125 protein-coding genes, 4 pseudogenes and 1 riboswitch (1 of these 130 running past the window's edge) are annotated in these 115,343 nt (G+C 37.5%); of the genes and pseudogenes, 36 read left to right on the top strand and 93 right to left on the bottom strand.

The window, feature by feature from the left end:
* A protein-coding gene (locus tag JF53_RS11850; protein WP_047982242.1) for a peptide chain release factor 3 crosses the window boundary here: on the top strand, positions 1-923 show its 3' portion. It extends 664 nt beyond the left edge of the window; only the last 923 of its 1,587 coding nucleotides appear in the window; the start codon falls outside the window, past its left edge; the stop codon is at positions 921-923.
* 110 nt (positions 924-1,033) lie between these two features.
* Here JF53_RS11850 and JF53_RS11845 read toward each other — a convergent pair whose 3' ends face one another.
* The 5 genes from JF53_RS11845 to JF53_RS11830 form a co-directional block, all read right to left on the bottom strand.
* Positions 1,034-1,903: a protein kinase domain-containing protein gene (locus JF53_RS11845; protein ID WP_047982243.1), complete on the bottom strand. Its 870-nt coding sequence runs from the start codon at positions 1,901-1,903 to the stop codon at positions 1,034-1,036.
* Between the two features lie 44 nt (positions 1,904-1,947).
* Entirely contained in the window at positions 1,948-2,112 is a 165-nt protein-coding gene (locus JF53_RS17650) for a hypothetical protein (RefSeq protein ID WP_162200787.1), read from the bottom strand.
* Between the two features lie 178 nt (positions 2,113-2,290).
* Positions 2,291-3,199: a fumarylacetoacetate hydrolase family protein gene (locus JF53_RS11840; RefSeq protein ID WP_047982244.1), complete on the bottom strand. Its 909-nt coding sequence runs from the start codon at positions 3,197-3,199 to the stop codon at positions 2,291-2,293.
* A 15-nt stretch (positions 3,200-3,214) separates the two neighbouring features.
* Positions 3,215-4,468 (bottom strand): nickel pincer cofactor-dependent isomerase, group 22, encoded by a 1,254-nt coding sequence (locus tag JF53_RS11835; RefSeq protein ID WP_053072003.1) that lies wholly within the window; start codon positions 4,466-4,468, stop codon positions 3,215-3,217.
* A gap of 126 nt (positions 4,469-4,594) precedes the next feature.
* A complete protein-coding gene (locus JF53_RS11830; RefSeq protein ID WP_064965384.1) occupies positions 4,595-6,343 on the bottom strand; it encodes a C40 family peptidase in 1,749 nt (582 codons plus the stop codon).
* Positions 6,344-6,497: 154 nt separating this feature from the next.
* On the opposite strand from JF53_RS11830, the gene JF53_RS17715 reads away from it, so the two are divergent.
* The gene (locus tag JF53_RS17715; RefSeq protein ID WP_169750792.1) at positions 6,498-6,659 is read left to right on the top strand and encodes a hypothetical protein; all 162 of its coding nucleotides are present in this window, start codon (positions 6,498-6,500) and stop codon (positions 6,657-6,659) included.
* Positions 6,660-6,944: 285 nt separating this feature from the next.
* On the opposite strand, the gene JF53_RS11825 is transcribed toward JF53_RS17715, so the two are convergent.
* The gene (locus JF53_RS11825; protein WP_047982246.1) at positions 6,945-7,805 is read right to left on the bottom strand and encodes a DUF421 domain-containing protein; all 861 of its coding nucleotides are present in this window, start codon (positions 7,803-7,805) and stop codon (positions 6,945-6,947) included.
* Positions 7,806-7,901: 96 nt separating this feature from the next.
* Here JF53_RS11825 and JF53_RS11820 point away from each other — a divergent pair, with 96 nt between their 5' ends.
* The 5 genes from JF53_RS11820 to JF53_RS11800 all read left to right on the top strand — a co-directional run bounded on the left by JF53_RS11820 (position 7,902) and on the right by JF53_RS11800 (position 12,081).
* Positions 7,902-8,243 carry a DUF4363 family protein gene (locus JF53_RS11820; protein WP_047982247.1) on the top strand — a complete coding sequence of 114 codons (342 nt, stop codon included), beginning with the start codon at positions 7,902-7,904 and terminating at the stop codon, positions 8,241-8,243.
* 92 nt (positions 8,244-8,335) lie between these two features.
* Positions 8,336-8,438, top strand: a riboswitch (TPP riboswitch).
* Between the two features lie 101 nt (positions 8,439-8,539).
* The gene (locus JF53_RS11815; protein ID WP_047982248.1) at positions 8,540-9,127 is read left to right on the top strand and encodes a YkoF family thiamine/hydroxymethylpyrimidine-binding protein; all 588 of its coding nucleotides are present in this window, start codon (positions 8,540-8,542) and stop codon (positions 9,125-9,127) included.
* A gap of 12 nt (positions 9,128-9,139) precedes the next feature.
* Entirely contained in the window at positions 9,140-9,745 is a 606-nt protein-coding gene (locus tag JF53_RS11810) for an ECF transporter S component (protein ID WP_047982249.1), read from the top strand.
* Positions 9,726-11,318, top strand: coding sequence for an ABC transporter ATP-binding protein (locus tag JF53_RS11805; RefSeq protein ID WP_236686945.1), 1,593 nt, complete (start codon positions 9,726-9,728; stop codon positions 11,316-11,318). The genes JF53_RS11810 and JF53_RS11805 overlap by 20 nt, the downstream gene beginning before the upstream one ends.
* On the top strand, positions 11,302-12,081 hold the full coding sequence (locus JF53_RS11800) for an energy-coupling factor transporter transmembrane component T family protein (RefSeq protein ID WP_047982250.1): 780 nt from the start codon (positions 11,302-11,304) through the stop codon (positions 12,079-12,081). The genes JF53_RS11805 and JF53_RS11800 overlap by 17 nt, the downstream gene beginning before the upstream one ends.
* A gap of 57 nt (positions 12,082-12,138) precedes the next feature.
* Here the strand turns inward: JF53_RS11800 and JF53_RS11795 are convergent, their stop codons facing one another.
* The 5 genes from JF53_RS11795 to JF53_RS11775 all read right to left on the bottom strand — a co-directional run bounded on the left by JF53_RS11795 (position 12,139) and on the right by JF53_RS11775 (position 16,744).
* Positions 12,139-13,179 (bottom strand): FUSC family protein, encoded by a 1,041-nt coding sequence (locus JF53_RS11795; RefSeq protein WP_047982251.1) that lies wholly within the window; start codon positions 13,177-13,179, stop codon positions 12,139-12,141.
* A gap of 173 nt (positions 13,180-13,352) precedes the next feature.
* Positions 13,353-14,252, bottom strand: coding sequence for a heme o synthase (cyoE, locus tag JF53_RS11790; RefSeq protein ID WP_047982252.1), 900 nt, complete (start codon positions 14,250-14,252; stop codon positions 13,353-13,355).
* 154 nt (positions 14,253-14,406) lie between these two features.
* On the bottom strand, positions 14,407-15,024 hold the full coding sequence (locus JF53_RS11785) for an NUDIX hydrolase (protein WP_047982253.1): 618 nt from the start codon (positions 15,022-15,024) through the stop codon (positions 14,407-14,409).
* Positions 15,025-15,036: 12 nt separating this feature from the next.
* Complete coding sequence (locus JF53_RS11780) at positions 15,037-15,507, bottom strand: GNAT family N-acetyltransferase (RefSeq protein ID WP_047982254.1); 471 nt, start codon at positions 15,505-15,507, stop codon at positions 15,037-15,039.
* A 19-nt stretch (positions 15,508-15,526) separates the two neighbouring features.
* Positions 15,527-16,744: an MFS transporter gene (locus JF53_RS11775; RefSeq protein ID WP_047982255.1), complete on the bottom strand. Its 1,218-nt coding sequence runs from the start codon at positions 16,742-16,744 to the stop codon at positions 15,527-15,529.
* Positions 16,745-16,935: 191 nt separating this feature from the next.
* Between JF53_RS11775 and JF53_RS11770 the strand changes: the two genes are divergently transcribed.
* Both JF53_RS11770 and JF53_RS11765 read left to right on the top strand, forming a co-directional pair.
* Positions 16,936-17,838 carry an ABC transporter ATP-binding protein gene (locus JF53_RS11770; protein ID WP_047982256.1) on the top strand — a complete coding sequence of 301 codons (903 nt, stop codon included), beginning with the start codon at positions 16,936-16,938 and terminating at the stop codon, positions 17,836-17,838.
* A gap of 1 nt (position 17,839) precedes the next feature.
* Positions 17,840-18,577, top strand: coding sequence for an ABC transporter permease (locus tag JF53_RS11765; RefSeq protein ID WP_047982257.1), 738 nt, complete (start codon positions 17,840-17,842; stop codon positions 18,575-18,577).
* A gap of 54 nt (positions 18,578-18,631) precedes the next feature.
* Here the strand turns inward: JF53_RS11765 and cspD are convergent, their stop codons facing one another.
* Positions 18,632-18,832: a cold-shock protein CspD gene (gene cspD / locus JF53_RS11760; protein ID WP_047982258.1), complete on the bottom strand. Its 201-nt coding sequence runs from the start codon at positions 18,830-18,832 to the stop codon at positions 18,632-18,634.
* A gap of 322 nt (positions 18,833-19,154) precedes the next feature.
* Here cspD and JF53_RS11755 point away from each other — a divergent pair, with 322 nt between their 5' ends.
* Complete coding sequence (locus JF53_RS11755; protein WP_047982259.1) at positions 19,155-20,312, top strand: MFS transporter; 1,158 nt, start codon at positions 19,155-19,157, stop codon at positions 20,310-20,312.
* Positions 20,313-20,363: 51 nt separating this feature from the next.
* Here the strand turns inward: JF53_RS11755 and JF53_RS11750 are convergent, their stop codons facing one another.
* From JF53_RS11750 to JF53_RS11740, 3 genes are read right to left on the bottom strand one after another with little or no spacing between them, the layout of a single operon-like run.
* Positions 20,364-21,500, bottom strand: a complete 1,137-nt coding sequence (locus JF53_RS11750) for a zinc-dependent alcohol dehydrogenase (protein WP_047982260.1) — start codon at positions 21,498-21,500, stop codon at positions 20,364-20,366.
* Positions 21,501-21,518: 18 nt separating this feature from the next.
* The gene (locus JF53_RS11745; RefSeq protein WP_047982261.1) at positions 21,519-21,878 is read right to left on the bottom strand and encodes a spore coat protein; all 360 of its coding nucleotides are present in this window, start codon (positions 21,876-21,878) and stop codon (positions 21,519-21,521) included.
* A 9-nt stretch (positions 21,879-21,887) separates the two neighbouring features.
* Entirely contained in the window at positions 21,888-22,097 is a 210-nt protein-coding gene (locus JF53_RS11740; protein WP_047982262.1) for a hypothetical protein, read from the bottom strand.
* Positions 22,098-22,241: 144 nt separating this feature from the next.
* Here JF53_RS11740 and JF53_RS11735 point away from each other — a divergent pair, with 144 nt between their 5' ends.
* Entirely contained in the window at positions 22,242-22,448 is a 207-nt protein-coding gene (locus tag JF53_RS11735) for a hypothetical protein (protein ID WP_047982263.1), read from the top strand.
* Complete coding sequence (locus JF53_RS11730) at positions 22,445-22,741, top strand: spore coat protein (RefSeq protein WP_047982264.1); 297 nt, start codon at positions 22,445-22,447, stop codon at positions 22,739-22,741. The genes JF53_RS11735 and JF53_RS11730 overlap by 4 nt, the downstream gene beginning before the upstream one ends.
* A gap of 74 nt (positions 22,742-22,815) precedes the next feature.
* Here the strand turns inward: JF53_RS11730 and JF53_RS18010 are convergent, their stop codons facing one another.
* From JF53_RS18010 to JF53_RS11705, 5 genes are all read right to left on the bottom strand, one after another.
* Complete coding sequence (locus JF53_RS18010) at positions 22,816-23,946, bottom strand: PcsB-like coiled-coil domain-containing protein (protein WP_047982265.1); 1,131 nt, start codon at positions 23,944-23,946, stop codon at positions 22,816-22,818.
* A 186-nt stretch (positions 23,947-24,132) separates the two neighbouring features.
* Positions 24,133-25,332 (bottom strand): MFS transporter, encoded by a 1,200-nt coding sequence (locus JF53_RS11720; RefSeq protein WP_330218288.1) that lies wholly within the window; start codon positions 25,330-25,332, stop codon positions 24,133-24,135.
* 5 nt (positions 25,333-25,337) lie between these two features.
* Entirely contained in the window at positions 25,338-25,769 is a 432-nt protein-coding gene (locus JF53_RS11715; protein ID WP_053072005.1) for a MarR family winged helix-turn-helix transcriptional regulator, read from the bottom strand.
* Positions 25,770-25,908: 139 nt separating this feature from the next.
* A complete protein-coding gene (locus JF53_RS11710) occupies positions 25,909-26,184 on the bottom strand; it encodes a hypothetical protein (RefSeq protein ID WP_047982267.1) in 276 nt (91 codons plus the stop codon).
* 125 nt (positions 26,185-26,309) lie between these two features.
* The gene (locus JF53_RS11705; protein WP_047982268.1) at positions 26,310-27,347 is read right to left on the bottom strand and encodes an NAD(P)/FAD-dependent oxidoreductase; all 1,038 of its coding nucleotides are present in this window, start codon (positions 27,345-27,347) and stop codon (positions 26,310-26,312) included.
* A gap of 132 nt (positions 27,348-27,479) precedes the next feature.
* Here JF53_RS11705 and JF53_RS11700 point away from each other — a divergent pair, with 132 nt between their 5' ends.
* The 4 genes from JF53_RS11700 to JF53_RS11685 are packed head-to-tail and all read left to right on the top strand — an operon-like array spanning position 27,480 to position 31,199.
* Entirely contained in the window at positions 27,480-28,331 is an 852-nt protein-coding gene (locus JF53_RS11700; protein WP_047982269.1) for an ABC transporter ATP-binding protein, read from the top strand.
* Positions 28,273-29,184 carry an iron-hydroxamate ABC transporter substrate-binding protein gene (locus tag JF53_RS11695; protein ID WP_047982270.1) on the top strand — a complete coding sequence of 304 codons (912 nt, stop codon included), beginning with the start codon at positions 28,273-28,275 and terminating at the stop codon, positions 29,182-29,184. Before JF53_RS11700 ends, JF53_RS11695 begins: the two co-directional genes overlap by 59 nt.
* A 16-nt stretch (positions 29,185-29,200) precedes the next feature.
* Positions 29,201-30,202: a FecCD family ABC transporter permease gene (locus JF53_RS11690; protein ID WP_047982271.1), complete on the top strand. Its 1,002-nt coding sequence runs from the start codon at positions 29,201-29,203 to the stop codon at positions 30,200-30,202.
* Complete coding sequence (locus tag JF53_RS11685; RefSeq protein WP_047982272.1) at positions 30,195-31,199, top strand: FecCD family ABC transporter permease; 1,005 nt, start codon at positions 30,195-30,197, stop codon at positions 31,197-31,199. The genes JF53_RS11690 and JF53_RS11685 overlap by 8 nt, the downstream gene beginning before the upstream one ends.
* Before the next feature lie 49 nt (positions 31,200-31,248).
* On the opposite strand, the gene JF53_RS11680 is transcribed toward JF53_RS11685, so the two are convergent.
* From JF53_RS11680 to JF53_RS11665, 4 genes are all read right to left on the bottom strand, one after another.
* Entirely contained in the window at positions 31,249-32,166 is a 918-nt protein-coding gene (locus JF53_RS11680) for an aldo/keto reductase (RefSeq protein WP_047982273.1), read from the bottom strand.
* A 52-nt stretch (positions 32,167-32,218) separates the two neighbouring features.
* Entirely contained in the window at positions 32,219-32,782 is a 564-nt protein-coding gene (locus tag JF53_RS11675) for a GNAT family N-acetyltransferase (protein WP_047982274.1), read from the bottom strand.
* A 155-nt stretch (positions 32,783-32,937) separates the two neighbouring features.
* The gene (locus JF53_RS11670) at positions 32,938-33,504 is read right to left on the bottom strand and encodes an NADPH-dependent FMN reductase (protein WP_047982275.1); all 567 of its coding nucleotides are present in this window, start codon (positions 33,502-33,504) and stop codon (positions 32,938-32,940) included.
* Between the two features lie 12 nt (positions 33,505-33,516).
* On the bottom strand, positions 33,517-34,575 hold the full coding sequence (locus JF53_RS11665; protein WP_047982276.1) for an LLM class flavin-dependent oxidoreductase: 1,059 nt from the start codon (positions 34,573-34,575) through the stop codon (positions 33,517-33,519).
* A 164-nt stretch (positions 34,576-34,739) separates the two neighbouring features.
* Between JF53_RS11665 and JF53_RS11660 the strand changes: the two genes are divergently transcribed.
* Both JF53_RS11660 and JF53_RS11655 read left to right on the top strand, forming a co-directional pair.
* Positions 34,740-35,096: a winged helix-turn-helix transcriptional regulator gene (locus JF53_RS11660; protein ID WP_047982277.1), complete on the top strand. Its 357-nt coding sequence runs from the start codon at positions 34,740-34,742 to the stop codon at positions 35,094-35,096.
* A 110-nt stretch (positions 35,097-35,206) separates the two neighbouring features.
* Positions 35,207-35,731: a DinB family protein gene (locus JF53_RS11655; protein ID WP_047982278.1), complete on the top strand. Its 525-nt coding sequence runs from the start codon at positions 35,207-35,209 to the stop codon at positions 35,729-35,731.
* A 131-nt stretch (positions 35,732-35,862) separates the two neighbouring features.
* Here the strand turns inward: JF53_RS11655 and JF53_RS11650 are convergent, their stop codons facing one another.
* From JF53_RS11650 to JF53_RS11615, 8 genes are all read right to left on the bottom strand, one after another.
* Positions 35,863-36,321, bottom strand: a complete 459-nt coding sequence (locus JF53_RS11650; protein WP_047982279.1) for a hypothetical protein — start codon at positions 36,319-36,321, stop codon at positions 35,863-35,865.
* A 25-nt stretch (positions 36,322-36,346) separates the two neighbouring features.
* Complete coding sequence (locus JF53_RS11645) at positions 36,347-36,832, bottom strand: GNAT family N-acetyltransferase (protein WP_047982280.1); 486 nt, start codon at positions 36,830-36,832, stop codon at positions 36,347-36,349.
* A gap of 381 nt (positions 36,833-37,213) precedes the next feature.
* Complete coding sequence (speB, locus tag JF53_RS11640) at positions 37,214-38,074, bottom strand: agmatinase (RefSeq protein ID WP_047982281.1); 861 nt, start codon at positions 38,072-38,074, stop codon at positions 37,214-37,216.
* A complete protein-coding gene (gene speE / locus JF53_RS11635) occupies positions 38,064-38,918 on the bottom strand; it encodes a polyamine aminopropyltransferase (RefSeq protein ID WP_047982282.1) in 855 nt (284 codons plus the stop codon). Before speE ends, speB begins: the two co-directional genes overlap by 11 nt.
* A complete protein-coding gene (gene speD / locus JF53_RS11630; protein ID WP_201777905.1) occupies positions 38,918-39,349 on the bottom strand; it encodes an adenosylmethionine decarboxylase in 432 nt (143 codons plus the stop codon). The genes speE and speD overlap by 1 nt, the downstream gene beginning before the upstream one ends.
* A gap of 1 nt (position 39,350) precedes the next feature.
* A complete protein-coding gene (locus JF53_RS11625) occupies positions 39,351-40,850 on the bottom strand; it encodes an aminotransferase class I/II-fold pyridoxal phosphate-dependent enzyme (protein WP_236686944.1) in 1,500 nt (499 codons plus the stop codon).
* The gene (gene metK, locus JF53_RS11620) at positions 40,847-42,037 is read right to left on the bottom strand and encodes a methionine adenosyltransferase (RefSeq protein WP_157052503.1); all 1,191 of its coding nucleotides are present in this window, start codon (positions 42,035-42,037) and stop codon (positions 40,847-40,849) included. The genes JF53_RS11625 and metK overlap by 4 nt, the downstream gene beginning before the upstream one ends.
* Positions 42,038-42,382: 345 nt before the next feature.
* Positions 42,383-43,603 carry a DUF819 family protein gene (locus tag JF53_RS11615; protein WP_047982284.1) on the bottom strand — a complete coding sequence of 407 codons (1,221 nt, stop codon included), beginning with the start codon at positions 43,601-43,603 and terminating at the stop codon, positions 42,383-42,385.
* Positions 43,604-43,790: 187 nt separating this feature from the next.
* On the opposite strand from JF53_RS11615, the gene JF53_RS11610 reads away from it, so the two are divergent.
* On the top strand, positions 43,791-45,626 hold the full coding sequence (locus JF53_RS11610; RefSeq protein WP_047982285.1) for a S9 family peptidase: 1,836 nt from the start codon (positions 43,791-43,793) through the stop codon (positions 45,624-45,626).
* A gap of 42 nt (positions 45,627-45,668) precedes the next feature.
* Here JF53_RS11610 and JF53_RS11605 read toward each other — a convergent pair whose 3' ends face one another.
* Positions 45,669-48,758 carry an efflux RND transporter permease subunit gene (locus JF53_RS11605; RefSeq protein WP_047982286.1) on the bottom strand — a complete coding sequence of 1,030 codons (3,090 nt, stop codon included), beginning with the start codon at positions 48,756-48,758 and terminating at the stop codon, positions 45,669-45,671.
* A gap of 103 nt (positions 48,759-48,861) precedes the next feature.
* On the opposite strand from JF53_RS11605, the gene JF53_RS11600 reads away from it, so the two are divergent.
* Entirely contained in the window at positions 48,862-49,692 is an 831-nt protein-coding gene (locus JF53_RS11600; RefSeq protein WP_047982287.1) for a TetR/AcrR family transcriptional regulator, read from the top strand.
* A gap of 109 nt (positions 49,693-49,801) precedes the next feature.
* Here the strand turns inward: JF53_RS11600 and JF53_RS11595 are convergent, their stop codons facing one another.
* Positions 49,802-50,560, bottom strand: a complete 759-nt coding sequence (locus tag JF53_RS11595) for a DUF4181 domain-containing protein (protein WP_047982288.1) — start codon at positions 50,558-50,560, stop codon at positions 49,802-49,804.
* Between the two features lie 129 nt (positions 50,561-50,689).
* Between JF53_RS11595 and JF53_RS11590 the strand changes: the two genes are divergently transcribed.
* Positions 50,690-51,559, top strand: coding sequence for a proline iminopeptidase-family hydrolase (locus JF53_RS11590; protein ID WP_083443617.1), 870 nt, complete (start codon positions 50,690-50,692; stop codon positions 51,557-51,559).
* A 52-nt stretch (positions 51,560-51,611) separates the two neighbouring features.
* Here the strand turns inward: JF53_RS11590 and JF53_RS11585 are convergent, their stop codons facing one another.
* From JF53_RS11585 to JF53_RS11575, 4 genes are all read right to left on the bottom strand, one after another.
* Entirely contained in the window at positions 51,612-52,475 is an 864-nt protein-coding gene (locus JF53_RS11585; protein WP_047982289.1) for an NAD-dependent epimerase/dehydratase family protein, read from the bottom strand.
* Between the two features lie 138 nt (positions 52,476-52,613).
* The gene (locus JF53_RS17495; protein ID WP_157052502.1) at positions 52,614-52,781 is read right to left on the bottom strand and encodes a hypothetical protein; all 168 of its coding nucleotides are present in this window, start codon (positions 52,779-52,781) and stop codon (positions 52,614-52,616) included.
* A 142-nt stretch (positions 52,782-52,923) separates the two neighbouring features.
* Positions 52,924-54,120 carry an MFS transporter gene (locus JF53_RS11580; protein ID WP_047982290.1) on the bottom strand — a complete coding sequence of 399 codons (1,197 nt, stop codon included), beginning with the start codon at positions 54,118-54,120 and terminating at the stop codon, positions 52,924-52,926.
* 15 nt (positions 54,121-54,135) lie between these two features.
* Positions 54,136-54,537: a MarR family winged helix-turn-helix transcriptional regulator gene (locus JF53_RS11575; protein ID WP_047982291.1), complete on the bottom strand. Its 402-nt coding sequence runs from the start codon at positions 54,535-54,537 to the stop codon at positions 54,136-54,138.
* 320 nt (positions 54,538-54,857) lie between these two features.
* Between JF53_RS11575 and JF53_RS11570 the strand changes: the two genes are divergently transcribed.
* Both JF53_RS11570 and JF53_RS11565 read left to right on the top strand, forming a co-directional pair.
* Positions 54,858-55,670 carry an FtsZ/tubulin family protein gene (locus JF53_RS11570; RefSeq protein WP_047982292.1) on the top strand — a complete coding sequence of 271 codons (813 nt, stop codon included), beginning with the start codon at positions 54,858-54,860 and terminating at the stop codon, positions 55,668-55,670.
* Positions 55,671-56,053: 383 nt separating this feature from the next.
* The gene (locus JF53_RS11565; RefSeq protein WP_047982293.1) at positions 56,054-56,485 is read left to right on the top strand and encodes a ribosomal maturation YjgA family protein; all 432 of its coding nucleotides are present in this window, start codon (positions 56,054-56,056) and stop codon (positions 56,483-56,485) included.
* Positions 56,486-56,660: 175 nt separating this feature from the next.
* On the opposite strand, the gene JF53_RS11560 is transcribed toward JF53_RS11565, so the two are convergent.
* Together JF53_RS11560 and JF53_RS17710 are read right to left on the bottom strand one after the other, a co-directional pair.
* Positions 56,661-57,491, bottom strand: a complete 831-nt coding sequence (locus JF53_RS11560) for a mechanosensitive ion channel family protein (RefSeq protein WP_047982294.1) — start codon at positions 57,489-57,491, stop codon at positions 56,661-56,663.
* A gap of 148 nt (positions 57,492-57,639) precedes the next feature.
* A complete protein-coding gene (locus JF53_RS17710) occupies positions 57,640-57,810 on the bottom strand; it encodes a hypothetical protein (RefSeq protein WP_169750791.1) in 171 nt (56 codons plus the stop codon).
* Positions 57,811-57,962: 152 nt separating this feature from the next.
* Here JF53_RS17710 and JF53_RS11555 point away from each other — a divergent pair, with 152 nt between their 5' ends.
* Positions 57,963-58,880, top strand: coding sequence for an SDR family oxidoreductase (locus tag JF53_RS11555; RefSeq protein ID WP_047982295.1), 918 nt, complete (start codon positions 57,963-57,965; stop codon positions 58,878-58,880).
* A 71-nt stretch (positions 58,881-58,951) separates the two neighbouring features.
* Here JF53_RS11555 and JF53_RS11550 read toward each other — a convergent pair whose 3' ends face one another.
* From JF53_RS11550 to JF53_RS11515, 10 genes and pseudogenes are all read right to left on the bottom strand, one after another.
* Entirely contained in the window at positions 58,952-59,437 is a 486-nt protein-coding gene (locus JF53_RS11550; protein WP_047982296.1) for a hypothetical protein, read from the bottom strand.
* A gap of 11 nt (positions 59,438-59,448) precedes the next feature.
* Positions 59,449-60,225 carry a hypothetical protein gene (locus tag JF53_RS11545; protein WP_047982297.1) on the bottom strand — a complete coding sequence of 259 codons (777 nt, stop codon included), beginning with the start codon at positions 60,223-60,225 and terminating at the stop codon, positions 59,449-59,451.
* A gap of 169 nt (positions 60,226-60,394) precedes the next feature.
* Positions 60,395-60,853, bottom strand: a complete 459-nt coding sequence (locus JF53_RS11540) for a GNAT family N-acetyltransferase (RefSeq protein WP_047982298.1) — start codon at positions 60,851-60,853, stop codon at positions 60,395-60,397.
* Positions 60,854-60,901: 48 nt separating this feature from the next.
* A complete protein-coding gene (locus JF53_RS11535; RefSeq protein ID WP_047982299.1) occupies positions 60,902-61,651 on the bottom strand; it encodes a glucose 1-dehydrogenase in 750 nt (249 codons plus the stop codon).
* Positions 61,652-61,702: 51 nt separating this feature from the next.
* On the bottom strand, positions 61,703-62,104 hold the full coding sequence (locus JF53_RS11530; RefSeq protein WP_047982300.1) for an NUDIX domain-containing protein: 402 nt from the start codon (positions 62,102-62,104) through the stop codon (positions 61,703-61,705).
* A gap of 159 nt (positions 62,105-62,263) precedes the next feature.
* Positions 62,264-62,404 (bottom strand): YpzI family protein, encoded by a 141-nt coding sequence (locus JF53_RS17080; protein ID WP_064965382.1) that lies wholly within the window; start codon positions 62,402-62,404, stop codon positions 62,264-62,266.
* A 62-nt stretch (positions 62,405-62,466) separates the two neighbouring features.
* On the bottom strand, positions 62,467-63,228 hold the full coding sequence (locus JF53_RS11525; protein ID WP_047982301.1) for a MerR family transcriptional regulator: 762 nt from the start codon (positions 63,226-63,228) through the stop codon (positions 62,467-62,469).
* A 185-nt stretch (positions 63,229-63,413) separates the two neighbouring features.
* Entirely contained in the window at positions 63,414-63,896 is a 483-nt protein-coding gene (locus tag JF53_RS11520; RefSeq protein ID WP_047982302.1) for an HXXEE domain-containing protein, read from the bottom strand.
* Between the two features lie 50 nt (positions 63,897-63,946).
* Positions 63,947-64,275 (bottom strand): annotated as a pseudogene (locus tag JF53_RS17285) (IS1595 family transposase); the annotation flags it as partial.
* A 239-nt stretch (positions 64,276-64,514) separates the two neighbouring features.
* Positions 64,515-65,768: an MFS transporter gene (locus JF53_RS11515; protein WP_236686943.1), complete on the bottom strand. Its 1,254-nt coding sequence runs from the start codon at positions 65,766-65,768 to the stop codon at positions 64,515-64,517.
* Between the two features lie 485 nt (positions 65,769-66,253).
* Between JF53_RS11515 and JF53_RS11510 the strand changes: the two genes are divergently transcribed.
* A complete protein-coding gene (locus JF53_RS11510; protein WP_047982303.1) occupies positions 66,254-66,451 on the top strand; it encodes a YjzC family protein in 198 nt (65 codons plus the stop codon).
* A 230-nt stretch (positions 66,452-66,681) separates the two neighbouring features.
* Here the strand turns inward: JF53_RS11510 and JF53_RS11505 are convergent, their stop codons facing one another.
* On the bottom strand, positions 66,682-68,043 hold the full coding sequence (locus JF53_RS11505) for a GntP family permease (protein ID WP_047982304.1): 1,362 nt from the start codon (positions 68,041-68,043) through the stop codon (positions 66,682-66,684).
* An 18-nt stretch (positions 68,044-68,061) separates the two neighbouring features.
* Positions 68,062-69,186 carry a glycerate kinase gene (locus tag JF53_RS11500; RefSeq protein ID WP_047982305.1) on the bottom strand — a complete coding sequence of 375 codons (1,125 nt, stop codon included), beginning with the start codon at positions 69,184-69,186 and terminating at the stop codon, positions 68,062-68,064.
* Between the two features lie 258 nt (positions 69,187-69,444).
* Here JF53_RS11500 and JF53_RS11495 point away from each other — a divergent pair, with 258 nt between their 5' ends.
* The gene (locus JF53_RS11495) at positions 69,445-70,752 is read left to right on the top strand and encodes a globin-coupled sensor protein (protein WP_053072007.1); all 1,308 of its coding nucleotides are present in this window, start codon (positions 69,445-69,447) and stop codon (positions 70,750-70,752) included.
* A 59-nt stretch (positions 70,753-70,811) separates the two neighbouring features.
* On the opposite strand, the gene JF53_RS11490 is transcribed toward JF53_RS11495, so the two are convergent.
* The 5 genes and pseudogenes from JF53_RS11490 to JF53_RS11475 form a co-directional block, all read right to left on the bottom strand.
* Complete coding sequence (locus JF53_RS11490; RefSeq protein ID WP_047982306.1) at positions 70,812-71,651, bottom strand: alpha/beta fold hydrolase; 840 nt, start codon at positions 71,649-71,651, stop codon at positions 70,812-70,814.
* Positions 71,652-71,666: 15 nt separating this feature from the next.
* Positions 71,667-72,164 carry a GNAT family N-acetyltransferase gene (locus JF53_RS11485; RefSeq protein ID WP_047982307.1) on the bottom strand — a complete coding sequence of 166 codons (498 nt, stop codon included), beginning with the start codon at positions 72,162-72,164 and terminating at the stop codon, positions 71,667-71,669.
* 124 nt (positions 72,165-72,288) lie between these two features.
* A pseudogene (locus JF53_RS18075) lies at positions 72,289-72,498 on the bottom strand (DinB family protein); the annotation flags it as partial.
* Between the two features lie 57 nt (positions 72,499-72,555).
* On the bottom strand, positions 72,556-72,780 hold the full coding sequence (locus JF53_RS11480; RefSeq protein WP_047982308.1) for a DinB family protein: 225 nt from the start codon (positions 72,778-72,780) through the stop codon (positions 72,556-72,558).
* Between the two features lie 145 nt (positions 72,781-72,925).
* Positions 72,926-73,402: a DinB family protein gene (locus JF53_RS11475; protein ID WP_047982309.1), complete on the bottom strand. Its 477-nt coding sequence runs from the start codon at positions 73,400-73,402 to the stop codon at positions 72,926-72,928.
* Between the two features lie 145 nt (positions 73,403-73,547).
* Between JF53_RS11475 and JF53_RS11470 the strand changes: the two genes are divergently transcribed.
* Positions 73,548-73,868 carry a hypothetical protein gene (locus JF53_RS11470; RefSeq protein ID WP_047982310.1) on the top strand — a complete coding sequence of 107 codons (321 nt, stop codon included), beginning with the start codon at positions 73,548-73,550 and terminating at the stop codon, positions 73,866-73,868.
* A 50-nt stretch (positions 73,869-73,918) separates the two neighbouring features.
* Here JF53_RS11470 and JF53_RS17705 read toward each other — a convergent pair whose 3' ends face one another.
* Together JF53_RS17705 and JF53_RS11465 are read right to left on the bottom strand one after the other, a co-directional pair.
* The gene (locus JF53_RS17705; protein ID WP_169750790.1) at positions 73,919-74,092 is read right to left on the bottom strand and encodes a hypothetical protein; all 174 of its coding nucleotides are present in this window, start codon (positions 74,090-74,092) and stop codon (positions 73,919-73,921) included.
* 67 nt (positions 74,093-74,159) lie between these two features.
* Positions 74,160-75,005 (bottom strand): DegV family protein, encoded by an 846-nt coding sequence (locus tag JF53_RS11465; RefSeq protein ID WP_047982311.1) that lies wholly within the window; start codon positions 75,003-75,005, stop codon positions 74,160-74,162.
* A 226-nt stretch (positions 75,006-75,231) separates the two neighbouring features.
* Here JF53_RS11465 and JF53_RS11460 point away from each other — a divergent pair, with 226 nt between their 5' ends.
* Positions 75,232-76,788, top strand: coding sequence for an ABC-F family ATP-binding cassette domain-containing protein (locus tag JF53_RS11460; protein WP_047982312.1), 1,557 nt, complete (start codon positions 75,232-75,234; stop codon positions 76,786-76,788).
* Between the two features lie 219 nt (positions 76,789-77,007).
* Here the strand turns inward: JF53_RS11460 and JF53_RS11455 are convergent, their stop codons facing one another.
* Both JF53_RS11455 and trhA read right to left on the bottom strand, forming a co-directional pair.
* A complete protein-coding gene (locus JF53_RS11455; RefSeq protein ID WP_047982313.1) occupies positions 77,008-77,313 on the bottom strand; it encodes an MGMT family protein in 306 nt (101 codons plus the stop codon).
* 219 nt (positions 77,314-77,532) lie between these two features.
* Entirely contained in the window at positions 77,533-78,171 is a 639-nt protein-coding gene (gene trhA / locus JF53_RS11450; RefSeq protein ID WP_047982314.1) for a PAQR family membrane homeostasis protein TrhA, read from the bottom strand.
* Positions 78,172-78,370: 199 nt separating this feature from the next.
* Here trhA and JF53_RS11445 point away from each other — a divergent pair, with 199 nt between their 5' ends.
* Positions 78,371-78,604, top strand: a complete 234-nt coding sequence (locus tag JF53_RS11445; RefSeq protein WP_047982315.1) for a hypothetical protein — start codon at positions 78,371-78,373, stop codon at positions 78,602-78,604.
* Between the two features lie 2 nt (positions 78,605-78,606).
* On the opposite strand, the gene ade is transcribed toward JF53_RS11445, so the two are convergent.
* Positions 78,607-80,412, bottom strand: coding sequence for an adenine deaminase (ade, locus tag JF53_RS11440; protein WP_047982316.1), 1,806 nt, complete (start codon positions 80,410-80,412; stop codon positions 78,607-78,609).
* 365 nt (positions 80,413-80,777) lie between these two features.
* Here ade and JF53_RS11435 point away from each other — a divergent pair, with 365 nt between their 5' ends.
* Positions 80,778-81,365: a cell wall hydrolase gene (locus JF53_RS11435; RefSeq protein ID WP_083443616.1), complete on the top strand. Its 588-nt coding sequence runs from the start codon at positions 80,778-80,780 to the stop codon at positions 81,363-81,365.
* A 68-nt stretch (positions 81,366-81,433) separates the two neighbouring features.
* On the opposite strand, the gene JF53_RS11430 is transcribed toward JF53_RS11435, so the two are convergent.
* The 4 genes from JF53_RS11430 to JF53_RS11415 all read right to left on the bottom strand — a co-directional run bounded on the left by JF53_RS11430 (position 81,434) and on the right by JF53_RS11415 (position 84,053).
* Positions 81,434-82,393, bottom strand: coding sequence for an RNA polymerase sigma factor (locus JF53_RS11430; protein WP_047982317.1), 960 nt, complete (start codon positions 82,391-82,393; stop codon positions 81,434-81,436).
* A 255-nt stretch (positions 82,394-82,648) separates the two neighbouring features.
* Entirely contained in the window at positions 82,649-82,960 is a 312-nt protein-coding gene (locus tag JF53_RS11425) for a DMT family transporter (protein WP_047982318.1), read from the bottom strand.
* A complete protein-coding gene (locus JF53_RS11420) occupies positions 82,960-83,304 on the bottom strand; it encodes a DMT family transporter (RefSeq protein ID WP_201777906.1) in 345 nt (114 codons plus the stop codon). The genes JF53_RS11425 and JF53_RS11420 overlap by 1 nt, the downstream gene beginning before the upstream one ends.
* Positions 83,305-83,474: 170 nt before the next feature.
* The gene (locus JF53_RS11415; RefSeq protein ID WP_047982320.1) at positions 83,475-84,053 is read right to left on the bottom strand and encodes a TetR family transcriptional regulator; all 579 of its coding nucleotides are present in this window, start codon (positions 84,051-84,053) and stop codon (positions 83,475-83,477) included.
* Between the two features lie 234 nt (positions 84,054-84,287).
* On the opposite strand from JF53_RS11415, the gene JF53_RS11410 reads away from it, so the two are divergent.
* Positions 84,288-84,800, top strand: a complete 513-nt coding sequence (locus JF53_RS11410; RefSeq protein WP_047982321.1) for a CBO0543 family protein — start codon at positions 84,288-84,290, stop codon at positions 84,798-84,800.
* Positions 84,801-84,845: 45 nt separating this feature from the next.
* Here the strand turns inward: JF53_RS11410 and JF53_RS11405 are convergent, their stop codons facing one another.
* From JF53_RS11405 to maa, 6 genes are all read right to left on the bottom strand, one after another.
* On the bottom strand, positions 84,846-85,271 hold the full coding sequence (locus JF53_RS11405) for an OsmC family protein (protein WP_047982557.1): 426 nt from the start codon (positions 85,269-85,271) through the stop codon (positions 84,846-84,848).
* Between the two features lie 116 nt (positions 85,272-85,387).
* On the bottom strand, positions 85,388-86,251 hold the full coding sequence (locus tag JF53_RS11400) for a CheR family methyltransferase (protein WP_047982322.1): 864 nt from the start codon (positions 86,249-86,251) through the stop codon (positions 85,388-85,390).
* A 7-nt stretch (positions 86,252-86,258) separates the two neighbouring features.
* Positions 86,259-89,495 carry a response regulator gene (locus tag JF53_RS11395; protein ID WP_047982323.1) on the bottom strand — a complete coding sequence of 1,079 codons (3,237 nt, stop codon included), beginning with the start codon at positions 89,493-89,495 and terminating at the stop codon, positions 86,259-86,261.
* 12 nt (positions 89,496-89,507) lie between these two features.
* Entirely contained in the window at positions 89,508-91,997 is a 2,490-nt protein-coding gene (locus JF53_RS11390; RefSeq protein ID WP_047982324.1) for an EAL domain-containing protein, read from the bottom strand.
* Between the two features lie 147 nt (positions 91,998-92,144).
* Positions 92,145-93,545: a putative bifunctional diguanylate cyclase/phosphodiesterase gene (locus JF53_RS11385; RefSeq protein WP_053351201.1), complete on the bottom strand. Its 1,401-nt coding sequence runs from the start codon at positions 93,543-93,545 to the stop codon at positions 92,145-92,147.
* 214 nt (positions 93,546-93,759) lie between these two features.
* On the bottom strand, positions 93,760-94,317 hold the full coding sequence (gene maa, locus JF53_RS11380; protein WP_047982325.1) for a maltose O-acetyltransferase: 558 nt from the start codon (positions 94,315-94,317) through the stop codon (positions 93,760-93,762).
* Between the two features lie 282 nt (positions 94,318-94,599).
* Between maa and JF53_RS11375 the strand changes: the two genes are divergently transcribed.
* The 3 genes from JF53_RS11375 to JF53_RS11365 all read left to right on the top strand — a co-directional run bounded on the left by JF53_RS11375 (position 94,600) and on the right by JF53_RS11365 (position 98,274).
* Positions 94,600-94,965: a hypothetical protein gene (locus JF53_RS11375; RefSeq protein ID WP_047982326.1), complete on the top strand. Its 366-nt coding sequence runs from the start codon at positions 94,600-94,602 to the stop codon at positions 94,963-94,965.
* An 83-nt stretch (positions 94,966-95,048) separates the two neighbouring features.
* The gene (locus JF53_RS11370) at positions 95,049-95,711 is read left to right on the top strand and encodes an ABC transporter ATP-binding protein (protein ID WP_047982327.1); all 663 of its coding nucleotides are present in this window, start codon (positions 95,049-95,051) and stop codon (positions 95,709-95,711) included.
* Position 95,712: 1 nt separating this feature from the next.
* Positions 95,713-98,274, top strand: coding sequence for an FtsX-like permease family protein (locus JF53_RS11365; RefSeq protein WP_047982328.1), 2,562 nt, complete (start codon positions 95,713-95,715; stop codon positions 98,272-98,274).
* Positions 98,275-98,465: 191 nt separating this feature from the next.
* On the opposite strand, the pseudogene JF53_RS17275 reads toward JF53_RS11365, so the two are convergent.
* The 3 genes and pseudogenes from JF53_RS17275 to JF53_RS11355 all read right to left on the bottom strand — a co-directional run.
* A pseudogene (locus JF53_RS17275) lies at positions 98,466-98,564 on the bottom strand (maltose acetyltransferase domain-containing protein); the annotation flags it as partial.
* A gap of 15 nt (positions 98,565-98,579) precedes the next feature.
* The gene (locus tag JF53_RS11360; RefSeq protein WP_157052500.1) at positions 98,580-98,948 is read right to left on the bottom strand and encodes a hypothetical protein; all 369 of its coding nucleotides are present in this window, start codon (positions 98,946-98,948) and stop codon (positions 98,580-98,582) included.
* 26 nt (positions 98,949-98,974) lie between these two features.
* A complete protein-coding gene (locus JF53_RS11355; protein WP_047982330.1) occupies positions 98,975-99,502 on the bottom strand; it encodes a hypothetical protein in 528 nt (175 codons plus the stop codon).
* A gap of 178 nt (positions 99,503-99,680) precedes the next feature.
* Here JF53_RS11355 and JF53_RS11350 point away from each other — a divergent pair, with 178 nt between their 5' ends.
* Together JF53_RS11350 and helD are read left to right on the top strand one after the other, a co-directional pair.
* Positions 99,681-100,058, top strand: coding sequence for an SLAP domain-containing protein (locus JF53_RS11350; RefSeq protein WP_047982331.1), 378 nt, complete (start codon positions 99,681-99,683; stop codon positions 100,056-100,058).
* Between the two features lie 185 nt (positions 100,059-100,243).
* Positions 100,244-102,484: an RNA polymerase recycling motor HelD gene (helD, locus tag JF53_RS11345; RefSeq protein ID WP_047982332.1), complete on the top strand. Its 2,241-nt coding sequence runs from the start codon at positions 100,244-100,246 to the stop codon at positions 102,482-102,484.
* 43 nt (positions 102,485-102,527) lie between these two features.
* Here the strand turns inward: helD and sspO are convergent, their stop codons facing one another.
* The 18 genes and pseudogenes from sspO to JF53_RS11275 all read right to left on the bottom strand — a co-directional run.
* Positions 102,528-102,647 carry a small acid-soluble spore protein O gene (gene sspO / locus JF53_RS11340; RefSeq protein ID WP_157052510.1) on the bottom strand — a complete coding sequence of 40 codons (120 nt, stop codon included), beginning with the start codon at positions 102,645-102,647 and terminating at the stop codon, positions 102,528-102,530.
* 123 nt (positions 102,648-102,770) lie between these two features.
* Positions 102,771-103,631, bottom strand: a complete 861-nt coding sequence (locus JF53_RS11335; protein ID WP_047982334.1) for an AraC family transcriptional regulator — start codon at positions 103,629-103,631, stop codon at positions 102,771-102,773.
* Between the two features lie 170 nt (positions 103,632-103,801).
* Entirely contained in the window at positions 103,802-104,521 is a 720-nt protein-coding gene (locus JF53_RS11330; protein ID WP_047982335.1) for a YkgJ family cysteine cluster protein, read from the bottom strand.
* A 142-nt stretch (positions 104,522-104,663) separates the two neighbouring features.
* The gene (locus tag JF53_RS11325) at positions 104,664-105,320 is read right to left on the bottom strand and encodes a ribonuclease H family protein (RefSeq protein WP_047982336.1); all 657 of its coding nucleotides are present in this window, start codon (positions 105,318-105,320) and stop codon (positions 104,664-104,666) included.
* Positions 105,321-105,425: 105 nt separating this feature from the next.
* Positions 105,426-106,598, bottom strand: a complete 1,173-nt coding sequence (locus JF53_RS11320) for a hydroxymethylglutaryl-CoA synthase (protein ID WP_047982337.1) — start codon at positions 106,596-106,598, stop codon at positions 105,426-105,428.
* A gap of 161 nt (positions 106,599-106,759) precedes the next feature.
* Positions 106,760-106,924: a hypothetical protein gene (locus JF53_RS17645; protein WP_162200786.1), complete on the bottom strand. Its 165-nt coding sequence runs from the start codon at positions 106,922-106,924 to the stop codon at positions 106,760-106,762.
* Positions 106,925-107,001: 77 nt separating this feature from the next.
* Positions 107,002-107,292, bottom strand: coding sequence for a HesB/YadR/YfhF family protein (locus JF53_RS11315; protein WP_047982338.1), 291 nt, complete (start codon positions 107,290-107,292; stop codon positions 107,002-107,004).
* Positions 107,293-107,487: 195 nt separating this feature from the next.
* On the bottom strand, positions 107,488-107,907 hold the full coding sequence (locus tag JF53_RS11310; RefSeq protein ID WP_047982339.1) for a VOC family protein: 420 nt from the start codon (positions 107,905-107,907) through the stop codon (positions 107,488-107,490).
* 72 nt (positions 107,908-107,979) lie between these two features.
* On the bottom strand, positions 107,980-108,651 hold the full coding sequence (locus JF53_RS11305; RefSeq protein WP_047982340.1) for a hypothetical protein: 672 nt from the start codon (positions 108,649-108,651) through the stop codon (positions 107,980-107,982).
* 55 nt (positions 108,652-108,706) lie between these two features.
* Positions 108,707-109,297 carry a GNAT family N-acetyltransferase gene (locus JF53_RS11300; RefSeq protein WP_047982341.1) on the bottom strand — a complete coding sequence of 197 codons (591 nt, stop codon included), beginning with the start codon at positions 109,295-109,297 and terminating at the stop codon, positions 108,707-108,709.
* Positions 109,287-109,814: a DNA topology modulation protein gene (locus JF53_RS11295; protein WP_047982342.1), complete on the bottom strand. Its 528-nt coding sequence runs from the start codon at positions 109,812-109,814 to the stop codon at positions 109,287-109,289. Before JF53_RS11295 ends, JF53_RS11300 begins: the two co-directional genes overlap by 11 nt.
* Before the next feature lie 13 nt (positions 109,815-109,827).
* A pseudogene (locus JF53_RS11290) lies at positions 109,828-110,378 on the bottom strand (histidine phosphatase family protein).
* Positions 110,379-110,518: 140 nt separating this feature from the next.
* Entirely contained in the window at positions 110,519-110,638 is a 120-nt protein-coding gene (locus JF53_RS17880) for a DUF6254 family protein (RefSeq protein ID WP_236686942.1), read from the bottom strand.
* Between the two features lie 25 nt (positions 110,639-110,663).
* Positions 110,664-110,834, bottom strand: coding sequence for a hypothetical protein (locus JF53_RS17700; RefSeq protein ID WP_169750789.1), 171 nt, complete (start codon positions 110,832-110,834; stop codon positions 110,664-110,666).
* A 72-nt stretch (positions 110,835-110,906) separates the two neighbouring features.
* Complete coding sequence (gene abc-f, locus JF53_RS11285) at positions 110,907-112,766, bottom strand: ribosomal protection-like ABC-F family protein (RefSeq protein ID WP_047982343.1); 1,860 nt, start codon at positions 112,764-112,766, stop codon at positions 110,907-110,909.
* Between the two features lie 169 nt (positions 112,767-112,935).
* Positions 112,936-113,049, bottom strand: a complete 114-nt coding sequence (locus tag JF53_RS18005) for an RAxF-45 family protein (RefSeq protein ID WP_330218287.1) — start codon at positions 113,047-113,049, stop codon at positions 112,936-112,938.
* Positions 113,050-113,192: 143 nt separating this feature from the next.
* On the bottom strand, positions 113,193-114,854 hold the full coding sequence (locus JF53_RS11280; protein ID WP_047982559.1) for a glycerol-3-phosphate dehydrogenase/oxidase: 1,662 nt from the start codon (positions 114,852-114,854) through the stop codon (positions 113,193-113,195).
* 227 nt (positions 114,855-115,081) lie between these two features.
* Positions 115,082-115,343: FGGY-family carbohydrate kinase (locus JF53_RS11275; protein WP_269083299.1), on the bottom strand; the 262-nt coding region annotated here is incomplete at its 5' end.

Genomic DNA, 115,343 nt, shown 5'->3' with positions numbered 1-115,343 from the left:
GTGATGAACTGGAATTATTGGATGAAGCTGGAGATCAATTTTCAATTGAAGAAGTTTTAAAAGGAGAACAAACACCAGTATTTTTCGGAAGTGCATTGGCTCCTTTTGGTGTCCATGATTTCTTTGATACCTTTATTTCCCTTGCGCCAGCACCGCAGCCTCGTAAGTCAACTGAGGGCATTGTGGAACCAGATAATCAGGATTTCTCTGGATTTATCTTTAAAATCCAAGCAAATATGAATCCTGCTCACCGAGATAGAATTGCTTTTGTCCGCATTTGCTCCGGAAAATTCGAACGTGGAATGAGTGTAAAACTTTCTCGTACAGGAAAAGTATTTAAATTATCACAGTCCCAACAAATCGTTGCCTCATCTCGAGATACCATTGATGAAGCATATGCTGGCGATATAATTGGAATATATGATCCAAACGCCTACCAAATCGGGGATACATTATTGGAAGGAAAAGCTAGCTTTGAATTTGATGAGCTGCCAAAATTCCCACCAGAGGTATTCAAAAAAGTAATGGCGAAGAACGTTATGAAATCAAAACAATTTAAAAAGGGAATCGAACAGCTTGTTCAAGAAGGTGCGATTCAACTATTTAAAGATAAACGAACGGAATCCTACATTTTAGGTGCTGTTGGAGAACTTCAATATGAAGTATTTAAATACCGTATGGAAAATGAATATAATGTTGAAGTAATGTTTGAAACAGTTGGAGAACGTATTCCACGCTGGCTAAAAGCCGAACAGGTTAAAGAGTCCATGTTTGACGATCGTAATTTACTCGTTCGAGATCGGGATGACAATTATCTAGTTCTCTTCCGTAATGAGTTTGCGTTGAATTGGTTCAAGGATAACCATAAGGACATTGAGTTGATTGATTTATTTGAAGTAAATTCGTATGATCAGGTGAAATAGCAACTAGAGCTTAAGTCGATTTACATCTGGCTTAAGCTCTAGTTTTTTTCTCTTGAATAAAGCTTATAAAAATGACACTGTGTACCATACTTTTATATTATCTGGTGTTTTCAATCACTTGAATCCAATGCCATCTTCCAACGCTCAGAAAACTCCTTTACAGTCGAAAATCGTTTACTTTTATCCTCTTGTACTGCCTTAATTGCCACATCGTATAATTCCTTCGATGCCTGCCACTTTTCCAGTGATCGATCCAATTCTCCCCCTAAAAGGCAAAAAGCAGTGGCACCCATTCGAAAGACGTTTGTCCGCTCATCAATCTCTGCTCCTAATTGGAACTCCTCTGGGGACATAAAGCGCGAGGATCCCCAAAGTCTGCCCATCGTATTTTGAAATGGCTTCTTTTGATACAAATCAATATCACATATTCTAGATTGGTTATTTACAAAATCGTAAAGGATACTCCCATCATAAAAATCAACCGCTATAAAATCCTTTTCTTCAACCAATACATGGAATTCAATAATCTGATTAAATGATTCTATACGATTCTTTATTGGTAACTGGCGAAAGCGATAAAACGGAGAATCTGGATGGTGATATTTTAGTGGCGGAGGAAATTTCCAATGCGGGTGTAATCCTTCCCCTTCAAACCAATCAAACACTAATGCATATCCCTTATCTGTCTCAAAATGATCTACTAAATTTACTAAAATCGGGTGTCTCATTCCCACATACAACCGAATAGACCGTTTTAAATTTTCAACCGCAGCCTCTGGTTCAACAGAAGCGTTCAATGTTTTCGCACCTGCGTACTTTACGAAATATTTGGTACCATTTTTTTCTACGCCAAAGCTAATATTACCAGAGTCCTGTTCATCGAAAACACAAAATACATTTCCAAAACGATTCATCCAATCAAAATCATGGTTCTCTGTTAATTCAAATGATACATTATTAATTCTAAACTTCTTACCCATCCGATACCTCTACTTTTTCCTTATGTTAAATTACTAAATATAAACTATCTCTCTTTCTTTTTAGACATCCCCATATAAACTAAAGTGCTTATCAAAAAGCCCATTCCTAGACCGATAAAAAGTCCAGCCCCAACATTCCCTAGCGCCTTACCGATGCCTAGACCAATAAATAGCCCCGCAGGGATAAACAAATTATTTTTATTATCCACCGACAATCCCCCATTCCTCTCCATATTTGCCTATAGTTACTACTATTCTACCATTATATTCCCGGCCATTCTTTGAAATTATTAATCCTTATGGTATGGTCACTTAATGGATAGATAAAAGTAGAAATACACACTGAAATCCATCTCCGGAAATCAGTGTGCACCTTTTCTACCTTCCTTACTTACTAACCTTCTCAACCTCTGCGCTACTCGTTACCTTTAAATCCTTAACGGAATTAACTAAGCCTTCAAAGCCATCAATATGACATTCTATTGAATCACCTTCAGCGATTGGAACCGCTCCTGGAGTACCGGTAGAGATAATATCACCTGGTTTTAATGTCATTACCTTTGAATGGAAAGAAACTAATTCCCACGGTTTAAATGTCATATTCTCCACGACGTTTTTCCGGTGAATGCTTCCATTGATTACGGTCGATACATTAAGCTTTTGTACATCCTCTACTTCATCGACCGTTACCAATTGTGGTCCAAAGCTAAAAAAAGTATCAAAGCTTTTAGAGCGAGTTAAATAGCGAGGATTTTTTTCCAAAATATCCTCTGCTGTCATATCAATAATCGTCGTAAATCCTGCGATGACATTGGGCACATCTTCTATCTCCACATTCTTACATTCCTTCCCAATAATAACACCAAGCTCTGCTTCTGCAGTGGTTCGATGGGATTGAAGAGGTACTTCAATCGTATCACCATACCCAATAATTGCCGTATCAGGTTTCATAAAGCTTGCTGGTTCTGTATTCGGTGCAACTTCATTTAAATCAGAGGCATGGTCAACATAGTTTAAACCAATTCCCCAGATTTTGCTTGGATGGCGATAAAGCGGACGGTATTCCACCACTTCTGGAGCTAATAGATCGGCTCCTGCTTCCTGTAACATATAATCGCCTTTTTCCTGAACAAAATGCTTTAATTCATCTAATTTTTGTCGTGTAATAATATCAAATAGTTCTGTCGGCCAAGTTTGTTCAAACAACGCATTTATTTTTTCTATCGGTAATAAACCTTCCTCCAGAACTAATGCGGCTTGCTCTCTTCCATCATGAAAAATAGTTGCTAAACGCATGCTCCCTCTCTCCTTTTATGTATTTGTAGATAATTTATATGCTAATTCCTGTTGATGGTAATCAAACTCAAATCGCTGAATCACCTCATAGTCAATGGACTCATCTATTTTCTCTAAAGCAGTTTCTGAAACAATTAAGCGATTCAAATGTAATGTATTGGCAATTTGAACAAGACACGCCTTTTCCCTATTAAAATCAGGCCCAAGACTAACAAACGCTTGTTCAATCGCGTCCTGTTCTGTTGGATAAATAAACGGAAACATTGCTCTTCTTAAAAAAGTACTCGTAATGCAATTCATATAGGTCGCTTGCCTATCTACCTTGTTGAATAATTTTTCTGTGGTAAAATCAGCCAAGCCAACACCTTGTGCATTTCCATGCGATGCTGCCACTAAATCCAACACTGCAATTCGTTTAATAGCAGGTGTTTTCGGCTCTGGAACGCCATCAATACGCCACCGGCCAATAATGTTTGGGTCCATTCCTGTTCCACTGAAACTTTTTCCCATCTCCTCTACAATTAATACATCTATTTCTTTCACTGGAAGGGAGGGCATTCGTTTCTTGGATTGTTCTAATAACAGTGCTTCCTCAACGAACCAATTTTCAATCGAAACTCCTTTTATAATTGCTGTCTCGTCGTAACTATTTTCAACAATCGCAAGTCCCATACAAATAGGTGAATGCTCTACGGCATATTTCGTACCCTCAGTAATATTGAATTCCATGTTTTCAGCGCCTTGACTATGGACAAAGCTCGCACCCTTTTGTTTTCCCAAGCCAATCATGACCATCTTACTTAAACCGCTTTCAATTTTCCCGCGAAAAGCAGTGTGTGACTTAACACGATTGATCACAAGTATGGCATCTGCTTCATAGGCATGTTTATCCATATATACAGGCAACTGATCATGTATAATACCGAGTTGCACGACTTCCATAGATGAAAGAATCGGTACTTGTAATGCCTCTTCTGTTATTCCAAGATGTTTCAGCACCTCAACTTGCCCAGCTGCAGTAGCACCTCCATGACTTCCCATGGACGGGACGATAAAAGGACTCAGTTGTTTCTGTTTAAGGAAATTTATTACTTCCTGAAGTATCGTAACAATATTCGTTATTCCTCTACTTCCTGCTGTTATTGCTACTCGTGAATTTGGAGGTAGTGCGTATAGTTTCTTATTTTGCCCGAGTTCATTCCAAACAGTTTGCTTAATGTCCACTACTTTTTCATCGCTAAACTTTTGTTCAATTTCGTAAACAAACACTATGTCCCTCCTCTCGAGCAGAACTTCAAATATCAGTATACAATATATTTTCTAAATATTCATTACAAATACAAAAAAATGCACACAGCCCTAACTTGTGTGCATTTCAATATCGTATCATTCTTACTAATAAATCCGCTTCGCTCCAACATAGTATTTTGCCCAGTAACTGTTATCCATCGTATAAATTGCAATTCCCTTGGAACTAGTGGCTGAAATCCACTGATTATCACCAATATAAAATCCAACATGTGTAATGGAGCCATTCGTATTTTGAGAATAAAATACTAAATCACCTGGTTGTAGGTTTGCTGTTGATATGGCTTTACCTTGTGTATAGAGCCCTGCTGAAGTATTTCTAGCCATATTGACACCATGCTTATTAAACATATAATACACAAACCCTGAGCAATCAAAGCCTGAGGGTGTTGTTCCACCCCATAGATACGGGACGCCAATATAACTTCGTGTATCTTTTATAAGACTTTGTTTAACGACAGCGTGCTCAATCGCCGTTGTTGTGGCCGCATCTATTTTTCCGGTTACACCAAGTCCATAGTCTGATTGAAAGTTTTTAATTGCAGTGGTTGTCGGAGCATCGTAGTTACCAGTCATCGTTGGAACAGCATAATATCCTAATGTTTGTAAACTACGTTGGACTGTTTGCAGTGAGGTATCAACCTTTTGATTCGATTCCGAATTCCCTGCTGCAGACCCATTTGGAATTTTTAGCACCTGACCAACTGAGATCGTATTATTCGTCAACTGGTTACTTACTTTTAATTGATCTACTGTTATCTGATACCGATTTGCAATACTGTATAAGGTATCACCAGCAGAAACCGTATGACTAGTGGCAGCGGTCCCTCCTTCTGCTGGGGTTACTACTGGTGCTAAAACACCAGATTCTTGTTTTGGGATAACCAGTATCTGTCCTACGCTTAGATTATCCGTATCTAAATTATTTGAGCTTCGAATCGCATCGACACTAACTTCATATCGCTTTGCAATTGCCCACAAACTATCACCAGCAACAACCTTATATTGAATATTAGCTGTTGAGGGAATCGTTGTAACTGTATTATCAGGTGTAGTGCTTCCTGCTGGTATCGTTAATTTTTGCCCGATACGTAATGTGTCAGATGTTAAGTTATTGATCGTCTTAAGTGCACTTACCGTAACCTGATAACGATTTGCAATCGCCCATAGACTGTCACCAGTTGCTACTGTATAGGTGGACTGTACTTGTTCGGCAGTTGAATCACCTGTTGGTTGACCACTAATTAGTTTAGGAATGGTTAGAATTTGTCCAACATAAACGACATCTGACGTCATATTATTAGCAGCTTTGATTGCATCCACAGTTATCCCATATTGTCTAGCGAGAACGGATAAATAATCCCCTTTTCCTATCGTATGAAAGGCTTGTGGGATTATAAGCTTTTGATTAATCGTTAACGTATTAGAAGTTAAAAAGTTCGCTTGTCTTACATTATCAACTGAAGTATTAAATTTATTAGCGATGCCCCAAAGCGTATCACCTGAATTAACTTGGTAATAAATCGAATTAGACTGTACCATTTGTGAGGTTGGCGAACTAGTTGCTTCCGCAGCCTCTACAGCTGTTACATCCCCTATTAATGGAATCGATGTGATTGCTAAACCACCGATTATGACTTTTACTGTAGTTACCCGTATTTTTGGGTAGTTTTCCTTTACTAAATGCTTTACCGAAGTAAGAAATTCACGCTTACCCTTAGGGTTATCTCCTAATTCACTAGAAAATTCCTCTGTTTGGTCATCTAAATATACGATAAGTTCATAAGCATCACTAGTTGCAATCTGCTTAAGCTCATGCTTAAAATACTGATCCAAAATCCACTACACCTCCAAAAGAATATATCCCTAGTTTCCATAAAACCTCCCAAAAGTATGCAATAGGGTGCCTGGCACCACCCGATTTTTGTCGAATCATTTAGTTCGGTTAAAGTTTTACGGTCAGGTAATACTAGCAAATGGAGGTGTCTTAATGGAAAAGGATTACCGAGAATATCGTACCGGACAAGGTGTCCCTAAGTCAGGTTCCTATATCTGCCAATCCGGTGCAAAGGCGAATATGAACAAGGACGATAAATTTCCAGTTTGCCCTGATAGTGGACAAGATACTTACTGGCAGCATGACACCGAATAATGAAAAAAACTTTGTCCCGCTTACAGGACAAAGTTTTTCGTGTCTTTATTGAAGTTGTATTTATATAATCAAATCGTTGCAACGAAATGCAAAAACACATCTGTTCCTTCTAAAAATAGTTTCTTTTCGTTCATACCTACTTCTCTAGCTACTGCTCATTTCTTGTCCAAACAATTCCGGAATATATGTGATAATACCATATTTCACTCGAAAATAAGTCGGAAAATAATAGTACTTAACTAGTGGCAGATTGTTTTCGACAAAATTCGGGTGGTGACAGGCACCCTACCTTAAATATGGTGATATGGTATCTAGGATGTTTTGTAGGTTTTGTGCTTGTTTGGTGTACATTTGCTTTGCTTCTTGATTTTCGGTTTGTAAGGCAAAGCTTTCGAGGTCTGCCTGTATTTTTTTCAAGCTTGCAGCTAATAATGGGCGCTGTTGAACCTTTTCTCGCTTTAAATTATCTTGGTATAAATCAGCATACACATTACCTTTTGAATCAATTTGAGCTAAAAATACATCTTGGAAATCACCAGCACCCTGCACTTGGATTTCCGCTAATAGCCACTCTTTGGTGTAGCCTAGCTTTTTCAAACTATTTTTCATCACTTGTCCATCTGAAATTACAATAGCCGGACCATGATCGCGTTCAATTGGAATCCCTAAAATTCTTGAAGTAACCGGCTGCTCCTCGGATTTTTTTAATATACTTAGTTCTCCATTTGTTTCAAATATTGCCATCTCCACATCCTCAACATTAAAGACACCCTTCTCTCGTAATAACAGCATTAATTCTTTTACTGCGAGCTGATTTTTCTTTAAGTTTTTCTCCAATATTTTTCCTTTTTCAATCACCATATCTGACTTTCCATCTGTCAGCTGTAAAATTGTTCTCGATTTTAATCCTAGATACCCTAAAATTATCGGAAATAATCCCCACACTAGAAGTGCCATCAAGCCATTGGTAATCTTAATATTTTGATCAACAGCCATACTGGCAGCAACTGAACCAATCGTAATCCCCACACAATAGTCAAAAAATGTGAGATGCGATATTTGCTTTTTCCCCATTATACGAGCCATGACTAATAATAAAATAAAAGCAATTACAGACCGAATGATTGTTATTGCATATTCGGGCAATTCTTATCCCTCCACTACATTTAAGGTGTAAAAATATGTAAGCTTTTTATAGTATTGGATAATCTAGAAATATAATTCAAGCTATGGAGGAATCCTATGGATAAAAAAATAATGGTTCTAGTTACAATCACGTTCCTTTTCTTAACCGGGTGCACTGGTTTAGTTGGCGGTAAAGAATTCTTCGAAAAAATCAACTCATTAGAAAGCACGTTATCTTATGAGGATTGGAAAACAGCGCAATCTGAAGTGGACGCATTAGATCATGTTTACCATGAGAAAGTGTGGAAGCTACAATTGCTTGGAGACGAGAGCGAATATGAGGGAATGTTTCAGAGCTTGGAAAGACTAAAAGCAGCTATTGATCAGCAGGACGCTACACAAGCCTTAGTTGAGCTAGCCACTATCAGAGGCATACTGGAAGGCATTTATTCATTGTAATTTCATTCGACAAATTTCGGGTGGTGACAGGCACCCCCCTTTACTTTTTTTTATTATTTGTTTATAGTAGTGCTGTAACATAATTGCATATTCGTGAACACTAGGGGAGCTGCGTGACGCGGCTGAGAAGGCTTGGCCTGACCCTTATTACCCGATCTGGATAATACTAGCGTGGGGAAGTGTAGTTCGTTGTGTGTATTTAATTAGTCAATTCGTATTTCCTTACATACAGCCGTAAACTGCATTCCATCGGGGTGCAGTTTTTTTTGTTACAAAAAAATTTAGGAGGAGTTCTTATGAACACAGCTTGTGGAACTAGTAGAATCGTAGGTTGTCAGTTTACCCTTTTACCAATGAGTGATGATTTTGTAGACATCATTCTATCAACACTTAATACGGTAAATACATCAAAGGTTTGGAAGGATACAGATGACGTCAGTACTTGTATTCGTGGGAAAATGGTCCATGTATTTGACGTCACAAAAGCGATATTCTTACATGCAGCAAAAACAGGGAAGCATGTCGCGATGAGTGGGACGTTTTCGATTGGATGTCCTGGCGATTCCAGTGGTGATGTTTACATGGATGAAACAGACGACGCCTTAAACGAAGAGCTTGCTAGCAGCATCCACCAGCAAGCAGGTTGTAAATTCGCCCTCTATCCGATGGGAAGAGAAGATTATATGGACACGATTTATGAACAAATTGATTTATCAAAGTCACGAGGTGTAACAGTTAGTCATAGTCACTATGCTACCCGTCTTGATGGGGATGCACATGACATTTTCCAAGCCCTTCAAGAAGCATTCGAAAATGTTCAAACTACGGTTTCCCATGTCACAATGACATTTATGATTTCAGCAAACAGTCCATCAACAAAGTAAAGGAGAATTCACATGACAAATCATTGGAAGCTAAAAGAAATTATCTTAATGTCTATCCTAGGGGTTGCATTTGGGGTTATCTATCTATTATTCTTCTTCGTTGGGCAGGCACTCACGACATTCCTTACCCCATTTGGATTAGGACCACTTGGATATGAATTCATCTTTGGTATCTGGTTTATTGTCTCGATTTTAGCAGCTTACATCATTCGCAAACCAGGTGTTGCATTAATGGCAGAAGTAATTGCGGCGATTGTTGAAGTATTGATTGGAAGTTCAGCTGGCCCTTCACTCATCATTAGTGGCATGATTCAAGGTGCTGGTGCTGAATTTGTTTTCGCATTAACAAAATGGCGTAATTACCGATTACCAGTTTTAATGCTTTCCGGTGTGTCAGCAGCAATCTTTAGTTTCGTATGGGGGATCTATATATCGGGAATCTTCGCACTCGAACCATGGATTATTATTACCTCATTAGCAATTCGTATTGTAAGTGGTGCACTACTTGCTGGGTTACTAGGAAAATGGCTTGGCGATCAGCTTGCAAAAACAGGTGTACTACGAGGATATGCAATAGGAAAGGAGCTGCAACAAAGACGTGGAGAACGTGCAGCCTGACCTAAATAAAACCTTACTTAAACTGAGAAACTTTTCCTTTGGATATGAAATCACTGGGGATACCTATATCCTCCGTGACCTCAGTTTCACCCTTCACACCAATGAAGTAACATTGCTAATGGGAGCGAGTGGATCTGGAAAAAGCAGTCTAGCACTCTGTTTAAATGGTTTATACCCAGAAGCAGTTGAAGGAATAGCCAAAGGCGACATATATTTTAACAATCAAAATCTTAAAGACTTCCCAAAGGGGGAATTAGCCCAGCATATCGGTGTAGTCTTTCAGGATCCAGAAAGTCAATTCTGCATGATAACTGTTGAGGACGAACTAGCCTTTACGTTAGAGAATTTGAAGGTTCCTACACGAGAAATGCCTGAGCGCATATTAGAGGTTCTTCGTTTAGTTGGGATGGAAAATCATCTAACTACTAACTTACATGAACTATCCGGGGGTGAGAAACAAAAGATTGCACTGGCTGCCGTTCTCTTACTAACACCTAAGTTCATCCTATTAGATGAACCAACAGCAAATTTAGATCCTGAATCAAGCATAGAATTTATCTCACTTATCCAGCGTATCCAACTAGAAAGAAATCTAGCTATCTTGATCATTGATCACCAAGCCGATGATTGGTTACCACTAATCGATCGTTTACTAATTCTTGGAAAAGACGGGAGAATCCTCATCGACGGACCCCCTGAAAAAATTTTCAACGAACAGGATCAGCTACTACGAGATGTCGGCATATTTCTACCAAAGGCAATCCAAGATAACCAACCATTTTACAAAAAAGGTTCACTACAGGAAACTAAAACGCTTTTAACGATTGAAAACTTAACATTTCAACGTAACCAGCATCGTATTCTACATGAAATTAATCTAAAACTCTATCAAGGGGAGTTCGTCTCGATTGTCGGCAGAAATGGCGCGGGAAAATCAACCCTCCTGCAGCTAATGGCGGGAATTATATCACCTGACAACGGCGTAATCACCCTTTTGAATAAACCACTAATGAAGTGGAAAGAAAAAGAATTACGCAAAGAAATTGGCTTTGTATTTCAAAATCCAGAGCACCAATTCATTACCGATACGGTTATGGATGAGATTACGTATGGCATGAAATTAACTAGATATGCGGAGGAAACAGTAAGTAACCGTGCAGAAAGCTTACTAACTCAATTTGATTTGCAAAAGTACCGCTATAGTAATCCATTTTCACTCAGTGGTGGCCAGAAACGGCGTTTAAGTGTTGCCACCATGTTAGATGAAATTCCCAAGCTATTATTATTTGATGAACCAACTTTCGGCCAAGATGCACACACGACACATGAGCTTATAGAAACAATAATGAATCTGAAAGAAAAAGGAACCACGATTGTAATTATTACACATGATATGGATCTTGCTGATTTGTCAGATAGACTATTTGTCATAGGTAATCAGGAAATCATTTTTTCTGGTGAACCGGATTGTTTGTGGCAGCAATCTGAAATTATAAAAAAAGCCAAACTAAGACTACCATATCATTTACAAAATGAGTTTAGAGTAGGTGTGCCACATGATAGCGTCCATTAATCCATCCATCAAAGCATTTTCTGTGTTAATTCCTGGTGTATTATTGGGACTACACTATGATATTTTTACACCACTTCTTTATTTACTGCTTGTCCTAGTCATTACATTTTTCGGGGCGAGAATTCCAATTATAAAATGGTTAAAGGTTTTCACACCATTTCTATTCATCGCGCTTGGTTTTGGCTGGATGACCATGCTATATACAAGTAATGAATTTACTAGTGGTGAGGTCTTGTTTTCCGTTTGGAAGTTCGATGTGACAGAAGGGAGTCTAATAACAGGCATTAGTCTCGCCTTACGTTCACTTTGTTTTGTGGCGCTCTCATTATTATTTATATTCACAACCGATTCAACCAAATTCATGTTGAGTTTAATGCAGCAATGTAAGCTCCCACCAAAAATCACTTACGGCATTCTGGCAGGTTATCGTTTCTTGCCTACGTTTCAACAAGAATTCCAAATCATTAAGCAAGCACATCGAATCCGTGGCGTTTCAAGAACACCAGGATTCGGTGGGAAATTACAGCAAATCAAACGTTATGCCATTCCATTACTAGCGAATGGTATTCGCAAGGCTGAGAGAGTCGCAATCGCCATGGAGTCAAAAGGATTTACCGGAGATACCGAGCGTACCTACTATCATGAAATGAAAATAAGTATTCGTGATTGGTTATTCTTATCCATGATGATTGGCGCATTATTTATCATTGCTAGCCTCTCTTACCTTTTCGGGTACTTATCGATTTTGGGGCACAAACTATAATAGAAAAAAGGATACCTTATCGCCAAGGTATCCTTAAACATTAAAACGATCAATATTCTATTCCTTTACTTCTTTCAACCTGATAAATCGCTCCAACTTATTTAATTCCGAAAATAATTCGATTATACTGTTCGCAATTGGAAATACATACGCCCACTTTGCAAACTCGGCACCCTGTAATTCCTCAATCAAATGATTAATTGTTACCTGCATCGCTGCTTTTGTTTCTTTTTGCAAATCCTTATCCAAAACTACTTTATCTTCATACAACAGTAAAATATTCTCGCTATACGTGTTAATTTCTTGTACAAGCTTCTTAATTAAGAAAGCCTTATTGCTTGGCATCTGTTCAACTGCGTTCATGTTCTTCTCTAATTGCCGAATCAACGTTTGTTTTTTACTTAGTACAATAATCATATGTTTATAAACGATAATACTTCTAAAAAAACTTAGCCGCTTTTGAATAAATAAGCGATTCCGTTCATCCGCTATGATTTCATAGTAATCCTTCGCTTGATTTATAAGCTTCTCGACTTCGCGGTCCTCAGCTTTCATTTGCGGAACACTCATCGTTTTATTGGTAATTACTCGGAGCATAAAATTCGTTCGTTCAAATGCGTTTTTAATAATAGTAAATAAGATTTTTTTATGATCAGGAGGCATTACTAATGCATTAATTATAAACGCAGCCAATACCCCGATTGCTACTAATGATAATCGTTCGATAATATAAAGATAGCTAATACCACCTTCTCCACCTAACATCATCGTAATAATCGTTAGTACGGTTAAGCTAACTGTTTTATTTAGCCCAAGCTTCACGTTGATTGCAATGGACATAATAACGACAGCCCCAACAGATAGCGGATGACTGCCTAATAGAAAATAACCTAATAAGGCAAAAACAATCCCAACACTATTCGAAATCACTACTTCTTTTATATAAGCATAGGACCTCATAATTGATGGCTGCATCGCTAAGACCGCTGCGATTGCTGCCACAATCTCCAAATCTAATTTAAGAATATCTGTTACCAGCAAGGTTAATGCCACGGCAAGCCCGGTTTTTACCATACGCGGACCAATATTAAATTCCATAATTGCACCTCATACTACACATAATCATTCAAACTCGAAATTAAACATCAGAATTATAAGATAGCCCTATTATAGTGATTCCGTCAAGTGTTTTCAATGTAATTTATGCTCTTAACCATGGTTTTGATAAAATACTGTACTCAAAAAGAAAAAAAGTTCAAAATGAACTTTTTTTAATATAAATCAAATATAATTCCCATTGTTGAATAAATAATGATGGTTGAATAAAGGATTGTCATATATAAAAGCGAATAAATAAATAATATTTTTGCCCATTTCGTTGAATCCTTTTGTTTGAATCCAAGAACACTTAACGTTAACCACCCTATACCTAATAGAAGTGCAACTAACATTAGTCCTAAACTTAAGGTTCCTAATAACGAGCTAACTACGATTAGGATTACCAAATAAATATTCGTTTGGATATATGTTCTTTTAATTCCCTTTACGACCGGAAGCATCGGAACATTAGCAGCTTTGTAATCATCATTACGACGTATCGCGATTGCATAGAAATGCGGCATTTGCCAAAGGATCATGATTACAAATAAACCTAGTATTGCTGGATGGGTAATATCTGGATAGATAGCTGCCCAACCAATTAATGGGGGTGTTGCACCTGACAAGCTACCAATCTCGGTATTATAAACGGTTCTTCGCTTACTCCACATGGTATACGGAACCATGTATAAAAACAAACCTAAGAAGCCTAAGGATGCTGCTAATAATGTTGTTTGTGCTAGAATTACAATTCCAACAACAGCCATTCCTATTGCAAGCCATAAAGTGGTTTTAAAGCTTATCGTACCCGTTACGGTCGGCCTTACCTTTGTTCTTTCCATAACCGCATCAATATCTCGGTCATATAGATTATTAAAGGCTCCTGCCGCTCCAATAATTAGTGCTGTTCCAATAATAGCAAAGATAATTTCTGGAATTTTATCTGTGAATTCCATTTGATAGGTATATAGAGCAAGGGTTAATCCAGCAATCATCGGAATTAAATTCGATCGAATAATACCAGCTTTAACAGTTGCTGTAAACAAATCTTTTAACTCTCGTGTCTTTTTCATGGTACGTAAAATTTCCCTTCTATCTTTCCATTATCCAATGTGGACAATGTTCCTTACCATACTTCTATACATTGTATCACTTCTTAGCCATTTTATCTCACTATAAATCGTACATTTTGTTGAATTTTCATGAACCGTGTTATGTAACATTCATTTAATCGAAGAGTACTTTGTCATCATTATTATGACGCAATTGAAAGATAGCCTTTATCTGTGATTCTGTATTTCTTCCAACAGATAGTACTGGCAATTCATCCTCTGCAAAAAATTCGACCCTATTCGTCTCAACACCACTAACTGCTTCCCCACCAATAATTTCACACTGAATAAATAGTTTATAAACATGATAAGCAGACGGTGGATGAGGATGACATTTCTTATCCAATACACCTAATAATTTTGTCGCACGAACTTCAAATCCAGATTCCTCCTTGACCTCTTTGACTGCGACCTCACTTGGGGTTAGCCCTATATCCGCCCAACCACCTGGTAATGCCCAGTTACCATCAGAATTTTCCTGAACCATTAATAATTTATTATCACGAAATATAACTGTACGAATATCAACTTTTGGAGTCGCGTAACCAGTTTCTGAAGCAAACAAATCCTTTATTATTGTCTTATCCATTCCTGTTTGATGAACTAACATCTCTATACTTATCTCACGAATTGCTTCGAACCTTTCGAGGTCATAGATATCTTTTGAATATGTTAACCCGGCTTGCGCAATTGCTTGTAATTCCTTCGCCCACTTTAGCCATTTTGGTTCCATTGAACTACCCCTTTATTGGATAAATTTTTTATAATAGACTAATGTAGCCCTTTCATTGATTTCTTTTACGATTCCTGTTTTAACATATCCTATTTTTTCATATAGATAACAATTACCCACTTCTTCTTGCAACGTAGCTAGTTCCCATATTTTGAATTCATCATACATCATCTCCAGCATATCCAATGTCTTCTGTGCAATACCTCTCCCTTGATAGTCAGGTGCAATAAACATCGGACTTATCCATATCGCTTCCCCATGTCTTGCGATACAGATTGCCCCTACCATTTTTTTATCCAGTAGTATCTTATAAAAAGCCCCTTTTGGATTGGATATTCTCTTAACAACTCGCACAATTGACTCATTTGCTGGAGAAGCATGATAGTCTTGGTATTTTTTCAATAATGGCTTGAAAGATTTTACTTGCATCGTTAATATTGCCTCAGCATCTTCTAATTTTGCTTGCTCTAACTCAATATTCATCGATTCCCCTCCTAATAATCTAGCATTCGATAAAATATCTCTCCTTCTTTTGCTTAAAAACATTAATAATAACGATTGCCGATGCAAGCAACATTCCGATAACCAATATAATAATCGTGACCCTTAGCGGAATAATTTCTGCAACTGTTCCAACTAATAACACAAGAACAATTTGGAAAAAGCTTTGTAACAATTGAAAAATACTCGTGACTCTCCCCATTAGATGGACTGGCACATTATTTTGATAAAAGGTAACTATCCCAGCATTTAGAAATGTATTGAAAAATCCTAGTATGATAAATCCAACGGCAATGGAGAGAAACGACCAAGCGAACGCATAAATTATGTAACCCACTGTTTGCATAAAAATTCCGATAGAAATTAAATAGCGTAATGAAAACTGATTCGAAAATATAGAAACTAAAAACGCTCCTATTACCGATCCAATCCCAGTAATACTAATCAGTAAACTATAGTCCGTTTCAGATAACCCAACAATACTTTGAGTAAAGACAACCTCCTGTGTATCTGCAGCAAAAGCAAAAAGCGTCATCGCTATAAATGTCATATATACAATAGCGACATAGCTATTTTCTTTGATGAATAGAATGCTTATGGAGAAGTCCTCTTTAATTTGTTGAACCGATAATGATGGGATGGATTCCTTATCATGCATATCAGTTTCTGGTAGTAAAATCAGTAATAATGCAGCCAGAATAAAAGACGATGCATTTAAAAACAGTGCTGTGTCTACATCACTAATTAGTATTAACGTACCCGCAATAGCAGGACCAATAATAAAAGCTCCGGAACTGGTTAAAGAACGTATGGAATTATATCGCTTTCGAATTTCTTTTGGTATTAATTGCGTTGTATAAGTCATTGAAGAAGGAATAAAAAACGCCTGTGCAATGCTTAATCCTACTAAAACAATATAGATGAACCATATCGATGGTAGAAAAGGTATGCAAAATACCAATACAGCTCTAGCAAGATACGTTGCAATCATAATCTTTCGTTTACTACGATAGTCTATAAAGCTACCAGTCCAAAATTTTGTTAGAACATTTACAGCCGGGGTGATTATCCATAAACCTGCGACAGCTGTTGCTGATCCTGTCATTTGGAACACTAATATATTTATAGCTACTAAGTAAATAAAGTCCCCTACTCCCGCTATTCCTGCAGAAGTTAAAAGAATGGTTGGCTGTTTCCATTTCATAAGTTTGTTACGCATTTTCATTCTCTCTCCATTATGTGTTTTGTACTACTATTCTAACATATTGCAATTATGAACTTATAAAAGCTTGAAAATTGGTCTAGTTTCATTTTCGAGTACAGATTCACTATTTTTCCAATCTGTAACATTTATTTGAAAATTTATGTTTTAATATAATTATCTGATTTAATTTAAATGGAGGTTTAAAAATGGCAATTGCAGTACAGCTAAATAACGTTACCAAGAACTATGGTATAACAGCAGCAGTACAAAATATTTCACTCACCATTGAGAAGGGAACAACTGTGGCAATTTTAGGACCTAATGGTGCTGGTAAAACAACTACCATTTCCATGATGCTTGGACTGTTAGAGCCTACGAGTGGTGATGTCCGGCTCTTCGAGAAAAATCCAAAGGAAATTGTGGTTCGTGAAAAAATAGGAGCTATGCTGCAGGATGTGAGTCTTATCGATAAACTGAAGGTCCATGAAGTTATTAAATTGTTTAGAAGCTACTATAAAAATCCATTATCCATTGAGGAACTGGTTGAAATTACTGGCTTAGAGCCAGAAGACTTAACGAAATGGGCTACTAAATTATCTGGCGGTCAAAGGCGAAGAGTTGCCTTTGCGCTTGCACTAGCAGGAAATCCTGACTTAGTGTTTTTAGATGAACCTACAGTTGGTCTCGATGTTACAGCTAGGAGAAAATTCTGGGAAAAGATTGATATCCTAAAAGCTAGCGGTAAAACCATTATCTTCTCCACCCACTATTTGGAAGAAGCTGATGATGTCGCGGAACGGATCATCCTATTTAATAAAGGAGAAATCATTGCTGATGGAAAACCAGCTGAAATAAAGCAAAAGTTTAGGAGAAGTACTATCTCATTTCAAACCGACAATCCAGATGCTTTACCTAAACTAAAAGCACTACCGAATGTACTAGATTGTTACATGGAAGAAGAACGCATCTGTATCATAACCGAAGAAACCGATGCCGTTCTGGAAACAATCTACAAAGAGAATTTCATACCAAAAGACATGCAAATTGAACACGGAAGATTAGAAGAAGTATTTGAACATTTAACCTCAAATCAAGGGGAGGTAAGTTAGCATGAAAGCTATATCGATGCAATGTAGAATGGAAATTATCCGTATATTCCGCAACCCGTACTTTGTATTTTGGACATTGTTTATGCCAATTGTATTTTATTTTATCTTCACGAAAATCGTAAATGCTAATATACCTGATCGAGAATTGTGGCAAGCACATTATCTAATGTCTATGACTACTTTTAGTCTGATGGGTTCTGCCATTATGACATTTGGAATTGTGTTAGTTCAAGAAAGAAGTCAAGGTTGGTCGAAGTTCTTAAAGCTGACCCCTTTACCTTCTTGGGCATATATTACTTCTAAAATGATTGCACAATCGGTTGTACATATTGGCTCCATTATCATTATTTTCTTAGCAGGTATTATTATTAATGGTGTGTCACTATCTTTCGTACAATGGCTGACAGCAGGTGCTTGGATCCTATTAGCTTCTTTCCCATTTCTTGCAATGGGCACTTTAGTGGGGACAATGAAAAAAGTAGAAACTGCAGCTGGGGTTAGCAATATCCTCTATTTACTGTTAGCAATACTCGGTGGAATGTGGTTCCCAATGTCAGGCTTTCCCGACATTTTACAAGCGATTGGAAAGTGGTTACCATCCTATAATTACGGAAATGGCGCCTGGGAAATTGTTCGAGGAAACTTTCCCGAATGGAGCAACATTTTAGTATTAAGTGTATACTTAATTATTTTCATCGTTTTATCATCAATCCTATATCGGAAACAAGATATTACATAATAAAGCATAATAAAAATCCCTTCTCAAATTGAGAAGGGATTTTTCATCAGTTACTTACGCTTTTTCAACGTTAGCAGCTTGTGGTCCACGGTTACCTTCAGTGATTTCGAAAGTTACTTGTTGACCTTCTTCTAGAGTTTTGAATCCGTCGCCTTGAATAGCTGAGAAGTGTACGAATACGTCGTCTCCACCTTCAACTTCGATAAAACCAAAACCTTTTTCTGCGTTAAACCATTTAACTGTACCTGTGTTCATCTAAATGACCTCCATGTGTGCTTGGCACGTTTATTACTAATTTCAGTTCAAGATAATAATTCAAGACGAAGATAATCACTAGAAAGTTATTACATAAATCTTGTATTGCTAGCACGAACATCAATAAGTTATTACTAGTATAACACAAGCATACGAAAAACTATACCTTTTTTTCGTTCCAAGATTTGGTGACCGTAATTTCACGACATTTCTACGTAGTGATCTACATACTTTTCACCTGCATTTAAGCGTCACAAAATTAACAAATAAGCTCGTCTTTTTTAGCATTTATCCGAATACACTGTATTCCGAGGTGAAAAAAATGCGAGAATCTACGGTAGAAAAATTGTACATCTTTATTATTATGTTTTTTATTAGCCTCATTATGAGGTTGCAAGTACCCATCTTTACTCCTTTTGCAGCCATATTAGGTGCATCCAGTATTCTCATTGGAATTATCTTAAGTGTGACTTCCTTCACTAATTTAATTGGAAACTTATTATCCGGACCACTGATAGATCGATTAGGAAAAAAAGTTTTTATTACTATTCCAATATTCACATCAGGTATTATATTTTTTGCCCATGGCCTTGCATCTAATGCTGTAGATTTATTATTATTACATGCTTTAAATGGATTTGCCCTGGCATTCTTGATTCCTGCTGTTCTGGCATTGCTGTCAGGCTATGCAACCAATAGTCATCAACAAGGAAAAAATATTGCTATGAATGGAATTCTAACGACATTTGCAAGCATCATCGGGCCGTTAATTGGTGGAAACCTAGTGGAATTAATTGGGTATCAGTACACCTACTATGTTATTGGAACTGCAATGATTTTGACCGGGGTATTTGCAACACAGTATTTACGAGAGCATCAAGAAATTATGAAACACAGCAAGCAAAAAAACGTGAATCTCCTAAATTTAATTACAATACCAAAATTAGCTGTCATTTATTTAGTTGGATTTGCTGTTATGTATAACCATGGTGTCATCATTTACGAAATTCCGTACTTAACCGTTGAAAAAGGGCTTTCGACCGCAGCCACTGGACAGCTGTTTAGTTTTATGGGAATCGGAACGTTTTTAACGTTATCACTCTTCTTCATTAACCGATTTGATCCGATGAAAAGACTAATGATTGGATTATTCGGTATGTCCATCTCAATATTTATTTTAGTTGCTCTACCGAATATCGCACTACCAATTCCACTTTTTACAATAGGACTTTTTTCTGGTCTAATCATGCCCGCGATGGCTACTGCTATTACCGAGAATGTTACTAACGATGCCTATGGTAAGGCGTTTGGAGTCATGTCCGCTGTCTATTCGTTAGGAATTATTGCAAGTTCATTTATAACAGGAATTTCCCGAGACTTTATCTCGCCTTATTTTATTGCGTTTATCATTGGAATGAGCGTCTTAACCGTCCTTGGACTCGTTAAACTCCGTGCACCCATTCAAGCACAAGCCACATAACTAGGAAGTGCCAGATATCCCATGAAGGATTGTCTGGCACTTCTGTTGTGTCTATGGCTGTAAAACAACCTTAATACAATTATCTGTTTTCGTATCAAACACTTCATAGCCATGTTTTGCTTCAGCTAATGGAATTTTATGCGTAATAATGTCACTCAAGTTTACTTTTCCTTGTGCAATTAAATCATGTAATGCCGGCATATAATGAATGACAGGCGCTTGTCCAGTTCGTATATTCACATTTCGTGCAAAAATATCACCAAAAGGAAATGCGTTATATCGGGCAGCATAAACCCCTGTCACTTGGATATTTCCACCTTTACGGACACACTGACTGGCTGTAACAATGGCACCCATGGAACCACCATGAAGTCTTAGTCCCGTTCCTAAAAACTCCAAATCTGTCATCTTCCCATCCATTCCAACACAATCAATCACAACATCGGCCCCACCCTTTGTCATTTCAAGTAAATAAGAACCGACAGTTGAATGCTCTTCAAAATTAACAATTTCAACATTGTTTGTACGTTTTGCATGCTCCAAACGATACCCAACATAATCAACGGCAATTACCCGCTTTGCTCCTTTAAGCCAAGCAAATTTCTGGGCTAATAATCCAATCGGACCACACCCTAAAATAATAGCTGTATCTCCTGCTTTTAATCCGGAATTATCGACGCTCCAATATGCTGTTGTTCCAGCATCCGATAGCAACACTAAATTATCGTCATCTATCTCACTATCATCTGGAATTTTGTATGGGACAAAATTCCCATAAGGAACGCGTAAATACTCTGCTTGTCCACCAGGATACCCACCTGTTGTACCAGAATAACCAAAATAAGCACCCATCTCACCATTATCATTGGAATTATCACATTGGCTTTCTAACTGATTTTTGCAAAACCAACATTCTCCACAGCTGATGTTAAACGGAATAACTACACGATCCCCTTTTTTCACCTTGTTTACATCAGGTCCGACTTCCTCTACAATTCCCATTGGCTCATGTCCTATTACATAATTCTCTTGTAGATTCGGCATCATACCATGAATTAAATGTAAATCAGATCCACAAATTGCCGTATTCGTTAATTTCACAATAATATCATCCGATTTTTGAATACTTGGAGCTTCTACATCTTTCACTTCTATATTCTTTACTCCTTGATAGGTTACTGCTTTCATTGGTCTTTCTTCCTTTCTCTACTCTGGTGGGGTCGGAAATAATCCCTTGCGATTATTGTTTTCTGGGAATAAATGCAAGCCTGCAATATCTACAGCTGTTTGTGCTGCATCTAAATCAATTGTTTGTTGTTCACTTAAGTCATACGGGTAGAACCATTTCTTCTTTATCATGAGGTCTGTTACCTCACCGTGAAAGTCAATCGCTGCTTCCATTTGATTTCGTATAGTTGTACGAACTTCTGGACTGACAGCCTCTGTTAATGCAATCCCATAATTGCGTACGGCTACCTTAACACTCATCAATAATTCCATTGCGATGGCAGAATCTATTTTTTCAGGCATCCCAACAGAGTTTATTGGGTCCAAGTAATCATTCATTTTCTCACCTCATTTTTCCGATCGTGTATAGGGGTAAAGACGTTGTAGCTGTTTCACATCTTGAATTGACATTTGCACATTTTTTTCCATGAGCTTCCGTAAATCCTGATCAAAAACGACACCTTGTGTAAGCTTGGATTTCAATAATCCAACAGTTTTCATATTAAGAAGTTCATGTAAGTCTACTGTTTCATGAAATGCCATGTCCTCTTTTCCCATTCAGATAACCTCCTATTTAACGCTACTGCTATTTTGTCTCGAATGCCCTATGCTATTCGAAAAATAATCCTAGAGCGCGTATCGAATAAGAAGGTCATAACTAGGGATTATAAAGAAAAGCAAGATTTAAATAGGAGTGATGATATGGAGGATAAAATAGCTCTACATGAAACCTTGGAATTACAGGGTATTTTAACATTTAAAAATCTAAGTTTAACGAAAGTAGCTACGATGAAAGGGCTCGTTGGCTGTGAGCAGTTAAAAGAAATATTAAACACTGAAGTTACAGAAGGAAAAAACCATGTCAAAGAATTAAACCAATTACTAGAAAGTAGGAAGATACAGCTATGACAAATATGATTCAAAAAATTGCAGGTCTTAGCGGCATGACTGATCAAGTAATAGCTACAGATTTCTTACTTGCAACTAAAACCGCGATACAAAACTACACATTAGCCATTACAGAATCCGTGACACCAGAAGTACGTGACACCCTAAAAAAGCAATTAACTTATTCAATAGAAGCACATGAAAAAATAACTCAGTATATGGTAGAAAAAGGCTACTTTCATCCTAGTGACTTAAAGGCACAAGCTGAAGTAGCACAAAAAACAACCAAGGCTGCGTTAAAATTAGCCGATTAAAAAAAGGAACAGCCTTTCACTATTGGTACTAGTGAATAGACTGTTCCTCTCATTATCTCTTTCCGCATTATGCGTTATTGTATCGTTACCTTAACAGTTCGTACACCCCATTTTAAGGCTTCTGCTTTAGTCGGGACGAACACATCAATTTTATTTCCTTTAATAGCACTTCCAATATCACCAGCAATTGCATAGCCGTAGCCTTCCACATAAACAACCGAACCTAAAGGAATGACTGTTGGGTCAACCGCAATAACCTTTGCATTAGGATTATCTTTTAAATTAATTCCAGTATACGTTGTTCCTGAGCATCCACTACAATCACTCGTATAAGCAGTAGCTGTTACGGAAATGGTCTTACCTTTAACTTCTTCTGATGATGTTTGCTCAGATCCCTCTGACGCAGCTTTTGCTTCTTTCGCTCTTTGTTCTTGCTCTCTTCGCTTCGCCGCTTTGGCTGCAGCAATGCTTTGCTTTACCTCTGACTCTAGTGAAGCAAGATTACTATCCTTTGATTCTAGCTCATTTATCAAATCAAGAACATTCGCTTGTTTTGATTCTAATGATTGCTTTCTATTCTCATTTTGAGATTTCTTTTCCTCAATTGTTGCCAGTGCTTCTTCTTGCTGTACTTTCATATCATTTAATTCATCTAATTTTTGTAAAGCAAGTAATTTCTTTTCTTCAATCGTTTGTAAATCTGATTCAATTGTCTCAATTAGTGCCGTATCGGATTCCGCAATTGTATTCACCATAGTAATACGACCAATGAAATCACTAAAGCTTTGTGCACCAAAAATTACTTCCAGATAATTAATAGCGCCGCCAGACTTTTGATAAGAGGATATTCTTTCTTCCAAAATCGAATAGCGTTTTTCAATATCTGCTTCTAATTCTTGTATTTCAGCTTGAAGATCCCCAATTTCCGCTACTGTATCAGAAATCTTTTTATCTGTTTGATTAATTACATCTTGCTTCTGGGCAATCTCTTGATTCACTCGCTCAATTTCTGCATTAATTTCATCTATTTCAGACATTATCGTATTGATTTGAGCCTCAGCATCTGAGAGATTTTCCTTAATATTCTCACGTTGTTCCTTAATATTCTTTAAATCATCTTTTGCATCTGCAAATGTATCAATACTACTAAATGCACTTCCAATAATAATTGCAGTCGCTAAGGTAATTGCAGTTATTTTTTTCAACTTTTTCCCCTGCTTCCTAGTAAAAATTGTTACAGACGTTTACAATCTACCAGAAGAAGTATACCATTACTAGATTTCGATACGTTTAAGTGAATGTTACAAGTTTATTTCAGAGCGCATTGTCATATTGAAATAAAAGAAGTCTCTAATCGACTCAACAGCGAATCGATTAGAGACTTCTGCATACTAATTTTCATTCATACTGCTTTGATTAAATAGCTTCTTTTCCTTCCGACCATGCAAAAAATAATAAAGTACAATACTAATTACAATCAAACCAACCATTGCGGAATACATGCCTCTATAGCCAAATTCTGGAATAATGAAGCCCAAAACAAATGGACCAATACCAATACCAAAATCAAGTGCTATAAAATAGGTTGAATTCGCAAGCCCCATTCGATGTGGTGGTGTTACTTTTATCGCAAGCGTTTGGATGATTGATTGTAGGTTTCCATAACCCAAACCGATTAACGCAGCAGCAATCAGGAAAACAACATTCGATGTTGCTTGGCTTAATATAAACATTCCGATTGCAAATAGAACCAACGCCGGAAAGGCTACTAGATTAGCACCTTTCACATCCATGATTTTTCCAGTAAACGGTCGTGATAATACTGCAATCGCATAAAAAAAGAAATACATGCTCCCTGCTTCAACTAAATCAATATCAGCTGCATAGGAGGTTATAAATGATAGTGTACTAGAATATGCCATTGCTGCAACGAGCATCACGATCGATACCGGTAAGGCACTTGGTTCCAAATAATTGGATATTCTAAATCCTTTTTGCTTCCTTTCTTCCACTTCTTCATAATTGATTACTGGCGGATTAACCGGTAGTGCGATAAACAAGCTAATGATTCCTACGACTAATGAAAATACAAAGATACTAGGATAGCCTAAATATTCGATTAAGATGATACCAATTAAAGGACCTATCGCGGTTGATAGTATAACACTCAGACTAAAATAGCCAATTCCCTCCCCTTTTCTGCTAGTCGGAATAATTTGAGCAATCATTGTACCAGTTGCAGTTGTAGCAAATCCAACTCCAAGACCGTGTAAGAACCGAACAATCAACAATACATATAAATTAGCAGGAATAAAATAAAGCATTGTGACCAGCACAAAAAATACAATTCCAATCACTAATACTTTTTTACTCCCAAATCGTCCTAATTCCTTCCCAATATATAATCTACCAATTAATACACCAATGATAAAAATACTAGAAACTAATCCAGCCATACTTGTTGAGGCATCATACTTCTCCGTGGCATAAGAAGCCATCGTAACAAGTAATAAATACATCGATAGCATCATGACAAAGTTAACGACAGATACGGAAATAAAATCTTTCGTCCACAATTTTTCTTTCTGCATTTCATTCATCCCTTATTGACACCTAATTTCTGTGAAATACTCTGGAGCACACGGGCTACCAATAATTGTTCTTCTTCTGATACATCTTCTAATAAATATTCATGTAGCTGATCTAATGTATCGTTAACTTGATTACAGATTTCTTGCCCCTCATCCGTTAGTTGAATAACCTTTACCCTTCTGTCGGTCCCAGTGATAACCTCTACATATCCAAGCTCTAACAATTTTTGAATAATTTTAGTTATCGTCGGCTTTTCTACCTTAAAGTGAGTAGAAATCGCACTGACTGTATTACCGCCTTCTCGTAAAATAAAATATAATATTTTCCAATCGGATAAATGAATTCGAAATGGAGCAAGCTGCTCATTCAACTCATTTAAAAAAGGACGATACATCGATACATACTCATAAAAAAGCTGCCTATGCGGAACCCCCACACCAAACACCACCAAACCAAATTAGTTAGTTAACGAAACAAATTATACCAAAAATAGGTGGTGCCTGTCACCACCCGAATTTTGTCGAATTTCTTTTCATATAAAAGGAGACCTCTCATTTTAAGGTCTCCTTCCATTTCTATAATACATCCGTACTATTTTGTTGTGCTTCTTGCACTTGTTGTCGAACGTCATGCAATTCTTCAAATGCTTGTTGGAATTGCGCATTTTCCGTAGCTTCTGTTCCTGCCTGATTCTGCACATTTCGCAGCTCACGTTCTGCTTGCTCGAGCTTTTGATGAGCTTGTTCTAGTAAGCTCATATCCTGCCCCGCAGCCTGAACAACTGCCTGTTGTGCTTCTTGTAATAACTGACTAGCTTGTTGTAGCTTCTGATGTAAATTAACCTGTGCCATACAAACCCTCCAAAAATTCTACGTATCGCTCATAGTTTTTCCTGCCATCTTCCAGATTATGTATAGCTTCATAAACCTTCATGCAAAAAAAAGGTAATCCATCATTATGGACTACCTTTCACTTCTTATCGTAGCATTTCACGTTTTAATTTCTCGTTTTGTTCATCAAAGGCTTCATTATGGGAGGATACCATTGCAATTTTGGTAGCACTTGGCTCTAAATAAGTCTTCGCACTATTAACGGCATTTACCGCATCCTGAAACGCACCAATTAGCAAGTTTACCTTTCCATCGTAAGCTAAAATGTCACCGGCAGCAAAAATACCATCCTCCGATGTATAGCCTTGTGGATTTCCCAAGAAGAAGTAATCGTCCTTCATTTCTAACGATAGATCTGAACCAAGTTCAAAAGAAGAATCCTGATTATAGCCATGGTTTACAATAAGATAATCAATGTCCTGTGCTGTAATAGTTCCACTATGTATATCCTCTAATAAAACTTGATTTATCTGGTCGGCATCTCCTACCAAACCATTGATTCTACTATTCGTTACGATAGTTGCACTGCTGCTTTCTAGTCGTTTTACTAATGCTTCATGCGCAGATAACTTATCTCGTCTGGAAACGATATACACCTTTTTCGCTATATATAGTAATTCGGCAGCCCAATCCACTGCAGAATCCCCACCACCAGAAATCATGACTACTTTGTCGCGAAATTGCCGCAAATCGTTAACGGTATAGTGTAAATTCTTACCTACATATTTTTCCGCACCCTCAACTTGAAGTGGTTTAGGTTGAATTATCCCACCACCAATTGCAACAATTACTGACTTCGAATAGTGTTTATTTCCATTATGCGTCGTAATGATAAAATCCTCGTTCTCATCTTTTTCAATTAAATCTACTTTCTCATTTGTGCAAACTGTTGGTTGGAAAGTCATACCTTGCTGAACAAGCTGTTTCGCAAAGATTTCCCCCAACACTGGTGGCTGTCCCCCAGCATCCCAAATCATCTTTTCAGGATATAGTAGAACTTTTCCACCAAGCTTTGGTTGGAATTCTATGATTTTCGTTTTCATTCCCCGCAATCCACTATAAAAAGCAGAAAATAACCCTGCAGGCCCTCCACCAATAATTGTCACATCATAACGATCAGTCATATTAATCACTCCAGAATAACTTTTTAACAAATTTAATATTGACATAAAACCTATTACTCTCTAATATGTTAATTGAAAATGATTCTCATTGTCACAATCATAACATGTTTTGGAAAGAGAGGGAACACTTTTATGCGCTTACAAGTGAAAAATATTCACATCGGCTATGAATCACAAACCATTGTACATGATTTAAGCTTGGTGGTACCCGATGGTAAAATAACAACAATAATCGGATCCAATGGTTGTGGAAAATCCACTCTCCTTAAAGCAATGACACGAATAATCAGTCACAAGGATGGACAAATCGTCCTTGACGGTAAAAATATACATCATATGAATACAAAAGAACTGGCTAAACAGCTAGCAATTTTAACACAGAACCCGGAAAGTGCTAACGGATTATTAGTGGAAGAGCTTGTATCCTATGGTCGCTTCCCCTATCAAAAAGGGTTTGGAAATTTATCCAAACAAGATAAGACAATCATTGATTGGGCGTTAGAAGTAACTGGGACAAAGGATTTTCGTTATAAGACTGTAGATGCGCTATCAGGTGGACAACGTCAGCGCGTCTGGATTGCTATGGCATTAGCACAAGACACGGATATTATCTTCTTAGATGAACCAACAACCTATTTAGATATGGCACACCAGCTTGAAGTTTTAGAACTACTTCAACAGCTAAATCGAAATGAAGGCAAGACCATTATCATGGTTCTACATGATTTGAATCAAGCTGCACGATTTTCCGATCATTTATTGGCAATGTCAAATGGAAAATTAATAAAGTCTGGTAACGCAGAGGAAGTTATCACTACTGAAGTACTTCGAGACGTTTTCCAAATTGATGCCGTTATTATAGAAGACCCACGAACAAATAAACCAATGTGCATTACCTATAACTTAATAAAGGGAGATAATCAAAATGAAAAAGATACAGTTAGCGATTCTATTGAGCCTGTTGCTGCTACTAGTAGCATGTAATAATAATCAAGATACCTCATCTAATGATTCAGCGAATGAAACGATTACGTACGAATCAGAAACTGGACCTGTACAGGTTCCTGCTAACCCTGAGCGCGTAGTAGTATTATCGTCATATGTTGGCGATTTAATCAAACTCGGGGTCAATGTTGTGGGAGTAGATGTTTGGTCAGCAGATAATCCTAATTTCAAGGAAGCAACTGAGGGAGCAGAAGTTGTTTCCAATGAAGATTTAGAGAAAATTATTGAATTGGATCCCGATTTAATCATTGGTCTTAATACTATTGAAAACGCTGCTAAATTAGAAGAAATTGCACCTACTGTTCTCTTTACATATGGAAAAAACGACTATATTCAGCAGCATATTGAAATTGGAAAAGTAGTTAATAAAGAGGAAGAAGCAAGAGCATGGGCAGAAGATTTCCAAGCCCGCATGAAAGAAGTTGGCGAAAAAATAAGAGCTAAAATTGGTGAAGATGCTACTGTAACCGTTATTGAAAACTACGAAAAGCAATTTTATTTATTTGGCAATAACTGGGGACGTGGCACCGAAATCTTGTACCAAGGAATGGGATTAAAAATGCCTAAGGAAGTTGAAGATGTTGCATTAGAACCAGGTTATTTTGCTATTTCTCAAGAAGTACTAGCAGATTATGTTGGAGACTATGTCATTTTAAGTCTTACTGAGGATCAAGATACTTCATTTCTAGAAGAAAATTGGTATAAGGAAATTGAAGCAGTTCAAAATGACCGCGTATACACAGCGGACATAAAGGGCTTTACATTTAACGATGCGTTATCACTAGACGATCAACTAGATTTCTTCGAAGAAAAATTCTTAGAGAGCAACTAAAGAAAGTGAATTAGTGATGAAAATTATCCAATCGATTCCTTTTTCATTAAAATTAGTTATTAGCATTGTACTATTAATAGGTAGTAGTTTGCTGGCAATCCAATTAGGAGCAGCAGATACTTCTTTCAAGGACATATGGAACGCACTAATGGCAACAGGTGAGGGCGATTATTATACAATATTACGCGATGTAAGATTCCCGCGTGTTATTGCCGCATTTTTAGTTGGGGCTGCCTTAGCCGTTGCTGGTGCCATTATGCAGGGGGTTACACGTAATCCCCTTGCTGATCCTGGCCTACTCGGGATAACTGCCGGTGCTAATGCTGCATTAGCACTGTGTATGGCATTTATACCCAGTGCATCCTATTTAGCTATCATTCTAGCTTGTTTCATTGGTGCTGGTATCGGTATGACCATTGTTTATGGGATTGGTATATCAACTAAAGGTGGACTATCCCCACTTAAATTAGTATTAGCTGGTGCTGCAGTCTCCGCTTTTTTACAAGCCATTGCCGATGGTGTTGGATTATTATTCCGCATCGCCAAAGATGTTTCAATGTGGACTGCTGGTGGGTTAATCGGTACGACTTGGCAAGCATTAGTAATCGCACCAATTATAATTGTCGGATTATTGATTAGCATTGGTGGAAGCAGACAATTAACCATACTCAGTCTAAATGAGGATGTTGCCGTAGGTCTTGGCCAAAAAACCGCTCTAATTAAAACGATCCTAATGGCAACTGTCGTTATTCTTGCAGGTGCTGCAGTAGCACTCGTTGGAAATTTAGCGTTTGTTGGTCTGATGGTTCCTCATATTGTTCGTGCAATTGTTGGTTCAGATTACCGATTTATCATCCCAATGAGTATTATCATTGGTGGGTTATTCATGATATGTGCGGACTTAATTGGACGTGTTATCTATGCCCCATTTGAAACCCCTGTGGTTGCGATTGTTGCCATTATCGGGTTACCGTTCTTCTTATTGCTAGTTCGAAAAGGAGGGCGACAATTTGGGTAAATTACAAACTTATAAACAAAGAAAATGGTTATTAATTTTAGCACTTCTACTAGTCGTATTATTTATAGCAAGTATTACTGTGGGGAGTTCTTCCCTATCAATTAATCGAATTCTACCTACATTATTTGGTCAGGGAACGTTTAAAGAATCATTTATTTTATTTTCCGTTCGCTTACCAAGAGTAGTAATCCTTATCTTAGCAGGAATGGCATTGGCGATGGCCGGGTCTTTACTACAAAGTGTAACGAGGAATGATTTAGCAGACCCCGGGATTATCGGGATTAATGCTGGCGCAGGTGTCGGAATAACCTGTTTTTATCTTTTCGTTCAATCCGATATTCAACACTTTGCATTTGTTCTTCCGCTAATAGGGTTTATCAGTGCCATTATCACAGCAGCAGTAATTTATCTTTTGTCCTATGAAAAGTCCAAAGGTATTCAACCAATCCGATTTGTGCTAATCGGTTTTGGATTTGCAACAGCACTTTCAGGATTAATGATGGTATTAATTTCTTCTGCTGAGGATGAACAGGTCCAATTCGTTGCAAGTTGGATTGCAGGCAATATTTGGGGAACCGACTGGCCTTTTGTCGTAGCATTATTACCGTGGTTACTTATCTGTTTACCTATTATTTTCTATAAGGCAAGCACGCTAAATATTCTTGCGATGAATGAACCGACTGCTATCGGGCTAGGTGTCCCGTTACAAAAAGACCGCTTCCTGTTTATCGTTCTAGCTGTCGCGCTTGCAGCTGCAGCAGTTTCGATAACTGGTGGTATCAGCTTTATTGGATTAATGGCACCACATATCGCTAAGAATCTTGTAGGACCGAGACATCAACTCTTTTTACCTGTTGCCCTATTTATTGGACCGATCTTACTCGTTTTAGCAGATACACTGGGAAGAAATGTATTTGAAACAAGTTCACTTCCAACCGGTATTGTCGTTGCCTTAATCGGAGCACCCTATTTTATATATTTACTTAAGAAAAAATAATTTAAAAAGGACAGACACGCTTCTTTTCCACTGTGTCTGTCCTTGTTTTTTATGGCAGCATATTCCCTGCTGCTAAATAGATTTGATACCATTCTTCTCTCGTAATAGTAACTTCGGAAGCTATGGCAATCTCTTTCAATCTCTCCGGATTCATTGTTCCAACTACAGGTTGAATTTTAGCTGGGTGACGCAGAATCCAAGCAATCGCAACCGCCGTATTTGATAAGTGATACTTCTCCCCAATTTCCTGTAGCTTTTTATTTAATTCCGGGAACTTCGGATTATCCACAAATACCCCTTCAAAAAATCCATACTGGAACGGTGACCAGGCTTGAATAGTCATATCATGCAAACGACTATAGTCTAAAATAGCCCCATCACGATCTACTCCATTTTCATGCTTCATGTTTACTAAGAGTCCAGAATCGATCATTCCGGTATGCATAATACTAAATTGCAACTGATTGACAATCAAATCCTGTTCCACGTATTTTTTAAGTAATTCTATCTGCATTGGATTATGATTACTTACGCCAAATTGACGAACCTTTCCACTTTCCTTCAATAACGAAAATGCCTCTGCAACCTCCTCAGGTTCAACCAATGTATCAGGTCGATGAAGCAGTAACACATCAATATATTCTGTGTTCAAACGTTTAAGACTGTTTTCTACAGAGTCAACAATATGTTCCTTGGAAAAATCAAAGAATCCTTTTCGAATACCAGTCTTTGTTTGTAGTACTAGCTTCTCACGTACTTGTGGATTCATTTCAATTGCTTCTGCAAAAATTTCTTCCGATTTACCTTTGGCATAAATATCGGCATGGTCAAAGAAATTAATTCCTAACTCTAGTGCATTATGAATAACATTTGCCGCAGCTGATTTTGAAAGTTCACCCATCCGCATACATCCTAGTGATATGTTCGACACAGTCAAATCGCTTGTTCCTAATTGAATCGATTTCATCCTTACACCTCTTCTATCAAATTGGACAATCTAATTTTTAGTTATTATTCTACTAAATTCTTTTTCCAAAATCTTGTTTCAATAACGCGTACATATACAAATCATCAAATTTATTACCAGTAAACTCAAAATTTCGTAATAAGCCCTCTCGTACAAATCCATGTTTTTCTACTAATCGAATGGACGCAACATTAGGTGGCTCAATTAATGCTTGAATTCTTTGGAGGTTCATCGACTCAAATCCATACGATAATACCGCATCTAACGCCTCGCCAGCAATTCCTTTTCCCCAGTATTGTTTACTTAACTCATAGCCTACTTCCGTTCGATAATTTTGTGGACTCATATTTAGAAACCCACAGCTACCAATAATTTCATCTTCCCCTTTAAGTGTAATTCCCCACCTTATCCCAGTATTTTCTTTAAATATTGATTGATACCATGAAATTTCATTTAATGCATCCTTAATGGATTGAAACGGTGCTAGTCCATAATATTCCATCACTTCAGGATCTGTGAGATAATTCATTAAGCTACTTGCATCGCTTTCTTCAATTTGTCTTAATCGAAGTCGTTCTGTTTCAAGAGTTGGAAAGACATCTGTATGGTTTCTCATCATTCTCATCCTATTCGTCTGATTATGTATAAAGCCAACTCCATTATAACACCATTCAGAATTCTAAGAACAATTCTACACAAAAAGGAACCTGAATTACTCCAGATTCCTTCATAAATCACCGTATAATTTATAATTGCACCGACTATTTTAAATTAAAATCCATACTCTGCTTCCTTCGCCTCTCGAATGCGTTGATAGGTTTCCGCTAACACAACGGTATCTTCGACTAAACGTTCAATCCGGAATAATACATCATCATTCGTAATTTCTTTCCGATAAAAATCTTGCTCTTCAATAAAGACAAATGATTGCACAATATGAGCCTTCATGTACGCTACAATCGGTTTTAATTGTTGTTCAGCAATGAGGTAATGCTTTGGCGAGCCCGCAGTAACAATAATTCCAACTACCTTATCTAAAAATGCTTTTTCTGGCAATAAGTCAAAAATATTTTTCAAGGTTGCTGGGATAGAAGCTTGAAAAACTGGTGTTCCAATCATGATTGCATCTGCTTCCATGATAGTTTTTGCCACATAGCCGGTATCCCCATCATATTCCAGATAATTCCTCCCATCACTAAACTGAATATCGTAATCAGCTAGATCAATTAATGTCACATCCACATCAGGGTATTTATCTGTAATTGTTTGAACCGTGTATTCCATCGCAGTTTTCGTTTTCGAACCTACAATAGAACCGGATAACCCAACAATTTTCATGATTCATTCCTCCTAGTTCTTCGCGGTATATTTTTTAATTGCTGGTAAAATTTCTGTACCAATCAGTTCAATATTTTGCTTTAATTTATCCATAGGTACGCCACCGAAATCCATTTGCGCGATATAACGTTGATGACCAAATACCTCATGTTGATAGAGAATTTTTTCTATGATTTGTTGCGGACTTCCTACATTAATGACGTCACGTTTGTCTGCACCCTGCGCAAAAAGTTGCTTAGGGAAACCACGTCCATTTGTAAGCTTCATACCTTCATTAATATGTGGATAGTACTCACTAAGTGCCTGCTGAGTGGTTTCTGCAGCATAGAAGAATCCTGCCGTTGCAACAGGTAACTCTGCTGGATTATAGCCCGCATGCTGTGCCGCCTCACGATACGCATCAATCGACCGTTTAAATGACGTTACCGGTCCACCTAAATGAGCTAAGAACATTGGAACTCCTGCAAGACCGGCTTTAATCGCACTAGCAGGGGTTCCGCCAACCGCACGCCATATTGGTAAGGAACCATTGAGAGGACGTGGAAGAACACGTGCATCTTTTAATGGCGCACGAAATTGACCACTCCAATTAACAACTTCCTCTTCATTAATCTTTCGTAATAAATCAAACTTCTCCTCAAACAATTCTTCATAGTCACGAAGGTCATACCCAAGTAACTCATATAGTCCAACACGAGAAGCACGACCAGCAATGATTTCTGTTCGCCCTTCGGAAATCAAATCAATCGTTGCGAAATCCTCATAAACTCGAACTGGATCAGATGTACTAATAATTGTTGAAGAACTTGCTATTTTTATATTTTTAGTAGCCTGTGCAATTGCAGATAAAACAACAGAGTGTGCTTGCGTTGCAAAGTATTCCTGATGACTTTCACCGACACTAAAGAAATCAATTCCAGCCTGGTCTGCAAGCCTAGCAAACTCAATGATTTCTTTGATCCGTTGACCTGCAGAAATCCGCTCACCCTTATGAGGATTTACTAAATGATCTCCCAATGTATATATACCAAATTCCAACCCTTTCGTTGGATCTATACGATACTTTTCCATGATGAACTACTCCCTTTCCAATCAATACTAGTTTATCCCAATTGTGTAAATAGTTATAGCGTAAAACATCTCTTAATGTTATTATAAAGGATAATAACAAATAACTTAAGTACTCACTTTTAAGTGGTATAGTATACAAAAAGATACTATAAGGAGGAGCAAGGATGAATATCGAACCAGAACAATGTCGGGTAGAAGACGCATTAGGAATTTTGGTTGGAAAATGGAAGCCGATAATCCTCTTACATTTATTAAAAAATGGCACCCAGCGGTTTAGTGAAATGAAGCGTAGCCTACCTGGAATAACACAAAAGATGCTAACGAAGCAATTACGTGAATTAGAGGATGAGGATATTGTGGAACGTGTTATTTATCCACAAGTCCCACCGAAAGTAGAGTATTCCATTACCGAATACGGAAGAAGCTTGGAACCAATCTTACATGCGATGCATGAATGGGGTACAAAGCATACGCTGCATAAAATGCAAAAAATCAATCAAACAAGTGTACAATCTAATTAATCGTCCAAAAGACTAACAACTTTGAATCGTTGTTAGTCTTTTTTATAGCAAAGCACTTATTTTAGCTGCATATAATCATAGTAGCAATAAAACTAGGAGGGATCGGGAATATGAATTTCAATCTTACGGAAGCAATCCAAATTTTAGAACGCACGCCACAAACATTGGAATTTTTTCTGCTTGGTTTGGCAAATGGCTGGCTGGATACAAATGAAGGAGAAGGCACATGGAATCCTGTCGAAGTAATCGAACACCTTATCGAAGCAGAAAAAAATAACTGGATACCAAGACTTGAATTTATCTTACAGGAAGGAGAAGAAAAAGCATTTCCACCATTTGACCGATTTGCTCATTTAAAGCCGGAAACAAACAGACCAGTTGAGAAAACACTACTTGAATTCAAAACTCTCCGCAGCCATAACATCTATAAACTAAGGGAACTTTGTAGCTCATCCGAATCGAGTTTGGAAAAGACTGGTTTCCATCCAGCGTTTGGAATAGTTAAAATCCGCGAATTAATCGCAACATGGGCAGTACACGATTTAACCCACATCGCACAAATTGTTCGAGTTATGGCGAAGCGTTATGATCTGGATGTTGGACCTTGGAAGGAATATTTGGGAATATTAAAATGACATGACATATCCTCTGAGGCATTAACGCGTATAGTTTGTAAGAAAGCTACTCAGATATGCTTTCTCTGAGTAACTAATGCTTAGATTTTGGGTGAAAGTTACCTTGTTATGCGTTCTCTAAGACACGAATTCTAGAACTTGGGGTATAAGTTACGTAGAGAGCGAAAACCTTTGACTACAAAATAGCAAACGGTAACTGCTACCGGAAAAAGTAAAGGTTGTGTTAAATTACCGACCGGCGCATTAAATATCCAGGATAAAATCGCACCAAGTATCCATAGAACAATAAATACTACCAATAAAGATGCCATAAAACGTTTTTTAAATGACCCTGATTTAATAAAAAAGAGCACTACAAGACTAGCAACAGCTAAGAAAAACAACCCGTATTCAAAAATCAGACTATAATTTGTAAGTGAATGTAGTTGCATGAATTCTGCCTCAGTTATTTGCGGGCCAACAATAGATCTACTAATAGTTGCTTTGTATATCTCAATGGAAACATATGCTACATAGATGCATGCAGCTATGATCATGAACAAGCGGAAAATACTACTTTTTATGATGTTCTGTGTACCATTTATTTTCATTCTACCAACTGCTTTCACCGTGTAGTTAAAGCTTTAATTCCATCCGAACTGTTTTTAAAATATGCCCATCAAAATCATCGTCAAATTCCTTTATCACTTGAAATCCTTTTGCCGTATAGAAATTTCTACCAATCTGATTTTCCTTTTCCACATGAATAAATAGGGCTTTAGCTAGATTTAATTTTTTGATTCCTTCTTGTAATAATGAAGTCCCGATGCCATTTCCTTGGTATTCTTCTAACAAATAGATAGCGGACAATTCTACATCTCCTCCCTCTCTCACAGGGGAAAAGTTTGCAAATCCAACTACTCTATCATCTGTCTCTGCCACTAACATTAAGGAGTGATTCAATCGTCTATGCATCATGTCGTCACTATAAGCAACTGAGATAAACTTCGCTTGAATTGCTAATGGAATAATTCCTTCATACGTTGTGTTCCAGCTTGTCTTAGCGACATATTGAACTTGTGGAATATCCTTTATCTCCATTTCACGAATTGAAAATATCATTGTATCCCCTACCGATCTATCTATTTTTTCTAATAATTACCATAGTAACACAAGTTTCACATTTTTGTATCAGAATTTTCCATACAAAATCTTGCCTTTAAATCCACTAAACACCTTTTCAACTAACTTAATATAAGTTTTTGTCCATTAGATGAATGCAATAGGACACTATCTACGATTAGTTACTGCCTTTTGTCCATTAGAACGCAGCTATTGGACATTCCATATAAACAAACACTGAGATTGTCTATTAGCACATCCCTATTTGACAATTCCATCATTTAGAAACAATTATTTGTCTATTACACCGCAATACAGCAACTTAACGCCATAAAAAAAAACACACCGCCTAAGCGGTGCATTTCCTAAAGTTATATAATACTAATCTACTAATGTTAAAAGCATTTCTCGTACAGTTTTACATGCCATGGCTGTTGAAGCTCCTGATGGATCATATGGCGGGGATAATTCCACTATATCTGCCGCTACGATTTGATTAAGTGATTGTAGCGAACCAATAGCTTCTAACAGTTCACGGTACGTAATTCCACCTGGTTCAGGCGTTCCTGTGCCAGGAAATACGCCTGGATCCAATACATCCAAGTCCATAGTTACATAGACAGGAACATCCTTCAATGCAAGGACTTTTTCCTTTAACGTCTCCAATGAAAAACGTTCTAAATACGTATGCTCCTTCGCCCATTCAAATTCTTCCTTCATACCAGAACGAATGCCAAATTGAAAGATACGACCGTCTCCTAGAAAATCATGACAGCGGCGAATAACTGATGCATGGGAAAGTTTTTCCCCTAAATAGTCATCCCGTAAATCAGTGTGTGCATCGATATGAATGACATGTAGGTTCGGATACTTTTCATAAGCTGCTTTAATGGTTGGTAAGCTAACTAAGTGTTCTCCTCCCACCATCACAAACTTTTTCCCATCCCGAAGAACTCCTTGTGTATAGGCATGGATCTCATCAAGTATTTTTTTCGTATTTCCAAAAGGTAACTCTAAATCTCCACCATCAAAAACCGATACGTCTTCTAAATCCTTATCAAGATAAGGAGAATAGGTCTCTAGCCCAAACGAATCCGTTCGAATGGCTTGCATCGCAAAGCGAGTACCTGGACGAAAGCTCGTTGTCCCGTCAAATGGTATTCCAAACAGGACAATATCCGCTTCCTCGTAAGACTTTTCACAACCAATAAAAGTGCTAATGTTTAAGGCTTTATTCCCCACGTTCTAGTGCCTCCTTCACGTAATTCGGCAACCCAAACGCGCCAACATGTAAATCAGTGTTATAGTATTTCGTTTTTAAACCAAACTCTTTCCATGCATCCACCTTTAAATCGTTAATTGGATCAAAAGTTTTCGATGCAAAACCGAACAGCCAATGTCCAGATGGATAGGTTGGCATATGGTATTGATACACATTGGTAATCGGAAAAATATCTTTAATCTTCTTGTGAGCTTTTTTCATATTGGAAGCATACTCTGCAAAGTATGGAGACTCATGCTGGTTAATCAAGATACCATCCTTATTTAACACCCGATAACACTCCTGGTAAAAAGCAGTCGTAAACAATCCTTCTCCGACTGAAACCGGATCGGTAGAGTCTACTAAAATTAAGTCAAAGGATGCATCTGGTGCATTCTTCACATACGCTAATCCATCTTCAAACAGAAGCTTCATGCGAGAATCCTCTTCCACACCTTTTGCCGTAACCGGTAAATATTCCTGGCACAAACGGAAGACCCGCTCATCAATTTCTACCATGACAACCTCTTCAACTGATGGATAGCGCAATACTTCACGTGCCGTACCACCATCACCACCACCAATAATTAATACTTTTTTGATGTTCGGATTTGTCGCAAATGCTGGATGAGTAATCATATCATGATAAATAAATTCATCCTTCTCATTTACCATCATTAAACCGTCTAATGTAAAAAAGGTACCAAACTCTTCCCCTTGATAAAAATCAATTTGCTGGAACGGACTTTTCTCGCTATATAATGCCTTATCATAGGCAATTGAAAATTTACAATTCTTACTCCATTGCTCTGTATACCAGTTCATTATTTGACTCCTTCTAACATGGGTTTTACTTGTACCTCTCGGATATCACGCTCTGCAAATTGTTTAATTTTATCAACCATGCCACGTGGTACCTCAAAGGATTCTGTTTTCTTCGCCTGTAGTTTTTCACCCAGGTAATCAGCAGCCTTCCAAGGGCTAACAGAATCGCCACATGTGTAGACATCCACAGAAGCATAACCATATTCTGGCCACGTATGGATCGTTAGATGGGATTCAGCTATAATCACCGCTCCAGAAACCCCATATGGATTGAAGTGATGGAACACCGATTCAACAATTGTTGCTCCCGAATAATCTGCTGCTTCATTCATAAATTTTTCAATCAACTTGTTGTTCTCAATAATCTCACTTGGACAACCGTAAAACTCTATTAATACATGTCTTCCTAATGTCGATAATTCAATGCCCATTTTACGCATTCTCCTTTACAACGGTTATATGGTTTGCTTCTTTCGCTTCGATCAAAACTTCCCCTAATGTTTCACGATAATAATGATACTGCTGGACAACTTCCTCGGAAATTAATTCTCCTGGAATCACAAGCGGGATACCAGGCGGATAAATCATAAGTGTATCCGCACTAATTCTACCTATCGCATCATCAATAAATACCGACTCTTGCTCAGCATAAAATGCTTCTCTAGGACTAATTACCAATTGATTTACTTGATCGGCTGTTACATTAGTAGACATGATAACGTTTTGTTGACCAAACCGTCTCTCAATATCTTGTAACGCATTGACTAGTTTCCCTATTGATTCCGCTGTATCAGCGTTTGAGATAACAGCCATGACGACATATCCTTCCGCTAGTTCCATCTGAATACCATAAGATTCCTTTAACATCGTGTATACGTCAAATCCTGTTAAACCAATCCCATTTACTCGAATAACTAATTTCGTCCAGTCATAGGATTGCTGAAAATGCTTCGTCACATAATCTGGCTTTAATACTTCATAACGAGAGTTCGTCTCTAGTTCTGCGATCGCTGCATCAATGGTTGGTCTTAATTGATGCAATCGTTCAGAACCATTCATAACTAATTCTCTTCTCGCAACATCTAGTGAACTCATTAGCAAATAATTAGCACTAGTCGTTTGTAACATGCTAAGTAGCTTTTGAATTGCTTCTGGTGCAACTCGCTCTTCTTTTACCAATAGAATCGAGCTTTGTGTTAACGATCCACCTGTCTTATGCATACTAATGGTTACCGCATCTGCTCCTGCAGAAATTGGGTCGATCATATCGTCTGACATAAAGGGTAAATGTGCGCCATGGGCACTATCTACAATGACCGTCACATCGTTAGCATGTGCAAGCTGACAGATTGCTTGTAAATCACTCATTGAACCAAAATAAGTTGGGTACGTAATCAATAGAGCCTTTGCTTCTGGATGCTCTTGGATTGCTCTTTCCACACTTCCAATCGAAACTCCATGTGATATACCGAAATGATAATCCACCTCAGGCTGTATAAAAACTGGTCTTGCCCCACTTAATATAATCCCGTCCATGACAGACTTATGCCCGTTTCGTGGCACTAATAAGGTATCACCTGGCTTACAAACAGCCATAATCATGGCTTGGATACCAACTGTCGTACCATTTACGAGGAAATAAGCATGGTCTGCACCAAATGCAGCTGCTGCTAATTCCTGCGCCTCTTTAATAACAGATTGTGGATGACTTAGTAAATCAAGCTCCTTCATAGAATTTACATCCATCCGAAGAGTCATCTCTCCAAGAACCTGTTTTAACGGGGTCATCGTAGAACCCATTTTATGACCAGGCACATCAAAAGGCGTGACATCCTGTTTGGCATATTGAACCAATGCGTCGAATAAAGGCATCTTATCCTGGTTTAACAGTAAATCTCTTTTCCCGGCAAGTTCCTTTATGCTATTCATCATCTGCCAACTCCAGCAAGTTCAAAAAGTTCAACAGCTTGTTGTAATTCCTCCACTTTATCCGTTCTTTCCCAAGGTATATCAAGATCACTTCTTCCAAAATGACCGTAAGCCGCTACCTGTTTATATTGTGGTCTCCGTAAATCTAGCATGGTTATAATACCAGCTGGTGTTAAATCAAACACTTTTCGAATCGCTTGTAATAATTGTTCATGTGTAACCTTTTCCGTTCCAAATGTATCCAGTGCAATACTAATTGGTTCACTTACTCCAATGGCATATGACAACTGAATTTCACACTTTTCAGCGATTCCAGCAGCAACGATGTTTTTGGCCACATAACGTGCTGCATAGGCTGCAGAACGGTCTACCTTCGTACAATCCTTTCCAGAGAACGCTCCTCCACCATGCTTTGCAGCACCGCCGTACGTGTCTACAATGATTTTACGACCAGTTAATCCCGCATCACCATGTGGTCCTCCTACAACAAAACGTCCAGTAGGATTAATCAATATACGGAAGTTTTCATTAAGGTTAAATTCACGTGCTGTTTGCTTAATAATTGTCTCCATAACATACGTTTCAAAGCTTTCTTTATCAAAATCCTCATCATGCTGAATGGACATTAAGACCGTATCAATTTTAGGCTGATTTGAAACTGTATAATCGATTGTTACTTGTGATTTCATATCTGGACGAGCCCATTTGAATTCACCATTTTTTCGTAAAATTGATGCACGTTTTACTAGTGTATGAGCCATTTCAATCGCTAGTGGCATGAATGACTCTGTTTCATTCGTTGCGAATCCAAACATGATTCCTTGATCACCAGCACCAATTTCTTTTGTATCACTAGATGTATCAACACCCATCGCAATGTCTGGTGATTGGGTGTGGACAAGTACGTGAACATCACAAGTGCTACCATCAATTCCGAAACGATCATCCATATATCCGATTTCTAGTAACGTATCTCGGGCAATTTTTTCGATATTCAAATTAGCTCTTGTGGTAATTTCACCACCAACAATTACTGTATTGGTTGTTGTAAATACTTCACAAGCAACCCGAGAAAAAGGATCCTCCTGTAGTGCAGCATCAAGAACAGCATCTGAGATTTGATCTGCGATTTTATCTGGATGCCCTTCTGATACAGATTCCGACGTGAATAAAAGTTTTTCTGCCAATATTAACCACTCCTACCATAAAAATGTAATTTTCAGGCACAAAAAAAGCTCTCCTACAACCTAAGGAAAGCTTTGATTAATATCCGCAGCTTATCCTCTTATTGTTCACAAAACATATTGTTTTGCGCTCAGGTTGGGCCCCATATTTGATTCACTTGAACCAAACTGGCTTGCCACCGCATCTTCGACCCCTCGTCTCAGCGGCTATTAATAAGATAGACTTTTATTATGCTGGGATTAATACTAAAGGATATACCCTTACATGTCAATTTCTTTTTTTGTCGATTAAGCAAGTAATTTTTTCCAACAAAAAAGACTCAGAATACGCCAATATCTGAGTCCAAATCATTAGTATAAACCAAACCAATAGCCAATTGCCGCGCCAATATAATTCCCGATAACATAGCCAAGCGTTCCAACAATTAATACGGGTGCTACTAGTTTCGTCCACCCTTTAGAAATAGCCATAGCTGCTGCCGTTGTCGGTCCACCAATATTAGCGTTACTTGCAAGAATAATTTCTTCCAGATTGAATTTAAACAATTTCCCAAATACGAAGGAAATAATCATATTAAGTGCAACCATGATGAATACCAATACAAATAATAATGGTGCATTTTGTAAAATAATTGGAAGTGAAGCCGGAACGCCGATAACTACAAAGAAAATATAGATAAGATATGTACCGATTTCCTGTGCACCGTTAATCTTTTCAAAAAAACGTGAAAAAATCGTTACTGCGACCAGGGTAATAGTAGTGAGCATCAAATAGTTATCACCTAATATGCCATTTAATGCATTCCATACAAAATTAATATCATCACCAGATGGAATAATCGAGTCAAATAGTGCGGCTAGTTTGAAGGAAATTGCCACCAATACAAAGGCAGATCCCACTGCAAAGCCAATATCCTTTAACGATATTTCTTTTCCTTTCCAATAGGTCGCAGCTAGATTTTCCCCACCATCTTGCTCATGCTTTTCCACTTGTTCAACATGTGGCGCCTTAAACCGTCTTCGGAAAAATGCTACGGTTGGAATAACCATTAACACAAGGAAATATAGTGCCATCATTAAATTATCAGCAACAACAGTTGCCGACACTAACTCACCAGGCGTTTCAAATCTAGCCGATAATGCAGCTAAATTTACACTTCCACCAATATACGAGCCTGTCATCATCGCTGCTACTTTTTCCAGACCTGGAATATAGTCTTTTAATAAGAAGAACCCAACAATAGCCCCAACGACTGTACCTATAGAGCTTAATAAAAACATCACTAACAGTCTTCCACTCTCGTTCCAGATTTTCAATATATTCGATTGGAATAATAAAAGCGGAATAGCTAGAGGAACTACATAACCCCATACCGTGTCATATACAGGAGAATCTGTGGGAATTACATTAAAGTTTGCAAGCAGCATCGCACCTACAAGCGCAATAATTGCTCCTGAAACCTTAGAAGCCCATTCATATTTCTGTTCCAAATAAATACTCACACCGGCCCATCCAGCCAAAAAAGCCCAAAGAACCCATGTATCATCAGCCCCAATCACCGAAAAAACCAAACCCAACACCTCCAAAATTAAAATTATTATAAAATTATAGCGCAAAAGGGCGGTGCCTGTCACTTCCCGGTTTTTGTCGAATTATTCCTCCCTAATTCTCGCCAAGAAATTATTTTCTATTCCAACAGGATATCGCCTCCTATTTCTAGAATACTTATAGATATCCAACGTGAAAGAAGGTAATCAAATGACCAAAAAGGCTAGTAGTAAGCCCAATGTTTTATCTAAGTACTCAATTGAGCAATTTATGAACACGGAAAGTCTTGCTGCCGTATCGATTTCACATGATGACTCAACCATTTTATACGCTAGTGACAAATCCGGCGTCTATAACGCCTATTCGATGCAATTAGATGGCAGTAACCGTACACAATTAACGCATTCAACTACCGACCGTATCATTCCCACTACCTATTTTCCGTATGATAATCGCTTTTTATATCAAAGTGATAAGGGTGGAAATGAAATTATTCATATTTATGTAATGGACGAAAGTGGGCAGTCAAGGGATCTAACCCCAGAAGAAAACGAGAAAGCTTCTTTCACAGATTGGAGCATTGATAAAAAAAGCTTTTTCTATGAATCTAACAAACGCGATAATCGTTTTATGGATGTATACGAAATGGATATTGACACATTTACACCAACTTTATTATTCCAAAATGACCAAGGCTATCACATCAACGCCATTTCACCTAATAAACAATTCATCGCCCTACATAAACCTATTACAGCCAATAATTCAGACATGTATCTCTATTCGCCTGATTCAGGAACGATACATCTATCCAAGCATGATGGAGATGTTCAGTTTGTCCCCCTTACATTCAGTCAAGATTCTATGTATTTGTATTATCTAACTGATGAAGAAAATGAATTTCTTCACTTAAAACGCATGCATCTTTCAACTATGTCTGTGGAAACTGTTGCTATCGAACCATGGGATATTGTTAGCGCTAAATTTTCACCAAATTATTCTTACCTTCTATACGTAGTAAACAATGATGCAGCATTTCAATTAAAACTACTGGATATAGAAACAGGAAGACAAATTGAAATCCCTAATCTACCCGAAGGCGCAATTGATAGTGTTAAATTATCCCATAACGAGGAACAAATTGTCTTTTTACTAAATAGCTCGGATTCGCCTTCCAACCTGTATGTCTATACATTTAGCACTCAAAAATTACAGCAGCTTACCAATACATTGAATCCCGAAATAGAACAAAAGGATCTAGTACAAGCAAAAGTTGTAAACTACCCTTCATTCGACGGTCTATCCATACCAGCAATTTATTATGAACCACATCTTGCAAAGGGTGAAAAAGCTCCCGCACTCGTCTATGTCCATGGTGGGCCTGGTGGACAATCCACGGCAACGTATAATCCGATTTTTCAATACCTAGTCAATAGCGGATATGCAGTCATTGCGGTTAATAGCCGAGGGAGTTCAGGTTATGGAAAAACATTCTTTAAAGCAGCTGACTTAAAGCACGGTGATGTTGATTTATCAGATTGTATAGAAGCGAAAAAATTCTTAATAAACACTGGAAAAATTGATGAAGATAAAATAGGTATTATTGGTGGAAGTTATGGTGGGTATATGACTTTGGCAGCTTTAGCATTTCATCCTGATGCATTTGAGGTTGGTGTTGATATATTTGGCGTGTCCAATTGGGAACGCACGTTAAAAAGCATGCCTGCTTGGTGGGAAGCAATACGTGACGTACTATATAAAAAAATCGGTAATCCATTTACTGATACGGAATACATTCGAAGCATCTCACCACTCTTTCATGCGGATAACATCAAAAAACCATTAATTGTGCTACAAGGTGCAAACGATCCACGTGTCTTAAAAGAAGAATCAGATGAAATCGTTGTAGCAGTTAAGAAAAACAATGTCCCAGTGGAATATATTGTTTTCGATGACGAAGGTCACGGATTTTCAAAAAGAGAGAATCGTATTACTGGCTACCGTGCCATTAAAGAATTTCTTGATAAATACTTAAAGCAAGCATAAAAATAGCCCTACAAGGCATCAAATACCTTGTAGGGCTTTTCATTAATTCTCTTCTATTTCTTTACGGTCTTTCTTGAACCACTTAGAAAGCAATTCATAAACAATTGGAACAACAATTAGTGTTAGCAATGTTGAACTTGCTAGACCACCAATAACGGTAATTCCAAGTCCTTTCGAAATTAAACCGCCACCGCCATTACCGAATAACAACGGAATTAACGCACATATTGTTGCAATTGCTGTCATTAGAATTGGACGTAGACGAGTTGCACCTGCTTCAAGAATCGCTTCACGTCTTTCCATTCCATCACGTTCCATATGAATGATTCGATCGACTAGTACAATCGCATTCGTAACAACAATACCAATCAACATTAACAGACCCATCATAACCGAAACGGAAATCGTTTCACCTGCTATTAATAGTCCAACGAATGAACCAATTACCGCGAATGGTAGTGAGAATAAAATAGCAAATGGTGCCAGTCCTTCACTAAATGTTACGACAAGGATAAAGTACACAATTAGAACCGCAGCGATCATTGCAACTCCAAGCTGTGTAAAGGTTTCCTCCATATCAGCTGTTACACCGGCAATACCCATTGTTACACCTTTAGGTAATTCTAATTCGTCAATCTCTTTATCAACCTCTGCAGAAGCTTTGGAAATATCATCACCGATAATAGTTCCAGAAACTGTTGCATAGTACTCACCTTTACTACGTGCTAGCGTATTTAAAGCAGTTCCTTCTTCAACTGTTACTAGCTCTGAAAGTGGGAGCGTTTGACCAGTTGCCGTTTGAACTTCTGTTTCTAAGAGTTCATCAATTGATTTTGGTTGTGCAGCTTCTTCCTGCTGTACAATTACATCCAATGAAGTTCCATCTTTTTCAACAGTTGTTAGCACATCTTGAGTGGTATTCGGGCTTAGCAACATGACAATTTGACCAGTTGTTAAACCATATTGTAATAACTCTTCTTGATCCACGTTAAACGTGTATTCCACATATGCTTCTTCTTTACTAGAAGAAACATCTTCTAATCCATCATTCTCACTTAATACTTCTTCAACCATTCCAACAGCTTCATTCAGTTTATCTAAATCTTCACTGTAGAATGTATAGCTAAGTTCATCTCCAGCCATTGACATGGAAGTGAAGTTTTGGCTCTTCCACTCACCGGTTTGACCGATATTGAATACATACTCTTCAATTTCTTCACGAACCTCTGGGAAGTTCTCCATATCAGGATCAAAGATAAGGTACATTAATGCACCACCAGATCCTCCGCCCATCATAGAGCTCATCATATCGGCACTATCACTATCTGTTACGGATAGTTGAACAATGTCAATATCTTCGCGTGTTAATAACTCTTCTTCCACCTCAGCAACATTTGCTAAAGTATCTTCCTTAAGTTCTCCGGCTTCTGGGGTATACGTTAAATACATAACTTTTTCTTCTTCACTACCCATAAAGCTAAATCCAATAAGCGGCGTTAACGCCAAGCTACCAACTAGTAAAATAACAGCGATAGCGGAAGTAATAATTTTATGGTTAAGGGTCCATTTCAGAATTCCTTTATACCAATTAGCTAATTTACCAGCTTCCTTATGGCTTGCTTCTGTTTTCTCACTATATAATTTCTTCTTAAATAAGAAGTGTGATAAAGCTGGAACAATGGTTATTGCAACTAGTAGTGATGCACCAAGCGCAAATGTCATGGTTAAAGCAAATGGCATGAATAATTCTCCAACCATTCCACCAACAAAGATAAGTGGCGCAAATACTGCAACCGTAACTAATGTTGAGGAAAGAATTGGTTTGAACATTTCAATTGTAGCTTCACGTACTAATGCACGTCCACTCAATTTCTCTTCTTTTAAATGTAATCGTCGGTAAATATTTTCTACCACGACAATCGAGTCATCAATTACACGACCAATTGCAACCGTGATGGCACCTAGGGTCATGATATTTAATGTAATATCCATCCAATTCAATAGCATTAACGCCATAAAAATGGAAACCGGGATCGAGACGATTGAAATAATTGTTGATTTAAAATCGCGTAAGAACAGTAGAATAATAAGAACAGCAATTAATCCACCAAACACAGCTTTTTCAACCATTGTTGTTACGGATTCTTGAATTGGAGCTCCTTGGTCTAATGAAATATCAATCACAAGACCTTCAATGTCTGCTTCTTCCTCTTCCACTAAATCTTTAACTGCTTCCACAACGTCTACCGTATTTGCTTCTTGCCCTTTTACAACCTGTATAGCAATTGCGTCTTCTCCATTTGTACGAGAAACAGATTGTACTTTACCAACTACTTCGACATTGGCAACATCACTTAATTTCACGAATGGTACTGGATTTGATTCAGATGGTGTTACCGGAATAATCATTTCCTTTAACTCATCTGCTGTCATAAACTTACCATCTATTGATACAGCTTGTTCGCCCTCTTCAAATTCAAATAAACCTAAAGATACAGCCATATCACTTGCTTGAATCATTTGCTTAACATCGTCTTCAGTAAGACCAAGTTCAACCATTTTAGCTTCATCATAGGTTAGCTGAACTTCTTCAATATGCTGCCCTGTGATTGTAGCTGATGCAACGCCCTCAATCTTTTCAAGCTTCGGTAAAATCACATCTTCAACCGTAGAAGTCAACTCTACGATATCTTCTGATTCACTACTCACACTTAATGCCACGACTGGCATCATATCCATACTAATCGCAGTAATGGATGGCGCTTGTGCTTCCTCTGGTAATGTTACAGAATCAAGTGCAGATTCTAGTGCACGCTTCGCTTCATCCATATCAATTCCGTAGTCATATTCTACTTGAATACTAGCCATGTTTGAATAGGAATTCGAATAAACTCCTTTTACATCTTCTAGATTCTCGATGACTTTTTCAATTGGAATCGAAATTTCATTCATTACTTGCTCTGGAGTAGCTCCTGGATATACATCAGAAACCATTAAATACGGAATGGATACATCCGGAATAGTCTCCATTTTCATACGTGTACCAGAATAAATACCAGTAGCAACAATGATTATCGTTAATAACCACACGGCTAATTTATTCTTGATAACAAAATTAACTAAACCTTTCACGCTTACACCTACCCTAATTTGACTTTATAAACTCATTCCCCTATACTAATGACTAATCGGTCATTTGTCAACTGGGAGATCGGAACTAAGGAGAGAAATTTTGATGAGTAAAAAACAATTAATCATGGATAAATCCCTTGAACTTTTTGCGCAAAACGGATTTGAATCAACATCCGTTCAACAAATAACAGATTACTGCGGAATTTCTAAAGGGGCATTTTACCTATCTTTTAAATCAAAAGACGAGTTAATCATCGCATTAATTGATCACTTCATGAGCCAGTTAACCGAAGAAATTGACTACATGGTCAGAGAGACAGAAAGTGCGCAACTTTTATATAAATTTTACCAATCGATTTTTAGTGGTTTTAAAGCACATTCCAGCTTTGCCAAACTCCTCATGAAAGAACAGACGCAATCCCTAAATAAAGAACTAATAGCAAAATTTCGCTATTATGAACAGCTTATCGATCAAATTATCTTATCAATGGTAGAGAGGTTATATGGAGAAGAAATTGAAGAAACAAAATATGATCTTGTCTACTCCATCAAGGGATTAATGAATAGTTATTCCTCATTGTTTATTTTTTATAACATCTCACTCGATGTGGAAATTTTGTGTGAATCGCTTGTAGAAAAAACAAATTTATTAGCAAAATATACAACACTTCCGATTATTACTAAAGAATTCGCAAATGTCTTTAAAGAGGCAACCCAACAAGATATTACTTCTGATAAAATAGCTCAATTAATTGATCAAAGCATTGTTGAAGTTAATGAACCATTGGAAAAGGAATCATTAACTATTTTGAAGCAGCAGCTTCTTATTCCAAACTATAGCCCAGCTATTGTAAGTGGAATGCTTGAGAATATTAGGAATCACCCACAATGTAAGTGGATAGCCTTCTTATTACGTGAATTTTATAATCTTTAATCTAGAAATAAATAAAGAACCCTTGCATATCCTCTAGGATTTTTAAGGGTTCTTTGTTGCATTTACCCTGTCATTAAAAAAACAATGTAATTCGATAAGTAACATTCACCTAATTCGAGTTTCCCTCAACTTGTTGCCATTCAAAATCTTCAGCCTCCAAAAATGGATACAGTGTGTTATCCCCAATTATTCGATAAGTCTCATGTCCAATCCTAATATGGTTTTCATATACTTCCATATCCAACTGTTGACTCCAACCACCTCTTGCCGTAATTTCGTACACTACATCGATGTTTTCGGTTCTTAGTGGTGCTCGTTTAAGCTCCAATAAAGATATTTCACTTAATACATTGGATATTACCGCTCCGTCCTCTATTATCACACTTTCAGAAAGTTGTTTAGAAGGGACCTTTCTTTCGGGATTCATTTGTAAAATAGCAATCCTCATTTCATTTAAACTCGTTACATCAATATGTTCAAACTCGTCTTCAACTACCTCTTTGAAATTGGTCGTGTGGAAGCAAACAATAAGTGCCCCAACAAATATGGCGAAAGCTGCCCCAGCTCTAACTAGACTTCTTATGTATTGCTTCTCTTCTCGCTCTATTTTAAACTGAATCCTTGCATCAATCAGTAATATGATGGTAATAAATCCGGAGTTCAAATAAAGATTAAAATCAGGGAAATAGATGCCTTCGATTATTGTCATGATGATTACCAATCCAACAGATATTTGAATGAACCACTTATGATAGCTATTCACATAGGAATACTCCGAGATCTCATCTAATATGGAAAACCTTTTGACAAAAATTTTTTCAACTATAAACCCAAGAATTAAAAGTATGAATACAAATAACTCAAACAAACTACCGCCCCCATTGATAGTAGGACTATTATAACATAATAAATATTCCCATTATTCCTTATACGATATTAACGTAATAAAGGTTTCATGGTACGATAGAAGGATAATACATAAAGGAGGAGACAATCTTTGCTAATAAAAGAAGGATTTGTTGACGTTACTGGGGGGAACGTGTGGTACCAAATACATGATAACCATACAAACAACGCACCCGTTATTATTTTACACGGTGGTCCTGGTTCATCACATTGGTCATTACAAAATCTAAATGTTTTATCCACCATACGGCCGGTAATATTATACGATCAATTAGGCTGTGGAAAATCAGATCGCCCAAATGATCCATCCTTATGGAAAATAGATCGATTTGTGGAAGAACTAAAGCAGCTAATTGACGCACTCGGTTTAAACGAATTTCATCTTCTCGGTCATTCTTGGGGAACAACCCTTGCTGCTGCATTCTATTTTACATACCCAGAAGGAGTCAAAAGCATTATCTTTTCGAGTCCATGCTTAAGCGCCCCTTTATGGGCAGAGGATCAAAAAAGAAATCTCTCCAAATTACCACAATCGGTTCAGAACACGATAAAAGAATGCGAAGAAAATGGCACGACTGATTCAGAAGAATATAAAGCAGCAACAAAAGTATTTAATGATCATTTTGTCTTCAGAATGCCCGACGAGGACAAACCTGAATTCTTAAAGGAAGGTGCTAAATACAAAAACAGTGAAATTTATAATATCATGTGGGGATCGTCAGAGTTTCATGTGGCAGGTAACTTAAAAAACTTTGATTGCACACAGCAGTTGAAATCGATACAGATTCCAACTCTCTATACATGTGGGCGGTTTGATGAAGCAACACCAGAATCCACGGAATATTTTAGCAACCTAACCCCAAACAGTAAATACCATGTATTCGAACAAAGCGCACACATGCCCTACATAGAAGAAACAGAAACCTATCTCCAAGTCATAGGTGACTTTTTGAAAGAATAAGGTGCCTGTCACCACCCGAATTTTGTCGAATTCAGGTGGTGACAGCATTTGGTTATTTTGCTAAATAATCAATTAGATCTGGCAACCACTCAGCTAAATCCGTGAATTCATACCCTAATTTTGTAGCTTTTTCATTACTCATGGACCAAGTATCCTCAATTGCATATGGTGATGTCAGTTGATCCTCCAAAGTAATTAGCACATCCTTACCAGTTTTCTCACCAACCAGTGCCATTAACTCCTTCATCGTAATATATCCATTAGCACACACATTAATTGGACCCGTAAAATTAGTCTCCGCTATCCATGAAAGAAATTCCCCAGCTTCTCGTTGATGCACAAAACACATTTCCGCTTCTGGATTTGGAAAATATACCGGCTTCTCTTCCTTAGCTGATTTCACATAGTGCAGCAGTCTCTCCGTATAATCCGCTTCACCAAGCACAATAGGTATACGCATTGCTACAACTGGGAACGTTGCACGTTGAAAAAAGTAAGCTTCCGCCTGCCTTTTTCCTTCCTGATAGCTAACCTCCTGACGATCAACCATTTTTAACTCATATGTAAATGGATCAAACTCACCTTCATCCATCTTTTTCCCATAATCATAGACTGATAAAGTAGAAGTAAATACATATCGCTTCATTTTTCCTTCAAGTGCCTTTGTTATAATAGCGGCATCCTCTGACGAAAAACAAAGTTGATCAAACACAACATCCCACTCTTTTCCTTCTACAGCAGCCATCACAGATGATTCATCAAAACGATCTACCTTTAGCCGTTCTACACGATCTCCGAAAGGGTCAGTGCCATTCTGGCGTGTTGCCACTGTAACCATGATTCCTTTTTCCAATAATGATTCTATTAAATTCACTCCAAAGAATCGTGTACCACCAAATACAAGTGCCGATTGCATATGTAAATGTCCTCCTCCAAATTTTCTATAATCAAGTATACTCTAATTATCAGATACCCTTTTTGAAATAACAAGATAAAAATTCTCCCTGAAAAACCGAAAACAAAAAACTCCCCAAAATGATGAGGAGCATCCTGACTACCCTACTTGTTTTATCCATTTGAAAAACAAGCTGCTAGTTTTCTTTCTATCCGTGTGCTTCTGCTTTTGACGTGTTAATATATAAAGTCTATTTTCATCCGCGTGCTTTCTCAATGTCTTCATTTTTTCCTCAGCCAAGTTTCTGTATAACTCAAAATTCATCATTTATATTCCTCCTCTTGTTTACCTTACATCACTATCATACTCATCTTTTCACGCTCTAACCTCCGTGCAACGACTGATTTTCAAGCACAAAAAAACCCTACTCCAATTGTAGGGTTTTTCAGTCCGAAGACGGATAGAGCATTTAAGCTAGCTCTGTTCCGGTAGCCTTCTTGTCTTGTTTTACTTGAACAGTCAAAAATAATCCAAGTACAAGAATCAATAGACACGCACATGAAATATACAACACATGGAAATTAAACATAGCAACAATCATACCGAGCACATAAGAACCAGTCGCGATTCCAGTATCCCAGAAAATAAAGAATGTCGCCGTCGCATGACCACTTCTTCCCTTATCCGCCGCTTGGATACACATCGTTTGAAAACTAGGAAGCAAGGCACCACTTCCAAGACCTATAACCGCTGCTGTTAATAAAAACATCCAAGAAGAAGTCGTGTAACTTAACATGATTAATCCAACACTAAAAATAAGCAAGCATGGAACAATGACATATGTTGGTCCTTTCACATCAAATAGTTGTCCTAACGAAGGACGTGTAAGAATCATTACCACAGCGAATACCACAAAAAAGTAGCTTCCTACACTCGTTAAATCCATTGCCTCTGCAAATACACTAATATAGGATAGGATACTGGAATAAGCAATTCCGACAAATAGACTAATTCCAGCAATAGGAATAGCCTTTATTTCCACTAAATCGTGAATAGATAGTTTCCTTTTCACCGTTTTCGTTGTCTCTTGAATAACTGCTGGTAATTGGACACGAAAAGCACTAACTAATCCAATAACCATAATGAGGCTCGTGATGACAAATAATACATGGAACGAAACAAACTGAAGTAATGTTAACCCAATAAATGGACCAACCACCATTGCAATATTCATGGACATGGCAAAATAACCAAGGCCTGCTCCTCTTCTTTCTTCTGGTACAACGTCGGCAGCTATCGCACTAGTTACCGTGGTCAATACGCCAAACGATAATCCATGAATAAAACGTAAAATAATTAATCCTAGAAAACTATGAACCCCATAATAAAAGAACAAAGTTACCGTAAATAAGAACGTACTCCATAATAATCCTTTTCGCTTCCCAATTTTCTCTAGTAGATTCCCCGAAAATGGCCGCATGATAATTGCAGCAATCAGCATGCTAGTAACAACCAAACCTCCCTGTGCTTCTGTTCCCCCTAATTCTTGTATAACATAGATTGGCAATGTCGTTAATAACGTATAAAATGCTAAAAATAAAATAAACTGTGTCAATGAAATATAAATAAAATCTTTCGTCCAAATCTTTTTATGATGGTCACTCATGCTGTCTTAACACCTCTAACCTATTTTTTGCAGTAAATATAGTAAGCTCTCTTTCTCTTCCTGTGATAAATTAGATAGCATCACTTTTTCGTGTTCCGATACAGACTTCTCAATTTCTACATACTTTCTTTTGGCCATATCGGTTAACACAATAACCTTCTCTCGTTTATCCATCCCCGTTTCTCTAACAATCCACCCATGTAGCTCCATCCGTTTTACTGTCCGTGTTATGGTAGGAGCTTCCACATGAAAATAACTACTAAGCTCTGTTTGTGTGCTTGCCCCGTATTTCGTTAAATAAAACAAAATTGTCCATTGCGCGTGGTATAATCCATGCACCTTTAAGCACTCATTCAAATGCTTTTGTATATATCGTATACGCTGATTCAGCGTATGCAGCAAATCCTGATTTAACATTGCCTACCTCCAATTTAGTTAGCTAGGTAAGTAAATTCACAACATTACCTAGCTTACACCAAAACTAATCTTATGTATAGTGATTAAACCTTCTCAATAATATAATCGTAAAAAACAAGTAAATAGTGGCGATTTTTTTGTTATATTTTGCCACCTGTCACAGACTTTGTTCGATTATATAGATAGAATACCGTAATAAACCCAAATACTATCTCATTCAACAAAACTAGTTGTTTTTCTTAACAAGATACGACAAACATTATTGGGCGTATCTGATATTATGGTGAAAATAATGAACTAATAGAGTTGGGAGAGGCGACATGGAGAGAATTTTTGGACCTTTTAAAATGGATACGGACTTTTCCGATAAAGAACAATCGATTCGTGCAGAACTAGAACGAGATGATATTAGTTTTTATCGCTTTGTTGGTGGAAACCCTAGCAAGACCGAGGAGCTTCGGAATACATTAGAATCACTTCGAGAGAGAAAGCCTCTTATAGTTGGTATTTATCGTTTTCCTTTTCAATTTGAAGGAAAGCGAAAACGCATGGCTGCTAGAGAGCAATATTTCATCATGAAGGATTATTGTGATGCTGTCATTACCTTTGAAAGTGATGGGCTAATGGAATCTATTGATCCTTCCACTCCTATCCATGATGCACCAAAGTCATTTGATATGCTAGAGGAAAAAGTAATTCAAGGTTTGCGAGATACTCTGGATGAGACTGGAATAATTAATATTGATTATCATGATATCAAAACCTTCATTCAGCAAAAGCGTGGGCCGTTATTTTTATATACTATAGAAGGCAAAACCTTTGATGAACCTTTAAGAAATTTATTAACTGCTCCATATTTACCAGAGGATTTTACAGAAGGCGAGCAATTAATAATTAATATTGGTTATTCAAGAGACGTAGATATGCAAGCCTTTCGTCAAATCAATTTGCGACTTAATGATCTATTCGATAAAGCAGACCTATTTAAGCTTGGATCCTATTTTATCGATGAACCTGGACAACGATTCAAAATCACCATGATCGTAAACGGACTCCAAGACCCAATCGAAACACCAAAAACAAACAACCCAAGCCCCAAAACCAAAAGCTTCATTAAAAAATGGAAAAAATAAGTAGGGTGCCTGTCACTTCCCGAATTTTGTCGAATTGATAGCTATAAACCGGGTTTTGTACATTTTTTTAACATGATCCGTCCACACTACTTACTAAAGGAGGGATTATGCATTGTCTAAAAACAAAAAGAAAAAGAATAAAAGCAAAGAAGAATTAAACGAATTAAAAGGGAAAGAACGTTATCCTAAGAACAGACAATAAATTTCGAATTAAGATCCTATTCCCACCGCTTCATAATCTACACTTGGAGCTTAGGAATAGGACTCTTTTTTTATCTTGCTCTACATTTATCTTGCTCTACACATAGTAGAACCATAAACTATAATTAGCACTATTTAAACCTACGACAATCCAAATTCGAACGAAATTGAAGCGTGATACCATGTCCAGTACTAGCAAACAAAAAGCTCAACTCCATTATCGAAAAAGGAAAATCGCTTATATTTTCGCCATCCTTTTAACTATTGGATTAGGTCTAGCCTCTAGAAAATGGAGCAATATCCTCCCCCTATTTCTAGCTGAAAATGCTGGTGATATGTTGTGGGCCATGATGGTTTTCTTTGGATTCCGTTTTTTGTTAACGCAAAAGAACTTATCAGCTTCTCTAGCACTAAGCTTTTTATTCTGCTTTTTAATTGAATGTAGTCAGCTATATCAGGCTAATTGGATTAATCAACTACGCACAACAACAATTGGTGCATTAATTTTAGGTAAAGGATTTCTCCCGATTGATTTGCTGCGGTATTCAGTTGGGATATTGATAGCATTTATCGTTGACAAAATCATTCAGGTGTTAGTTAAAAAAACGAAATAATTCCCGCCATTTATCTTAGTATGTTCTAAAAAAAACCTTTGTACAAGCTATTATAAAGTAGCATTGAATTAAACCAACGGGACTCTGTAAAAACAATTGAAAAATGTTATGTTTCCTATCAGCAAAAAAAAGGATACTCTATTCACATGATTAGAGCATCCTTTTTCCGTTCTAGTTAACTATTTTTACTAACATTCACCTGATGTGGATAAGGAATCTCAATACCATTCTCATCCAGTGCCTCTTTAATTGCTTTTCGTAACTTACGCTCTACTCCAAATTGTTCGCCGTTTTTTGTTTTTCCAATAACACGAATAACAACATCAGACGCACCAAATGCTTGTACACCAATAACGTCTGGTCCTTCCAAAATATTTTCATCTTCGGCTGCAAGCTTGTCACACACTTCTTGCATGACCTTTGTCGCTTTATCAATATCGTCATCATAGGAAATGCCAATATCAACTAATGCGCGCATATTTCCTCTAGAATGGTTACTAACATTCGTAATTTCACGGTTCGGAATGAAATGAAGAGTTCCATCAAATCCACGCAGCTTTGTAGTTCGGAGGCCTATTTCCTCTACAACACCATCTTTACCAGCAACCGTTACATAATCCTCTACATCGATTTGCTTTTCTAATAACAGAAAGAAACCTGTTACAACATCACTCACTAAGCCTTGAGCGCCAAAACCAATCGCAAGGCCAACAATCCCTGCACCTGCTAGTAATGCTTTAATATCTAATCCTACTAATTCAAAAACTATCCCAATAAAAATGAATAATAAAAAATAGGAAAAGATATTAACCGTGATTGATTGTAATGTCTTTGTTCTACCTGTCGAAAAGTCATTTCCTTTTCTATTAAACGCCTTTTCAATTGTACGTTTCCCAATTGACCTGGCAATAAGATACACTATAATAATCGCGATAAGTTTAATGACGACGACACCAAAATTCATCATGACTTCCGCCCAATTAATTTCATCCATCCAACCTAGCATATAATCACCTCTATTAAAAAATCTATAAAACTTCATGTATCGACAAAACCAGCCAAAGATTGCCATTGTTTACTGTTACCCTAACTATAACGTATCAAAACATAAGGTGCCAGTCATAGGGTTCCTGACTAGCACCTTACGCATGTTGTTAGATTAATGGATAATATTGTTCATACCTTGGATTAGCATAATACGGCGGTCTTGGTCCAATTAGTGGTGTTTTCCATTTCTGTGCATGATTATCGTATAAGATTTCCTCTGTTTCATCTGATTGATTTATCAGCAACAGCTTTACTTGTGGATTATAATAATAAGTCATCTATTTTCCCTCCTTAAACAGTATCTTTTTTAGCGTATTCAAACTGATCAACACATGGGACTCAACCGAGATGACACACTTGCCAAGCACACTATTCGCCTAGATTGAATAGTGTAATCTGTAAGTCCGTTATAAGGAGGATTAACCAGACCATGTCTGATAAAAGATCTAATCAACAAGATTACCCGATGTATCCAAACTACGGAAAAATCACACGATATGAGGAAATACCCATTACAGTTCCCGAACAGCGCCAATACCGACAACCAGGACTAGAGAATTTAATGGTACCAAAGCCGATTATAGAAAATCCAAATTACCATGGCAGTGGGAAGTTGAAGGGAAAGGTAGCACTAATTACTGGTGGTGACAGTGGCATGGGAGCCGCAGCGGCAATTGCATTTGCTAAGGAAGGCGCAAATGTGGCAATCGCTTATCTGGATGAGCATGAAGATGCTAATCGAACAAAAAATAGGATCGAGGAAATTGGTAGAAGCTGTCTTCTATTACCAGGTGATTTGCGAGATAAACAACAATGCAAAGAAATTGTAGAAAAAACAATCGAAACATTTGGCAAGCTGCATATTTTATGTAATCACGTCGGTATTCAGTTTCAACAATCAAGTTTACTGGATATTACCGATGAACAATTTGACGATACATTCAAAGTAAATATCTATTCTCATTTTTACACTACACGAGAAGCATTAAAGTATCTAAAAGCAGGTAGCTCCATTATAAACACTGCTTCTGTTGTTGCATATGAAGGTAACGATTTATTAATGGACTATACGGCTACAAAAGCTGCCAATATTGGGTTCACCCGTGCTTTAGCTAGAAATCTAGCGAAAAAAGGGATTCGAGTAAACGCCATTGCACCCGGGAAAATATGGACGCCACTAATTCCAGCTAGCTTTTCCGCAGACCAAGTAGTACTTGCTGACAACTTAATGGACCGTCAAGGTCAACCGTTTGAAATCGCCCCTACCTTTGTTTATCTTGCCTCTGATGATTCGAGATTTGTTACAGGACAGACACTGCATGTAAATGGCGGTCAGATTTTTGGTTAGAATTTGCCAGGCACTATCTCAGTGCTTGGCTATACATCAAAAACAATAATCTCACTTACTAAGAGATACATTTATTTATCTAATGGATTATTTGTAGTCGCTCCAATGCGTGCAACCCCTAACGCTAAATTATCCCACAAAATTTCCTCTACTTTATCAACCAAGTTTGCTGGACATTCTAAGACGACAATCACTTCTGTTTTTTTTCCTCTTACTTTCCGATTTCTTTTATGAACCACTTTATAAATGAACATATCGATACTTATACCTAATAAGAACCCAATTCCTGCAAAAATTAATCCCCATATTATTGGACCAAGCTCTAATAGAAATCCAACACTGGCACCCACCACTGAAAATGCAGTTGCAAGTGCTGCTCCTTTATCGAATAAAGACACACCGTCTGCACGATGCAGTGTATCAAATAATCTTCGCTCCTCTACACGGTTATTAAGAGGAACAGCAAGAATATGTTCCTTTTTCACCCCTATCTTTTCTAATGCTGTTAATGCTAATTCTAGATAAGTTGAATGTTCAAAGGTAGAGAAAATTTGCATGTTACTTCACCTCATCTACTTCGGATTCGAACCTGATAATGCTGATATTGCTCGACTAGAAACTTTCGTTGTTCACTTTCAAACAACTTGTTATTTTCAACTGTATTGATGTAGGAATCATAGATACCAAATCCTATATGCGAAGGTAGAAAGAGGAACCAATGAGGATCTAATACCTGTGTACTAAGCGCAAGTTCTCCTATAAACAAATAATAAATAGCAACCAACACTTGTGATTTATAAATAAATATAATCACAAATATCATTGTAAATACGCCAGTCAGGACGCGATGAATATAGAGCTGCCCAAGACCAGGAGTAAATAAAGACCAAACAACAGCCATAAGTGGTCTTCTTTTATCTAAGTAATTGATTTCCGTTGCGGTTATGTTGAAGGAAGGAAATTTGGCATCTTCTCGTTCGGCTAAAATAAATACTTTATTCATGTCTACCGTTGTACGATAACTATCCCATATCGCAAAAAAATAGACAGGTAGATACATTAGCATCCAACGCGGCTCCAAAACCTCTTTTGCCATATCAAGTTTCCCCGTAAATGAATAGATAATAGATAGGTTAATATGTGCCATACTGTTTACTACAATTTCCCATATAAATAACGCATATCCTCTAAGATATTTAGAAAGCAATAAATGCCCAAACCCAGGAAAAGCAGCAGACCACCACGCAATAATATAAGGATTGCGTAAATGAAGCTGTGTCGTTCCAATCGGACTAACATTCGCTTTAAAACGACGCTCCATATTCGTAGGAAAATAATTCTTCATACATCCAACCCCCAAAATACAAACACCTAAACATAGTATTCCACTTTACCAATTTCATATGCGAACAGTGCCTGGCACCACCCGATATTTGTCGAATAAAATGCATAAAAATAGCCCCTACCATACCGCAGTATGGAAAGAGACTACAAAATGTTAAGTATAGCTCTAACTATGCTAATTCCTTCGTCATGAATACACTATTTGGATCCACTATATACTCTGCAAACGGCTCACACTCGTTGAATCCAAACCTTTTATAAAGATTTCTTGCGGGCTCAAATGCTGCCATCGTACCTGTTTCCAAACTTAATCGCAAATAGCCACGCTTGGTTGCCTCAGCAATTATATGCTGTAACATAAGTTTGGCCACCCCACGACCTCTGAAATTCGGTGACGTCCTCATCGATTTAATCTCGCCATGTGTTGCATCCAGTTCCTTTAATGCACCACAGCCAACTAATTCGTCTTCCTCCCATGCACTCCAAAACGTAATTTCTGCCGCTTTTAATTTAGTCAAATCAAGTGCATGAATGCTTTCTGCTGGAGAATTCTGCCCCATTTCTTTTAAGTGCTCCACTATTAACTGCTTGATAGCTTCCCCAGTTAAATCATCTAATTTAATTTCCATATAGCTTTTCCCCCAGTTTTACCATTCTCTCAAACTCTAAAGCCATTCTTACTCCTCATAAATCATCTTCCTCGTCATGCCACCATCAACTACAAGATTCACACCAGTAACAAAATCATTCTCCTCTGCGGTTAAATACAAGCAAGCACGCGCAATATCGTCAGGTTTACCAACCCGTTTGGAAAAATGCTGCTCGTGATCTTCCTTACGCAGTTTGCTGTAATCCCCAGTTTCAATCCAACCAGGTGAAATAGCATTCACAGTAATTCTGTGTTCACCTAAAGAAGCTGCAAGCGCGTGTGTAATTGCAACAATTCCGCCCTTGGTAGCTGCATAGGCTTCCGAATGAGGCTCCGACATGATCGCCCTAGTGGAAGCAATATTCACGATTGATCCACCATTATCATTTTGTTGCATATATCGTGCTGCTTCTCGCGCACCCAAAAAGACACTTCGTAAATTCGTCTGAATCACATCGTCCCATTCATCAATGGATAACTCAAAAAGCGACTTAAATTCCGACTTCCCTGCATTATTAATTAAAATATCAATTTTTCCAAGGGTATGGCTAGCTTCTTCCATTAATCGGATTATATCCGCTTCGGCTCGTACATCAGTCTTGACGAAAATTGCGCTACCACCTTGTTTTTTAACGAGAGTCGTAACATCATTACCGGCCCTTTCATTGATTTCAGCAATTACTACATTGGCACCTTCTCTAGCATATGCTTGAGCAATGCCTCTTCCAATCCCATTTCCAGCTCCAGTTATAATGACTGTTTTATTATTAAATTTCAATCTTTAACACTTCCTTTACTCTATCTTCATACATTGTTCCACTGCCCAAACCTAATGCTGATAAAAGAAAAGCTTATGTATATCGTTAATAGCAGTCCAATCCATCAAATGATCCTCCTCATTCGGCTCCTGCACTTTTTCACCGAGTTCGGCTAGATAAAATTTACCATCACTTACATAATACTCGTTATTCCGAGCCATAAAATAATGTAAAGCACTCCCAATCATTGAACCCACGTTAACGGTATAACCTGTTTCTTCCAACATTTCTCGTTCTATGCACGCTACATCAGACTCGTTATTCTCGGTTCCTCCCCCCGGAAGAAAATGAATGCCTTCTCCATTATGCACGGTTAATACTTTATCCATCGTCTTATTAATGATTATTGCATAACAACCTTTTCTGAGATGATAATCGATATTAGCTAGCTTTGTTCCAAACGTAGGTTTCATGACTTTCCCCCTTGTTACTCAAATAACTCTACCTAAACTAATATATTCTACACAAACCGCACAAATCCCTTTCCCTTCATATGATAGTAGCACTTTTAATGTTTCTCACGCAAAAAAAGCTCCCCACCACATAACACTCGCGGTGAAGAACTTTCAAACTCATTTTTTCCCATCGTTTAATTCCATTGCTTCTTCAGGACTAGACATAATCGTTGACCCTTTATAGCGCAATCCCACATCACGATCTGATTCCACTCGTTTACTTTTCTTAAGCTTCTTTTCTTGCCGATCTTTTCCCATTTTAGCACCTCCTAGTACTAAGATGGTTAAATTAACATGATTTATTCGCAGTTACTGCTACTTTAAGCAAGTCCTAAATAATTAACAATCGCATCTCGTAAAAACTCTGTTCTACCTTTGCCTTGTTTGTCATAATAAGCTGCAAAACGCTCATCCGCTACATACATTTCGGCTAATCCTGCGTGTGCTTCTTTCGAGTAACTTGGCCAAGAATACATAAGCCATTGCTTGTGTTTTTCCGCTAATTCCTGCGCTTCTGGTGATGACGGATTTCCTGTTGCAAAGGCTATTTCTAATTGTGAGAAAATCTCTTCTCCCAACTTAGTCATCGCATCATAATCCGCTTGTGACAAGCCACGTAATTTTTTATTACTCGCCTCAACCGTCTCATCACCGTATTTTTCACGGATTTCCTTGCCATATTTCTGTTCGTTTTCATCGATTAACTTTTCCTTAAAACCAGCAAATTTTTCATTGTCTTGCATTGGTTTTCCTCCTTCAACACTAGCAATCGTCTTTTCGACTGTTGCCATAATTTTGTCTAGGCGGGCTCGTTTTTGTCTTAGTTTTTCATAGTGACTTCTTAAAGCTTCCTGTTGATTAAAACCTGGTTGTTGAAGTATCTCTGCGATGTCTTCTAGACTAACTTCTAATTCTCTAAAAAACAAAATCTGTTGCAGTAGATTCACTTCCTGTTGGCCGTATATACGATAACCAGACGAATTAATTCTTGCCGGCTTTAATAGTCCGATTTGATCGTAATAACGGAGCGTGCGGCCGCTTACTCCAGAAATACGTGCCAATTGATTTACGGTATATTCCATATGTCTCACCCTCCTGACATTCTTATCGTAAACCTTTACGCAACGTAAAGGTCAAGGGTTTTTATTTTAAAAATAGGTTCTGTTATACGTTAATGTTGATAATTTCAACAAAATTTAGGGGAAACCAATTGTAGACGGTTTCCTTTTTTCCTAATTCAATAAATATTATGTCCTCAATCAACATATTAAGAAGGTGTTATTTTTCCACCAATTTTAAACAAAAAAGGTATAAGTGTTAATAAAATAATTCCTACTACAAATGTTGATATGACTAACTCTTGCCAAATAATTAAATTCTTTGAAAACATTTGATAGATAACTAATGAATTTATTGGAAGGTTAAGTAATAAACCAGTGAGAAGTCCAGGTGCATACTTTTTCATCAAAACGGTCGCAATAAGGTGAGGAAAAATAGCATTAAAAATCATTGAGCCTAAAAATCCAATAAAAATCCATTTCGTAAAATCAGATTCTGGCATATATAAAAAACTAAATGCAGATAAATAAGCCAGAATAGTTATAAAAATAACAGCAAAATGGAATTCACTTGAAGTAACTGGCTCGTGAAACCTTGAAGATTGCTGTGACCATTTAGGCAACCAAATTGCTTCTTCGATATTATGAAGTGTAATAGCAAAACAAAAAAATATTACGAGATAATAGTCCATATACCTTTTCCCCACCCTTAAAGTAATTTACATCGTTAATTTAATAAGAATTACACATTAAATTTTGATAGTCTTAGACTGTCATATGTGTCCGTCATTTCAAATACAAATGAGTTTAATAGAAATTCCTTTATATGGTGTTTAGTCGTAGCCAGCCTTTAAAGCGGTCAATCCATTGTTTCAAACGAGAATGGAGACCGTTGACATTTTGAATGTGATACAAGCCCTTAATAACGTGTCTGCCATCGTCTGATTTAATCCGATAAAGTTCTAAACCCTTTTCTTTTGCATAGGTTTTGTAGGCTGTCCAAGCATCGGTTACAAGCACATTTTCATTAGACAGTTTAGAACCAATCAAGGCATCGACTTTCGGTTTTATAGCGTTTAACCCATTGATAGACTAGTTCTTTTTTTGTATGCGGTAATTTGTCGATATACTTTAACAAGTTGCTAAACGCTTTGCTCACTTTTGTAACCTCTCGAAAGTTTACGAATGTTTGTTCTCATTTATTGTAGCAAGTTTGTGAATAGTTATCAAATATCAACATTGTTCTTTAACAGAGCCTAAAAAATAAAAAGGTGCATCTCTAAAAAAATGCACCTTTTCATTCATTATCATTAAGCTTCATTTTTCTCTTCTAATTTTGGCTTACCTGCTTCGAATAACGATTTACTTCCTAGTAAGAAAAATCCTGCAAAAAACATCACGATTCCACTTGCAACTAGTATCCATTCAATTGCAATGATATCGGCAATTGGTCCGAATAGCAACATCCCTAGTGGCATCATGGAAGTTGAAATCATTCCAACAACCCCGAATACTCTACCTAGATAATCCGGATCAATTTTTTCCTGTAATAATGTTGTAGATGGTGTGCTAAATAATGGCATCGCAACACCGATTACCCCCATCAAGATTAAATAGATAACGAAATTCGGTATAATACCTAGACCGATCGTCAGAATACTAAAGATAAACGTAGCTAAGGCCATTGTATGGATTTTATTTTTAAACCCACCCCAAGAAGCTATTACTACTCCACCAATCATCATTCCAATTGAAAACGCAACTTCAATGGCAGTCAATCGCCAAACATCTTCTCCAAAACTACGTGTTACTTGCAGCGGTGTTAAAAATGATGGAGCCGCAGCAAATACGAAGAACAATGCAAAGAAGACGAAGAATTTCTTTAAAAAGTCTTGATTCTTAATATATAAATAGCCTTGCTTCAAATCATGGAAATAGTTGACAGGTTGCTTATCCTCAGCTTTTGCATGAGATGGAATGTGCAAGAATAATAAGAATATCAAGATGGCAATAGCCGCTGTAATCACATCAATAAAAAAGATTATCTCAATAGAAGACAGCCCAAGTAACGCACCACTTGCCATAGGAGCTAGCAGCATAACTAGTGCTTGGATACTACCATTAGCCCCATTTATTTTTGTCAGCTTATCCTCTGGTACAAATTGAGGCAGGATGGCACTTACAGCTGGCGTTTGTACACCTGTACCTAGCGCGCGAACTGCAGCCACCACAAACATTAGCCATAATTCATCATAGCCCATTAAAAATACTATTGCTAAAATTAGCGTTACCGTTGCAATGGATGCATCCGAAATAATGATTAACTTCTTTCGATTAAAACGATCTGCCCACACTCCCGCAAAAGGTGACAAAATGAACGTTGGGATAAACCCACAAAGGATGTACACCGTCATCATCATTCCAGATTGCGTATTCAGTACGACATACCACATGATGGCATATTGAACCAGTGCTGAACCGAATAGTGATATCATCTGACTTCCAAGAAAGAGGATACTATTCCGTTTCCAATGTTCCATTATATTTTCACTCGCCTTACTCATTTCTACACGTCCTATTCATTTTTAATGTTATTCTCGTCATTTAATTCGCAACATAATCTTTTTAAAAGCAAAAAAACCCCAGGCACACTACCTGCGATTACGAGTAAAAGGGATTTATTTAACGCGTGTTTTCATAAGTTTACACCTAAAAAATACAGTTATAACCTAAAACCTGTCTATTGGATGAATTTATAAAAAATGACAGACCTATCCCATTTACTCTGTATCCACAAACAGAGCCTTTGAACATATTTAATTAGTTGTTCAAAGCAAAGAAACGTAGTCTGACAGATTGCATCCAATAAACCTCCCTCAAAAATTAAAATTACAAACCTACATATCATATATACCAAAAAAATGAACCATTGTCACCACCCTATTTAAAAATGAGGTGCCTGTCACCACCCGAATTTTGTCGAATTTGATTAATAAAAAATTTCGTAATGACTCATACTACAAAAAGATGCAGAAAAGGAGTGAAAAGTATGGGTGAAATTAGTCAATTTCGACCAGGGGAAAAAGCGCCCAATAATGGGATTTATATTGAAATTGGTGAAACTGGAAGTAGTGTAAAGGATCCACAACAAATTGAATTACATGCAGGGGAACATTTTCCTGAGACCTCTAATAAAGATCGCGTATGGAAAAACAAGCGAAATATAAATCGTCCAAGCACGCAATGACGAAGCATGCGTTCTTAGTGACGGCTGATTTGAGATAATTGCTGTTAATTTGAGATACCGACTGATAATTTGGGATTACTACTGACGTTCCCAGATTCGTGCTGATATTCTAAGAGTTCTATTGATAATCCAAAATTGCAGCAGAAGCTCAGCAGATAATTCCAATCCTTTCAACGAAAATAGCCACCGAGACCCTCCGTCCCGGTGGCTGTTCCCATTCCAAATGCCAATTATACAAACACCAACCATAATAAAAATGTGACTGCAAAGGCAACAATACCTTGCAGCAATGTGGCTGCTGTTTGTGCCTTATAGGCTTGGGTAACGGACATACCACTGAATTCTTTCACAACCCAGAAGTAGCTATCATTTACATGCGAAACAATCATCGCACCAGATCCAATGGCCATCACCACTAAAGCAAGTGGTAGCGCACCATCAATTCCAAGTTCTACAAGAAGTGGTGCAACCAACGTCGAGGTTATGACAAGCGCAGCAGTTGAAGAACCCTGTGCTGACTTTAAAGCAGCAGCAATTAAAAACGGTATAAATAAAAACATCGCACCGGTAAAAAATGCACCTTCACCAAAGCTCTGAATATAATCCGCTATGGAAGTAGTGCTAATCACACGTCCAAAAGCCCCACCAGCACCAGTAATAAGCAAAATTGGCGCTGCCTCTTTAATACCAATCCCGATCCATCCCGATAGCGTCTCTTCATCGTATTTTGGTAGTAATAAACCGGCAAATAACACACCTACTAGCAATGCTACAACAGGCGAACCAAGGAAGGTAAAGATGTCAAAGAACACTCCCGTCCAGCCGGCAAAGGAAATCACCGAACTAAATGCAATGAGGAGAATCGGAACCACAATTGGTGCAAAAGATTTTACAGTGGAAGGCATTTCTCCAAATGCTTTTAAAATCGCATCATAATCATAGGAATTTTCTTCCGTATCCTCTCCGTCAATTTTTATCTTTGTACCAACCTTCATCGCCCAAATGTAACCAACAAGCACCGCTGGAATAGAAATGACTAACCCAATTAGAATAATCGTTCCCAGATAATTTTCCGCTCCAATATTCCCTGCAGCTGCAATTGGACCAGGGGTTGGTGGCACTAACGTGTGGGTGGCAAATAACCCCGTAGCTAAAGCAACCGCCATTGAAGCCATCGCTACTTTTGCTTTTTTAGCTAACGCCTTTTTCAGCGATGCTAGGATGACAAACCCAGAATCACAGAAAACCGGAATACTTACAATTGCCCCGATTAAGCTCATCGCCATTTGCGGTCGTTTCTCACCGACTACGCGTAACACAACTTCCGCCATGCGGAGTGCTGCACCAGATTTTTCTAAAATAACACCAATGATTGTACCGAAAACAATCACTAATCCAATACTACCCATTAATCCGCCGAATCCATCATTTACAGCCGCTACGACTTCTGTTAAAGGAATACCCGCAATAATTCCAATTCCAAATGCAGCTAGTAGCAACGAAAGAAACGGATGGAGCTTTAATTTCGCTGTCGCATAAACAATAAAAATTACACCAGCTACAATTAGTATAACTAAACCAAAACCTTCCACGACATTCACCCCTTAAATCTATTTCATAGACTTAATCAAATGAATAATTTGCTTCGTTTGCTCATATAGAAGTTCATCAGCTTTTTCCATACATTCTTCTAATGTAAGTGGTTTATTCGCAATTGAAAAACAACCCGAAAATCGCTCCCGTAATTTATCTAGTTCACCAGCTAAACCGCCTGAAAGTAAAATGACTGGTACTTGGTGTTTATTCGCCAACTCCGCTATATATCCAGGTGCTTTCCCATAAAGTGTTTGTTCATCACTTTGCCCTTCTCCAGTAAATACCAAGTCAGCACTACTAATCGCCTTTTCCATATCCATTGCCTCCGCAAGAAGTGCTGCACCAGATACTAATGTTGCGCCTAAAGCTAATAGAGCAAATCCGAGCCCTCCAGCAGCTCCCGCACCAGGGTAGTCCATCATACGTTTTTCACTAGCCGCTTCTACCAGCACACCATATTTTCTCATAGCGTTATCAAGGCTTTCTAATTGATTAACAGTAGCCCCTTTTTGTGGTCCATACACATACGTTGCACCACGATTACCACAAAGCGGATTATCTACATCACATGCCACTTTTAGGGAAATATTCGTTAATCGTGGATCTATCTGAGAAAAATCTACCGTTTCTACCTCGTGCAAATCTCTCCCATACATTCCTACCGCAGCACCATTCTTGTTAGTTACTTGCATTCCCAAGGCCATAAGCATACCGAGTCCACCATCATTAACCGCACTTCCACCAAGTCCGACTATAATCTCCGAGCATCCGCGATCCAGCGCATCCTTCATTACTTCTCCAATTCCAAAGGATGTAGTATGTTCTGGATTACGTTCTTTAATAGGTACCTGGACAAGTCCCGCAATCAAGGCACACTCCACGATTGCTAGTCTATTATGAACAATGCCATACTCCGTCTGGATCCTATTCCCAAGTGGTCCCGTACATTCAAGTTGAATCCGATCTCCTCCCATAGCTCCAAGTAATGCATCTAAAGTACCCTCTCCACCGTCAGCCATAGGCATTTGAATAATTTCTGCTTTCGGAATAACCTCGTACACTGCCTGACTAATTACCTCAGCTACTTGAACAGATGATATACTCCCTTTATACGAATCAGGTGCTACAACAACTTTCATTCTGTTCCCCTTTCCCAGTCGAAGCCAAAATTGGCAGCGCTTGCAAAATAACAATATTTTAGTCGCGATTAAGTCTATACAACACTATATTCATCGTGTCCATGATTATATGCGAATTGACCAGCAACTAAAAATTGATTATCCAACAAGCTAAGACAAATACAATTACTTCCCCTTTTTCCGACTGCAGTAAAAATGTACTTTTCTAAATGATTAAATAAGGATACAATTATTCTATCATGTGAAAAGGGTGACTTCATGGTAACGCTATTAAAATCAAAGCAAAAGAAGAATCAAGTAATCTCATTAGAAGCATTAAGTAAAACAACACATCCCGTTTTGGAGGTTGAAAAGGGATCCGATCTTGAAAAACAATTAAGTATGCTAGACTTCACCAAAAATGATTTAGCCATCGGACAGGCTTTAAAGCCCTACGTCGAGGAAAATATCATTTCCATCATTGATGGGTTCTACGATAATCTCGAAACAAATCCGTTACTAATGGATATCATTAATGAACATAGTTCTATTGATAAACTTAAACAAACATTACATAGACATATCATTGAAATGTTCTCTGGTGTGATGAATGAAGCATTTGTAAACCAACGGAAACGAATTGCAATTATCCATGTTCATATTGGTCTAACACAAAAATGGTATATCGCTTCTTTCGAAAAAATATTTTATGGTCTACTAGAAACGGTGTTAACTCAATTTAAAAATCCAGCTGACCAGATTGCAGCAATTAAAGTCATTCAAAAACTACTAAATTTAGAACAACAAATGGTGTTAGAAGCCTATGATGATGAAGTTCTTAGACAAAACGAAGCAGAATTAAAGAAGAAGGAAGATATGTTTGCGACATTAGAGAAAGCATCTGTAGAGCTTGCAACTGTCTCCGAGGAAACAACTGCTTCTTTTGAAGAAATGACTGCCCAAATTGATGTCATCACAATGAATTCCAGAACAGGTACTGAATTATCAGAAGCAGCAAAAGAAATCGCTGATGAAGGAAACCAGCGAATCATAACGATGAGCAACTCATTGGAAAATATGGAAGCAAGTACAACAAAAGTTACCGAAGAAATGAAGATACTGGAAGAGACATCGACCCAAATCAAAGACATCATCCAGATTGTAAAATCCATCGCCGATCAAACTAGTTTACTTGCTTTAAATGCATCGATTGAGGCAGCTAGAGCTGGTGAGCACGGTCTAGGGTTTGCCGTAGTAGCAGAGGAAGTTCGAAAACTCTCTGAGCAATCCGCCAATTCCGTATCTAGTGTAACCGAGCTAATTAATAAGACAAATGAACAAGTACAAAAAAGTGCTGATTCCATTGATGAAAGCAAAAATTACCTAGCCGAGGTTCGTGAGCAGATGCAACAAACAGAAGATGCATTCAATCGAATTAATGCCAGTATGGAAAAAACAAAAACAAGTAATATGAATATGCAACAGGACTTAGAGGGAATCGGACAGGTCGTAAGTGCAATTACCAAATCCTCCGAAACCATCTCAATAACCGTTGAAAACATTAAGCAAATGATTGAAAAAGAATAAGCTGCAAGCTCCACAAAAAGGATGTTTCGAAGTCATTTCGGAACATCCTTCTTAATTTTCTAGGAGCTACAAGTTTTTATAACAAATTCCTTAAACTTTTCTTCTTCTTCCCCAAACGGATTATGATTACTCCACTCAAATGTTGTCATCGTAGCATTTGGCATTAAATCTGCCGCTTCTTTAGAAAAAACATGTGGGCACTGGGCATCATGAAGACCACTGTAAATAAATGCAGGCAATGTTACATTTGGTAGTGCGGGTCGCAAATCATAGTCTTTCAACTCCACATAAGAAAAATAATTTAACCTGGCGCTAACTACTTTTCCACTGTTCGGCTTCGATACAATTTGATCGTATTGGTTTTCATTGTAGATAGACATTAAAAACCACTCTTTCCCCAATGCTCTTCTCTCTTCAATCGGCGTATCTGGTGAATCTAATAGTCTCATAATCTCTAAAATCCGCTTATTGTTTGGATTTTCTCGGCAATAGATGCTCCCTGGATGGTACATATAGTCACTAGATGCACATAATCCTCCTGCTACAATCTTGGTTAAGCTTCTTTCTGCCATGATGGCATATTTCAATGCAAGCATTCCACCAGTCGAATGACCAGCAAACGCCCATTTATCAAACCCTAATGCCTCCCTTATTGCCTCAAGGTCTGCTACTGCAGCCTCCATACTATAATCTGCATCTTGTTCTGCCATGTCTGATTTACCACAACCACGCAGATTAACCAGAAAAACTGAATAATGCTCGGTAAACGGTAACGCAAATGTGTTACCTCTCTCATTAAATTCACTATATAAATGTGTCACACACATCGGTTCCCCAGTGCCTTTATGAAAATATTCGAAGTTTCCGCGTTCCGTTTGGATAATGTGCTGCTCCCACACCTCTAATTTCCCCCTCTAATTTGGTAGTGGTGATTTCAAGTCAGAAGTTAAGTGGTAACTCATCACAATTAACTCCCCTTTTTTTCCCATTGTTCGAACACCTTCATCGACAAATCCGCTTTTTACATATAATCGTTGTGCAGCAATATTCGTGACATTCACAGCTAATATAATCTCATTGATGGTTGGAAATTGTTCTTCCACAAAGCCAGGCAATAAAGATAATGCCTCCTTTGCATAGCCTTTCCCTTGATAACGATAATCCGTTGAGAATGCTCGGACTAATATCGCCCAAGGATTATCGGTATATGGCAAAACACCCTCGTTTTGATGTAGGACGAAAAAGGTTACTAATTTCATATCCTCAATAGCGAGTATACAGTGTCGATCTGAATCAGTCTGCGCTTTTTCAATGGATTCAAGCGGTGTTCCAGTATACCGAAGTTGTTCTTCAGTCAGTTGATATCCCATAACGTCACTTAATTTGGTAGTTTCATAAAAGTGTAGTTTCATTCTCTCACGTTCTCCTTGGATGTAGTCATATGAATTTTATCATATAATTCTAATATTTTCTAAAAGATATTGTAAAAAAGCACACCAAGTAACGTTAGCTGGTATGCCTGTAAGCAATCACGTATTAGTCTTTGCTAATCCAAGATCCTTGTGCTTTTCGGATATGAATGATTTGTCCGATGTGATAGGCATTATGTGTGCAAAAATTGGATAATGCCTCCCACCATTTCGCTTCTTCTGGAAAGTTTGGGATAGACTCCTCTAACTTTTCCTCTGTTGAATTCTGAACTGCCTGCTCCCACTTAGCTAACCCCTCATCAACCTGCTTTACTAAATCATGCCAGCTCGCTTCCGTAAATGAACCCCTATGCTTAAAAGTTGACGCATTTAATTACACTTTATCTGTAATCGCCTCATTTAGAAATCGTTTCAACCATCTTTCATTATAAAAATAAAGATGGGTAACGATTTCTCCAATAGTATGGGTATCCACCGTTTGCCGCCATTCTACCTCCTCTACCGTCAGCCCCTCTAACGCTTCACTGATAGGCTTTATCCAACTTTCAGTATTGCGAACTACGGACAATTGATCCAATACGAATTCTTTTTTACTCATACACTTCTTCCCTTCCTAACTTAAATTGGCTCACCACGTCTTTCCATTCCTCGGTTTCTCTTCATCAATTTGTTCATAATACCATCCCCTTTCCGCAAAAAGAACGAAATCATTCTCCATCATTTCGTCCTTTTTCCAATTCCTATTATTCTTGGTCCTCTTTTGTCGGCCCCATAACTCCTGGAACCTTCAAGCCTGCTTGTCTTAACAACACCGTCATTTGTCCCCGATGATGGGTTTGATGATCAATTAACGTACGGAGCATAGCACCTCTTGCAACCAATTTCCCAAAGCTATCCATCTCTTCCAAAAACATTTCGTCCGTTAAATTCGCCTCTACTTCATTCTTCAATTCTTCTGCAACCGTCTTATATCCTTCTACAATCTCACTGGCATGTGCAGGTACTGGTTGACTAGCGTCTACAGATTTCAATTTTAGCCCAACTTGACTAGCAAAAAACGCCGGTGCTGTTGCAAGATGCCATCCAAGCCAGCCTAATGTATTGTGCCCCTCTGCAATCGCTTGTCCTAACGTATCATCTGATAATGCTTCAAGTACTCGTGTTGTGCCTTTTGAAGCAATCTTCCAGTCCTGTAAAAAATCAGCTTTTTTTCGATACATATTATCTACCTCTTTTATAAAAATTTTCTTGTTTCTTATTTTACAGGATATATAAAAAAATTCCATCACCAACAGGATAAATATAGTTGTCCAAGCATATATATTGAAAGTGAGGAAGGATAATGGAACGAAAGGAGTTATTCTTATGAAAACAACACTATCCATTCTGGGAGGTTTAGCAATTATACTACTTGTTACTCTGTTAGACAGTTCATTAACTTCTGACGAAAGTACGAATTACTATCAGATGATTGATGAAGAAAGTGTTGATGCGGATACGTCGAATCAGTCCATTCAAAAATCAGTCAGTACATACTTCGAATATCGGTTAGAGGAAATGAAAGAAGTGGATGGTTATATCGTGGAGACCTATCAAGAATACGAAGTACATGAAGATGCTGAAGGGGAAGTAATTAGTAGAATCCCGACTTCAAATTATAATTACCTTAAATATCAAAAGGAATAGCATAAAAAAACGACAAAGGCCAGTAAAAGCCCTTGTCGTTATTAACAAACTTAGCTACCCATTTTTCGGCGAGTAGTGCTTGCTTTTTTCGCTTGCTGACTTTGCATTTTCTTAGTTGTTCCATTCCAATTAGCTTGGTTTTGATTATTTTCAGCCTGCGATTGTTTTTTTCGTTCTAATTGTTGTTTAATTACTTCTTGCATACTTAGTTTCTTTTCAGACATTGCGAAAAACTCCTCTTTACATGATAGCTTCATTATAATACAAATTCAGTAGAATACCTACTATGATTTAAACACTCCAAAAAATAGCAATTGCACCTTCACCTGCATGAACCGCTAAGGACGAGCTTACTTCACCAATTACAATTTCTAGTCCAGGAAGCTCGGCTGTCAGAATCTCCTGTATAGCAAGTGCTTTTTCTAGCGCATTGGCATGCATGATACCAATCTTTGCAACAGCATTTTCTTCGTAAGCATTCTTGATTAACGTGATCATCCTTCGAGTAGCTTTTTTCTCCGATCGGATTCGTTCGACAACGCCTAGTTCTCCATTCTTACCGATTGAAAGTATTGGCTTAATATGGAGGAAGTTCCCTAATAAAAACTGAGTGCCAGACATTCTTCCACCTTTATATAGCTGCTCTAACGTATCGAGTAATATCAAATTTTGATGGTCATTTGCAGCCGCACGAAGATCATTAGCAATTAACTTCCCATCAACTTGTTGCGCTGCAAGCTTCAATCCTTTCTCCAATAAAATGGTGATGGCATAAGAAATCGATCTGGAATCTACTACTTCTACTTGAGCCTCAGCTTGATCACTTCCAGCAATCGAGCTTGATAGTGTTCCACTTAATTTTGACGATACGTGAATCGAAATTATAGCATCATAGTTCTTTTTTAACTCGTTATATAATGTTTTAAAGCGCTCAACATTAGGTTGGGATGTTTTTGGAACTTCTTTTTCCGTCCGAATGATTTCATATAATTGTTCTGATGTTAAATCTACCCCATCTTCATATGCCTCACCATCTGATATCACTACAATCGGTACGACATAAACATCTGAATGCGCCTTTAATTCCTCGGTAATATATGCAGTACTATCCGTGACAAAAGCAATTTTCTGTACCATTTCCCATCCCCTCTCCCATTACATTTTCTAATTTTAAATCAATTATACATGGAAACTAAAATAATACCAAGTATTAGTATCTGGTACTAACCTTACCAGAATCATATGCACAATTTTATAGAACAAGAACTATTCCAGTAGAAAATTATTCATTCCCTCTACCCCTTTTTCAAAATGAACCGTATAATAAGAAAGAATGTACCTAGGAAGGAAAAGGTGTTTGAACATGAGTTTATTAACGGTTAAAAATCTAAGTCACGGATTTGGCGATCGCACTATTTTCGATGATGTTTCATTTCGTCTATTACAGGGTGAACATATAGGACTTATTGGTGCCAATGGAGAAGGTAAGTCCACCTTTATGAATATTATTACGGGAAAACTTGAACCGGATGCAGGAAATGTTACATGGGCTAAGAATGTACGTGTCGGCTATTTGGATCAGCATGCCGTATTGAAACAAGGCATGACCATTCGAGATGTGCTCCGAACTGCTTTTCAATATTTATATGATATGGAAACAGAAATGAATGAGCTATTTGCCAAAATGGCAGAGGTCGAACCAGATGAATTAGAGAAACTTTTAGAAGAAACCGGACGCATGCAAGATGCGTTAACGAACAATGATTTCTATACAATCGATGCAAAGGTGGAAGAAGTCGCTAATGGACTTGGGCTAAATGATTTTGGTTTAGATCGTGATGTTCATGATTTAAGTGGTGGTCAGCGTACCAAGGTTCTTCTAGCAAAATTACTGCTTGAAAAGCCCGAAATCCTACTTTTGGACGAGCCAACCAACTACTTGGATGTTGAGCATATTGAATGGTTGCAGCATTACCTGCAAAACTATGAAAATGCATTTATTCTTGTTTCCCACGATATTCCATTCTTAAATAGTGTCGTTAACTTAATTTATCATGTGGAGAATCAAGAATTAACCAGATACCCTGGTGATTATAATGAGTTTTTACGTCTACACGAATTAAAGAAACAACAGCAAGTTGCCGCATTTAAAAAGCAGCAAAAAGAAATTGCGAATTTAAAGGATTTCGTTGCGCGTAACAAAGCCAATGCAGCGACAAGTAGAATGGCGATGTCTCGTCAGAAAAAATTAGATAAAATGGATGTTATTGAACTAGATGCTGAAAAGCCAAAACCAGAATTCAATTTTAAGCAGGCTCGTACTTCTGGTAAATACTTGTTTGAAACAAAGGATTTAGTTATTGGGTATGATGAGCCCCTGTCTCGTCCTCTGAATCTATCCATGGAGCGCGGACAGAAAATCGCCTTATACGGGGCAAATGGTATTGGGAAAACAACCTTACTACGAAGCATTTTAGGTGAAATCAAACCTGTATCAGGATCGGTCCAATTAGGAGAACATTTGCATATTGGCTATTTTGAACAAGAAATTAAATCCGAAAACTCCAATACATGTATTGAAGAGGTTTGGGATGAATTTCCACATTTTACGCAATACGAGGTACGTGCTGCACTAGCGAAATGCGGACTTACAACAAAGCATATTGAGAGTAAGGTACAGGTTCTAAGTGGTGGGGAAAAAGCCAAAGTTCGTTTATGTAAATTAATGAATCACGAATCAAATTTACTCGTTCTCGATGAACCAACAAACCATTTGGACCATGATGCAAAAGTAGAATTGAAACGCGCTTTAATGGAATACAAAGGAAGTGTTCTGTTAATCTCACATGAGCCAGACTTCTATGATGGTGTTGTAACCGATATTTGGAATTGTGAGGACTGGACGACAAAGGTATTCTAATCGACAAAAAACCAAGGCTAGAAGATTTATCCTACCTTGGTTTTATTATTTATCTTTATTTTTAATGTCTTCTAATAAGGAAATAATCTTTTCATTTTGTTCTATCAGAGTGTTGTTTTGTTTTCTTATTTTCATAAAATCAAATAAAAATATAGCTAGTATGATGCATATGTATACCATAGTTCAGTTCACCTCTTCAAATCATAATCATTTGTACGTTTATGGGTTCCACTGATACCGATCCAAATCAATTTCATCATGTGGCCCTACTTCAATTCCTTCTGCCTCTAGGTTTATAAGTTGTTCCTGATAAGATTCGTCATCTGTTAACGCGATTTTTCCTTTTGCATTAATTACCCGATGCCATGGTAGCTGATATTTACTACTCATGGAGTGGAGAATCCGAACTACTTGTCTAGCAGCACGTGGACTCCCAGCAAGCGATGCAATTTGGCCATAGGTCATGACCCTGCCTTCTGGAATTTCCCTAATGATTTTTAGAACGGATTTAGTAAATGGTGTCATGCTATTTCCTCAAATACAATGTACTTTTAACTCCATTAATTCACAATAATTTAATTATATCATATATTTTTCATCCATTTTAGATACATGTACAAACACTAGTCATATAGCAATAGTTGCTTTTCTTTCCTGGCGCTAAGTTTACCGATACATTCCCAACAAAAAGGACTAGAAATTATGTCTCCTAGCCCATTAAGCTTTATTTATATCCTTCTTTGCCTATAGCAAGTATAATAACACGCTAAAAAAGTGACATGCTGTACCGGCTAAAACGAAGATATGCCAAACCATATGATGATATTTAAAACCACGCCACATATAGAAAATCGTTCCAATTGTATAACAGAGTCCTCCCACTCCAAGTAACACAACACCGCCAAAATCAATGCCAGCAACGATTCGATTCCAGCCAATGACGACCATCCAGCCCATTAATAAATAGAGAATCGTTGACGTAAATAGGAACTTTTTCACAAAATATGCCTTGAATACTATTCCTGCCAAGGCAAGTCCCCAGATGATTCCAAACATTGACCACCCTAAAGCACCTTTAATAACTAATAAGGTAAATGGCGTATAGGTTCCCGCAATAAACAAATAAATGGAGGAGTGATCAAAAATCTCAAATAAATCCTTTGCCTTTCCTGGTGGTAACGCATGAACGAGTGTAGACGATGTGTATAACAGAACCATCGTCGTACCAAATATCGTAAAACTAACAACGTGCATGGCACTACCATGGAACGCTGAAAAAACGATTAATAATACCAAGCCAGCAATACTTAAAATTACACCTATACCATGTGTTATCGCATTAGCGATTTCTTCACCTTTTGAAAAGGTATGTGTTTCTGCCAATCAAATCATCCTCTTTTTGCAAAATTAAGTACTAGCTAGTATGACCAGCCGTAATTTAGTCGTATACTTATTATATCAAAACTAGTCTAGTTTAGCTTCCTTAACGCGAACCCTACGTTTCCGCTATCCTAACTATAGGTGGTGACGATTACCTTTTTCTTGTATAATGATTACAAACTATATGAGGAGAGTGGTATTCATGAGTAAATCAAAAGCGCAAAAAAGACGCGACAAGCTTGTTCGTGAAGGTAGATTAAATCCAGAAATAAGTCGTAGCCCGTATGTACAGCTTGACCTTAGGACGAGAACAACGAAAACGAAAAAAGATTATCTATATCGGATAAAACACAAGAACCGTAATCCAAAACAATGGGAAAACGGTTCTTGTTATTTTTCTTGGAATATTTTATGGCAATTAGCTACTATAATATGACGTTAGATAAATAGTGGCACAATTTCAAATCCCTTATCGGTTATTCGCACTAATCCTTTATCGGATAAGCGTATTTCCGGAATCACGACTAAGGACAATAACGATAACGTCATAAACGCATAGTTCATCGTACAGCCAACCTTTGCTAGTGCATGACTAATTGCTTTGGATCCTGCTGCCACTTCTTCAAATGGAGCTTCTGACATTAATCCCGCAATTGGTAATGGTAGCTTAGTCATCGATTCCTTCGAAACAACGACAATCCCACCTTGCATTTCCACAATTAGGTTTGCCGCTTTTGCCATTAACGCATCATCATTTCCAATAACCATTAAATTATGACTATCATGGCCTACAGTTGTTGCCATTGCTGCTGGCTTATCAAAGCCTACGCCAGCTAGTAATCCATGGGCAATATTTCCGTTTTTTCCATGGCGTTCAAAGACAACCATTTTACTTAAGCCAGATTCAAGCTCAACGTGACCATTCGAGCATGAAATCTGCATATGTTTTTCAATTGTTCCCACATGATTTTCTCGGACTTGAATGACTCTTACATCCACTTTTCCATTCTCAACTGGGGATTTTATGATAAAATCGTCAGCAGTGATGACGCGAGAAAGGTGTACAGATTCGATCGCTGACTGTGGATACGGGTAGTTTGGTAGTTCAACAGTCATCTCTCCATTCTCTGCAACCACTTGACCTGCAGCTATGGTCATTCCGACTTTCACATCCACTAATGGCCCATCCAGTAGTACAATATCGGCAAATCTACCTGGTGCAATAATTCCAATATCATTGGATAAACCAAATCTCTCCGCAGTATTAATTGTTGCCATTTGAATCGCTATAACTGGGGGAACACCTTGTGCAATCGCATGGCGAATGACAAAGTCCATATGTCCTTCATCTACTAATGATTCTGGGCTACGATCGTCTGTTACGAGAACCATTCTTCTTGTATCAAGATTTCGCTCGGTATAAGCTTTTATCGTTTCAGCCACATCATGCCATGCTGAACCACGACGCATTTTCACATATTGACCTAACCGTAGCCGTGCCACTACATCCTCAATCGTAGTTACCTCATGATCCCCACTAACACCTGCGGCTATATATGCAGAAAGCTTCTTATCATCATCCGCTGCCCATGTATAATGACCATCAACAATACGTTTTGCTTTTAACGTTTCCTCAATCTCACCAAGCATGGTGTCATCTCCATAGACAACACCTGGAAAGTTCATTACTTCCCCTAGTGCAACCATATCGTCTCCCCATGTAAATGCTTCAGCCACCTCTTTTGGACCGATTGTTACGCCATTTGTTTCAAACTCAGGATTCGTAGAAGGAACACAAGATGCAACCTGCATATAGGCTGCCATTGGAGTAGTTCGAGCTTCTTCTAGCATTAGCTTTAGTCCCTCTAACCCTAATACATTCGTTATTTCATGTGCATCAAAGAATCCACCCGTTGTCCCTTTTGGCAGTACCGCTCGAGCAAATTGTGTTGGTGTAATCTGACTACTTTCGATGTGGCAATGTCCATCAAGAAATCCTGGTGCTACATACCTTCCAGCAGCATCAATCACCTTAGTATTGCTTCCAATTGTATGTGTCGCATCTTTGCCAACATAAGCAATACGTGAACCTTGAACGGCAATATCAATATCAGAAAGAATTTCACCTGAAGTAACATTGACTAATGTTGCATGTTGAATTACTAACGTAGCATGCATATCACCTCGTGCTGTAGCTGTTAAATCTCGTAAACATTCATATTGTGCAGGTCGTTGAAACGTCATTGATACTACCTCCTAGTCTAAGAAACTTTTTATTATTTCTATATATACTATCATAATTTAGCGAAAATGAAGTGAATAATCCCTCTACATTCAGAAATTTCCAGTCACTTCATTCATTTTCTTTCTATCATGAAGAATCTAGTAACATAGTTGAAACTTGTGTAATGATTCAGTCTTTGAATTCCTTTTGTACCAGATTTTGCTACATTTTAGACATTGGTTAATACTTCCATTTAAGTGATAACGCTATAACCTATCTATGGTTGTACGGCACTTGACCCTTTTTCCAAAATCTTCTACTGATAAACTATGTTACATCTAGTAATCTCGTAGTTGTAGCCAAAATAACTAGGAGGTATACAACAATGAATAAAATAAAAAAATTACTAATAACCGCGACGCTATCGCTTTCTATACTTGCATTACCATCCATTGGTGGTGCTGCACCATATACTATCCAGCAAGGTGATTCGTTTTTCTCCATTGCTCAACAATACGGCACAACTGTAGCAAACTTACAAATTGCTAGTCAAAAGTCAGGAAATTTACTAGTAAGTGGTGAAACCATTCAAGTACCGGACCATGTGTCTTCAGCAGATAAGAAGTTAATGGCTAGTCTAGTGCATGCTGAAGCAAAAGGTGAACCATATGCCGGGAAAGTCGCTGTTGCTACTGTAATTCTAAATCGTGTTGATCATAGCGAATTCCCAAACACAGTTAGTGGAGTAATCTATGAACAAGCAGGAGGTCATTATGCATTCTCTCCTGTTGAAAATGGAGAGATAAATGGTGGGTATACTGCTGAGGATATGAAAGCAGTTAACGAGGCAATTGCCTTTCGCGGCCAAGGACAAGGCTCTATCTATTTCTACAACCCAGCTAAGTCTACAAACAACTGGATCACCACACGCCAAGAAACCATAACAATCGGAAATCATATATTTGCAAAATAAGTACGGTGCCTGTCACCACCCGAGATTTGCCGAATCCAATTCGACAAAATCCGGGTGGTGACAGGCACCTATTTCTTATCCCAATCGATTGGGAATTTATCTAATTCGGGAGTCATTCCTAATTCGATTGCAGCAGCTACGATAAATTCTTTTCGGAAATAATAACTTCTATGATAGACAATTTTATCATTTTCAACATCCTGATATTGAATATCATGTATTAATGGACCATTTTCACTGTCTACAATTTTAAGAATAACAAACCTTCCCCATAAGCAATGCTCTTCTGCCCGATAGGGTGGTAGTCCATGCTGCATCGAACCTTTTCGTATAGCTTCCTTCGAGAACTCTTGGAATCCAAGTGATGCTTCGTGATGTAAATGATCACTAAGTAGACTAAATACTCCTTCTAAGTTACCATCATTCATCGCTTGAATATACTTTTGAATTACTTCTTTTTGGCTCTCTGTTAATGTATTTGCAGTAGTTTCGTCTAGAACTGGATTTGTGTTTAAATCTAGTTTACTTAACCGCTTCTCCATTCTTCTTATCGTTGAATAAATAGCACCTCTTGTAGTCTTTACGATACTCGCAACTTCGTCAGCTTTAAATTTAAATACATGAACAAGCAAAAATACAGAAACCTGCCTTGGTGTAAAATGATTGACCAAATGCTCTAAAGCAAATTCTAGTTCCAAATTATCTACGAACGCTTCACTTGGTTCGTCAATATCCTCTAACGATCCGACTATACGCTTTTCTCTACGGCAATGATCAATCCATGTATTAGTTGCCACACGATATAAGTATGACTTTGGATTTTCTGGCTGCCAAACCTGATAAAACCCACCATATGCTTTTAACAACGTTTCTTGGAATAAATCCTCCCCATCCCAAGCTGATCCCGTTAAGTAACGACAATAATTCCATAAATCCTCACGAAAACTTATAATAAGATTACTAAATTCCTCTCTCAGTTCCCTTGACTTTTCCACAAACAATTGTGTTTCTTCATCTACTCTTGTCATAAAATCCCTCCCCTTCTACCTATATAACGAATATCAAAGCCAAAATTATACGGTGCCTGTCACTTCCCGAATTTTGTCGAACACACTCTAATTTTTATACTACTCATTATACAGAATCTATGTAAAACTAAACAAAACTAAAAAGACCTTCTAGTAATCAAGTAATTACTTCATACAGAGAAAAGAAAAATACCTCTCACTCCCAGCTCCATCAAGATATTAATCGACAAAATCCGGGAAGTGACAGGCACCCTTTTATACTATTTTTAATCCGGTGACGCCTACGATGATGGCGAAGAGGCTGATGATTCGGAATAGGTTTTTGGATTCGCCAAATAGTAGCATGTTCATGAGGACTACTCCACCTGTTCCTACTCCGGTCCAGGTGGCATAAGCGATACTCGTTGGTAAATAATCAAACGATGCGTATATAAATGTAAACGACAATCCTAGACCACCAGCATAAAGCATGGCATTCATCAAATTACGTCGCTGACTGAACTTATTCAAGCCCCATACACCAATCAATTCATTAACAGCAGCTAATACAACATAAATCCATCCCATTACTCGACAGCTCCTTTCGTCGTTTTATGGTCATCGGATAATTTCAAGCCAATTACCCCCGCAATAATCATTGCGATAAAAACAACCTTGATCATGCGAATTTGTTCATCAAATAAAAAGATATCCATTAAAAACGTTCCAACCGTTCCAAAACCAGCGAATATTGCGTAAACCGTACCAGTTGGTAACCCCTCACATGCCTTTGCTAAGAAATACAAATCCAATAGAATAAATGCGATAATCATTGCCCAATGCCACCATGTTGATGCCGTATTGAATCCGTAAATCCATACTAATTCCGACAAACTTGTTAATGCTACATAAATCCATGATTTATTCATGATTACACGCTCCCAATTAATCCGTGACTGACATTCAGTCATTTTATCCTTAAAAGAAAATTCCCTTCAACATAAAAGGAAATATTCTAGTACTTTTTCAACATTTTATGACTAAAACTGATGACTACGAATTCTAGGACAGCAACAAGCGGCAAAAGCACACTATTATTCTATTACTTCTTTACCCCTAAACCATACAACGAAAACTCCAAAACTTCCTTTTTCTTAATAGCTTCCATATCTTTATCACCATGAGAATATAGGAAGGTTTGCTCTGCAGCTGATTCAATTAAATCTATTAGCAACACCGCTGTTTGATCTGGATCAAGATTGTCACGCAATGTTCCGGCTTCTTTCGCATCACTTAAGAATTTACTCATCCACGTATAATATGGGGAATAAAGTGCTTCCCATTCCTGTAGATACTCCGTTGCCGCTAAGCCTGCGTACACTAAGGCGAATATTTGACGATACTCTTTTGTAACTGAAAAAGCAACATTGATTACTTCCTCCATTTGTTCGGAAAAAGTATCATTCTTATTAACCGTTCTAATAATCTCATCGAGGGTTTTTTCTACCATGACTTCAGCAATTGAAGGTACAACTGACAGCTTAGAAGAAAAATAAATATAAAACGTACCTTGTGCAATACCAGCTTTTTTAACAATATCCGATACCTTCGTTTTCTCTATCCCTTTTTCCGTAAACACTTCCATTGCCGCATGTATAATGCGCTCTTTTTTATTGTCCATTTACTTCCTCCGATAATGACTGATTGTCATTCATTATACAGGAATTTTCAAAAAAGTCAAGGCGAATAAAGCCCAAATTGCAGCACAGTACTAGCAGGACTTTATCAACTGCCAGATAAGAAATCATGTAGTTACCTTGAATTTACAGGGATAAATTTACATATAAAGAAAACAATAATGGTGAAAGGATTAAAATATGATTGTTCATTTGAACACTAATACAGGGAGAACGACATGCATTTAGTCTATATCTTTTCATTCGTAATTGTGGGTATAAAGTGGGCAGATTGGAAAAACTGGAAGCAGTATTATGCTACCATTCTATTTTTTATCTCCTGTGATCTATTCCACAACCTCTTAACCCATGATTACCCATTATGGAATTATCAAGAAACTATCTTTTGGGAGGAACTTTTATATAACCATACAATTATCTCTTTACTTATCATGTTTATTGTCTATCCGATAACCATCTTAATCTATCTTGGTAAATTTCCGAAAAAACTATGGATGAAAATTAGTTGGATTGCACTTTGGGTATTTCTTTATGGAGTGTTTGAATTTATTAACCTACATTACTTTTCATTAATAACTCACCAGAATGGATGGACTATGCCTTGGTCAATCGCCTTTGACGTTGTCATGTTTTCAACATTACGAATCCACTACATAAAGCCCTTACTAGCATGGGTAATTAGTGCAGCATGTACCATCACTTTAATTCTACTGTTTGAAATTCCAATATAAAAACCTACATCTCTTAATCAGATAAAAGATGTAGGTCTTCATAATTTAAATGCTCTTATTTCCAGTCACACCATTAATGGAATAGCTGACAGTTAGCTCAGCACTAAGTGAATGTCCCACCGAACAATATTTATCCTTCGATAATTCAATCGCTCTTACTACCTTATCTTCCGGTAGTTCTCCTGTTAGTGCATAGTGAATATTGATTTTCGTAAATTTCTTCGGGTGATCATCCGCTCGCTCACCAGTTACATTCATCTCAAAAGCATCTGCCGTTAAGCGCATCTTCGATAGGATAGAGATAATATCAATTCCTGTGCAACCAGCGACAGCACTTAATAAAAATTCGGTTGGTCGTGCACCAGAATTCTCTCCACCATCTGCTTCTGAAGCATCCATTTGTAAGGCATGACCTGACGGCGTAAAGCCAGTAAAAGACATCTTTTCATTCCATTTTACGTTCATTTCCATCATGAGTTTCCTCCTATCTAGTATACTATGTATAGTTTGCCTAGAATGCTTTGGAAATACAACTAATTCAACTTCAAGTTCATCGTATCTAAGTTTCAAAAAATGTTAAAACACTCTTACTTTACCTTGCGATACAATTTCCGCTGCACATTTATTGGCTCATAGTAGTTAGCATGATGCTTAGAAATACTCTCTTTGTCACCTAACCCTAGAATCCCAAACATTCCCAAACTCTCATGGAACAAATCATGAACTTTTCCCTGAAGCTCCTTGTTAAAATAAATCAATACATTTCTGCACAAAATCACATGAAATTCATTAAAGGATTTATCAGTCACTAAATTATGCTGAGCAAAGATGACATTTTCTGTTAGGAAGGAATCAAACTTTACACCATTATTCACCACAGTATAATAATCCGAAAAAGCTTGTTTTCCGCCTGCCTTTAAATAGTTACTCGTATACTTCTTCATATGCTCGATAGAGAAAATTCCTCCCTTAGCAAGCTTGAGAACCGTCGTATTAATATCTGTTGCATATATTTTGGTTTTTTCATATAGTCCTTCTTCATGTAGCAGTATAGCCATCGAGTAGACTTCTTCACCTGTTGAACAGCCCGCATGCCAGATTCGAATGGATGGATAGGTTCTAAGAATCGGTACCACCTTTTCCCGAAAATGGCGGAAGAACAATGGATCACGGAACATTTCCGTTACATTAATCGTAAAATCCTCTATTAACCGTCTTAAGCAATCTGGATCATGTAATACCCTGTCAAGAAGTTGAGAAATCGTGCCTACATTTTCCCGATGAACCAGGTGTAGCACCCTTCTCCTAATGGAATTGTAGGCATATTCGCGAAAATCATAGCCACACCAGTCATAAACCCCTTGAAGTAAAAGTTCAATTTCTAGTTTTTCTAATGTCGAGGAAGAATTGTCTTTCTGACTTGCATACATTTCTGGTTCGGCCTTATCCATCCTATACTCATTTCCCTTCCTGTTGATACAACCATACTTTTATTAAGGATAATAAACGATCCGTATCTATCGGCTTCACAATATAATCAGATGCACCAGCTTGTAAACACTTCTCCCGATCTTCCTTCATCGCTTTTGCAGTTAACGCAATGATTGGTAATGATTCATACTTTGGCATGCTTCTGATTTGACGCATGGATTCATACCCATCCATTTCTGGCATCATGATATCCATAAGCACGATGTCAACATTTGGATTATCGTGTAGTGTATTTAAGCACTCTACACCATTTTCTGCAAAAGTAATCTTCATACCAAATTGCTCAAGTATACTCGATAATGCAAATACATTCCGCACATCGTCATCAACTAGCAACACGTGCTTTCCTTTTAAAACAGTCAAATCCGCATTATTTTCCAGTTGAATCTCCTCTAATGCCCCAGCAGCGGGCTCACTTAGGAACAGTCCTAATTCATCCTTTAATCGTTCTGGTGAATGCTCATCTTTGATGATGATTGAATGAGCATATTTTGTTAGCTGCATTTCTTCCTTAGATGTAAGATCACGTCCTGTGTATACAATTACTTTCACATTAGCCGTTTCATCTGCCGCTTTTACTTTTTCAAGCAATTCAAAACCATTCGTATCGGTTAAACCTAAATCAAGAATCATACAGTCAAACTTACTAACCTTTAATTCCTCCATTGCTTCTGTTCCTGTCGATACCGCTTTTAAGACTATATCCATGTCCCCTATAAGCTCCATTAGGCTATTGCGCTGCTGTTGATCATCGTCAACGATTAATACTCGCTTAATATGGTTGAAATTATCCGTTACCACCTGTACCACTTCTTCATTTACTATTTCTTTTGAAGGCACAGTAATCTCAGTAGTTACAGCCGCTTCTTCAGCACTTATAGGAGCAATGACTTCAAGGTTTTTATTCTCAAAATTACCCACTCGTAATGTAAATGTACTACCTTGACCAACTACACTATCAACGGTTATTTCTCCGCCTAATAACTGAACAGTCTCCTTCGAAATGGATAAACCTAATCCGGTACCACCATATTTCCGATTCGTCGTTCCATCTGCTTGTTGGAATGCCTCAAAAATTAACCCCTGCTTATCCTTTGGAATACCAATTCCTGTATCTGTTACAGCAAAAGCAATAACTGGTTCATTATTCCGATTCAGCTCCTGCTTCACCTTCATTGTTACGCCTCCAGATTCGGTAAATTTGAATGCATTGGACAAGAGATTTTTCAATACTTGTTGAATCCTTGCCTCATCACTATAGATTGTCGTTGGAAGGTTATCCTGCAATTCTATCGTGAAATCTAATCCCTTTACCTCTGCCATTGCTCGGAAATTGCTTTCCACATCCTCTACAAGCTTATTTAAATTCACCTGATTAGGAAGAATCTCCACTTTACCGGATTCAATCTTAGCTAAATCCAAAATGTCGTTGATAAGCGCAAGCAAATCATGACCGGAAGAATAAATAGTGCTAGAAAATTCCACCTGTTTCGCTGTTAAATTCCCTTCTTTATTATCCGCAAGTAATTTCGATAGGATTAACAAACTATTCAACGGTGTCCGTAGCTCATGTGACATATTGGCCAGAAACTCCGATTTATATTTCGAACTTAATGCCAATTGCTCCGCCTTTTCTTCTAATTCCATTTTTGCCGCTTCTACTTCTCGATTCTTCCGTTCAAATTGGCGATTTTGTTCTTCTAGATTCTTCGTCTTCTCCTCTAGATCTGCATTAATTTCTTCCAGTTCTTCTTGTTGCATTTGCAGTTTTTCTTCCGACTGCTTCAATGCTTGTGTTTGTTCTTCTAGCTCCTCATTCGTAGCGCGTAGTTCCTCTTGCTGTGTTTGCAGTTCCTCCGCCTGTGCTTGAGTTTCCTCCATTAATGCTTGTGATTCTTCCAGGAGTTTCGCTAATTGAATTCTTCCCATCACACTTTCTAATATAATACCTAAGTCCTCAATTAAATCCTCTAGGAAAACTTGTTCTGAAGCGGTAAAAGGAGTAAATGATGCTATTTCTAGTACCGCCTTAACGTCTCCTTCATATTGGATAGGTAAAACGTAGACATTAGCCGGAGCAGCCCCCCCTAATCCTGACTTGATCTGAATATAATCAGACGGTACATCAGTTAGAATAATCGGCTTTTTCTCAAGCGCAGCTTGACCAACTAGACCTTCCCCCTGTAGGAACGTATTTGTAAGGTGTTTTCGTTCTTTAAAGGCATACGATCCTAACAAACGATAAATTGGTTCAGATTCATCTTCAACAAGATCTTTCACATAAAATACTGCATGACTTGCCTTAACCAATGGCACCACATTTGACAGGAAGGTTTGTGCTAAGGACTCCAAATCATGTGTGCCACTTAAGCTAGTCGTAATATTTGCGATATTGGATTTTGCCCAGGTAAGCTCTTGTTCTTTCTGCATTTGCTCCTCAAGGGATGTTGTCATCCGATTAAAAGCTTGTGCTACTTCTCCAATTTCATCTGTTGCATGATCTTCTACCTGTGTCGTTAAATCAGCATCGCCATTAGCAACCTTTCGCATAACCTGTGCAACGCTGTTTAATCGACTAATCAGCTTCCAAACCGTACGGATTAATAGATATAGAATAACCAAAAGTATAACGGATAACACCACGACATTAATGGTAAGTACTTGCTGAAAACTCGAGGTAAATCCTTCAATTTCATTATCCATATTCGTTTCAAAGCTCGTACTTATTTCCTTAATCAACGCAAAAAATTGACTATGAATGTCTTTGGAATTCTCATCTATTAATTGAAGTGCCTGTTCTTTTTGACCTGCTTCAACATAGGAAATAATATCATTTTTATAGGTATTAAATTCATTATTGACTTGGCGCAGCTCAGCAATTTTCGACCGTTCCGCTTCTGTTTTTATAACCGATTCTAATAGCCCAATATTTTCTGAGATTTGTTCGCTTTCATTCTCAAGCGTTACCAATTCCTCCTGAATGGATTGCTCATCATTAAAGAGAACCAGATTACGTAAGCTTATCCCTTCATCTTTAATATCCCGATGTATTTGTTCCGTAATCGTCGTTAAATCATAGTTATCTTGTAGCGATCCACTTAAATCATCTAAAATAGACCGCTGGATCATTCCAGTGATGAGCAAAATAATTAAAAAGATTGGAAGCGTACTTAATGCTAGCAATAACTTTGTTTTTATTTTCATAACTTATCTCCTTTAATTAAGACCGAAATCATTGTCGCTATATGTTTGGAACAATACCGAGATTGCTTGTACCCGGTCATTCACACCTAGCTTATGGAAAATTCGTGTAAGATGATTTTTAACGGTATGCTCGCTTATAAATAATTGCTCAGCAATTTCCTTATTGCTTAAACCATCCAATATTAAAACAAAGACGTCCATTTCCCTTGTTGAAATCGCATATTTATCCTTAATGCGACTAAACGCTTCCTTCAAAAACTGTTGTTTATGATCTTCTTTTTTATCCTCTGAAGATGTGAATTCTGTAGTCGCAGATGTTTCCTGGAGATTGGCTAAAACGGTTGTATAGCTTGCTAAATAGTCTTCATTTTTGTGTAAAATTTCTTCCATAGCATCAACCGGCACAGCTGGTACAAATAAATCCCCTTGTGCTTCTTTGCAATTCCATTTTGTTAATATTTCTAGTTGTGCTACCTTGTCAATTCCCGTTGTCATCACATGGAGCTTGAGTCTATGTGCCAGACTAATCAATGTACTTGCAAGCAAACTTCCCTCTGCACCTTCACCGATAAGATTGTTAACAAAGGATTCTTCTAGACAAATCCCGTCGATTGGAAGCTTGCTTATATACGGAACAGATAGATGTCCCTTCCCGTAGTCCTGAAGCATAATGTAGAAGCCAATTGATTGCAGCTGTTCCAATAGTTGTCGCACCGTTTCTTCGTACTCTTGGATGGTTGATTCGCGCACTCTTATTTCCAATTGCTTCGGATTTGCACCAGTGTCTTGAATAATTCGATTAAGCGAAGCCATTAAATCCTTCTGGAGAAATTGCTGTGTTGTCAAGGATACGGCAGCCCTAACTTGCGAAAAACCTAAGTCAGCTAAACGTTTAACTTCCTTACAAACTTCTTGGAAATACCATAACCCTACTGGAACTATCCTACCGGTTTCCTCTGCTAATGGAATAAATTCATCTGGTAAAATCGTCCCCCAGCTAGGATGATTCCAGTACATACTCGCCTCAACACTCTCCACTTTGCCGGAGACTAGATTAACTCTTGGCTGATACATGATGCTCAGTTCACCATTTGCCAATGCTTTTCGCAGATCATTCTGCATCATAAATGTACGGTAGGACTGCACATTAAGTCCTGCATGATAAATTTGAAAACGATCTTTCCCAAGCTTTTTCGCACGATACAGGGCAGCATCTGCATTCTTGATTAGTTCTAAGGAATCATCCCCATCATATGGAAAAACACTTAGCCCAATACACGTAGTGACAAATAGTTCATATTGCTCAATATAAAAAGCTTGCTTAAAGCCATCAATAATATTTTCAGCAATCTGCAATGCTTCCTCACGACTTGTGTTAGGAAGGATGATATTAAACTCATCGCCTCCAACTCTTGCTATAAAATCTCCCTCTCGAATAATAGCTGTTAGACGCTTTGCTACTTCTTGAAGTAATTTATCTCCTATTAAATGCCCCAATGAATCATTGACAGACTTAAATCGGTCCAAATCCAGATATAATACGCCAAATGGCTGGTTCAAAAGCTTCGCATCTTTTACATGATTAGCAAGAAAAATATTGAAATGATGTTTGTTGGATAGTTTAGTTAAGCCATCATGATACGCCATATAAGTCGTTATTTCCTCGTGTTTTTTACGCTCGGATATATCGCGAATCGTACATGCGGTAATCCAGCTTCCATCAATATTCTGTCTACCCAACTGAATTCCTGCGAAAAAGGTTGTCCCATCACTCCGCCTTCCAGTCAACTCCGCTATCGATGTGTATCCTGCACCAATATCATCCCGATGGAAATATCGCATCACATCCTCTTCAAAAAGGATAGAAAGAGGCTTAGCGATAAGCATCGATTCTTCGTAACGGAACATCTCCACCGCAGTAGGATTCACTTGTAGGATAAACCCTTCCTGATTCAATAGCAGCATTGAATCTAAGGATGTATTTCGAATGACGTTTGCAATTGCTTCTGATTGCCGTAAATTCGCTGTTGTAAGCATTAATTCTTGGTTTGTTTTTTCTAATTGTTCAGTCTTTTCTTCTAATATTTCTGCCTGGAGTACTAACTTCTGCTGTAATTTATATAAATTTACAAATCCCTCTACCTTAGCTTTTAATACAAATGGGTCAAATGGCTTCAAAATATAATCCATCGCTCCTGCGGAATATCCCATAAATATATGTTCAGAATCCATGTGGTTAGCTGTAATAAATAGAATCGGGATATGCTTCGTCTTTTCTCGTGCTTTAATAATTTTTGCTGTACGAATTCCATCCATTCCTGGCATTTGAACATCGAGTAATATCGCTGCAAAGTCATACTTCATTAAAAATTTCAGAGCCTCTTCGCCAGAAGAAGCTTTGATTAAATGATAATCATCTTGTTCGATAATGGCTTCTAAAGCTAATAGATTCTCTGGTCTATCATCTACTAAAAGAATATTAATCTTGTCAACCTTCTCCATACAAAGAGTCTCCTTTTCTCAACAAAACACTACACAATTCGTTAGTACTAGAATATCACAAACAATCGAACTGCGTGATAATAATTTTCTTGAATAAAGAAGGCTAACAACCATTAATTTCGGAACGAAAACACTAGGACTCCAATCTTAATCTAATGTATTCGTAGTTACGTGGTTATGAGGTGTCAATATTCCTGTTAGCAGTAGGCTACGAAAGTCTTGCTCCGGAACTGGCTTGCTAAAAACATAACCTTGTATTTCATGACATTTTTGTTGCTTTAAAAAGGCTAATTGTTCTTTTGTTTCCACACCTTCTGCGACAAGATTCATCCCTAACCCTTTTACCATTGAAATTAGAGACGTGATGATAATTGCTGCTTCCGCCTTTTCAGTTACTTGGTGAATAAAGGAACGATCAATCTTTATCGTATCAATTGGAAATTTATATAGATAAGTTAGTGAAGAATATCCAGTACCAAAATCATCTAAAGCAATTCGAATGCCTAAGTCCCGAAGATAGTTAAGTGCCTCTTCAACCTCCTTTTCATACTTAATCAAAGTAGTCTCCGTAATTTCAAATTCAATTAAAGATGGATCAATCTCATTTTCTGTCAGTATCTCAAGTATCGTAGACTTCCAATCTTCCTTCAAAAAGCGTTGGGCAGATAGATTAATGGATATTGGTACTAGTTCAATCCCCGTATCCTTCCATTGCTTCATATAAATGCCAATTTGTCGAATTACCCAGTCACCTATTTCAGTTATAAAACCAATTTCCTCAGCCAATGGTATAAATTCATTCGGGCTAATCAAACCACGTACAGGATGCATCCATCTAATGAGTGCTTCAGCAGAAGCAATTTTGCCCGTCACAGCATCTACCCTTGGTTGAAAATGCACGACGAGTTGTTCGTTTGCTATTGATTTACGAAGGTCTTTTTCCAACTCTAGTTCTTTTACTGACATCACGCATAAGGTTGATGCGTAAAACAAATAATGGTTATTCCCACGTTCCTTCGCTTCAAATAGCGCAACCTCTGCATTACGAATGATTTCATCCACTGTCTTTCCGTCAGCATCGAATATACTAATCCCAATACTTGTGGTAACAAACAATTCATAGCCGTCCTGTACGATTGGTGCTTTACAGCTTTCAATAATGTCACAAGCAACTTTCTCAGCTATGACAGAAGGAGAAACGTTCCATAGTAAAATACCAAACTCATTTCCTGATATTCTAGCGAAAAAAGCATCATCCTTTAGCATTAACTTAATCCGATGACTGAACTCACGAATCATCTGATCTCCTATCGATTGTCCAAGGGATTCGTTAATGATACGTAATCGATCTAAATCTAAGCGTAATAAAGCAAATGGTTGGTTAATATGAATTAATTCTATGATTTTTCGCTCAAATGAGGAACGATTAGCAAGATTTGTTAAGCCATCATGACTCTCTACGTACTGTAATCTAGTCTCATAATTGGCTATTACTTTATGGAACGATCTATCTTTCTCCACTTTCTTCAAACGAAATTGTTCTCCCATCTTATTACCTCCATCACCTGTCATTAGTTTGCAATGGTGCGCTCCTCCTATTGGATGTCCGATTGTTCTTCTTATTTCATTTTCTAAAAAACAAGCAAGAATAACCATCACCCGTAGTTCCCCAATTAACAGATTTAGATAGGAATAGATTCCTAATTGACGTAAAAAACCATAAAAAAACCACCATACATGTCATATGGCAGTTAAAATAATGTTATTCAATTATTTTTATTACTTTAGCAGGATTACCACCCACAACAACATTATCAGCTACATCCTTAGTCACAACCGCACCCGAGGCAATCACAACATTATTCCCAATCGTAACACCAGGATTAATCACCGCTCGACCACCAATCCAGACATTATCACCAACCGTGACTGGTTTACCTAATTCTACACCTGAATTCCGCTCGATCGGATCAATTGGATGTGTTGCGGTATAGATATGTACACCAGGAGCCATCATGCAGTTATCCCCGATTCGAATTTCGCATACATCCAACATGACACAATCAAAGTTCGCGTAAAAATTCTCCCCCACATGAATGTTATAGCCATAATCACAACGGAAGGTTGGCTCAATATAGATATGCTCACCCGTTGAACCAAAGAACTTCTTTAATAGTTCTGCTCCTTTGTCCATTTCCGTTTCTATTGTTTGGTTATAAAGTCTTGTCATTTTCCTGGCTTGAAGTCGGTCCTGAATTAAGACGCTGTCACTTGGATTATAAAGCTCTCCTCTAATCATCTTTTCTTTTTCTGTGTTCATCCAACTAACCTCACTTTAGCACTTCAAGATTATTCTTTATTGATAGTTTAATAGTCAACATTTTTGAAATTCATCTTAGACAATTTTCATTAACTATATCAAACTTTTAAGTATAAAGTAAATTTTTAAAAATATATTTTTTGATACTATTTTTATCTGAAAAGAACAAAAAAATAATATTTTCTGATAAAATATATACAGATGAGGTATTTTATGGTAATTTACAGGTACATACATATAAATTACTATAATGTATGATTAAAGGATAGAGGATGTATAAAAATGAAGAAATTATTTACACGCACTTTCATAACGATAACATCATTGGTAGCACTGTTAGCTTTTTCTTCTGTAAGTGAAGCAGCAAGTGTTAGCCCAAGCTCTCAAACAATTAGAGGTAGTACAGCTAGAGCAGATTGGAACTTTACATGGAGTCTAAGTGGAGCACATGCTGTAAGATTTAATCCTGGTGATGGAAGTGGAACTCGATTATGGGATTCTAATAACACAGTTCGTCTAAGTAAAATTAACTTTACTTATTACAGTCAAGAAGAATGGGAAACTTACAATCCTACATTTACTGCAATAAGAATATCTGATGGTACAGCACAGGCAGCAACTGCTCAAGTTCAAAAAAGGTTACCTTAGTCATTTAACCAAGCACAAACAATGAAATCCCTTTAAGCTAAACCACTTAAAGGGATTTCTTATAAATGGAGTGAGCAAAGTATATGATAAATATTCAAAATCTTGGAAAAAGTTTCGGGGTTAATCCTGTTACGACCGCATTGAACAATATTGACCTACATGTTAATAAAAATGATTGGGTTACTGTTTTGGGAACATCGGGTTCTGGGAAAACTACACTACTTAATATCATTGGTGGAGTTCTAAAACCATCTTCAGGATTCGTCAAAATAGATGGCACTACCCTTAACAAAATGGATGCAACTAACCTGCAAGAATATCGCCGTAATAAAATTGGTTTTATCTATCAAGACTTCAAATTGTTCAATCAATATACGGTATTAGAAAATGTGATGGTTCCACAGCTTCCCTACGGAGAAAGGAAGGAAGTTGAAAAAAAGGCAACACAATTAATAGAAGATGTAGGACTAACCCACAGAATTAGTCATTTTCCACAGGAATTATCGGGTGGAGAAAAACAACGGGTTGCTATAGCTAGGGCTCTCTTAAACAACCCGGATATTTTACTATGTGATGAACCTACAGGTAACTTAGATAGCACAAATACAGATAACATCATGCGTTTCATCCAAAATCTACATAAAACGGGAATAACCATTATTTTTGTCACGCATGATGAAACCTTAGTTAAATATAGTAATAGAATCTTAACCTTGCAGGATGGAATGGTGAAGGAGTATACGTAGCATGAAACAATTATTAAAGAAAAATCTAATTAAAAATATAAAGACAAGTATATTACTTTTTTTTGCATTTTGTCTTATTTTTTCTATAATACCAATCGCATTATTCTCGATTACAACTATGCATAGCGATATTCATGCTGATATTGCAGAGAATTCTAGAGGTAGTTATGACTTATTAGTCCGATCACCTGTCGCAATTTCAACTATTGAAAAAAAACTAAACATTGTTCCGGAGAATTACTTAGGTGGTGGTAAAGGTGGTATTTCACTCGCTCAATGGCAAAAAATTAAGGGCAGAGATGATATTGAAATTGCAGCACCAGTCGCATCCTTAGGATATTTTACTGGCCTTAATACAACATTAGGTGTATTACCTTCACCTGATAAGGCATCATCCTATCAAGTAGAATATTCTACAACCGATGGTGTCAACGACTATGTATATAACACATATGAACAGCTATATTTAGAAACGAACAATGACGATTACCCTTTAGAGGTTCTAGTAAATCAAAAAGAAATGTTTAGCTTCATGCATCCGCTTCATGCCTTGTTTCCTCTTCCTGTGACCTACAATCATTTAGTTGCTGTCGATGCAAAAGAAGAAGAAAAATTAACTGGAATTAGCTTTACAGCAATAAAATATGGCGAAGAACAAAAGGGATTAGCGCAAGGACCAGGTTCTGATCCCCAATTATTAGAAAGCGTGCACATTATTCCAGTAATGCAATTACAAGATAGTGATATATCAATCAAAGCAAAAATAAAGCACGGAGAATTACCCTTTACAAAAGAGGATACACTTCAATTTCAAGATCAACTAGGAGTAAACGAGATCTATGAAATTATTAACGACATTGATGATCCTGAATACCAACAATTTTTTGATGAACTTATGGATGCGCCAAAAACTAATGAAATTTATCATGAATTAGAATTAACAGACTATGTTAAGCCTTTCAATGCAGAAGCTAAAGGACTTGTTGTAAGCGAAAATGGTGAAATTCTAGATATGGATGAATACAGTAAAAGTGTGAGCTATGCTAATTCCATTAATTGGAATAATATAACACGCTACTATTTAGCAGATCCGGTATCCTATAAACAAACAGATGACGGTCTCCGAGTAGATAAAGTAGGACAAGAAAATGGCATACCTACCTATCGTCAGCTTGAAGAAAAAGGAATCAGCATTAAAGATACCTTTGGCTCATATGAATCGCTACAAGTAATGACTGACCCTGTAGGCTACTATCAAATAGATGGAAAGGATACTAGTTTAGCTTCTAGTCCCCTAGGTATATATCAATTAGAACCAGTGAAGTATATTGATGCTAACAGGAAGGAAATTACGTTAACACCTACATTTACTGCTGGAAGCTTTGTCACAGCTCCCGCTGAGGGAATAACAAATATAGAATCTGCAGAATTTGTAAAGGGAGATAAACCTATCGATGCAATTCGCGTAAAAGTAGCCGGAATTGATGCATATTCTCCAGAAGCAGCAAAGAAAATTGAGAATATATCAAACGAAATTAAACAAATGGGCCTACATGTAGATGTTGTTGCCGGTTCTTCCTTACAGACGATTAATGTAGATATTGAAGGTGTAGGAGTAGTCCAAGAATCCTGGACGACACTAGGTGCCTCTGGACAAATTGTCGGGCAATGGGACATTACTAATCTTTTATTAGCTATAGCTTTTGTACTTGCCTCTATCATTTATGTTCTAAATCGTATCAAACTGTGGAGCACTGAAAAAGCAGAAGGAATACGCCAATTTAAATTACTAGGCTGGAAATTCAAGCATATTAAAAGCTTATATCAAAAAGAAATATTTTGTTTACTCACTTTATCTGTCATTTTATCGTTAATAGGTGTAGGAGTCTTTATGCATACCGAACCGCAATACAGCAGATTACTTTTATTTCAAGTATCGGTTATTATCGCTATTTTTATTTTTGTGAAATTGCTAGTAAGGAAACACCTTAACTTTATTCTAGAAGAAAAAATTACAGAAACACCTCAAAAAGTAAAAACAACTAATTCTTTAATACTAAGGAATGTATTTTATTATCGTAAAAGTATTTTTTCGACGTTCCTTCAGATATTATTAGTAAGTTCGCTTGCCTCTTTCGTCTACTTATCATTAACAAAGTCAGTCGCGCAAACGAATCTTACCATATTAGGTCAGTATATTAACGCTGGAGTTGGTGGATGGAATAACATTGTAATATTTTGTACGTTGTTATTAACCCTAATCACTTTAATTGAGAATCTTAGTACAATGCTCCATAACCGAAGAGGAGAAATAACTAATTTCAAACTATTGGGATGGAAGTATAATGATATTACCAATTTATATCTAAAAGAAATCTCTCTATGGACGGGCATCGCATTGTTGATTGGGTGTGCCATTAGCTTTGCGTTTTTCTTCAGTTTTTATCCAGTAAGTCTACAAAATCTTTCTTTCATCATATTAACAGGATTATGTTTATATATATTTATCATATTCATTTCCTATGGGATTTTGAAAGGGAAATTGAGAAAGTCGTTACACTAAAAAACAGAAGAACTAAAATTATTATTACGATAGGCACACCCGATCATTTACAAGCTCGGTGTTCGTGCCTTTTTTCAATTAATATTTGTAGGTATTGTATCATTCCATTCCCAATTTAAATAAGTTCTTCCTACGGTAATTGGTTATTTTCCATTTCTTCCAAATACACATTCTCAGACGAACTTATAAAATCTTGTCATTTTCCTAGCTTGAAGTCGGTCCTGAATTAAGACGCTGTCACTTGGATTATAAAGCTCTCCTCTAATCATCTTTTCTTTTTCTGTGTTCATCCAACTAACCTCTTTTCATAATTGTTCTTTAAATATTAGAACCATCCATTGATTTTTAACTAATAGACTTAAAATTATATTTAATCGAATGAACAGATACACTACTAAAGGAATAAAGCACATTGCCTGAAGTAAAAAATGCGCCAATGTTATAACATCATAATCATTCAGCGTAAAATCCCATACGTCAAACGTCATAATTGGCACTTGAATATCAGTATAACCAAAGCCATTGGTTATACTTAGTAGAACCACGACCACTATCGTAAACACCACGATAATAAGCATTGTATATAAAAAGGCTCCTAACGTTTTAATGTTAAGTATCCGATACCAAGACAAAGGTATTCCTTGAAGAAGTGTTTTGTTTTCACGATCTCGCACCACTATGTCACAACTAACATAAATCGCTATAAAGAATAAATGATATATTTTTGCTCAATCAACTCATATGTTATCGGCAACCCTTCATCTAAATATCCCTGATATTGAAGCAAGGTTTGATAATAGTCATGCATTCTATCCTTTCCAGGAAATGGAGATTGTTGGTATTGTCCTGGTTCTCCCGTGTAATTCCCCATCCCCTTCGCGATATAATGTAAGCGCAAATGAAGAAATCTTTCAAAATTATCTTCCTTATAGGCGGTTAACATCTTATTATGTATCTTGTAATAATATTCTCGTTCAGCATAAACTGGACTTTGAGCCATGTACACAAATCCAGTTGCTCCTCTTTTCTCCCAGTCACGCTGTATAATATATAACTCCCCTAATTCCTGCTTCATTTTTACTGCATCAAAGGAATCTGCAGTTTCTCTGTTTGGTAAAATCACTAAGCAATAGCTATATAACATAACTAACAGAAAAATCAGAAATAAAAAGTTCTTTTTACTCCTAAACATGATTTGAAATTCATGATAAACTAATGCAGTTTTCATATCGTTTCCCCTTATCCGCCCTGAAGCAAACAATAGATCGTTCTCGCCGTACCAAATCGAAGAAATCATTCGACAAATTTCTATCACTATATCAAACTGATAATATGAAGTAAATTAATTTTGAAAAGTCTTGGTAATAAACTATAATGAAGATAATTTTCAAGAAGGAGAATCAATCATGCAATCACTCGTATATGAAGCCGCTTGGGATAAAACCATTTCTGTTCAAGATCGCACATTAATTGAAGAAACTTTTCAGAAGGTAAACTTAAAAGAAGAAGGCGTCCACTTCACCCCATTACGATGGGATAAAAATTATAAAAACGAATTATTAATTATGGTACTCGTACATAATAATACAGATCAAGAATTAGCTTTTGACACAACAAAAATTAGCTATATTCAAAAAGAAAGGGTATTAGCGATGCATACATTTACTTTACCAAACCTTCTTGTTAAGCATAAAACAAGTATGCCGTGGACCTTTATATTCCCAGTAGGTACATATAATCGAAACGGGACTTTTCAGGAGGGTAATCTTATACTAGCGGAGTAATTTTTGAGGAAAATAAAAAAACGCTTTTCCTCAAAAAAACGTTGTCTCATTGCATTATATATGATAAACTAAGTAAGTATTTGCTTTTTGAAAACCGAACACACTACATCCATCTTATTTTATTGTAGCACTGTCGGTTTTGGAAGTCAACAAAAAAGGAAAAAATATAGAACGGGGTTGATTTAATGGGACATGACAAAAACATTCGTTCGGAACAAAGTCGTGTAGATGACGTCATTCAAGAAATCAACAAAAAGGAAGAAAAGCTTTACGCTAAAGCAGGCGGTCTCAAGCAAAGCATTGTCGATCTTCGTAAAAACTTCTGGGAAGATGTTACCGTAAACCTAGAAGAAATGGATGATGTAATCGAAACACAAGCTAGCATTAAGCAGCAAGCAGAATTACTTTCCGAGCGAGAACGGTCTCATGGCGAGATAGCAAAGGAATTAAAAACGTTAGATCGCCTAAAGGATTCCCCTTACTTCGGGAGAATAGATTTCACTGAAAAACCTGGCAATGAAAAGGAACAAATATATATTGGAATAGCATCCTTAATGGACCTTGAAGAGGAAAATTTTCTGATATATGATTGGCGCGCTCCCATTTCTAGCCTTTATTACGACTTCCCCCCTGGTGAAGCCTATTTCAATACAATAAATGGTACAATCTCTGGTGAAATTTCCTTGAAACGCCAATTTATTATCAGACAAGGAAAAATTAATGGGATGTTTGATACAGGTGTAACGATTGTAGATAGTCTTCTGCAAACCGCACTTGGAAATAATGCGAGCACAACCATGAAAAGTATTGTCGCAACCATTCAAAAAGAACAAAATAAAATCATTCGCAACGAACACAGTAATTTATTAATCGTGCAAGGGGTTGCTGGTAGCGGGAAAACTTCTGCAGTTCTTCAACGCATTGCCTATTTACTGTATCGTTTTCGCGACAACCTAAATTCCGATAATTTATTATTATTTTCACCTAATCCGTTGTTTTCAAGCTATATCGCTAATGTACTACCTGAGCTTGGTGAAACCAATATTAGCCAAACCACTTTTCTTAATTTTTTACGAGACGGAATTGAAAAGAATATTACGATTGAGTCCCCATTTGAACAAATGGAATTTACGTTAACGTGTAAAGATGAAGCGAAGTTAAAGGAAAGAAAACAAAACATGTACCTTAAATCAAGCATCGAATATAAATCGATACTTGATGAATATCTTGGTTCATTAGAAACACAAGGCGTTCAATTTAAGAATATAAAATTCCAAAATGAAGTCCTTGTTTCTAAAGAGCGTATTTACGACTATTTTTATTCACTCGATGACACGATTTCTGTACCAAACCGAATAGAGCTTGTTTCCAAATGGCTCTTAAAGGAATTACGTGAATATCAAAACAACGAAAAGCAAAAAGACTGGGTATTGGATCAGGTGGAGTTATTAGATAAGGAGGATTACTTACAAGCCTACTACCAAAATCAACAAGTGGATGAGGACGATTTCAGTTTAGAGGAAGATTTTCTACGTACGGAGGTAGTAAAAAAACAGTTTGCCCCAATGCGTAAACGCGTGCGAAAATATGCCTTTGTGAATACATTGACAACCTTCCGTAATATGTTCACTGATTGGGGGCCTAGCCAAAAACCCGCAAATTGGGGCACAATATGTAGCCTAACACACGAAAACCTAGCAAGGAAGTGGTTAACCTGGGAGGATGCTACAGCCTATCACTATTTCCGAGGAAAGCTGATTGGAAATAAGGAATACCGGTCCATTCGCCATTTATTCATTGATGAAGCACAGGATTATTCTGCTTTTCAATTTGCATACATGAAGGAGATTTTCCCTTATACACGTATGACCTTACTTGGAGACATTAATCAAGCAATATACTCCTATGCCTCTGATATGAATCCGTTGGTACCAGATTTAATTGATGAAAATCACGAAAGAATTACCCTAACAAAAAGCTATCGATCCACCAAGGAAATCGTTGAATTTACCAAAGCATATGCACCTGATGGTGATATCATCGAACCATTTGAGCGTAGTGGTGAGCCCCCAAAGATTATTCAATTAGAGGATCGTACCAAGCTTTCCGTGACATTAATCGAAAACATTAAAACATTGCAGGAAAAAAATTTTGAGACGATCGCAATTATCTGTAAAACGTTAGAAGAAAGTAATCAACTTTATCAACTATTGCATGATAAAATCGCTATTAGACAGATTAACGAAGAAACGTATTCTTTTGAAAAGGGAATCGTTATTCTGCCGGTGTATTTAGCAAAGGGAATCGAATTCGATGCAGTCATTATCCCGGACGGATCACCAGAACACTATAATCAGGAATCCGACCGCACCCTATTCTATACCGCTTGCACAAGAGCCATGCACTCGTTGACCGTGATACGGTGACAGGCACCACCCGAATTTTGTCGATTCGGGTGGTGCCTGTTTTTTATTGGCGCTTTTTTGTTTTTTTGTTGTTGTATTTTTCGTTGGCTGTTAATGGTTCATTAGCAAATTCATGATCGAACTTCTTGGAGAGGTTCCCTCTGACTGCTTGTTCATCACTCATGCCACCTGTTTTTTTGTTAGAATATTCACCCAATGTTTGCACCTCCATACTAATAGTCTTTCATGGTAAGACGGTTAGTATGTACGGATTTTCGGGACATTTCTAAGCTCAAAGCTACCGTTATTATTTCTTAATCGGAATCCAAACCTCGCTATAATAGTCTTCCGATGAAGGATCCTTATCGCTTAAATAGACTTCCATCTCTGGTCCACCAGCATGCTCATATCCAGTTGAAGGGAACCACTCCGAAAAAACGCGTTCCCAAACTTTTTGTATCGCGTGAGGCATAGCGCCATGTACAGGGAAAACTGCCCAATTCGCTGCTGGAATTTCACACTCTTCCCAGTCAGGTGGAAGCTTATCACTATTCTTTTCTGCCCCAATCAAATAGACGAGGTTTTCCTGTTCCTGGTCAAACGCTAAACAGATACCAAGTATACCTAGTGGCCCACAATTCTTGTCCAGTTCTTTTGTAAACCCATTCGCATTAGACTCACTCCAATACGCTGCTATGTTGCGATTGTTTTCTCCACCAACCGTAGAAGTACGGATGCTTTTTCCTACTACCGTAAATGCTTCTTTCTCCACAATCTTGTAATCCATTTCCACATCACCCTTTAATTGAATTTGAAAAGAGAGCTTTGGATAAGCCTTCAATGATTGACTATCCTTCTTCACATTAGATGGACTAATTCCGTGAATCTTGCCAAACGCCTTCGTAAATGCTTCTGGACTTTCATAGCCATACTTGATCGCAACATCAATCACTTTAGAATCTGAGTTGATCAGCTCCTGAGCCGCAACCGTAATACGGCGATTCCGGATATATTCGCTTACGGTATACCCAGTCAGCATGTTAAACATGCGTTGAAAGTGAAATTTTGACATGCAAGCAACTGCTGCAATCCGTTCAATTACAAGCTCGCCATCTAAATTCTCTTCTATATAGTCAATACTAACAACCATTCGTTGAAGTCCTTCCATCTCGTTTCTCCCCTTCCCTAGCTTTAGTTTAGCGGTGTCTTGGTGAGTAATCCTGTTCTATCGTGCTCACTTATGACAGATTATATGGTGATGGCGAAATGCTAAACATGACAATTCATCACACACACCCGGAAAAGCTACCTCACAAAAGCTACCTACTGTACTCTCTTCTATCGTAGCCAATTCGCCAAATAATCATGTTTATACGCATCCTCTGGATACTGGATAAAACCAGTATCCCCTTTCTCATAAAGGAATTGTAGAAATTCATTTAACGCGCCCATGTATTCGCCATATAAAAATTCAAAGCTAATCGTTTCCTTAGGCATTAAATTATCCTCACAAACCTTAGGATCGGTATAATTTACATACGTACGACACGGCAATGGACGAATTTCATAAGCCATACATTGGTTCGTTTCGGTATTCAGCATGGGACAAGGAATTAAACTTTTTCGGTACTTTAACTTAAAGTCTGTATCTTCATCAAAATCCAACTCCAGAATTGGCTTTAATGACTCGCCATATTTTTGATAATAATGAACTAGATGCTCTTCTACTTTCATTCGTCTACTTGCTGGAAAATTTGCAATTGCTTTCTTCATAAACTTTGCTTCCATCTCATTAATGATGATTGGAAAATAACAGCAAAAAGCACAACCTAATCGGCAAGTGGCTTGGAGTTCAACACTCTTTTCCATACTGGAAATCTCATCACTAACTACCTGCAAAAGTTCAGAAAAACTAGCTAGTAATTTGGTTTCTATAGGGGCATCTTCCTCTGCCCATTTCTCTACTATATGATAAAATTTCTCTTCATCTATTTCATATTCATTCATTAAACTATCACATTTTGCCTGAATCGCTTCAAGCGTTAAATACCGTTGCATTTCTTACCCTTCTCCCTTATAACCTTCAAAACATATACAACAATTGTTAACTATTTTCTGTGCTTTGTAAATAGCTAATGGACTACATGATTATTCATAAAACAAGCTATATCTCACAACTCACTGGAGATATAGCTCATTTTCATTCCATTTCACGTTTACTAAAAACTTCTGTGCCACTTAAGGCTTGGGTGGCTAGCTGATCTGCTTCTCGATTCTTCTTGCGCGTTACCAGCTGATAGTCAGGCGTAATACCTAGCTTCTCAAGCCGTGCTTCAATTCGCTCTATCCATCGTAGTAATTCTGGCTCATAGCATGGCCATTCATCCTTCATTTGATTAATAACACCTTGGGAATCACCTGTAAATGTTACTGGAAGGTGATGGACACCAATTAGTTCTAGCTCCTGCGCTGCTAAATGAAGTGCAGCATACTCCGCCTCGCTATTCGTAGTAAGTTCCTCTACTAACGCATTTTTACGTAGCCGATATTGCTTTCCATCTTGTTCATAATAAATAACACATCCTAAACCAGAATGCTTCGTTTCATTATCAAATCCACCATCAAAGAACACAACAATGTTGTGTGGCTCCGATTCAATTCCTGCTAGATACTTTTTCAGTTCCTTCATAATCCACGTCGTATCATGATTATCGAAGAATGTCATCGATTTTATCCGACCCGTTTTGTCTAAATCCTCCGCTAATAATAGTGCTTTTTCCGGGTTCATGTCTTCTGAAACAAAATTCGTCTCTGTGCCCTTAGGCGTTCTATACGTTATCTCAATTCTAATCTTCATCCGTCATCACCCTTACCTGATTGGATATGTTTATTTTTGCCGAAATGCAGCAGAATACCACGATATAGAATAAGCTCTAGGAATGATTACCCTAGAGCTTAAAAACTAAGACAGCTTGTTCACGTATTGACGCTTACCGTCCATCACACCCGCTAAACAAATCGTAGCTGGATCCTTAGAAATATTCAATTCAATATTAGCACCGTCTTTTGGTAAGGTTTCTTCAAAAATTTCCTCGTATTCCGCAACAGAAACTTCTTTACGCATATTGAATAATTGCTTATGCGCATCTATTTTTAAATGATCGCGATAATTTGGTTGGAGAACCCCTGTAAAGAACTCCCCTACCGCACCGGATCCATAGCTGTACAAGCCTATTCTTGCACCATCTTGTAAGTCTTCTTTTTGTTCCAATAGCGATAGTAGACTTAAGTAAAGAGATCCAGTGTAGATATTTCCGACATTTCGGTTGTAGGTTGTACTTAACTCGTAATTCTCCAGCAAACGAGTACGGACTTCTTCTGATGTTTCCTCCAGCACTGTTCGTAATGCTTTAAGTCCCATCTTCGTATATGGAAGGTGATAACAAATTGCTTCCATATCAGCCAAAGTTAATCCAGATTTCTCTTTATAGGATTCCCACACTTTATTAAAGAATAAAATATATTGTTCGTTCGAAAATTTTCCATCTACAAAGGCAGTATCCGAATAGATTGGACGCCAAAAGTCCATAATATCGTTTGTTAGATAAACATTATGATTTTCCAGTTCCATGATGCTAGGGTTTGCACTGATAATCATTGCAACTGCACCAGCGCCCTGTGTTGATTCGCCGCCGGTGTTCAGTCCATAACGTGCAATATCCGTACCCAATACAAGTACTTTACTCTCTGGATTTAACGCGATATGCCCCTTTGCCATTTGTATCCCAGCAGTTGCGCCGTAGCAAGCCTGCTTCACTTCTACCGCACGCGCGTTAGCTTTTAGTCCTAATAATTGGTGAACATACACCGCACCAGATTTCGAATGATCAATTCCTGACTCTGAACCAAAAATGACATAATCAATTTTTTCACGATCTTCATCAGTAATTATCTCCAATGCCGCATTAGCCGCTAGTGTAACGGAATCCTGGGTAATCGGTGCAATAGCCATCTTACTTTGACCAATCCCAATAGTAAATTTCTCTGGTTCAACATTACGAGCAACTGCTAGGTTATTCATATCCACATAAATATGCGGCGTGTAAAATCCGATTTTATCTATTCCAATTTTCATGCTGACTCTCCTTTAACAATATCTCTTTTTCTATTATAACTATTTGTGAAAAATCACACAAATCAAAGCTCCGTTGTGTATCAGCGCAAACAAAAAGGAGCCTGTGTCAGCCTAGGTGGCAAACAAGCTCCAGTAAGTACATGCTACAAAACTAGCCGTTATCACGTTTTCGTTTGTTCTTTTTCCCATTTAGGTTTAAAAAACTCACTATCGGATGCAAATTCCGCGTCATCTTTCTTACTACGTTCCGGCTCCGTATTGTATTTAATCCCGTGGTTCTTCTGTCTACCGGTATCTCGGTTACGATTTTTATTTTCTTCAGACATGAAAAGAATCCTCCAATCAAGACATTAATTTATCCTCGATAATTAGTATGTCCCGGTTGGCGCTTCTTATTTCAAGACTATCTTGCCGTGAATTGATATTCTACTTCATCTTGGCCCATTACAACCTTCATGTCATATTCTTCTATAAACCAAGCGTCTTTTTCACTAAAATAAAAAGTAATTCCTTCAACCTCTTGTTTTACGCCAATTTCACCATCTAACCCAACGGATAATCCTAAAAAGTAATTGGGGTGTTCTGTTTTAATCCCACCATATATTTTTAAAAAGAAATGTACGTAATCTCCTGTGTCTAATCCCATTTCTTCTTTGAACCATACTGCTGCTTCCTTGGTGACTTCTAACTTCATCTTTACACCTCATTTAATTGTTGTTTATCCATGTTGTTTCATCATTCGGTAGGAACAAATTTTATACAAAATAACTTCTAACCTGACTGTATTATGTAGCGTTACAGAAGTCAAAGAATTGTAATTGAATAAGTAGCGTTTTATGTGAGAAACAAGTAATAACTGTAACAAAATTGTTGATAGAATTATTTCTGATTACCCTTCTAATTGGTATTTTTCTTTAAAATCATGACTTAATTCACTCCATACATCAAAACAATTCCCATCCATGTCATAAAACACAAAATTATAGCCTGGATGTCCTCGATCTTCTATCTCACTTACCACAACGCCATTCTCACGCAGAAAAGTATGGAATTGCTTTAAGACGTCAAGACCATTTACTTCAAAAGTAAAAGCAAAATGCTGCTCACCTTTATAATCGATGAAACCTATTTTCTCCCCAGGCCGTGCTTTGACAAGAAAAAAACTCTGATTTGCCAAATCCAATATCGCTTTATTTTCATCACGGTAATTTTCAACTGCACCTAATAGTTGTCGGTACCAGCTTGAAGCTTCTTCTGGGTTGTTCACCGGTATGTATGTTGTTCCTACCCGTTTTAGAAAGTTCTTCATTATATATTCCCCCTATTTACATCATCATTTTCTCCCACGCATGCAAAGCTAGTCATCAATCGAGATTTAAGCTTAATCAATATTTCTAGCTTCCCAATCAAAATCTCCATTTTCTATCCATGTTAATAACTCATTATTGCTAAGGATGCGATAACTCTGCCCTTGAATCCGAACAATATCCTTTCCAACTTGGACATAAATACGTTCATACTGCTCTGTTTTTATGTTTAACCAATATTTATCACACGGAAACAAATTGACTTCCTTCAATTCCATAGTAGGTTCTTCTAATAGCCCCTGTATCATTTCTTCATCTTTATTCTCTACCCATTGGTCATATTCTGCAGTATTTTCAAGAGAAATATCTGCTATTGATCGATTCCTTAAAAGATCTGTCATGACTTCCTGATAGGTCGTATATTTTTGATGATCCATTATGTATGCAGATGGAATAATAAGGATAACACTAGCGATTGTTAAAATCACAACCGTTCTTTTCATTAGATTCATCGTAAACAACGACAATAACAAACTTAAAAACGCTAATATGACAGCATCTATAAATATGTAACGCAAAGAATCGTACCCTATTAACAAGTCAAATTTATAAAGTATATGAAAGATGTAAAACAGTCCTGCACTCAGTAGTGGAGCTAACCACCATCGCTTTAAGAAATACGCGCTAAATATCCCTGCCATTAACGATATAACTGGAAATACAAACTGCGATAAATCTACATCCATAAGAAGCATCTCCAATCTATCTAGCTTGAAGTTCGAATACTTTAATCAAATATTTTCAATCGCTTAACATTTTTTCAAAGCAAACGCATTCGTGAACCCGCTTGAATTTATCCTTTATAACGTGTTTATCTTTTCCTACATAATGGGAAAATGTATAAACTGGATATAACGCTGGAATCTCACTACGAATATGACCTTCTAACTCGTCATTCCCTTCCATATAAACATGTAAATAGGAATCAACCTTTTGAAATCCACTTCTTTCATACCAGTGATTCACCCAATCATCATCTCTCGTCCAGGCTTCGAAACGATTTAGGTTCTTGGAGATGGCGACTTCTATCCCTTCCCGCAATAATGCGGTTGCAATTCCTTTCCTGCGATGGTCAGGATGAACGGCAATATGCCAAATCATACCACCAAGCCCTGTCCCTCTTGAACAAACAGTTCCTTCTTCTACTTCGTATTCAATATCTAATATCCCTACAATGGTTCCTCCTTCCACTGCAACTAGTTCAATGGCAGGATTTTCATACTGTTCTTTTTGCTTGAGTACATTATCAAAATACGCAGTATCTAGAAATGACAGCACCCGGCAACGTACCCATCCTTGTTCGTCATTTGGCTCATACGACCTAATTTGCATCGTTTTTCTCCCTCGCTATCACTTGTAAAAATTGTTCTACCTGTCTGGGTGATTGAAGAATAATAACTTCCTTCTCCGTCGTGAGTTTCCTTATTTTATCCAAAACACCTGGTCTTTTCGCTTTCGGATATTGCCATACCCATTTTAGAAAGTCTACATCTAACCGTTCCTCACAACCTTCCCCCATGTCTGGCCGCGCGGCATTCCTGTATTGTATATTCCTTTTTACTACGCGATACAAACAAATAAACCGAGATATATCTAAAAATATGATAGTATCTGCCTTATTTAAACGGATATCCATTGTTCCGCCATAATTCCCATCGATAATCCACGCTTCCTCCGCGACAAGTCTTTGTTGGATTTGTCGTTGTTCATCCTTTGGCACACCAACCCAACCAGGATTCCAAAATAACGCATCAAGATGATAAACATTAATCTGTAGCTTTTCACCTAATTTACGCGCAAATGTTGACTTACCCGATCCGCCAGAACCAATAATCGCAATCCGCCGCATTCTCGTCCTCCGTTTAATCCAATATTTTCTTACAGTCTATAAATCTATTGTCTTCAAATCTTAATCGATAGATTGCAGGCATTTGGAGACTTTTCCAAAACACATAGCCGTATGTATTATCAAAATAATTCATGATAAGTACCATTAAATTACCATGGGTACCAACTACGATATTTTTCCCATTGTACATTTCTATTACTTTTAACACTGCCCGAAGCCCTCTAGCTTGAGCCATGTTATTGGACTCACCACCAGGAAATTTAAATTCAGGATTTCCCCAAACCTTTTCCATGGCAATTGTAAAGTCTTCAACAGGAACTTCTGAAAGAATTCTTTCTTTAAAATCTTCTATTGGGACAATCTGTTTAGCAATGTATCCGCGATACCTTGAACAGTTTGAATGGCACGCTTGTATGGACTTGATAAAACAACATTAATATTTTCGGATAGTAAAGATTCTGTAACACGCTTAGCATCCTCAAAGCCTTTTTTAGATAAAGGTCTCCCCAGCTCATCTGGTGTGTAAGTAGAATGAGCATGACGTACAAAATAGATACTAGTTATCATGAATTCACCTGTTCCTCCCAAGCTTCTATTCTCCTACCTTCATCATAGCATAAATGCCCGAATCAACTGAATACTTTTAAGATTTAGCTTGCTATAACGAAGACCCGCAACTAGAATGTTTCGGGTCTGATGTGGTGTTATTTATTCTCTTCCGCTTCTTTTGCTAATTCTTCGTTAGACTTTACCTTACCATGCGGATTTTGGGAATTCTTTTTACCTCGCCACTGACGGGATTCACGACTTTTAGGGTTGGACATTAATCAAACTCCTTTTCAAAACGAATTATATTTCCCAGTTATTTGCTCTTGCTTTCTTAGCCTTTTCCTTATGTTCTTGGTTAGCCTTGGCACTACCACTTCCAATTTCCTTTGAAAATTCACTATCTGTTTTACTGGAATCAAAACCTTGTTTATTCTTCTGAGCAGCATCATTTTTCTTCGTTCGCTTAGCCAAAAATATCCCTCCTTTTCTGCCTTAGTATAGGAAAAGGAGGCTGAAATATGCGCAATCAAAAAGCGTAATATTTTATTGACCTATTTCCTTACATAGTTCTTCCCATCTGCCTTCTAATAGCTCTTTATCGTCGTATAATTGTTGTAGAACATTTAAGTCATTTGTTTCCATAAGCTGCTTTTCAATTTCTATTATTTTTGCTTCTATTTTCTCTACTTCCTCGATACGTTTCGGGTTAGAATTTCTATTTGATATTTGTTTTCTTGGAGTTTTGTTGCGCTTAACCGGTTGCTCCTGTACCACCAGTTTTTCAGCCATCTTCACTTTTGCATAATCATAATTACCCTCAAAATAATGAAGCTGCTGTGACTGAATCCAATAGATTTTTTCAAAAAGCTTATTAATAAAATATCGGTCATGCGACACGACCAGAATCGTGCCATTGTATTCCTCTAGTGCTTCTTCCAATACCTCTCGCGATTCAATATCTAAGTGGTTTGTCGGCTCATCAAGTACTAATAAATTTATATCGTGATACATTAATTGAGCTAATCGCAAACGCATTTTCTCTCCACCACTAAGCTGTGTTACTTTGCGAAAAACCGCATGGCCATAAAATAAAAATCTGGCCAAAATATGTCTTGCTTCCCCTTCTGTTACGTGGATATCCTCGCGAAAAGCCTCGATTATAGTTATATCACTACTATCTAAGAATGTATGTTGGGATAAGTAGCCGATCTTAACATTACTGCCTACTAGTACTTCACCCTCATCGGGCGAGAGATTATTCAGTATCAAATTAATTAAGGTTGACTTACCTGTACCATTCTCACCGATAATAGCTACACGATCCTGATAGGTAATATGCATGTTAACCTGTTTAAAGAGCGTTCGATCAGCAAATCTTTTTGTCACATCCTTTAACATGACTACATCCTTGCCACTGCGATCTGCTGCCTCTACCTCAAATCCCATTTTCTTTCGTTGTAGAATAGGGCGATCAAGTTTTTCCATTCTCTCCAGTGCTCTTTCCATATTTCTCGCTCGCTTATGCAAGCCTTCATTAGGTGGATTCGCTTGATTAGCCCACTCTCTAAGTCGTTTAATTGCTTCCTTCATTTTCTTGATTTTCTTTTGTTGTTCTTCATAGGCTTGAAATTCTCGAAGTAAACGTGCCTCTTTTTCCTTTACATAGCCTGAGAAATTTGAAAGATATCCAATAATTTCTCCGTCCTCTAAATCGAGAACCTTTGTGACAACTTCATCCATAAAATAACGATCATGCGAAACGATAACAACTGTACCGGGATAGTCTTTCAAAAAAGCACCGAGCCATTCAACCGCCATTAAGTCTAAATGATTGGTTGGTTCATCCAACAATAATAAATCCGGTTTTTTTAATAGTGTTAGCGCAAGACCTACTTTCGTCTGTTCTCCACCACTTAACTGGGAGAATTTCTCGTATAGCAGGGCTTTTATATTCAGACCGTCTACCACTTTTTCAATTGAAGCTTCTATTTCATACCCACCTTTTATGGCAAACTGATCTTGGTATTCCCCATAATCACGCATTAATTGTTCTAATCTATTTCCACTAATTTCTTCGCTCATTTCTCTTTCTAGTTTTGTTATTTTCTCTTGAAGTGAAATTAGCTTAGCAAAAGCACGATATAATACATCCTTTACGGTGATTTCACTAGGATAGGTTAGACTTTGCGCAAGATAACCAATTTGCAGCCCTTTTTTCCAATGAATCTCCCCATTATCAGGAACTTCTTCCCCAGAAAGTAAGCGAAACAGAGTAGACTTACCACTCCCATTTCGACCAACTAGGCCAACTCTTTCTCCTTCTTTCACTTCAAAACTAATCTCTTCAAAAATGGTATTCCCACCGTACATTTTTGCTATTTTATTGACACTACATATAATCATGAGTATTCCTCCTTAAAATAAAAAAAGCCATGGCGATGTATTGCATCCCATGACTTCAAGTTCCATGAATAATAAGGTACAAAAAAAGAGCGTGCTAAACGCTCATCTTTACCTTACTTCTTAAATTTATGTGGATAAAGAGATGTTTTCACCGTTTTAGGTTTGCTATTTAGTTGCTAAAAAAGGGCATACGTATCCCGTTATCAACTACAACAGCAAATTTTGCACGAACGAAATATAGGAAGTTAATCCAATATTCGTGCACTAAAACAGTCTTCAACATCTTCATCCACCCCCGTTCAATAATATTACATTGATTATATAACATGGCAGATAAATTTTCAAACTGATTTGAATTTCCAATCTATAAGCTATCTTCTATGTAGAACTAAAAAAATCCTCCTGATCACAGGAGGATTTTCCACATTAGTCACGCTCGATAGGTGTTACAGCTTCATGTAATAATTGATCAAGCTCTTTAGTATATGTTTCTTTTTGCTCTGCAGTATAACCAAATTCCTTCGTCATAAAGTCAATTACTGCTTCTTTATGAGCGTGAACCCAATTAATATTGAAGAATAATGCACCAGTTCGACGAATGAAGAAGTCTATTGGCTTGTAGACTAATTCATAGTCTAATGCATAACGTAGCATCGCAAATACAACAGGCTCAATCTTTTCTGATTCAGCTTTTTCACGGTTGTTTTTATAAAGGTCAAACACAATATCTACATTAGAACCGTATCTTCTGATTAGTGCTTCAGCAGTTTCTTTATCTAATCCAAGCTCTTTCGCTTCCGAAATCTTTTTGCCGATAAATACTTGGAATCCTTCAGAACCACCAACATCACCACCAGAAATTGGTAAGTGTTTCGTTTGTGTAGTTGGATAGTGTTTTCCTTCTGCTGCATTTAATTGCTTAGCAACTAAGTCAACAATACTTTCAGCCATTTTACGGTAACCAGTAAGTTTACCACCAGCAATTGATAATAGGCCAGACTCTGATTCAAAGATTTCATCTTTACGTGAAATTTCAGAAGGTGACTTACCATCTTCATGAACTAACGGACGTAAACCTGACCAGCTAGACTCTACATCGTCAGCAGTAATCTTCACATCTGGGAACATAAAGTTAATTGCTTTAATTACATAGTCACGGTCAGCAACAGTCATTTGCGGATGAGCGATGTCACCTTTGTATACTGTATCTGTTGTACCTACATATGTTTTACCTTCACGTGGAATAGCGAAGACCATACGACCGTCTGGCGTATCAAAATAGATTGCTTGTTGTAATGGGAATCGTTTACCATCAAACACTAAGTGAATACCTTTTGTAAGCTGTAACGATTTTCCTTTTTTAGATCCGTCAATTTCACGAATTGTATCGACCCATGGACCAGCAGCATTAACAATGCGTTTCGCATAGATTTCTGAAACAGAACCATCTGTTAAATCTTCCACTTTAACGCCGACTACTTTACTGTCTTTATAAATTAGGTCGGTTACTTTCATGTAGTTCAGTGCTTTGGCACCTTTTTCAACTGCTTTTTTCATTACTTCAAGTGTTAGGCGAGCATCATCTGTTTTGTACTCCACATAGTAACCAGCACCTTTGATTCCCTTACTCTTTAATAACGGCTCACGGTTTAGGGCAACATCTGGTTTAAACATTTTTCTGCGCTCACTCTTCTTAACGCCAGCAAGAAAATCATAAACCTTAAGACCAATATTTGTAGTAAACGGACCAAATGTACCGCCTTTATAAAACGGTAGCATCATCCATTCAGGAGTTGTTACGTGTGGTCCATTTTCATACACAATCGCACGTTCTTTCCCAACTTCTGCTACAACTCCGATTTCAAACTGTTTTAAATAGCGAAGTCCACCGTGTACTAATTTAGTAGATCTGCTTGATGTACCTGCTGCAAAATCCTGCATTTCAACTACTGCTACGTTCATTCCACGAGTTACAGCGTCTAATGCGATACCAGCACCAGTAATACCTCCACCAATGACAAGTAAATCTAATGCTTCAGCTTGTATTTCTTGTTTAATCTCACTTCTTTTTAAATTTGAAAATTGCATGTTCTTCGTTCCCTTCTCTTTTTTATTATGCACTGCTTGCTTTCCTCTAATCTCCATTATCACCATTAGAAAAACAAAAAGAGACCACAAAAACATCCTATTTTAACTCGATAAAATAGACTGTTGTGGTCTCTCGGAATCTCCACCATAATTATTAACTTGTCTTTAGTATACCATGATACGTTATTAATGAAAAGACCTTACATTTTTCTTATGGGAGGATGTGATTATTTATACGCTCTTGTAGCTGTGACTGCTTTCTTCCAACCGCTATATAATTCCTCACGCTTCTCTTCCGCTAATTCTTCTGTAAAGGTGCGTTCATTTTGCCATTGTTTAGCAATCTCAGATTTGTCTGCCCAATAGCCAACTGCTAAACCAGCAAGATATGCTGCACCTAGTGCTGTTGTTTCGTTTACAACAGGTCGATCAACAGGAACACCTAAGATATCACTTTGGAACTGCATTAAGAAATTATTCTTCACTGCG

The sequence above is a fragment of the Ornithinibacillus contaminans genome, from assembly GCF_001038425.2.
Classification (GTDB): domain Bacteria; phylum Bacillota; class Bacilli; order Bacillales; family Amphibacillaceae; genus Ornithinibacillus; species Ornithinibacillus contaminans.
Note: the sequence above shows the minus strand (reverse complement) of the source record. Positions and strands in the feature narration are given on the sequence as shown.

Bases quoted from the DNA above. Each gene is read 5' to 3' on its own strand.
- JF53_RS11655 (WP_047982278.1), top strand. From the start codon at position 35,207: ATGAATTTCAATCTTACGGAAGCAATCCAAATTTTAGAACGCACGCCA.
- maa (WP_047982325.1), bottom strand. From the start codon at position 94,317: ATGAACACAGAAAAAGAAAAGATGATTAGAGGAGAGCTTTATAATCCA.
- JF53_RS11810 (WP_047982249.1), top strand. From the start codon at position 9,140: ATGACAAATCATTGGAAGCTAAAAGAAATTATCTTAATGTCTATCCTA.
- JF53_RS11310 (WP_047982339.1), bottom strand. From the start codon at position 107,907: ATGAAGAACTTTCTAAAACGGGTAGGAACAACATACATACCGGTGAAC.
- JF53_RS11765 (WP_047982257.1), top strand. From the start codon at position 17,840: ATGAAAGCTATATCGATGCAATGTAGAATGGAAATTATCCGTATATTC.
- JF53_RS11395 (WP_047982323.1), bottom strand. From the start codon at position 89,495: ATGAAAATAAAAACAAAGTTATTGCTAGCATTAAGTACGCTTCCAATC.
- JF53_RS11510 (WP_047982303.1), top strand. From the start codon at position 66,254: ATGGGTGAAATTAGTCAATTTCGACCAGGGGAAAAAGCGCCCAATAAT.
- JF53_RS11815 (WP_047982248.1), top strand. From the start codon at position 8,540: ATGAACACAGCTTGTGGAACTAGTAGAATCGTAGGTTGTCAGTTTACC.
- JF53_RS11730 (WP_047982264.1), top strand. From the start codon at position 22,445: ATGACAAATATGATTCAAAAAATTGCAGGTCTTAGCGGCATGACTGAT.
- JF53_RS11845 (WP_047982243.1), bottom strand. From the start codon at position 1,903: ATGGGTAAGAAGTTTAGAATTAATAATGTATCATTTGAATTAACAGAG.
- JF53_RS11430 (WP_047982317.1), bottom strand. From the start codon at position 82,393: ATGACAAGAGTAGATGAAGAAACACAATTGTTTGTGGAAAAGTCAAGG.
- JF53_RS11355 (WP_047982330.1), bottom strand. From the start codon at position 99,502: ATGAAAACTGCATTAGTTTATCATGAATTTCAAATCATGTTTAGGAGT.
- JF53_RS11720 (WP_330218288.1), bottom strand. From the start codon at position 25,332: ATGCAGAAAGAAAAATTGTGGACGAAAGATTTTATTTCCGTATCTGTC.
- JF53_RS11460 (WP_047982312.1), top strand. From the start codon at position 75,232: ATGAGTTTATTAACGGTTAAAAATCTAAGTCACGGATTTGGCGATCGC.
- JF53_RS11365 (WP_047982328.1), top strand. From the start codon at position 95,713: ATGAAACAATTATTAAAGAAAAATCTAATTAAAAATATAAAGACAAGT.
- JF53_RS11780 (WP_047982254.1), bottom strand. From the start codon at position 15,507: ATGAATATTGAGTTAGAGCAAGCAAAATTAGAAGATGCTGAGGCAATA.
- JF53_RS11455 (WP_047982313.1), bottom strand. From the start codon at position 77,313: ATGACACCATTTACTAAATCCGTTCTAAAAATCATTAGGGAAATTCCA.
- JF53_RS11585 (WP_047982289.1), bottom strand. From the start codon at position 52,475: ATGCAATCGGCACTTGTATTTGGTGGTACACGATTCTTTGGAGTGAAT.
- helD (WP_047982332.1), top strand. From the start codon at position 100,244: ATGGGACATGACAAAAACATTCGTTCGGAACAAAGTCGTGTAGATGAC.
- JF53_RS17715 (WP_169750792.1), top strand. From the start codon at position 6,498: ATGGAAAAGGATTACCGAGAATATCGTACCGGACAAGGTGTCCCTAAG.
- JF53_RS11695 (WP_047982270.1), top strand. From the start codon at position 28,273: ATGAAAAAGATACAGTTAGCGATTCTATTGAGCCTGTTGCTGCTACTA.
- JF53_RS11410 (WP_047982321.1), top strand. From the start codon at position 84,288: ATGCATTTAGTCTATATCTTTTCATTCGTAATTGTGGGTATAAAGTGG.
- JF53_RS11690 (WP_047982271.1), top strand. From the start codon at position 29,201: ATGAAAATTATCCAATCGATTCCTTTTTCATTAAAATTAGTTATTAGC.
- JF53_RS11470 (WP_047982310.1), top strand. From the start codon at position 73,548: ATGAAAACAACACTATCCATTCTGGGAGGTTTAGCAATTATACTACTT.
- JF53_RS11770 (WP_047982256.1), top strand. From the start codon at position 16,936: ATGGCAATTGCAGTACAGCTAAATAACGTTACCAAGAACTATGGTATA.
- JF53_RS11425 (WP_047982318.1), bottom strand. From the start codon at position 82,960: ATGGGATGGATTTATGTTGTATTAGCTGCTGTTAATGAATTGATTGGT.
- JF53_RS11600 (WP_047982287.1), top strand. From the start codon at position 48,862: ATGAGTAAAAAACAATTAATCATGGATAAATCCCTTGAACTTTTTGCG.
- JF53_RS11520 (WP_047982302.1), bottom strand. From the start codon at position 63,896: ATGGACTATTATCTCGTAATATTTTTTTGTTTTGCTATTACACTTCAT.
- speD (WP_201777905.1), bottom strand. From the start codon at position 39,349: ATGGGCATTGAATTATCGACATTAGGAAGACATGTATTAATAGAGTTT.
- JF53_RS11710 (WP_047982267.1), bottom strand. From the start codon at position 26,184: ATGGCACAGGTTAATTTACATCAGAAGCTACAACAAGCTAGTCAGTTA.
- ade (WP_047982316.1), bottom strand. From the start codon at position 80,412: ATGACGTTTCAACGACCTGCACAATATGAATGTTTACGAGATTTAACA.
- JF53_RS11370 (WP_047982327.1), top strand. From the start codon at position 95,049: ATGATAAATATTCAAAATCTTGGAAAAAGTTTCGGGGTTAATCCTGTT.
- speE (WP_047982282.1), bottom strand. From the start codon at position 38,918: ATGAACTGGTATACAGAGCAATGGAGTAAGAATTGTAAATTTTCAATT.
- JF53_RS11675 (WP_047982274.1), bottom strand. From the start codon at position 32,782: ATGAGAAACCATACAGATGTCTTTCCAACTCTTGAAACAGAACGACTT.
- JF53_RS11785 (WP_047982253.1), bottom strand. From the start codon at position 15,024: ATGGAACCAAAATGGCTAAAGTGGGCGAAGGAATTACAAGCAATTGCG.
- JF53_RS11500 (WP_047982305.1), bottom strand. From the start codon at position 69,186: ATGAAAGTTGTTGTAGCACCTGATTCGTATAAAGGGAGTATATCATCT.
- JF53_RS11390 (WP_047982324.1), bottom strand. From the start codon at position 91,997: ATGGAGAAGGTTGACAAGATTAATATTCTTTTAGTAGATGATAGACCA.
- JF53_RS11580 (WP_047982290.1), bottom strand. From the start codon at position 54,120: ATGAGTGACCATCATAAAAAGATTTGGACGAAAGATTTTATTTATATT.
- JF53_RS17710 (WP_169750791.1), bottom strand. From the start codon at position 57,810: ATGACTTATTATTATAATCCACAAGTAAAGCTGTTGCTGATAAATCAA.
- JF53_RS11750 (WP_047982260.1), bottom strand. From the start codon at position 21,500: ATGAAAGCAGTAACCTATCAAGGAGTAAAGAATATAGAAGTGAAAGAT.
- JF53_RS11305 (WP_047982340.1), bottom strand. From the start codon at position 108,651: ATGGATGTAGATTTATCGCAGTTTGTATTTCCAGTTATATCGTTAATG.
- JF53_RS11445 (WP_047982315.1), top strand. From the start codon at position 78,371: ATGAGTAAATCAAAAGCGCAAAAAAGACGCGACAAGCTTGTTCGTGAA.
- JF53_RS11560 (WP_047982294.1), bottom strand. From the start codon at position 57,491: ATGCTAGGTTGGATGGATGAAATTAATTGGGCGGAAGTCATGATGAAT.
- JF53_RS11840 (WP_047982244.1), bottom strand. From the start codon at position 3,199: ATGCGTTTAGCAACTATTTTTCATGATGGAAGAGAGCAAGCCGCATTA.
- JF53_RS11650 (WP_047982279.1), bottom strand. From the start codon at position 36,321: ATGAAAATAAATGGTACACAGAACATCATAAAAAGTAGTATTTTCCGC.
- JF53_RS11385 (WP_053351201.1), bottom strand. From the start codon at position 93,545: ATGGGAGAACAATTTCGTTTGAAGAAAGTGGAGAAAGATAGATCGTTC.
- JF53_RS11515 (WP_236686943.1), bottom strand. From the start codon at position 65,768: ATGAGTAAGGCGAGTGAAAATATAATGGAACATTGGAAACGGAATAGT.
- JF53_RS11400 (WP_047982322.1), bottom strand. From the start codon at position 86,251: ATGGATAAGGCCGAACCAGAAATGTATGCAAGTCAGAAAGACAATTCT.
- JF53_RS11485 (WP_047982307.1), bottom strand. From the start codon at position 72,164: ATGAAACTACACTTTTATGAAACTACCAAATTAAGTGACGTTATGGGA.
- JF53_RS11330 (WP_047982335.1), bottom strand. From the start codon at position 104,521: ATGCAACGGTATTTAACGCTTGAAGCGATTCAGGCAAAATGTGATAGT.
- JF53_RS11335 (WP_047982334.1), bottom strand. From the start codon at position 103,631: ATGGAAGGACTTCAACGAATGGTTGTTAGTATTGACTATATAGAAGAG.
- JF53_RS11475 (WP_047982309.1), bottom strand. From the start codon at position 73,402: ATGTATCGAAAAAAAGCTGATTTTTTACAGGACTGGAAGATTGCTTCA.
- JF53_RS11610 (WP_047982285.1), top strand. From the start codon at position 43,791: ATGACCAAAAAGGCTAGTAGTAAGCCCAATGTTTTATCTAAGTACTCA.
- JF53_RS11295 (WP_047982342.1), bottom strand. From the start codon at position 109,814: ATGCGGCGGATTGCGATTATTGGTTCTGGCGGATCGGGTAAGTCAACA.
- JF53_RS11415 (WP_047982320.1), bottom strand. From the start codon at position 84,053: ATGGACAATAAAAAAGAGCGCATTATACATGCGGCAATGGAAGTGTTT.
- JF53_RS11800 (WP_047982250.1), top strand. From the start codon at position 11,302: ATGATAGCGTCCATTAATCCATCCATCAAAGCATTTTCTGTGTTAATT.
- JF53_RS11680 (WP_047982273.1), bottom strand. From the start codon at position 32,166: ATGAAATCGATTCAATTAGGAACAAGCGATTTGACTGTGTCGAACATA.
- JF53_RS11670 (WP_047982275.1), bottom strand. From the start codon at position 33,504: ATGAAAATTGTTGGGTTATCCGGTTCTATTGTAGGTTCGAAAACGAAA.
- JF53_RS11625 (WP_236686944.1), bottom strand. From the start codon at position 40,850: ATGATGAATAGCATAAAGGAACTTGCCGGGAAAAGAGATTTACTGTTA.
- JF53_RS11645 (WP_047982280.1), bottom strand. From the start codon at position 36,832: ATGATATTTTCAATTCGTGAAATGGAGATAAAGGATATTCCACAAGTT.
- JF53_RS11320 (WP_047982337.1), bottom strand. From the start codon at position 106,598: ATGAAAATTGGAATAGATAAAATCGGATTTTACACGCCGCATATTTAT.
- JF53_RS11550 (WP_047982296.1), bottom strand. From the start codon at position 59,437: ATGCAAATTTTCTCTACCTTTGAACATTCAACTTATCTAGAATTAGCA.
- cspD (WP_047982258.1), bottom strand. From the start codon at position 18,832: ATGAACACAGGTACAGTTAAATGGTTTAACGCAGAAAAAGGTTTTGGT.
- JF53_RS11435 (WP_083443616.1), top strand. From the start codon at position 80,778: ATGAATAAAATAAAAAAATTACTAATAACCGCGACGCTATCGCTTTCT.
- abc-f (WP_047982343.1), bottom strand. From the start codon at position 112,766: ATGATTATATGTAGTGTCAATAAAATAGCAAAAATGTACGGTGGGAAT.
- JF53_RS11755 (WP_047982259.1), top strand. From the start codon at position 19,155: ATGCGAGAATCTACGGTAGAAAAATTGTACATCTTTATTATTATGTTT.
- JF53_RS11350 (WP_047982331.1), top strand. From the start codon at position 99,681: ATGCAATCACTCGTATATGAAGCCGCTTGGGATAAAACCATTTCTGTT.
- JF53_RS11565 (WP_047982293.1), top strand. From the start codon at position 56,054: ATGTCCAGTACTAGCAAACAAAAAGCTCAACTCCATTATCGAAAAAGG.
- JF53_RS11665 (WP_047982276.1), bottom strand. From the start codon at position 34,575: ATGGAAAAGTATCGTATAGATCCAACGAAAGGGTTGGAATTTGGTATA.
- JF53_RS11700 (WP_047982269.1), top strand. From the start codon at position 27,480: ATGCGCTTACAAGTGAAAAATATTCACATCGGCTATGAATCACAAACC.
- JF53_RS18005 (WP_330218287.1), bottom strand. From the start codon at position 113,049: ATGTTGAAGACTGTTTTAGTGCACGAATATTGGATTAACTTCCTATAT.
- JF53_RS11740 (WP_047982262.1), bottom strand. From the start codon at position 22,097: ATGGGAAAAGAGGACATGGCATTTCATGAAACAGTAGACTTACATGAA.
- JF53_RS11465 (WP_047982311.1), bottom strand. From the start codon at position 75,005: ATGGTACAGAAAATTGCTTTTGTCACGGATAGTACTGCATATATTACC.
- JF53_RS11300 (WP_047982341.1), bottom strand. From the start codon at position 109,297: ATGCAAATTAGGTCGTATGAGCCAAATGACGAACAAGGATGGGTACGT.
- JF53_RS11525 (WP_047982301.1), bottom strand. From the start codon at position 63,228: ATGGAATATACCGTAAATCAATTGGCACGTATTTCTGGAGTAAGCGGC.
- JF53_RS11405 (WP_047982557.1), bottom strand. From the start codon at position 85,271: ATGGAAATGAACGTAAAATGGAATGAAAAGATGTCTTTTACTGGCTTT.
- JF53_RS11735 (WP_047982263.1), top strand. From the start codon at position 22,242: ATGGAGGATAAAATAGCTCTACATGAAACCTTGGAATTACAGGGTATT.
- JF53_RS11545 (WP_047982297.1), bottom strand. From the start codon at position 60,225: ATGAAGAATTATTTTCCTACGAATATGGAGCGTCGTTTTAAAGCGAAT.
- JF53_RS11660 (WP_047982277.1), top strand. From the start codon at position 34,740: ATGAATATCGAACCAGAACAATGTCGGGTAGAAGACGCATTAGGAATT.
- JF53_RS17880 (WP_236686942.1), bottom strand. From the start codon at position 110,638: ATGTCCAACCCTAAAAGTCGTGAATCCCGTCAGTGGCGAGGTAAAAAG.
- JF53_RS17080 (WP_064965382.1), bottom strand. From the start codon at position 62,404: ATGGGAAAAGATCGGCAAGAAAAGAAGCTTAAGAAAAGTAAACGAGTG.
- JF53_RS11775 (WP_047982255.1), bottom strand. From the start codon at position 16,744: ATGCGTAACAAACTTATGAAATGGAAACAGCCAACCATTCTTTTAACT.
- JF53_RS17495 (WP_157052502.1), bottom strand. From the start codon at position 52,781: ATGATGAATTTTGAGTTATACAGAAACTTGGCTGAGGAAAAAATGAAG.
- JF53_RS11315 (WP_047982338.1), bottom strand. From the start codon at position 107,292: ATGAAGTTAGAAGTCACCAAGGAAGCAGCAGTATGGTTCAAAGAAGAA.
- JF53_RS11495 (WP_053072007.1), top strand. From the start codon at position 69,445: ATGGTAACGCTATTAAAATCAAAGCAAAAGAAGAATCAAGTAATCTCA.
- JF53_RS11375 (WP_047982326.1), top strand. From the start codon at position 94,600: ATGAAGAAATTATTTACACGCACTTTCATAACGATAACATCATTGGTA.
- JF53_RS17705 (WP_169750790.1), bottom strand. From the start codon at position 74,092: ATGTCTGAAAAGAAACTAAGTATGCAAGAAGTAATTAAACAACAATTA.
- cyoE (WP_047982252.1), bottom strand. From the start codon at position 14,252: ATGAAAAAGACACGAGAGTTAAAAGATTTGTTTACAGCAACTGTTAAA.
- JF53_RS11530 (WP_047982300.1), bottom strand. From the start codon at position 62,104: ATGAAACCTACGTTTGGAACAAAGCTAGCTAATATCGATTATCATCTC.
- JF53_RS11280 (WP_047982559.1), bottom strand. From the start codon at position 114,854: ATGCAATTTTCAAATTTAAAAAGAAGTGAGATTAAACAAGAAATACAA.
- JF53_RS11820 (WP_047982247.1), top strand. From the start codon at position 7,902: ATGGATAAAAAAATAATGGTTCTAGTTACAATCACGTTCCTTTTCTTA.
- JF53_RS11540 (WP_047982298.1), bottom strand. From the start codon at position 60,853: ATGGAAATTAAATTAGATGATTTAACTGGGGAAGCTATCAAGCAGTTA.
- sspO (WP_157052510.1), bottom strand. From the start codon at position 102,647: ATGAGTGATGAACAAGCAGTCAGAGGGAACCTCTCCAAGAAGTTCGAT.
- JF53_RS11745 (WP_047982261.1), bottom strand. From the start codon at position 21,878: ATGAATGATTACTTGGACCCAATAAACTCTGTTGGGATGCCTGAAAAA.
- JF53_RS11555 (WP_047982295.1), top strand. From the start codon at position 57,963: ATGTCTGATAAAAGATCTAATCAACAAGATTACCCGATGTATCCAAAC.
- JF53_RS11325 (WP_047982336.1), bottom strand. From the start codon at position 105,320: ATGAAGATTAGAATTGAGATAACGTATAGAACGCCTAAGGGCACAGAG.
- JF53_RS11705 (WP_047982268.1), bottom strand. From the start codon at position 27,347: ATGACTGATCGTTATGATGTGACAATTATTGGTGGAGGGCCTGCAGGG.
- JF53_RS11570 (WP_047982292.1), top strand. From the start codon at position 54,858: ATGGAGAGAATTTTTGGACCTTTTAAAATGGATACGGACTTTTCCGAT.
- JF53_RS11480 (WP_047982308.1), bottom strand. From the start codon at position 72,780: ATGAGTAAAAAAGAATTCGTATTGGATCAATTGTCCGTAGTTCGCAAT.
- JF53_RS17645 (WP_162200786.1), bottom strand. From the start codon at position 106,924: ATGTCTGAAGAAAATAAAAATCGTAACCGAGATACCGGTAGACAGAAG.
- JF53_RS11795 (WP_047982251.1), bottom strand. From the start codon at position 13,179: ATGGAATTTAATATTGGTCCGCGTATGGTAAAAACCGGGCTTGCCGTG.
- JF53_RS11575 (WP_047982291.1), bottom strand. From the start codon at position 54,537: ATGTTAAATCAGGATTTGCTGCATACGCTGAATCAGCGTATACGATAT.